Annotated in this window: 105 protein-coding genes, 1 other RNA gene, 1 pseudogene and 4 riboswitches (2 of these 111 cut by a window edge); of the genes and pseudogenes, 95 read left to right on the top strand and 12 right to left on the bottom strand. The window is 37.0% G+C overall.

All coding sequences use genetic code 11. The features are described from left to right. From essC to BCELL_RS17475, 34 genes are all read left to right on the top strand, one after another. Window positions 1-3,826: the 3' portion of a type VII secretion protein EssC gene (essC, locus tag BCELL_RS17640; RefSeq protein WP_013490132.1), read on the top strand. Its footprint begins 773 nt before the window's first position; the window shows 3,826 of its 4,599 coding nt (coding positions 774-4,599); the start codon falls outside the window, past its left edge; the stop codon is at window positions 3,824-3,826. Then, window positions 3,819-4,070 (top strand): hypothetical protein, encoded by a 252-nt coding sequence (locus tag BCELL_RS17635; RefSeq protein WP_013490131.1) that lies wholly within the window; start codon window positions 3,819-3,821, stop codon window positions 4,068-4,070. The genes essC and BCELL_RS17635 overlap by 8 nt, the downstream gene beginning before the upstream one ends. Window positions 4,071-4,109: 39 nt before the next feature. Beyond that, window positions 4,110-4,859: a hypothetical protein gene (locus tag BCELL_RS17630; RefSeq protein WP_013490130.1), complete on the top strand. Its 750-nt coding sequence runs from the start codon at window positions 4,110-4,112 to the stop codon at window positions 4,857-4,859. 7 nt (window positions 4,860-4,866) lie between these two features. After that, complete coding sequence (locus BCELL_RS17625; protein ID WP_013490129.1) at window positions 4,867-5,622, top strand: hypothetical protein; 756 nt, start codon at window positions 4,867-4,869, stop codon at window positions 5,620-5,622. Between the two features lie 330 nt (window positions 5,623-5,952). Then, a complete protein-coding gene (locus BCELL_RS17620) occupies window positions 5,953-6,636 on the top strand; it encodes a hypothetical protein (RefSeq protein ID WP_041808389.1) in 684 nt (227 codons plus the stop codon). Between the two features lie 7 nt (window positions 6,637-6,643). Then, a complete protein-coding gene (locus BCELL_RS17615; RefSeq protein ID WP_013490127.1) occupies window positions 6,644-8,131 on the top strand; it encodes an Mbeg1-like protein in 1,488 nt (495 codons plus the stop codon). A gap of 26 nt (window positions 8,132-8,157) precedes the next feature. After that, the gene (locus BCELL_RS17610) at window positions 8,158-8,352 is read left to right on the top strand and encodes a hypothetical protein (RefSeq protein ID WP_013490126.1); all 195 of its coding nucleotides are present in this window, start codon (window positions 8,158-8,160) and stop codon (window positions 8,350-8,352) included. Between the two features lie 46 nt (window positions 8,353-8,398). Further along, window positions 8,399-8,701 (top strand): WXG100 family type VII secretion target, encoded by a 303-nt coding sequence (locus BCELL_RS17605; RefSeq protein WP_013490125.1) that lies wholly within the window; start codon window positions 8,399-8,401, stop codon window positions 8,699-8,701. 31 nt (window positions 8,702-8,732) lie between these two features. After that, window positions 8,733-9,035 carry a pore-forming ESAT-6 family protein gene (locus tag BCELL_RS17600; RefSeq protein WP_013490124.1) on the top strand — a complete coding sequence of 101 codons (303 nt, stop codon included), beginning with the start codon at window positions 8,733-8,735 and terminating at the stop codon, window positions 9,033-9,035. Window positions 9,036-9,139: 104 nt separating this feature from the next. Then, window positions 9,140-10,393 (top strand): DUF6382 and FHA domain-containing protein, encoded by a 1,254-nt coding sequence (locus BCELL_RS17595; protein WP_013490123.1) that lies wholly within the window; start codon window positions 9,140-9,142, stop codon window positions 10,391-10,393. Window positions 10,394-10,586: 193 nt separating this feature from the next. After that, on the top strand, window positions 10,587-11,609 hold the full coding sequence (locus BCELL_RS17590) for a hypothetical protein (RefSeq protein WP_013490122.1): 1,023 nt from the start codon (window positions 10,587-10,589) through the stop codon (window positions 11,607-11,609). A gap of 36 nt (window positions 11,610-11,645) precedes the next feature. After that, a complete protein-coding gene (locus tag BCELL_RS17585; RefSeq protein ID WP_157184218.1) occupies window positions 11,646-12,593 on the top strand; it encodes a hypothetical protein in 948 nt (315 codons plus the stop codon). Between the two features lie 303 nt (window positions 12,594-12,896). Next, window positions 12,897-13,940 carry a hypothetical protein gene (locus BCELL_RS17580; protein WP_013490119.1) on the top strand — a complete coding sequence of 348 codons (1,044 nt, stop codon included), beginning with the start codon at window positions 12,897-12,899 and terminating at the stop codon, window positions 13,938-13,940. Window positions 13,941-13,942: 2 nt separating this feature from the next. Continuing rightward, window positions 13,943-14,599 (top strand): hypothetical protein, encoded by a 657-nt coding sequence (locus BCELL_RS17575; protein WP_013490118.1) that lies wholly within the window; start codon window positions 13,943-13,945, stop codon window positions 14,597-14,599. A 330-nt stretch (window positions 14,600-14,929) separates the two neighbouring features. After that, window positions 14,930-15,373: a hypothetical protein gene (locus tag BCELL_RS17570; protein ID WP_157184217.1), complete on the top strand. Its 444-nt coding sequence runs from the start codon at window positions 14,930-14,932 to the stop codon at window positions 15,371-15,373. Between the two features lie 160 nt (window positions 15,374-15,533). Beyond that, window positions 15,534-16,100: a DUF4352 domain-containing protein gene (locus BCELL_RS17565; RefSeq protein WP_013490116.1), complete on the top strand. Its 567-nt coding sequence runs from the start codon at window positions 15,534-15,536 to the stop codon at window positions 16,098-16,100. 88 nt (window positions 16,101-16,188) lie between these two features. Next, window positions 16,189-16,755 carry a DUF4352 domain-containing protein gene (locus BCELL_RS17560; protein WP_013490115.1) on the top strand — a complete coding sequence of 189 codons (567 nt, stop codon included), beginning with the start codon at window positions 16,189-16,191 and terminating at the stop codon, window positions 16,753-16,755. A 90-nt stretch (window positions 16,756-16,845) separates the two neighbouring features. Then, the gene (locus tag BCELL_RS17555; protein WP_013490114.1) at window positions 16,846-17,415 is read left to right on the top strand and encodes a DUF4352 domain-containing protein; all 570 of its coding nucleotides are present in this window, start codon (window positions 16,846-16,848) and stop codon (window positions 17,413-17,415) included. 60 nt (window positions 17,416-17,475) lie between these two features. Further along, window positions 17,476-18,201, top strand: a complete 726-nt coding sequence (locus BCELL_RS17550) for a hypothetical protein (protein WP_013490113.1) — start codon at window positions 17,476-17,478, stop codon at window positions 18,199-18,201. 316 nt (window positions 18,202-18,517) lie between these two features. After that, a complete protein-coding gene (locus BCELL_RS17545; protein ID WP_013490112.1) occupies window positions 18,518-19,708 on the top strand; it encodes an ATP phosphoribosyltransferase regulatory subunit in 1,191 nt (396 codons plus the stop codon). Continuing rightward, complete coding sequence (gene hisG / locus BCELL_RS17540) at window positions 19,705-20,361, top strand: ATP phosphoribosyltransferase (RefSeq protein WP_013490111.1); 657 nt, start codon at window positions 19,705-19,707, stop codon at window positions 20,359-20,361. The genes BCELL_RS17545 and hisG overlap by 4 nt, the downstream gene beginning before the upstream one ends. A 1-nt stretch (window position 20,362) precedes the next feature. Continuing rightward, the gene (gene hisD, locus BCELL_RS17535) at window positions 20,363-21,634 is read left to right on the top strand and encodes a histidinol dehydrogenase (protein WP_013490110.1); all 1,272 of its coding nucleotides are present in this window, start codon (window positions 20,363-20,365) and stop codon (window positions 21,632-21,634) included. Between the two features lie 360 nt (window positions 21,635-21,994). Beyond that, the gene (gene hisB, locus BCELL_RS17530; protein WP_013490109.1) at window positions 21,995-22,588 is read left to right on the top strand and encodes an imidazoleglycerol-phosphate dehydratase HisB; all 594 of its coding nucleotides are present in this window, start codon (window positions 21,995-21,997) and stop codon (window positions 22,586-22,588) included. Then, window positions 22,585-23,220, top strand: a complete 636-nt coding sequence (gene hisH, locus BCELL_RS17525; RefSeq protein ID WP_013490108.1) for an imidazole glycerol phosphate synthase subunit HisH — start codon at window positions 22,585-22,587, stop codon at window positions 23,218-23,220. The genes hisB and hisH overlap by 4 nt, the downstream gene beginning before the upstream one ends. After that, window positions 23,220-23,957: a 1-(5-phosphoribosyl)-5-[(5-phosphoribosylamino)methylideneamino]imidazole-4-carboxamide isomerase gene (gene hisA, locus BCELL_RS17520; protein ID WP_013490107.1), complete on the top strand. Its 738-nt coding sequence runs from the start codon at window positions 23,220-23,222 to the stop codon at window positions 23,955-23,957. Before hisH ends, hisA begins: the two co-directional genes overlap by 1 nt. Then, window positions 23,951-24,709: an imidazole glycerol phosphate synthase subunit HisF gene (gene hisF, locus BCELL_RS17515; protein ID WP_013490106.1), complete on the top strand. Its 759-nt coding sequence runs from the start codon at window positions 23,951-23,953 to the stop codon at window positions 24,707-24,709. Before hisA ends, hisF begins: the two co-directional genes overlap by 7 nt. Then, window positions 24,706-25,353, top strand: a complete 648-nt coding sequence (gene hisIE / locus BCELL_RS17510; RefSeq protein ID WP_013490105.1) for a bifunctional phosphoribosyl-AMP cyclohydrolase/phosphoribosyl-ATP diphosphatase HisIE — start codon at window positions 24,706-24,708, stop codon at window positions 25,351-25,353. Before hisF ends, hisIE begins: the two co-directional genes overlap by 4 nt. Window positions 25,354-25,691: 338 nt before the next feature. Continuing rightward, entirely contained in the window at window positions 25,692-26,774 is a 1,083-nt protein-coding gene (locus BCELL_RS17505) for a tetratricopeptide repeat protein (protein ID WP_013490104.1), read from the top strand. Window positions 26,775-26,953: 179 nt separating this feature from the next. Then, window positions 26,954-27,907, top strand: a complete 954-nt coding sequence (gene trxB / locus BCELL_RS17500; RefSeq protein ID WP_013490103.1) for a thioredoxin-disulfide reductase — start codon at window positions 26,954-26,956, stop codon at window positions 27,905-27,907. Window positions 27,908-28,476: 569 nt separating this feature from the next. Continuing rightward, the gene (locus tag BCELL_RS17495) at window positions 28,477-28,974 is read left to right on the top strand and encodes an 8-oxo-dGTP diphosphatase (protein WP_013490102.1); all 498 of its coding nucleotides are present in this window, start codon (window positions 28,477-28,479) and stop codon (window positions 28,972-28,974) included. A gap of 20 nt (window positions 28,975-28,994) precedes the next feature. Further along, complete coding sequence (rapZ, locus tag BCELL_RS17490; RefSeq protein ID WP_013490101.1) at window positions 28,995-29,891, top strand: RNase adapter RapZ; 897 nt, start codon at window positions 28,995-28,997, stop codon at window positions 29,889-29,891. Continuing rightward, window positions 29,888-30,832, top strand: coding sequence for a gluconeogenesis factor YvcK family protein (locus BCELL_RS17485; protein WP_013490100.1), 945 nt, complete (start codon window positions 29,888-29,890; stop codon window positions 30,830-30,832). The genes rapZ and BCELL_RS17485 overlap by 4 nt, the downstream gene beginning before the upstream one ends. Before the next feature lie 133 nt (window positions 30,833-30,965). Continuing rightward, window positions 30,966-31,910: a DNA-binding protein WhiA gene (whiA, locus tag BCELL_RS17480; RefSeq protein ID WP_013490099.1), complete on the top strand. Its 945-nt coding sequence runs from the start codon at window positions 30,966-30,968 to the stop codon at window positions 31,908-31,910. Between the two features lie 80 nt (window positions 31,911-31,990). Beyond that, entirely contained in the window at window positions 31,991-32,248 is a 258-nt protein-coding gene (locus BCELL_RS17475; RefSeq protein WP_013490098.1) for an HPr family phosphocarrier protein, read from the top strand. A gap of 574 nt (window positions 32,249-32,822) precedes the next feature. On the opposite strand, the gene clpP is transcribed toward BCELL_RS17475, so the two are convergent. After that, window positions 32,823-33,410 carry an ATP-dependent Clp endopeptidase proteolytic subunit ClpP gene (gene clpP / locus BCELL_RS17470; RefSeq protein ID WP_013490097.1) on the bottom strand — a complete coding sequence of 196 codons (588 nt, stop codon included), beginning with the start codon at window positions 33,408-33,410 and terminating at the stop codon, window positions 32,823-32,825. Window positions 33,411-33,721: 311 nt separating this feature from the next. Between clpP and rpoN the strand changes: the two genes are divergently transcribed. The 26 genes from rpoN (at window position 33,722) to BCELL_RS17350 (ending at window position 64,892) form a co-directional block, all read left to right on the top strand. Further along, window positions 33,722-35,023, top strand: a complete 1,302-nt coding sequence (gene rpoN / locus BCELL_RS17465) for an RNA polymerase factor sigma-54 (protein WP_013490095.1) — start codon at window positions 33,722-33,724, stop codon at window positions 35,021-35,023. Window positions 35,024-35,042: 19 nt separating this feature from the next. Continuing rightward, the gene (locus BCELL_RS17460; protein WP_013490094.1) at window positions 35,043-35,294 is read left to right on the top strand and encodes a glutaredoxin family protein; all 252 of its coding nucleotides are present in this window, start codon (window positions 35,043-35,045) and stop codon (window positions 35,292-35,294) included. A gap of 175 nt (window positions 35,295-35,469) precedes the next feature. Further along, complete coding sequence (locus BCELL_RS17455) at window positions 35,470-36,495, top strand: sugar-binding transcriptional regulator (protein WP_013490093.1); 1,026 nt, start codon at window positions 35,470-35,472, stop codon at window positions 36,493-36,495. A gap of 134 nt (window positions 36,496-36,629) precedes the next feature. Continuing rightward, a complete protein-coding gene (gene gap, locus BCELL_RS17450; protein ID WP_013490092.1) occupies window positions 36,630-37,637 on the top strand; it encodes a type I glyceraldehyde-3-phosphate dehydrogenase in 1,008 nt (335 codons plus the stop codon). A 177-nt stretch (window positions 37,638-37,814) separates the two neighbouring features. Then, on the top strand, window positions 37,815-38,999 hold the full coding sequence (locus tag BCELL_RS17445; RefSeq protein WP_013490091.1) for a phosphoglycerate kinase: 1,185 nt from the start codon (window positions 37,815-37,817) through the stop codon (window positions 38,997-38,999). 30 nt (window positions 39,000-39,029) lie between these two features. Next, on the top strand, window positions 39,030-39,788 hold the full coding sequence (gene tpiA / locus BCELL_RS17440; protein WP_013490090.1) for a triose-phosphate isomerase: 759 nt from the start codon (window positions 39,030-39,032) through the stop codon (window positions 39,786-39,788). Next, on the top strand, window positions 39,781-41,319 hold the full coding sequence (gene gpmI / locus BCELL_RS17435; RefSeq protein WP_013490089.1) for a 2,3-bisphosphoglycerate-independent phosphoglycerate mutase: 1,539 nt from the start codon (window positions 39,781-39,783) through the stop codon (window positions 41,317-41,319). Before tpiA ends, gpmI begins: the two co-directional genes overlap by 8 nt. Window positions 41,320-41,395: 76 nt before the next feature. Further along, a complete protein-coding gene (eno, locus tag BCELL_RS17430) occupies window positions 41,396-42,682 on the top strand; it encodes a phosphopyruvate hydratase (protein ID WP_013490088.1) in 1,287 nt (428 codons plus the stop codon). A gap of 1,760 nt (window positions 42,683-44,442) precedes the next feature. After that, the gene (gene secG, locus BCELL_RS17425) at window positions 44,443-44,673 is read left to right on the top strand and encodes a preprotein translocase subunit SecG (RefSeq protein ID WP_013490087.1); all 231 of its coding nucleotides are present in this window, start codon (window positions 44,443-44,445) and stop codon (window positions 44,671-44,673) included. 302 nt (window positions 44,674-44,975) lie between these two features. Next, window positions 44,976-45,125, top strand: a complete 150-nt coding sequence (locus BCELL_RS23075) for a hypothetical protein (protein ID WP_245546894.1) — start codon at window positions 44,976-44,978, stop codon at window positions 45,123-45,125. Window positions 45,126-45,165: 40 nt separating this feature from the next. Then, window positions 45,166-45,657, top strand: coding sequence for an alpha/beta hydrolase (locus BCELL_RS17420; RefSeq protein WP_245546893.1), 492 nt, complete (start codon window positions 45,166-45,168; stop codon window positions 45,655-45,657). Window positions 45,658-45,684: 27 nt separating this feature from the next. After that, window positions 45,685-46,437 carry an alpha/beta hydrolase gene (locus BCELL_RS17415; protein WP_157184327.1) on the top strand — a complete coding sequence of 251 codons (753 nt, stop codon included), beginning with the start codon at window positions 45,685-45,687 and terminating at the stop codon, window positions 46,435-46,437. Between the two features lie 24 nt (window positions 46,438-46,461). Then, window positions 46,462-48,840, top strand: a complete 2,379-nt coding sequence (rnr, locus tag BCELL_RS17410; protein WP_013490085.1) for a ribonuclease R — start codon at window positions 46,462-46,464, stop codon at window positions 48,838-48,840. Between the two features lie 262 nt (window positions 48,841-49,102). Further along, window positions 49,103-49,570 (top strand): SsrA-binding protein SmpB, encoded by a 468-nt coding sequence (gene smpB / locus BCELL_RS17405; RefSeq protein ID WP_013490084.1) that lies wholly within the window; start codon window positions 49,103-49,105, stop codon window positions 49,568-49,570. A 149-nt stretch (window positions 49,571-49,719) separates the two neighbouring features. Next, window positions 49,720-50,084, top strand: a transfer-messenger RNA (tmRNA) gene (gene ssrA, locus BCELL_RS22250). 264 nt (window positions 50,085-50,348) lie between these two features. After that, a complete protein-coding gene (locus BCELL_RS17400) occupies window positions 50,349-50,606 on the top strand; it encodes a hypothetical protein (protein WP_013490083.1) in 258 nt (85 codons plus the stop codon). A 422-nt stretch (window positions 50,607-51,028) separates the two neighbouring features. After that, window positions 51,029-52,330 carry an ABC transporter substrate-binding protein gene (locus BCELL_RS17395; protein WP_013490082.1) on the top strand — a complete coding sequence of 434 codons (1,302 nt, stop codon included), beginning with the start codon at window positions 51,029-51,031 and terminating at the stop codon, window positions 52,328-52,330. Between the two features lie 159 nt (window positions 52,331-52,489). Then, window positions 52,490-53,407: a carbohydrate ABC transporter permease gene (locus tag BCELL_RS17390; RefSeq protein ID WP_013490081.1), complete on the top strand. Its 918-nt coding sequence runs from the start codon at window positions 52,490-52,492 to the stop codon at window positions 53,405-53,407. A 13-nt stretch (window positions 53,408-53,420) separates the two neighbouring features. Further along, window positions 53,421-54,272, top strand: a complete 852-nt coding sequence (locus tag BCELL_RS17385; RefSeq protein WP_013490080.1) for a carbohydrate ABC transporter permease — start codon at window positions 53,421-53,423, stop codon at window positions 54,270-54,272. Window positions 54,273-54,385: 113 nt separating this feature from the next. Further along, window positions 54,386-55,351: a LacI family DNA-binding transcriptional regulator gene (locus BCELL_RS17380; protein WP_013490079.1), complete on the top strand. Its 966-nt coding sequence runs from the start codon at window positions 54,386-54,388 to the stop codon at window positions 55,349-55,351. Window positions 55,352-55,505: 154 nt separating this feature from the next. Then, entirely contained in the window at window positions 55,506-56,852 is a 1,347-nt protein-coding gene (locus tag BCELL_RS17375) for a glycoside hydrolase family 30 protein (RefSeq protein ID WP_013490078.1), read from the top strand. 190 nt (window positions 56,853-57,042) lie between these two features. Next, the gene (locus BCELL_RS21760; protein WP_013490077.1) at window positions 57,043-60,921 is read left to right on the top strand and encodes a carbohydrate-binding protein; all 3,879 of its coding nucleotides are present in this window, start codon (window positions 57,043-57,045) and stop codon (window positions 60,919-60,921) included. Between the two features lie 511 nt (window positions 60,922-61,432). Then, a complete protein-coding gene (locus tag BCELL_RS17365; protein ID WP_013490076.1) occupies window positions 61,433-62,128 on the top strand; it encodes a response regulator transcription factor in 696 nt (231 codons plus the stop codon). Beyond that, window positions 62,121-63,527 (top strand): sensor histidine kinase, encoded by a 1,407-nt coding sequence (locus BCELL_RS17360; protein WP_013490075.1) that lies wholly within the window; start codon window positions 62,121-62,123, stop codon window positions 63,525-63,527. The genes BCELL_RS17365 and BCELL_RS17360 overlap by 8 nt, the downstream gene beginning before the upstream one ends. A gap of 27 nt (window positions 63,528-63,554) precedes the next feature. Beyond that, window positions 63,555-64,481, top strand: a complete 927-nt coding sequence (locus BCELL_RS17355; protein WP_013490074.1) for an MBL fold metallo-hydrolase — start codon at window positions 63,555-63,557, stop codon at window positions 64,479-64,481. Between the two features lie 156 nt (window positions 64,482-64,637). Then, window positions 64,638-64,892, top strand: a complete 255-nt coding sequence (locus BCELL_RS17350; protein ID WP_157184216.1) for a hypothetical protein — start codon at window positions 64,638-64,640, stop codon at window positions 64,890-64,892. 811 nt (window positions 64,893-65,703) lie between these two features. Here BCELL_RS17350 and BCELL_RS17345 read toward each other — a convergent pair. Continuing rightward, on the bottom strand, window positions 65,704-66,414 hold the full coding sequence (locus tag BCELL_RS17345; RefSeq protein ID WP_013490072.1) for a phosphatase PAP2 family protein: 711 nt from the start codon (window positions 66,412-66,414) through the stop codon (window positions 65,704-65,706). A gap of 200 nt (window positions 66,415-66,614) precedes the next feature. Further along, window positions 66,615-66,779, top strand: a riboswitch (M-box (ykoK) riboswitch). Window positions 66,780-67,004: 225 nt separating this feature from the next. Between BCELL_RS17345 and BCELL_RS17340 the strand changes: the two genes are divergently transcribed. The 4 genes from BCELL_RS17340 (at window position 67,005) to mgtE (BCELL_RS17325) (ending at window position 71,685) form a co-directional block, all read left to right on the top strand. Then, window positions 67,005-67,625 carry a magnesium transporter gene (locus BCELL_RS17340; protein ID WP_013490071.1) on the top strand — a complete coding sequence of 207 codons (621 nt, stop codon included), beginning with the start codon at window positions 67,005-67,007 and terminating at the stop codon, window positions 67,623-67,625. Window positions 67,626-67,898: 273 nt separating this feature from the next. After that, entirely contained in the window at window positions 67,899-69,266 is a 1,368-nt protein-coding gene (gene mgtE / locus BCELL_RS17335; protein WP_013490070.1) for a magnesium transporter, read from the top strand. Then, window positions 69,267-69,428: riboswitch (M-box (ykoK) riboswitch) on the top strand. It begins immediately after the preceding gene. Between the two features lie 149 nt (window positions 69,429-69,577). Next, window positions 69,578-70,291, top strand: coding sequence for an MgtC/SapB family protein (locus tag BCELL_RS17330; RefSeq protein ID WP_013490069.1), 714 nt, complete (start codon window positions 69,578-69,580; stop codon window positions 70,289-70,291). Window positions 70,292-70,317: 26 nt separating this feature from the next. Next, window positions 70,318-71,685, top strand: a complete 1,368-nt coding sequence (gene mgtE, locus BCELL_RS17325; protein ID WP_013490068.1) for a magnesium transporter — start codon at window positions 70,318-70,320, stop codon at window positions 71,683-71,685. Between the two features lie 109 nt (window positions 71,686-71,794). On the opposite strand, the gene BCELL_RS17320 is transcribed toward mgtE (BCELL_RS17325), so the two are convergent. Further along, the gene (locus BCELL_RS17320; RefSeq protein ID WP_013490067.1) at window positions 71,795-72,109 is read right to left on the bottom strand and encodes a DUF2325 domain-containing protein; all 315 of its coding nucleotides are present in this window, start codon (window positions 72,107-72,109) and stop codon (window positions 71,795-71,797) included. A gap of 177 nt (window positions 72,110-72,286) precedes the next feature. Between BCELL_RS17320 and BCELL_RS17315 the strand changes: the two genes are divergently transcribed. Further along, window positions 72,287-73,459, top strand: a complete 1,173-nt coding sequence (locus tag BCELL_RS17315; protein ID WP_013490066.1) for an FAD-dependent oxidoreductase — start codon at window positions 72,287-72,289, stop codon at window positions 73,457-73,459. An 18-nt stretch (window positions 73,460-73,477) separates the two neighbouring features. Next, entirely contained in the window at window positions 73,478-74,656 is a 1,179-nt protein-coding gene (locus tag BCELL_RS17310) for a GTP-binding protein (RefSeq protein WP_013490065.1), read from the top strand. A gap of 786 nt (window positions 74,657-75,442) precedes the next feature. Here BCELL_RS17310 and BCELL_RS17305 read toward each other — a convergent pair. Both BCELL_RS17305 and BCELL_RS17300 read right to left on the bottom strand, forming a co-directional pair. Then, entirely contained in the window at window positions 75,443-76,774 is a 1,332-nt protein-coding gene (locus BCELL_RS17305; RefSeq protein ID WP_041808382.1) for a TrkH family potassium uptake protein, read from the bottom strand. 2 nt (window positions 76,775-76,776) lie between these two features. Next, window positions 76,777-77,439 (bottom strand): potassium channel family protein, encoded by a 663-nt coding sequence (locus tag BCELL_RS17300; protein ID WP_013490063.1) that lies wholly within the window; start codon window positions 77,437-77,439, stop codon window positions 76,777-76,779. A gap of 57 nt (window positions 77,440-77,496) precedes the next feature. Further along, a riboswitch (cyclic di-AMP (ydaO/yuaA leader) is annotated at window positions 77,497-77,638 on the bottom strand. 184 nt (window positions 77,639-77,822) lie between these two features. Here BCELL_RS17300 and BCELL_RS17295 point away from each other — a divergent pair. Genes BCELL_RS17295 through BCELL_RS17285 form a run of 3 tightly spaced genes read left to right on the top strand, consistent with a single transcriptional unit; the run spans window position 77,823 to window position 78,485 of the window. Further along, window positions 77,823-78,020 (top strand): DUF2933 domain-containing protein, encoded by a 198-nt coding sequence (locus BCELL_RS17295; RefSeq protein ID WP_013490062.1) that lies wholly within the window; start codon window positions 77,823-77,825, stop codon window positions 78,018-78,020. A 29-nt stretch (window positions 78,021-78,049) separates the two neighbouring features. Then, window positions 78,050-78,283, top strand: coding sequence for a hypothetical protein (locus BCELL_RS17290; RefSeq protein WP_013490061.1), 234 nt, complete (start codon window positions 78,050-78,052; stop codon window positions 78,281-78,283). Beyond that, on the top strand, window positions 78,276-78,485 hold the full coding sequence (locus tag BCELL_RS17285) for a hypothetical protein (RefSeq protein ID WP_013490060.1): 210 nt from the start codon (window positions 78,276-78,278) through the stop codon (window positions 78,483-78,485). The genes BCELL_RS17290 and BCELL_RS17285 overlap by 8 nt, the downstream gene beginning before the upstream one ends. Window positions 78,486-78,607: 122 nt before the next feature. Here the strand turns inward: BCELL_RS17285 and BCELL_RS17280 are convergent, their stop codons facing one another. Then, window positions 78,608-80,848, bottom strand: coding sequence for a heavy metal translocating P-type ATPase (locus tag BCELL_RS17280; protein WP_013490059.1), 2,241 nt, complete (start codon window positions 80,846-80,848; stop codon window positions 78,608-78,610). Window positions 80,849-81,143: 295 nt separating this feature from the next. Here BCELL_RS17280 and BCELL_RS17275 point away from each other — a divergent pair, with 295 nt between their 5' ends. The 14 genes from BCELL_RS17275 (at window position 81,144) to BCELL_RS17210 (ending at window position 96,587) form a co-directional block, all read left to right on the top strand. After that, on the top strand, window positions 81,144-81,734 hold the full coding sequence (locus tag BCELL_RS17275; RefSeq protein WP_013490058.1) for a class D sortase: 591 nt from the start codon (window positions 81,144-81,146) through the stop codon (window positions 81,732-81,734). A 51-nt stretch (window positions 81,735-81,785) separates the two neighbouring features. Further along, on the top strand, window positions 81,786-82,478 hold the full coding sequence (locus tag BCELL_RS17270; RefSeq protein WP_013490057.1) for a response regulator transcription factor: 693 nt from the start codon (window positions 81,786-81,788) through the stop codon (window positions 82,476-82,478). A 40-nt stretch (window positions 82,479-82,518) separates the two neighbouring features. Continuing rightward, a complete protein-coding gene (locus BCELL_RS17265; protein WP_013490056.1) occupies window positions 82,519-83,946 on the top strand; it encodes a sensor histidine kinase in 1,428 nt (475 codons plus the stop codon). A 434-nt stretch (window positions 83,947-84,380) separates the two neighbouring features. Next, complete coding sequence (locus tag BCELL_RS17260) at window positions 84,381-85,829, top strand: YncE family protein (protein WP_013490055.1); 1,449 nt, start codon at window positions 84,381-84,383, stop codon at window positions 85,827-85,829. 194 nt (window positions 85,830-86,023) lie between these two features. Beyond that, window positions 86,024-87,265 (top strand): cell wall-binding repeat-containing protein, encoded by a 1,242-nt coding sequence (locus BCELL_RS17255; RefSeq protein ID WP_013490054.1) that lies wholly within the window; start codon window positions 86,024-86,026, stop codon window positions 87,263-87,265. Window positions 87,266-87,584: 319 nt separating this feature from the next. Continuing rightward, a complete protein-coding gene (locus BCELL_RS17250) occupies window positions 87,585-88,847 on the top strand; it encodes a murein hydrolase activator EnvC family protein (protein ID WP_013490053.1) in 1,263 nt (420 codons plus the stop codon). A gap of 24 nt (window positions 88,848-88,871) precedes the next feature. Next, complete coding sequence (locus tag BCELL_RS17245; protein WP_013490052.1) at window positions 88,872-89,987, top strand: YibE/F family protein; 1,116 nt, start codon at window positions 88,872-88,874, stop codon at window positions 89,985-89,987. 194 nt (window positions 89,988-90,181) lie between these two features. Next, a complete protein-coding gene (locus BCELL_RS17240; protein WP_013490051.1) occupies window positions 90,182-90,385 on the top strand; it encodes a hypothetical protein in 204 nt (67 codons plus the stop codon). A 173-nt stretch (window positions 90,386-90,558) separates the two neighbouring features. Next, window positions 90,559-92,142: a glycerol-3-phosphate dehydrogenase/oxidase gene (locus tag BCELL_RS17235; protein ID WP_041808378.1), complete on the top strand. Its 1,584-nt coding sequence runs from the start codon at window positions 90,559-90,561 to the stop codon at window positions 92,140-92,142. Between the two features lie 477 nt (window positions 92,143-92,619). Then, on the top strand, window positions 92,620-93,888 hold the full coding sequence (locus BCELL_RS17230; RefSeq protein WP_013490049.1) for a C40 family peptidase: 1,269 nt from the start codon (window positions 92,620-92,622) through the stop codon (window positions 93,886-93,888). A 198-nt stretch (window positions 93,889-94,086) separates the two neighbouring features. Beyond that, the gene (locus BCELL_RS17225; protein ID WP_013490048.1) at window positions 94,087-94,506 is read left to right on the top strand and encodes a hypothetical protein; all 420 of its coding nucleotides are present in this window, start codon (window positions 94,087-94,089) and stop codon (window positions 94,504-94,506) included. A gap of 276 nt (window positions 94,507-94,782) precedes the next feature. Beyond that, the gene (locus BCELL_RS17220; protein WP_013490047.1) at window positions 94,783-95,271 is read left to right on the top strand and encodes an RNA polymerase sigma factor; all 489 of its coding nucleotides are present in this window, start codon (window positions 94,783-94,785) and stop codon (window positions 95,269-95,271) included. Then, window positions 95,264-95,860 carry a hypothetical protein gene (locus tag BCELL_RS17215; RefSeq protein ID WP_013490046.1) on the top strand — a complete coding sequence of 199 codons (597 nt, stop codon included), beginning with the start codon at window positions 95,264-95,266 and terminating at the stop codon, window positions 95,858-95,860. Before BCELL_RS17220 ends, BCELL_RS17215 begins: the two co-directional genes overlap by 8 nt. Further along, window positions 95,847-96,587, top strand: a complete 741-nt coding sequence (locus BCELL_RS17210) for a YfjL-like protein (protein WP_013490045.1) — start codon at window positions 95,847-95,849, stop codon at window positions 96,585-96,587. Before BCELL_RS17215 ends, BCELL_RS17210 begins: the two co-directional genes overlap by 14 nt. A gap of 290 nt (window positions 96,588-96,877) precedes the next feature. Here the strand turns inward: BCELL_RS17210 and trhA are convergent, their stop codons facing one another. After that, the gene (trhA, locus tag BCELL_RS17205) at window positions 96,878-97,525 is read right to left on the bottom strand and encodes a PAQR family membrane homeostasis protein TrhA (protein ID WP_013490044.1); all 648 of its coding nucleotides are present in this window, start codon (window positions 97,523-97,525) and stop codon (window positions 96,878-96,880) included. A gap of 135 nt (window positions 97,526-97,660) precedes the next feature. Between trhA and BCELL_RS17200 the strand changes: the two genes are divergently transcribed. Beyond that, window positions 97,661-98,248: a DUF1836 domain-containing protein gene (locus BCELL_RS17200; protein WP_013490043.1), complete on the top strand. Its 588-nt coding sequence runs from the start codon at window positions 97,661-97,663 to the stop codon at window positions 98,246-98,248. Window positions 98,249-98,404: 156 nt separating this feature from the next. Here BCELL_RS17200 and BCELL_RS17195 read toward each other — a convergent pair whose 3' ends face one another. Continuing rightward, window positions 98,405-99,808: a Na+/H+ antiporter NhaC family protein gene (locus BCELL_RS17195; RefSeq protein ID WP_013490042.1), complete on the bottom strand. Its 1,404-nt coding sequence runs from the start codon at window positions 99,806-99,808 to the stop codon at window positions 98,405-98,407. A 149-nt stretch (window positions 99,809-99,957) separates the two neighbouring features. Between BCELL_RS17195 and BCELL_RS17190 the strand changes: the two genes are divergently transcribed. From BCELL_RS17190 to BCELL_RS23240, 4 genes are all read left to right on the top strand, one after another. Then, the gene (locus BCELL_RS17190) at window positions 99,958-100,737 is read left to right on the top strand and encodes a bactofilin family protein (protein ID WP_013490041.1); all 780 of its coding nucleotides are present in this window, start codon (window positions 99,958-99,960) and stop codon (window positions 100,735-100,737) included. A 1,009-nt stretch (window positions 100,738-101,746) separates the two neighbouring features. Beyond that, entirely contained in the window at window positions 101,747-102,811 is a 1,065-nt protein-coding gene (locus tag BCELL_RS17185; RefSeq protein ID WP_013490040.1) for an extracellular solute-binding protein, read from the top strand. A 26-nt stretch (window positions 102,812-102,837) separates the two neighbouring features. Further along, the gene (locus BCELL_RS17180) at window positions 102,838-104,529 is read left to right on the top strand and encodes an ABC transporter permease (RefSeq protein ID WP_013490039.1); all 1,692 of its coding nucleotides are present in this window, start codon (window positions 102,838-102,840) and stop codon (window positions 104,527-104,529) included. 112 nt (window positions 104,530-104,641) lie between these two features. After that, the gene (locus BCELL_RS23240) at window positions 104,642-104,770 is read left to right on the top strand and encodes a hypothetical protein (RefSeq protein WP_013490038.1); all 129 of its coding nucleotides are present in this window, start codon (window positions 104,642-104,644) and stop codon (window positions 104,768-104,770) included. A 159-nt stretch (window positions 104,771-104,929) separates the two neighbouring features. Here the strand turns inward: BCELL_RS23240 and BCELL_RS17175 are convergent, their stop codons facing one another. Further along, window positions 104,930-106,759, bottom strand: a complete 1,830-nt coding sequence (locus BCELL_RS17175) for an LTA synthase family protein (RefSeq protein WP_013490037.1) — start codon at window positions 106,757-106,759, stop codon at window positions 104,930-104,932. A 212-nt stretch (window positions 106,760-106,971) separates the two neighbouring features. On the opposite strand from BCELL_RS17175, the gene BCELL_RS17170 reads away from it, so the two are divergent. From BCELL_RS17170 to BCELL_RS17160, 3 genes are all read left to right on the top strand, one after another. Next, complete coding sequence (locus BCELL_RS17170) at window positions 106,972-107,844, top strand: SMP-30/gluconolactonase/LRE family protein (RefSeq protein WP_013490036.1); 873 nt, start codon at window positions 106,972-106,974, stop codon at window positions 107,842-107,844. 217 nt (window positions 107,845-108,061) lie between these two features. Next, a complete protein-coding gene (locus BCELL_RS17165) occupies window positions 108,062-108,298 on the top strand; it encodes a YozQ family protein (protein ID WP_013490035.1) in 237 nt (78 codons plus the stop codon). A gap of 11 nt (window positions 108,299-108,309) precedes the next feature. Continuing rightward, window positions 108,310-108,564, top strand: a complete 255-nt coding sequence (locus BCELL_RS17160; RefSeq protein ID WP_013490034.1) for an alpha/beta-type small acid-soluble spore protein — start codon at window positions 108,310-108,312, stop codon at window positions 108,562-108,564. Between the two features lie 189 nt (window positions 108,565-108,753). Here BCELL_RS17160 and BCELL_RS23235 read toward each other — a convergent pair whose 3' ends face one another. From BCELL_RS23235 to BCELL_RS17150, 3 genes are all read right to left on the bottom strand, one after another. Further along, window positions 108,754-108,885 carry a hypothetical protein gene (locus tag BCELL_RS23235; protein WP_013490033.1) on the bottom strand — a complete coding sequence of 44 codons (132 nt, stop codon included), beginning with the start codon at window positions 108,883-108,885 and terminating at the stop codon, window positions 108,754-108,756. Between the two features lie 43 nt (window positions 108,886-108,928). Then, entirely contained in the window at window positions 108,929-109,228 is a 300-nt protein-coding gene (locus BCELL_RS17155; protein WP_013490032.1) for a hypothetical protein, read from the bottom strand. Between the two features lie 145 nt (window positions 109,229-109,373). Continuing rightward, window positions 109,374-109,556, bottom strand: a complete 183-nt coding sequence (locus BCELL_RS17150; protein WP_013490031.1) for an alpha/beta-type small acid-soluble spore protein — start codon at window positions 109,554-109,556, stop codon at window positions 109,374-109,376. A gap of 385 nt (window positions 109,557-109,941) precedes the next feature. Further along, a riboswitch (SAM riboswitch) is annotated at window positions 109,942-110,051 on the top strand. Window positions 110,052-110,221: 170 nt separating this feature from the next. On the opposite strand from BCELL_RS17150, the pseudogene BCELL_RS17145 reads away from it, so the two are divergent. The 4 genes and pseudogenes from BCELL_RS17145 to BCELL_RS17130 form a co-directional block, all read left to right on the top strand. Further along, window positions 110,222-111,511 (top strand): annotated as a pseudogene (locus tag BCELL_RS17145) (O-acetylhomoserine aminocarboxypropyltransferase/cysteine synthase family protein); the annotation flags it as partial. Between the two features lie 48 nt (window positions 111,512-111,559). Beyond that, a complete protein-coding gene (locus BCELL_RS17140) occupies window positions 111,560-112,852 on the top strand; it encodes a homoserine dehydrogenase (RefSeq protein ID WP_013490029.1) in 1,293 nt (430 codons plus the stop codon). 352 nt (window positions 112,853-113,204) lie between these two features. After that, window positions 113,205-114,506, top strand: a complete 1,302-nt coding sequence (gene secY / locus BCELL_RS17135) for a preprotein translocase subunit SecY (RefSeq protein WP_013490028.1) — start codon at window positions 113,205-113,207, stop codon at window positions 114,504-114,506. 689 nt (window positions 114,507-115,195) lie between these two features. Then, window positions 115,196-115,343, top strand: partial view of a S8 family serine peptidase gene (locus tag BCELL_RS17130; protein ID WP_013490027.1) — the 5' end (the start) only. The gene runs 2,258 nt beyond the window's last position; the window shows 148 of its 2,406 coding nt (coding positions 1-148); it begins with the start codon at window positions 115,196-115,198; its stop codon lies off the right edge, out of view.

The following is a 115,343-nucleotide window of genomic DNA, read 5'->3' as shown; positions in this document are numbered from 1 at the left end:
GTTAATGTTAGGGCCATCTATCACCATGGGTATGGCGTCGTTAACGATGGGGATTTTCGTTCTTCAACGAGCTTTAAGTTCTGACGGGAATATGATGTATGCCATTCCGACATTAATTATGTCCTTCAGTATGATCATTGGTATGGTGCTTTGGCCAATTTTAACGAAGAAATACGAGAAGAAAAAGAGAATCAAAAATGAGAAAAAGCGGCAAGAAAAATATAAGCAATATTTAGAAGAAATGAAGGAAGTCATTATTGAAGAAGGGCGTCATCAAAGTGAAATCTTGCATGAAAACCACGTTCCTTTACCGATTCTATTGGACAGAGTGAAGAAAAGAAAAAGAAATTTATGGGAAAGGGTCATAGGTCAAAATGACTTCTTAAAGGTACGATTAGGAATTGGTGACTTACCGTTAGAGGCTGATATAAAGTATCCAGAGAAAAAGTTTACGCTAGACGATGATAATTTGCAGGAAGAATTATATGAAATTGTAGAAGCACCGCAAATATTAAAGAAGGTTCCCGTAACATTAGGACTGATGGAAGAGCAAGTAAGTGGAATTATTGGGCCACGAAATGAAGTGAAGGATTTTGTAAAAGGACTTATTCTTCAATTAGCAACACTACATAGCTATGATGAATTGAAGCTCGTACTTATTTATGATGAAAAGGAGCAAGAGGATTGGGCGTTTGCAAAATGGTTACCTCATGTGTGGGACGAAGGAAAAGTCATTCGCTTTATTGCCGCAAATGCGAACGAACTAAAGGAGCTTTCTGCATATTTTGAAAAAGAGATTAAATATCAATCTGAACTATCAGAGCAGGATTTAGCAGATGTGAATCAACATTATGTTGTATTTTCGATGAGTAAATCACTTGCATCGAAAGCGGAAATGTTCAATTTGCTTTTAAAAGAGAAAAAAAGTATCGGATTTAGCTTAGTTACGCTATATGACGATTTGGCGCTATTACCAAAAGAATGTTCAAAAGTAGTAGAGCTAGGTAAAAATTATTCGAAAATCTATGATAAAGATGATATTACAGGGCAATATACGGCCTTTAATGCGGACATTTTTTATCGAGATAATCCAGAGAATCTTTCTGTAAAGTTAGCCAATATCCAACTGGCAACATCCTTAGAGGAATATAGCCTACCTGATATGCTCACGTTTTTAGAAATGTTCGGTGTTAGTAAAATTGAACACCTTAACTCATTAACAAGATGGAAAGAAAATAACCCAACATTAACGATTGAAACGCCGATCGGTGTTAATAGAATGGGAGAATCATTTAATATCGACCTCCATGAAAAATATCATGGTCCTCACGGATTAATAGCCGGAATGACAGGCTCGGGGAAAAGTGAGTTTATTATGACATTCATTCTTTCATTAGCTGTAAATTACCATCCCGACGAGGTTGCCTTTATATTAATAGACTATAAGGGCGGAGGTATGGCGAATGCATTTTTAAACTTACCTCACTTAGCAGGGACAATTACGAACTTAGATGGTGCTGCCGTTAAGCGCTCACTCATTTCCATTCAAAGTGAGCTGAAGCGGCGACAATCACTATTTAGTAAGGCTAGTAGAGAGATGAATGAAAGTAATATTGATATTTATAAATATCAAAAGCTTTATCGTGAAGGGTTAGTAAAAGAACCATTACAGCACTTGTTTATGATATCCGACGAGTTTGCTGAATTAAAAACCCAGCAACCAGAATTTATGGATCAGTTAGTCAGTGCAGCTAGAATTGGGCGTAGCCTCGGTGTACACCTTATTTTGGCAACCCAAAAACCATCTGGGGTCGTAGATGACCAAATTTGGAGTAATAGTAAATTTAGAATTAGCTTAAAGGTTCAAGAGAAAGCGGATAGTATGGAAGTGATTAAGCGGCCAGATGCCGCTGAGCTTTCAACAACGGGACGTTTTTATTTGCAAGTTGGGTATAACGAGTTATTCGAGTTAGGGCAATCTGCATGGGCAGGTGCGCCGTATTATCCTGCTGAGAAAGTGGAGAAAAGTGAAGATAACAGCATTAGCATTATTGACAACCTAGGCCGTGTTATTACGAGTGCGAAAATTGATAAGCAAAAAAGTAGTGTGAAAAATCCTCCTAAGCAAATTGATGAGGTAACTAAGTATTTAGAGACGCTTGCAAAGCAGGAAAATATTAAAGTGAAGCCTCTATGGTTAGAGCCAATACCAGCACTGATTTATTTAGATAGTATTAGAGAAAAATATCGTAAAGTTCCTGAGAAATTCAGATTAAATCCTATAATCGGTGAATATGATGATCCGGCTAATCAAAATCAGCTGCTCATGAGGATGCCAATTTCTGATGAGGGAAATGCCGTTATTTACGGTGTTGCAGGTAGTGGAAAAACTACCTTTATCGCGTCAATTATTTATTCTTTAATGGAGGAGCATACACCTGAGGAGGTACAGTTTTACTTACTAGATTTCAGTTCAGAGTCGTTGACATGGTATAGAAATGCGCCACATGTAGGTGATGTCGTGCTTTCTCATGAGGCAGAGAAAATTAGTAATTTATTCAAAATGTTAAATTCAGAGATTGATAACAGGAGAAAGGTGTTTGCAAATTTTGGAGGAGACTTTGTGACGTACAACCAAGTCTCTGAAAAGACAATACCTTCCATAATCGCTGTGATTCACAACTATGCTGCATTTTCTGAGATGTACGAGGAGCATGAAGAAACAATCTCCTTTTTAACACGAGAAGGGTTAAGATACGGTATTTACTTTATTTTGACAGCTGCAAATACAAGTGCAGTTAGATTCCGTTTATTACAAAACTTTAAACAGATGTATGTGCTTCAGTTAAATGATACATCCGATTATTCTGGTGTTTTAGGTAATGTAGACGGTGTATATCCATCAAAGCATAAAGGAAGAGGAATATTTAAGTCTGATGCTACGTATGAATTTCAAGTTGCTCATATTACTGAAGGTATTGAAGATATGTATACCTATATTATTGACTATTGTGAGAGAAAACAAGAAGTCTGGGGGAAATCTTCTGCAAAGCGAATACCTGTTTTACCAGAAAAGGTGGATACACAGTACTTACAAGAGGAAATCAAATATAGTAACGTGGCAAAGCTCCCTATTGGCGTAGAAAAAGTATCAATGGGCGTTGCCTATTACGATTTTACTTCGTCGTTTGTTAACATAGTACTTTCTGCAAGCAATGAGGATTATGCAAGCTTTATGGAAGGTATTACAGAAATACTGTCAGAGGCAGAAGAAAGCGAAGTCATTGTTATCGATCCGAACGAGAATATCCAAGTAAATAAGGATCAATGTAAATATGTTTCTGAGCGAGAAGAAGTTGAAGAGATGATTATCTCGTTATTTGAAACACTAGTTTATAGAAATAACACGAAGAAGGATGCCCTAGAACAAGGGAAGGAATCCCCTCATTTCGAACAAATGACTTGTGTAATAGATACTTTCACTGATTTAAGTACAGTACTTTCAGAGGATGCGAATGATAAGCTTAAAGTCTTTTTAGATAAAGGAGATTCATTGAATGTTAACATTATTATTTCCGATAGTGCTGATAAATTGAATAGTATTGCGTTTGAGTCTTGGTTCCAAAAACAAGTTTCTCTAGGCGACGCGATATGGATAGGGAACGGTATTGCAGAACAGTTCTTATTGAAAATAAGTAAAGTATCCAATGACATGTATAAGGAGATCCCGCAAGACTTTGGTTATGTCGTTACAAAAGGGAAAGTGAAGCTAGTCAAACTATTAACTTCATCTAATAGGCAAAAGGAGGCAATGTCTTATGGATAAGGTTTTAGTGGAGGTATATATTCCCGCCTCGAATAGCACATACGACGTTTTTATTCCGGTAAAAAGCAAAATGCACGAAGTTGTCCATTTACTAGTCAATACAATTTCCGAACTGACGGAAGGTTATTTCATTGCTTCTTCCGATAGTCCCATTTGTGATAGGAAAACGGGTGAGATTTTAGATATCAATAAAACCGTCGAGGAAATAGCACTTATAAATGGATCTAAGCTCATGTTGATATAAGAAACGAGGATGTAAAAGTACAAAGGGAAGTGGTGTTATATGAGATTAATGAAAGGAATAATAATCATTTTTCTTTTTCCCTTTGCACTATTAGGCAATATAGGATGCATGGGACAAAGTACGGAAGAAAAGATGTTGCAGTATTTAGAAGAAACGTATAATGAAGAGTTTGAGATTGAATTTGTCGGAAGTCAAGGTGGCATGTTTTCTTCAACACCAAAAAGGGATACTGCTGTAGCGCATCTAAAACAAGATCCTACAATCGTATTCAGTGTTGTAGAAGGAAAAGTACAAGAAACATATAACGATGGCTTTTTATTAGCAAATATGGGGAAAAAGTTAGAAATTCAATTAGCAGAAGAAATAGAGCAAAACATTCCTGAAGGAGCCCAATATAGAGTTTACGTTCGAACTTATGACGGTTCTTTTGAAGAGCGAATGAAGGATCCTAAAGAATTTATAGAAATAGTTAATGGAAATTTGTCAATTGAGTTAATTGTAAGTATCAAGGTAGAAAACGATCCAGATCTAAATTTATATAGTGAGGGAATTTACAATTTATATGAACTCGTTAAAGGTTTGGGGGCACAAAGATATATTACTTCAATTGGATTTGTTGATGAAAATGAAGATATAACTGAGTTTATTAGGACTTCATATACAAACAATATAGGATGGCAAAATTTAAACAATAAAGTATACGGAGTCATTATTTTGGACCATAGGTTCTCAGAGGAAACGTCAGATATCAATACAATAATTGAAAGATATAGACCAATAGAGGAGTGAACAGTTTTTGATAAAAAATAGAATAAGGTTATTGTTATTGATATTAATAACAATTATAGGGGGGGCAGGATGCACAGGTAAAAGCACAGAGGAAAAAATGTTGCAGTATTTAGAAGAAACGTATAATGAAGAGTTTGAGATTGAATTCGTTAATAAAGGAGGCGGAGGCCTATTTTCTTCAACATCTAGCAGTGAAAATGCGGTAGCACATCTTAAAGATGATCCTAATGTTGTTTTTACAGTTAGAGAAAATAAGGATAAGACTAGTTATAATGACTCCTATTTACTAGCTCGATGGGGAAGAGAATTAGAGAAAAAATTTAGTCAAAAAATAGAAAATGAACTTCCGGGAAATGCAGATTATCGAATTTTTATTCATTCCGGAGTGGGGACTTTTGATAAAACAATGGTTGATTACGATCCTGAAGAATTTATAGAAGTTGTCAATGGAGATTTGTCTATTGAATTAAAAGTAAGTATTAAAGTACCGCACGAACCGGATTTAAACTTATATAGTGAAGGGATTTATAACTTGTTCCAAATGATTCAGAGTTTAGGATCTAGAAGATATCTCTTTTCTATAGGCTTTGTAGATGAAAATGAAGATACCACTGAATTTATTAGGACATCATTCACTAATAATATAGGGTGGAGAAGTTTAAATCGAAAAGTGTATGGAACTATTAATTTAGATCACAGGTTTTCTGAAGAAATAAGAAACTCGAATGATGTTGTAGAAAGGTATAAAACAAAAGAAAAATAAATTTAATGAGCGCCAAAAATTCTATCAGGTGAAGGGAAATATTTGCTGCTTAAAACATCTTATTTGATTAGGAAATTAAATAACATAGATTTAATTACTATTTATAAATTCTTAGAATTTGCTAAATAGCACAATAAAAATTATGGAGGGGAGAGTTATGTGAATCGAAGTTAACAGTAGTTTTGAACCGTTGAGTAAGAAGTTTTCGAGAGTTCAAAAGTATTGTTAACTAGCAGGATAAAACTTGAAGAGAGAGGAGTAGCTTTTTTGATAAAGAGAATAGGGTTCTTGTTATTGATACTAACGACAACAATAGGAGGGACAGGATGCATGGGGAAGAGTACGGAAGAAAAAATGTTGGAGTATTTAGAAGAAACGTATAATGAAGAGTTTGAGATTGAGTTCGTTAATAAAGGAGGCGGAGGCCTATTTTCTTCATCATCTAGCAGTGAAAATGCGGTAGCACATTTAAAATCAAATCCAGATATTGTTTTTACGATAAGAGAAAATAAGAATAAAACAAGTTTCAACGATTCTTACTTATTGGCACGTTGGGGGAAAGAATTAGAAGATAAATTACAATTGAAAGCTAGCGAGCATCTTCCTGACAACTCAGAGTATAGAATAACACTTCGAGCAACTCCAGATAAGTATGATAGTTCTATGGTGAATAAATCTGTTGATGATTTTATTTTACATTCTGATGGAGATGTCACAGTAACATTAGTAGTTGCTATCAAAACTAATGAAAAACCCTCTGTGAGTGAATATAGTGAAGAAATTTATCATTTATATGAACTTATAAAAGATGTCTCTTCAAAAAGGTATGCTGTATCAGTAGGGTTTGTTGATGAAAAAGATGATATTTCAAACTATATGACAAATGTGTTTGTGAACAATATAGGTTGGGATAACTTGAATGCAAAAGTGTATGGTGTATTGAATTTAAATAATACACAAAATGTATCAAATTATGAATCAGTTATTGATTATTTTAGACAAATAGAGGAGTGATAATTTCATGTCTCTAAAAGAGCTGAGTGAACAGGAAAAGTATTTGCTTTTGGAATTATCGTACTGGGATATTCCACCATTAGACTTTGATATTAATAATGATAACTTTAGTATCACTATTACAGAGTTTTTTGAGCGAGCCAAAGAATATGAACGAAATGAACACAGGTTTCATGAGATTGAGTTAATAGAAAGTATATTAGTGGATAGCCCTAGTTTGCAAAGAATAGAGTTAACTGCGTATCAAAACAACAATCCGAATGATGGGAATAATAGTAGTGGGAAGTCTGAATCAGGTTTTGTAGGATATGCATTTGCTGATGATCAAGGTAACATTGCGACAGCATTTCGTGGGAGTGAAGATATTTCAGATTGGGATCATCTTAGAACAGATTGGTACTCTAATGTTGAAGCGGGACTAGGAAGAGAAATCCAACAGCAATTGGAGGCAAATGCATTTTTTGAAAAGTATACGGACAACATTGGTGGTGAAAAAATACTGCTCGGACACTCAAAAGGTGGGAATCTAGCAAGCTATGTTTTTGCCAATCATTATGAAGACAATAATCTCCATGCATATATAGTAAATGGTCAGCCTATCCATTGGCGAAGCCTCACTCCTGCTCAACAAGAAAAGTTTAAAGGAGATAATTACGAGTATATCGTTCATACAGGAGATATTGTGTCAGCTTTAGGGTACGCACCTTACGTAACGAAAACAGTGACGACGAATAAACCTTTTTTAGAGTACGCGAGTGAAGATATAGCCTATGCGCATAGCCTGTGGAGCGTTGACTTTAATGAAAACGGAGAATTTAAAGAGTGGCATGAAGGGGCATCTTTACAACGGAATATTGGGAATCCAATAGTAGCAACTTTAATGACAAGGGCTGAGAGAATTGAACCGTTGCTTACTGCAGCGGAAATATCGGTCGCATTTGCAAATAGAGTAGTAGATGAGATTACAACATATTTCTACATATTTAAAACTGCATCGTTAATTATTATTGAAAATGCGGTTAAAGGACTTGTTGATAAAGCAAAACGAGCGGCAAATACAGTCGTCGATGGATTAACGAAACTAGGTAATTTTTCACGGAAGCTAATTAATGAAACTAAAAGTGCATTTGATAATTTGATTACGAGTGCAAAAAATCTCTTTTCATCTACAGTCAATAAAATAAAAGGATCTGGAGTAGCAATTGAGCCATACATTAAAGTTCAACTTGCTAGAACTTCCTATTATAAATCGAGATTACAAAGTGTCAAGAGGCGGACTAATGACCTTCAAAACATGGTCAGAATTCTGAATAATCAAATTAGCCTGATGGATAATTCCTTTCAAATAAGAACTGTAAGCTGGCAAGCAACGAATCTCTTATCAAATTCAGAGAGAAGAATTAATTCAAATATTACTTATTTAAATGACATGGCTAGGTTATTAGAGCAAAACGAGGCTCAACTATTGAGTGAAGCAAAATCGTTATCTTTTTAAAGATTAATAGATAGAGGAGGATGCTGATGGATCCGCAAGTGAGGCAAAGGATTAATAGTATTATTTGGGAAGCAAATGCCATTGCAAAGGAAATAGATGAAATATCTCACGGAATTAATCAAGAATTTAAAGGTGTATCAGCAGGGCAGTCTAGGTTAAGTCTCCAAGAAGTTGCGGATGCCTACAGAAAGCTAAGTAATGAGTTTAGAAGACTAACGTAAAGTTAGTTATCTATAAATGAATATGATGTAAAGGAGGTGAGAAAGCATGGCACGTTCAATTACAGTTGATCCAGCGAAGCTAGAAACTGCTTCTACAAGAATTGATCAGCAAGCTGCAGACTACGAAAGACTATACCGTCAACTATTCACCGAAGTAGATGGTATGGGAGCTGCGTGGCAAGGGGTTGATAATGTAGCATTTGTTAATCAAATCAAAGGCTTTACTGATGACTTTGAAAGAATGACAAAGCTCATGAGAGATTACTCTGAATACTTAAAAATGAGTGCAAAAACGTATCGTGAAACACAAACTGAGATTGCAAATCAAGCTAAACGTTTAACAAACTAATTAGCATTTCATTCGTAAAGGGGGGAATAACATGGCTGTAGAAGGAATTAAAATTACTTTAGGTGAGGTTACTAAAACAGCAAATCAGATTAGAACTTTAAATCAATCCTTATCTAGTAATCTTGAGGAAATTAAAAAAGAAATGAATACTTTATCGCAAACTTGGCAAAGTGACGCTTCTAATACAATTAGAACGAACTTTAATGCATTAAGTCCTCGCTTTGAAGAATATCGTCAAGTTGTAGATAGTTATGCAAAGTTTTTAGATAATACCGTTACAAATTACAACTCTGCTGAAACGGCTATCAATAATAACGCAAATGCCTTTAAATAATTTGCGCTTCTAGTCTGTAAGGCAAGGTTTATCCCTTGCCTTACCCTTAACATCCAGTTTTAAACATATATTACATAAATTATAAATTTAGGGAGTCGAAAAAGATGACGAATAGTCAAGGTTTTAAAATAGAGGAATACGACTTATCTAAATGCTTACATTATAAACTACAAGACGGAGAAGAATTGATAGAAAAAGAAGTTGCAGATTTGAACAAAAAACACATTCATCTATTATCTTGTGAGTTATTTGAGGGGAACGGTGAAGTTTCACTAAAATACAACACCCCAACGAATACAACGTTGAAAGATTACTTTTCAGAAGCTCCCCTTACAAAGGAAAAAATAAGTAAAAGCTTTCTTCAGTTAATAGACATTCTTCATTATATAGAAGGAATGAATTTTGCAATCAAAAATGTCGTTCTAGACGAAAACAACATTTTTATTAAACAGAATGATGAATTGCAATTGATTTACTTACCAATAAAAAATCGAGTTTACTCTTCTAAAACATTAATTGAGTTTTGTGAAGAATTATTAGCTATGCATATTTGGGATGAAAATGATGCGTCATTTTTTGTTAAATTACACAATTTCCTCTTCACGATAGATAAAGAAAATCCAAAGTTAGCGTTCATGAAGCAATGGTTGGCGGATATTGTAAATGTTCCATTAAAGAAGACGATACAAATGGACCGAAAAGAAAATTTGGAGGTTAACAGCAATCAATTTTATCGACCAGGCAGTATAGATCTTGCAATTGAAAACGATGAAAAATCTGTAACTGAACTGTTCGCTAGTAAAAATGAAAAGAAAAAAAATCATAAGCTTGAGATTGAAGAAGAGCTTCAATATAAGAGGATTACTCGTACTGAGGTTGATCGCGATCTTAATATACTAGATTCGCCTAATAATATTGGTAGTACTTCTATTAATATCTCATCACCAGTGAGAGATAGATTGAATGAGAGAGAGAGAGATGAGGAAGATGGCACGACTGTACTTGGGACTCATCAAGAAAGTGAAGAATTCGGGACAACGACATTAGATGGTAATACTTCCGTTTTAAGGCCGTTTTTATGCAATTCCAATACTAGTGAGAGATTTACTATTAGTAAGAACACTTATGGTATAGGAAGAGATCCAAATAATGCTGACTTAACTTTAAACAATAAAGCAATAGGGCGTATACATGCGAAAATATTCACATATGATAGTGAGTATTTTCTAAAAGATAATGGCTCAAAAAACGGGACATACGTAAATGGAGAAAGATTACAACCGTTAGAAAAAGTGAAAATAAAACACGAAGATAAGATCAAGTTTGCAAACGAATCATTTGTCTTTCGACTTTTTTAATAAGGGATCATGTTCATAAATGATGGGATATCCGTTGCAAGCTATCACTTGTTGAAAACTTTGATCGACGGATGTGTATGGTAAGTTTTTTAAAGAAATATTATTCAAGTGTAAATATTGATAATGACTATTAGAAGATAGAAAACAATCGGAGTAACGAAATAGTAAAAATAACATAACAGAAGGTGAAAATATGAAAAAAGCAATGCTATTCATTTTATCAGTATTATTATTAGGTGTTCTTGGAGCATGTTCCTCCTTGACCTCTAGTTCAGGAATAGGGAAGGAAGTTTTAACAATTGATGAAGAAAGAGAGCAAGGGATGAAATTTGAGGTTAATGCTGACGGTAATAAAATTTACATGGGTTTAACGGACAGAGGGGTAACTGCAAATGATGAGTATTTCGTAGTTATTGAGGATGGAAAAGAAAAAGAGCTAGAAGGAGATTTCTTAAGTCATTTTGGGTACTTTAATCATGCTGGTGATGCGATTATTAATCGTAGACTAGGAGTATTGTATGTACATGATTTATCTTCAGATAGTATCGAGGAATATGAATTAGGTGATGGTGCGATGTCATACGGAAAAAACTTCTTATCATCTGATAATACGCACCTGTTAGTTGTTAATGATGACGATGAATATGAAATATTGAACTTGAAGACAAAAGAAAGAACACACGTCGGGGTACCCACAATTAACGGGGAGGAATATTTCCATAGTACACGAGAATATTATACTGCCTCTTTAAACGAAGATGGATCTGTCATTTATTTTTCCTTAAATGCAGAAGGGTTATATAAATACGATGTTGCTACTGAACAACTAGAGCAATTATATGTTCCAAATAATGTAGATAGATTTTATGCGCAATTAACCGATAATCCGAACTACATCCATATACAACAGGATGGAAATTCGGTCATTTACGATTTATCTGATGGTAGCGATTATCCTGTCGATTACACAATACTAGGGGTCTTAGAAACTGGTAAAGCATGGTATCGAGATCATGATGAACATAAAGTATACGTCGTAGATATTAAATCAGGTGATACAAAAGAAATACTAGATCACTCTGATGGAGAAGGTGGACGTGATTTTAGGCTAGAAGCGATTGACTTATCTTATGATGGTAGCACGCTATACTATATCAAACGTGAAGAAGATGATTACTTGTTAATGGAAAAGGATGTTAGTAGTCTTACAAAGTAATAAGACTGTACGAATGGGAGGAAGGTGAAAAAGGAGTTGAAAATAATATATGCATTGATTTTGCTGTGTTTCACACTGTTTTTAGTAGCGTGTGGTGATGAAGATAGTATTGGAGATATAGAAGATTATTTAATAGATCAAGACAGCGACCAAGCTATTCATGTCGTTGACTATATTGAGGAATTATTTGCCGGATCAGATGAATTAATGTTTCCTAATATACTAGTTGGAGATGAAGAAGTTAGGAACTTTAATTTAAGTAAAAGGTGGTCTAACGTCAGGGAAAACATGGTAGAACTTGACTACAATTTCTTATTAACTTCAGTTGGCGCTGTTTCAATTAAATCCTACGATATAGAAGATGTAGAGGATGAATTGGAGGAATATGAGAATTTAGTAGCGCTTAACACAGCTGATGGTGATTTCTTTTATGAGGAAAATGAGCGCCAACAAATCATCATCGGCGATAACGGCGTACTAGGAGTGGAAATATCCTCAACAGATGAAAATGTATCTAAAGATGTATTAGTTTCGATTTTAGAGTCATTAGAGTCAATAGAAGATGGTGGAGTTAATCTATATCCAATTCCTAAGGAACTTGATTTTACTCAAATAACATTCCCATCACTTAACAGTGAAACAATTAATTTAAGGACGATGGATTTTAAATCATCTGAGGAAGGGGAAGAACTTCAACTTTACTATTCTTTTTCTGGGGTTAGTGGAGCATTTAATTATATTGTAAGTAAAGGCGCAGTAGATAAGGAAGAGAAGGAAGAGCTGACACTAGAAGATGGTGAAACAATTTATTTTCATGACACGTCCTATTTTAACCACTACGAATGGGAAAAAGGTGACTATCATTACACTATTTACGTAAGTAAACGTCATAATATTAAGCATGACGATATAGGGGCGATCATCCAATCTTCTTTAAATAACTCTCCAGTAAGCAGTTTGCCAGACCGGTTAACTAGAGATTGAACTTGTAAATAAACAAAGAAGTGAAGTAGCCAATCAAGTTGAGGATAGTATTACCAAAAAACGAAACCGTATCAGATGTTCTACTATATGATGTGAGAGGTTCAAGTTTTATCGTTTATCGATATTAAATGGAGAATGGATAATGTTAGCTGACGAGGTGTTAATTAGAAAAAAAGATTTATTTTCTGGCTATTATTCAACTGAAACATTCTACTTGTCGATTTTAATTCTACTAGGAAACCAAGTTTCTTAATGCATGGAAATTGAATGATATAAATCAAAAATAATGAGGTGGAAATGAAAATGAAAAAAATACTATGGATTTTATTTACAAGTACTTTATTAGTATTAACTGCATGTAACTCAGGAGGAGATGAAGATGCAGCAGTAGATGCGTCTGAAGAAACAGCTAATGAAGATGTGGAAGAAGAAGGTACAAGTGAAGAGGAACAGGATAATGATGTGACAGAGGAGACAGAAGAAACTGAAGCAGAAGAAGCAACAGAGGAAGAAGAGGAATTGCTAGGCTTAGACTTAAGAGAACTAGATATAGATGAGATCACGTTAGATTTAGAAACATGGACAAATTATGATCCTGAAACGCATAAAATAATTGAGTTTGATCAACGTCTGTATTTTAATACTCAATTGTTATCAGATTTATTAGAAGCTGACATTCGTTATGATGCAACTAACTTCTTTGCGGAGGCATTTGTAGGGGAAACTGAATACACTCATACAACAGTATTTGAAGACCGTTCATCTGAACTATTAGAAGTGAACGAATATTGGAGACATGATACGAACGATTATTGGTCAAATGACACTGAAAGGACAGAAGACTATCATTTTATTGAATCTGATGGAGAACTCTTTGTACCGGAGAGAGTAGTAGAGATGATTTATTATACAGCAGTAAACCAGGTAAGACAGGAAAATAAAATGGAGTTTGGTGTGGGGACTGTTGAAACAAATATTACTGATGTTGAATTCGTAGATGGTGCACATTCAACAGTTCAAGAGCGTACTAGTTTTACTTACCAAGGGGAGAATCTAGGGGAAGGATTAGAAGTAGAGTACAGTTCTTTTTCAAGAAACCTCGAAATACAGTATATGACAAATGGGGATTTTGCAGAAGTCGAATTGGAGTTATGGGGAATTGAGGGAACTTCTGAACTAGTGTTCATTGTAAATGGTGCTATTGCAGGTGAAAAGGTTGTTGAAACATTTACTTTAGAGGAAGAGAGTCATGAAACGATAACGATACCAATTGGTGGTTACAATGGATTTAGAATTGAAACAGAGAATTCAAACGGAAAGTTTTTTGCAAAAGGAGTTTTTAGATAAATATGCAAAGATTGAGTATGTGTTTAATGGTCTTGTTTTTAATTTTAGTTGGTTGTGGTAGTGACGATGTAGTGGAGGATAACTCAGGACCTGATAATGAAGAAACTGAATCTACTATTGATGAAGAAGGTCAAGAAACAACTGAAGAAGTAGCAGCTAGTGAATCCGAAGAAGATACTAAAGATGAGACTGAGACTCTTGAAGAAGAAACTCTTGAAGAAGGTGACTTAGATACATCAATACCATACGACGAGGATGATGATGTTTCTATGCAAATCGCAAAATTGTCAGATGAGCTTGCCAATACTTATACTAACCGGAAAATAGAAAGAAGAATTTTTCTCATGCACTCTGCCCTTATCGAGAAATTAGGCGGTGAAGAAGAAGTTGCTAAAGCTTTAGAGATAGAATTCGAAGAGGATTACTTAAGAGCACACCCTATGGGGTTTAAGTTAATAGATGACCCTGATCAAGATGTAATAAGAGTATCTCAACATATGGAGTACGTACCTTTAGGCTACTTTGATTACGAAGGAGAAAGAATAAAGAGTAACGCATTCGCGCATGAATATATTAATACTTATGCTAAAGAAGACGGAATGTGGAAGTTGTACGATACAGAGCTTATTGAATATGAGTTACTTCAAGAGAACAGATAAATAATGTAAATTAACTAACCAAAAAGGTTTATAAATATCTTTTGAAGATATGTAACTGTAATAGCACGATAAAAACTTCTACCCATGTATATTTATATGTTTGTTAACTGAAGTATGGAATGGTCTATAGAGATCGATAAAAAATCTGGGATTATAATCTACTTTAAAGATTAATAGTTTAGAAAATATTTCTGCCATGCACTGACTTTTGGCAATTTCTATGTGCATGGCTTTTATCCATGTAACCTAAAAGGTAATGCAATAAAAAATTACATTTCCACTAGGGACCATCATACAGCTTCCTTAAATGAGGATGGTACTGTAATATATTTGTCATTAAATGGTAAGGGGTTATACAAGTATGATATTACCACTGAAGAACATGAACTATTATTATCTGCTTCGAATGAGGAAGATAGATTCTATGCTACGTTGTCTCAAAACCCTCATTACGTATACATTCAAGAAGGAGGAAATTCAATAATCTATGATTTAACCGAACGGAAGGATTATCCGGTTGAATTTGTTGTTCTAGGAATACTAGAAAACGGAAAAGCCTGGTACAGAGATAATGATGATTATAAAGTATATGTAGTTGATTTTAAATCAGGTGACAAGGAAGTTCTTTTAGATCACTCTGACGAAGAAGGCGGTCGTGATTATAGGCTGGAGACTATTGATGTATCATACGATGGCAGTACCCTTTACTATACCCGAGAAAAAGACGATGACATTGTATTAATGAAGAAAGATATTAGTAATCTAACAAAATAATTATTCTAATAGGCCATTAAAGGTTGAAAGCTGAATTACCATTAAATCCATTGATGATTAATGTATAAATGTTTACGGTTGAATATGTAAAATTTTTATATTTTTGTAACGAAAAGGATATTAACTTTTCCGTAATATTCAATAATAAGGGGGTTAGAGAATGAGAAAATTATGTTTACTAATAATAACTAGTTTAATAGTTTTTACAGTAGCATGCGGTGATTCTAATGTAAACGATGTTGAACTTAACGATGAAAGTACTGTAGATGAAGAAACAGAAAATATAGAACAAGATGATTCCTATGAAAGCAAAGACGAAGTACTTAGCATTGGTGATACAGGGAGAATGATAGATACTTTAGGAGAATATGAAGTAACCATTCATTCTGTAGAAATTACTGAAGAGATACAAGGTAATACACCTATGGAAGATGTATATGTGATTGTTGATCTAAGTATTAAAAATATTGGAGATGAAATACTTGAGGTACAAGATATAATCGGAACGCATCTATTTTCTGATGATGATTTACCAAGCGGCAATATGTTCTATGTTGACTTCATAGATGAGATAGATGGAGAAATTAGTTACGGCGAAACTGTTTCAGGTCAAATTTTGTTTGATCAGATTTATTCAGAGTACTACAACCTTGTTTTTGGATGGGGATTATCTACTGTGTCTAATGAGCTCACTTGGCATTTTACCCGTGATGAAGTAAATGAATAAGGTATAGAGAATCCAATGTTTCTTTAATTGTTTACTAATTATGTGTTTATTCCTAGAAAAAATATTTGCAGTAAAAGGGGAATGAAGAATGAGAAAACTATGTTTACTAATAATAACTGGTTTAATAGTTTTTACAGTAGCGTGCGGTGATTCTAATGTAAACTATGTTGAACTTAACGATGAAAGTACTCTAGATGAAGAAACAGAAAATATAGAACAAGATGATTCCTATGAAAGCAAAGACGAAGTACTTAGCATTGGTGATACAGGGAGAATGATAGATACTTTAGGAGAATATGAGATAACAGTACACTCAGCTAAGGCTTTTAAAGAAATTGAAGGCAATACACCAACTATGGATGTTTATGTGGTCGTAGATGTAAGTTTTAAAAATATAGGTGATGAAGAACTATTTGCAAACGATGTTAAAAGAACTCATTTGTTTTCAGATAATGAACTACCGCAAGAAAATTTGTTCTTTATTGAATTTATTGATGATATTGATGGTGAGATTAATCCAGGTGAAACGGTTACTGGTCAACTTATATTTGAACAAAACGATTCCGATTTCTACGAGTTGATTTTTGGGTGGGGATTATCTACTGTGTCTAATGAGCTCACTTGGCATTTTACCCGTGAAGAAGTAAATGAATAAGGTATAGGGAAGCCAATGTTTCTTTAATTGTTTACTTACTAATGATGTTTATTCATAGAAAAAATAATTGCCGTAACAGGGGAATGCAGAATGAGAAAACTATGTTTACTAATAATAACTGGTTTAATAGTTTTTACTGTAGCTTGCAGTGATTCTAATGAAAACGACGCTGATCATAACGATGAAAGTACTGTAGATGAAGAAACAGAAAATATAGAACAAGATAATATCGATTCTTATGAAAGCAAAGACGAAGTACTTAGCATTGGTGATACAGGGAGAATGATAGATACTTTAGGAGAATATGAAATAACAATTAAGGAAGTAGAGATTACTGATGATATAGCCGAAAATACTCCAAATATGGATAGATTCATCGAAATTGATCTAGAAATTGAAAATGTAGGAGACACTTTACTTGATGGAATTGACCTAATTAATACTAATCTGTTTGATGAAGAAGATAGAATGCAAGAAAATAGATTTTACAGAGAATATATTAATAATGTCGAAGGAGAAATCCAACCCGGTGAAATATTAACTGGTCAAATACTGTTTGAACATCATGATTCCTCATTTTACAGATTAGTTTTCGGCTGGGGATTATCTTCAGTATCTAACGAGCTCACTTGGCATTTTACAGCTGACGAGGCCAATTAATAAATTGGGGTAGGAGAAATCCTTACCCCAACAAGTGTTTAAATTCGAGAAGATAGAGGTTTGCCTATTTTAATAGATTATGGCATGTTAATGGTCATTTTAGGTGGAGTTGTTTTTTTACTCTTTTCTATTGCTAGGTCGATTAAAAGGGTAAAACAAGGGCACTTCAGACATGGTGGGAAAGGTCTTTACAATTTTAAACAATCAAAAGGCTACGTCAGCTTGCCTATTATTTTCACCGCATCAATGATAGGAGGTCTCGTTGGAAGAGCTAGTTTTGAAACGAGCTTCGGTGAATTGACTGAACTACTATTTTTTATCGTAGTAACCGTTGTGATTCAATATGGCATTGCAATGGCTTGGCCAGAGTTTCTACTTATTGCTTACTGCAAATGTCGTTTCCCTTCTTTCATTGTACCTGAAGAGAAAGTCGATAATAGGAAGCCGCTAAAATCGAATCCAAACAGAACAAAACAATTGCAAGTCAATCAGTATCCTTTATCGTATTGGTTTTTTAGGCCTTTAACAGTGTTCAGGAGTAGGGCAAATTTAGTGAGCGGAGAAAAAGCCCCATTTTTAGCTGTCGTTATCGTCTGGCTGCAACTAGCGCTACTCATTTTCATTGTGTTTTGTGGACTTTATATACGCAATGCAATGAGAGGAGTATTTGAAGTTGAAAATGTCATAGAGAGCTTGAGCGTATATTTTTTCCTGGCTAGTATTCTTTCATTATTATTGCTCTTCATTTTAAGGTTATGTTTATTGCTACAAGCAAAGTTATCATAGAGTGGGGACTACCTACTCTTTTTTTTATTCAATTTAAAATAATTAAAACGCTTTCTCTTCCTCCTATTCACAAAGACATCTATAATGTACATATATCAATAAGTAGTTCTAGCCTAAATGTCGCAAAACTGTTGACGGTTCCTTGATTCCCCTGTAGACTACAATGTATAACTTTATTTCGTTATCACATTAGCACACTAAAGTGAAAGGCGGTAACGGAGGAAAAAGCGGATGAAAAACAATTTACAAGATACATGTGATGATCACGAAGGAAATGTGAAATTCCGAGTGTGGATATAGAGAGAGGTGGAGTTGGATGTCGAAGTTATTTATGTTTGAAAAGCCGGTAGGGATGCGAGATACGTTACCGGAGCTATACGAATTAAAAAGGCAAGTAAGGGACGGAATTGCAAAAGAGGTTGCGAGATGGGGCTATGCACCAATAGAAACACCAACGTTAGAATTTTATGAAACAATCGGATCTGCTTCAGCTATTTTAGACCAGCAGCTATTTAAGCTTTTAGATCAAGATGGGAACACGTTAGTACTTCGTCCAGATATGACAGCCCCGATTGCGAGAATTGCAGCTTCCACGTTAAAGGAAGCGGAGCGTCCACTTCGTTTAACGTATGATGCTCCAGTTTTCCGTTCCCAGCAACGCGAAGGTGGAAAGTCAGCGGAGTTTGAACAAATTGGTGTCGAGCTCATTGGAGATGTTTCTAATAGTGCCGATGGAGAAGTGATCTCGCTTATGATGGCTTCATTAAAACAAGCAGGATTAGAAAACTTCCAAGTAGCCATTGGACATCACGGCTTCCTTAATTCCTTCTTATATGAAGTATTAGGAAATGATGCGCGTGTAGACACGTTCCGACGCTATCTTTATGAGAAAAATTATGTAGGATTCAGGAATGAAGTCGATCAGCTTACCTTATCTTCCATTGATAAGCGACGATTAAAAGAGTATTTAGGACTAAAAGGTGGCCCAGAAGTACTCGAAAAAGCTGAAGCTTTAGTAGAAAGCTCAGAGGCGAAAACGGCATTAAAACAGTTATACGAACTGATTGAAGTGTTAGAGGCTTATAATCTATCAGACAAAATTATTATCGACTTAAATCTAGTCATGCATATGAGCTACTATACAGGCACCGTGTTTGAAGCGTATAGTGAAGGGCTTGGCTACCCACTAGGAAGCGGTGGTCGTTACGATGAGCTATTAAGTAAATTCCATGACCCTGAGCCTGCAACTGGTTTTGGCTTAATATTAGATCGTTTAACAGAAGCGCTAGGTAAGTCTAAAGAGTCGATCATGAATGATGTGTGCATTATTTACAGTAATGAACGAAGAAAAGAAGCGATGGAGCAGTCGATGAAGCTACGCCAAGAAGATCGCACTGTCGTCATGCAAGATATAAAGGGTATTAAAGACGTAGATGCGTATTCCGCGCAATTTACTGAGGTTATTTATCTTGTTGGTACAAACGGGAATGGAGGTGGAGCGCGATGACAGAAGAGAAAATATCAGAGCAGCTTTTAACGGTAGCGATGCCAAAGGGGCGAATTTTTGATGAAGCGGTAGCGCTTTTAAGGAAAGCGAACTATCCACTTCCACCAGAGTTTGATGAATCGAGAAAGCTAATCATTGAATCACCTGAAGCAGGAATGCGTTTTATTTTAGCAAAACCGATGGACGTTCCAACGTATGTCGAGCATGGTGTTGCAGATGTTGGTGTTGCTGGTAAAGACGTACTAATAGAAGAAAAGCGTGACGTGTATGAAGTGCTCGATTTAAAAATTAGCGAATGCTACATGGCAGTAGCAGCGTTACCGAGCTACAATCCGAATGCGGACATTGCACCTAAAATTGCTTCTAAATATCCAAATCTAGCTTCAAGCTATTTTCGTGAACAAGGGGAGCAAGTGGAAATTATTAAACTAAACGGGTCAATTGAGCTCGCACCAATTATCGGCCTAGCAGACCGTATTGTCGATATTGTCTCTACAGGACGGACTTTAAAAGAGAATGGGCTTGTTGAAATTGAAACGATGATGCCAATTACTTCTCGCTTTATCGTTAACCCAGTTAGCTACCGAACGAAATCGGTACAAATAGATGATATGGTTGCGCGCATTACGAAAGTGGTTGAAGGAGGAGAATAGGATGAAAATCATCCCTTTAACAGAAGATGTATCATTAAAACGCTCCATTGACCAAGGAACAGAGGAGCAGCGCAAAGCTGTCAGTGAAATCGTCACAACAGTAAGACAGGAAGGTGACAAAGCGCTCCAACAATTTACGGAAAAATTCGATGGGGTGCGTGTGTCAGATTTACTCGTTACGAATGAAGAGATTACAAAAGCTTATGAAACAGTAAGCGAGGAAACGATCGAAATTATCCGCGAGGCGCGTGATAACATCCGAGATTTTCACGCAAGACAGGTGCAGCAATCTTGGATGACAACAGCAGCAAACGGCACAATACTAGGGCAGAAGGTGACACCGCTTGATGCTGTTGGCGTTTATGTACCTGGAGGACGTGCGGCGTATCCATCGACAATCTTAATGAATGTTGTTCCAGCGCAAGTAGCTGGTGTTGAGCGGGTTGTCATGACATCGCCTCCGCAAAAGGATGGCACGTTAAACGATGTTGTCCTCGTTACTGCAAATGAGCTAGGTGTAAAGGAAATTTATAAAGTAGGTGGTGCTCAAGCGATAGCGGCGCTTGCTTACGGAACTGAAACAATCACAGCTGTCGATAAAATTGTCGGTCCAGGAAACATCTTTGTTGCGCTTGCGAAACAACAGGTGTTCGGAACGGTGGCGATCGATATGATTGCTGGTCCAAGTGAGATAGTTGTACTTGCAGATGCAAGTGCAAATCCAGAATACGTCGCAGCAGATTTATTATCACAAGCAGAGCACGATCCGATGGCATCAGCGGTATTAGTCACAACAGACGCGCATGTAGCAGAAGCAGTAGCAGAAGAAGTGAAAAAGCAGCTTGAAACACTTCCAAAGCGAGAAATTGCACAAGCATCGATGGATGACTACGGAGCAATTTATATCGCCACTTCACTTTCAGAGGCAGTCGATGCAGTTAATGAATTAGCACCTGAGCATCTAGAGGTTGTTGTAGAGGATCCTTGGGCTGTATTACCACTCATTAGACACGCAGGAGCGATCTTCTTAGGGGAGTATAGCTCGGAGCCAGTTGGTGATTATTTTGCTGGGCCAAATCACGTTTTACCTACAAATGGTACAGCGAGGTTTTCAAGCCCGCTAACTGTTGAAGACTTCACGAAAAAGTCGAGTATTATTTCTTATAGTAAAGCAGCAGTAAAGCAACACGGTGAAAAGATTTCTGCTTTCGCTAGATTAGAAGGATTAGAAGCGCATGCAAGAGCAATTGACTACCGACTAAAAGAAAAATAAATTAATTTAATAATAACAAATTGAATGCTACCAAGTTAACGGTGTATTTTTAGAGTGGGCTCTCATGCAGGTCTTTACTGCACCATGCAGTATGAAATAACCATGATCTATTTTTGCGTTATATGTATATTTTTTTTGGATAGCGGAGGTCTGCGACACTCCCGCGGAAGAACGAGCAATGAGACCCCACAGGCATGAATCATCTTCCTGATTTTCATCAAGCCGAGGAGGCTCATGGATCGTCCGCAGGAAAGGGAGCAGACTGAAGCGAGTGTAAGACAGATCAAACGATTATTGATTTATGTTAGATTCAGGTGAATAAATAGTAAATAAAACAGTCATTCCGGATGGAGGAAGAAAATGGGTAAACGAGAAGCAACAATCGAACGAAAAACGAATGAAACAAACATAAAAGTAACCTTCAACATCGATGGCGCAGGAAATGCTAACTTAGACACAGACGTACCATTTATGACACATATGCTTGACCTGTTTACACGTCATGGACTGTTTGATGCAACAATCGTCGCAAAAGGTGACGTAGAAATTGATGACCACCATACGACAGAGGATGTTGGTATCGTATTAGGAGAAGCATTTAAGCAAGCGTTAGGAGATAAAAAGGGGATTAAGCGCTATGGAAATGCATTTGTACCAATGGATGATGCTTTAGCGCAAGTCGTTGTAGACTTGAGTAACCGTCCACATCTTGAGCTTCGTGGTGAGTGGCCAGCACAAAAGGTTGGTACTTTTGATACGGAGCTAGTGCATGAATTTCTTTGGAAGTTTGCGTTAGAAGCGCGTATAAATTTACACGTCATCGTACATTACGGTCATAATACACATCATATTATCGAAGCGATCTTTAAAGCATTAGCGAGAGCGCTTGATGATGCAACACAAATTGACCCACGCGTTACTGGTGTTCCTTCAACGAAAGGAAAATTATCATGATTGGTATCGTAGATTACGGGATGGGCAACCTTCATAGCGTAACGAAAGGGCTTGAAAGAATTGGCCACACCCCATTTTTATCGGAAAAGATAGAAGAATTAGAGAAAGCGGATAAGCTAATTCTCCCTGGAGTAGGATCGTTTCGCGATGGGATGCGTGAGCTACAGGAAAGAGGACTAGATACTTTTTTACAGGAATGGGCTCAAAGCGGGCGTCAGCTTTTAGGAATTTGTTTAGGTATGCAGCTTCTTTTTGAAGAGAGTGAAGAAAATGGTCAAACGACAGGGCTTTCGTTATTGCGAGGTGGGGTTAAGCGTTTTTCTGGAAAAGGGGTAGATGGCGTTCCTTATAAAGTACCACATATGGGATGGAATCGTCTCACATTTCAACAAGAAGGCCATCCAATTTTGAAAGACGTACCAAATGGCCATGTATATTTCGTGCATTCTTATGTCGTTCAAGTAGCAGACGAGGCCGAGCTTATCGCATCTTCTGAATATGGCAATGAGCTTGTGCCCGCAGTTGTGGGGCAAGGTAATGTATGGGGTACACAATTCCATCCAGAAAAAAGTAGTGTGCTAGGAATGCAAATGTTGAAAAACTTTGCAGAGTATAAGGAGGGAGCGCGTTAATGTTTACAATTTATCCTGCAATTGATATTCGTGGTGGGAAATGTGTTCGTTTGCTTCAAGGCGATTATGAAAAGGAAACCGTGTATGGCGACTCTCCTTTTACGATGGCAAAGAGCTTTGAAGATAAAGGTGCAACGTGGATTCACACGGTTGATCTTGATGGTGCGAAAAAGGGAGAACCCGTAAATCACGAGGTTGTGTTGAAGACAGCACAGGAGCTTTCAGCCAACGTGCAAATCGGTGGTGGTATTCGAACATCAGCCTCTGTTTCACAGTATTTAGACAACGGTGTGGCGCGTGTTATTTTAGGTAGTTCAGCAATTTCAGATCCTGCATTTGTAAAGGAAATGCTTCGTACGTATGGTGGTAAAAGGGTAGCGATCGGTATTGACGCACGTGATGGCTATGTTGCGACACACGGCTGGCTAAAAACATCTGAGGTGAAGGCAGAGGAGCTAGCGCAAGAGCTCGTCGAGTTTGGCGCTGAAACGTTTATCATGACGGACATTTCTCGAGATGGTATGCTATCTGGTCCAAATGTCGAGGCGATTGCAGCCCTCGGGAAAACGACAGGAAAAGAAGTTATTGCTTCAGGCGGAATGTCGGAAATGAAAGATATTGCAGACTTGGTAGCACGCATTGATGATGGCGTTTCAGGAGCGATCATTGGGAAGGCACTATATACTGGTCGAATTTCACTTGAAGAAGCGCTGAAGGAGGTGTCTCGTTCATGTTAACGAAACGAATCATTCCGTGCTTAGATGTAAAAGAAGGGCGCGTTGTAAAAGGTGTACAGTTTGTCGATTTACGTGATGCGGGAGACCCTGTTGAGCTAGCGGCGTTTTACGATGAACAAGGGGCCGATGAGCTAGTTTTTTTAGATATATCCGCGTCACATGAAGGACGAGAAACGATGGTAGAGGTCGTAGAGCAAGTAGCCGGAGAACTGGCGATTCCTTTCACTGTTGGCGGAGGGATTAACACAGTAGAGGATATGAAACGAATATTGCGGGCAGGAGCAGACAAAGTTTCTGTCAATACTGCCGCAGTTTTACGTCCAGAGTTAATTCGAGAGGGCGCAGACTTCTTTGGTTCTCAATGTATCGTTTTAGCTGTCGATGCAAAATGGGATGATGAGCTTCGTTCATGGCGAGTATACACTCACGGTGGCAGGAAGCCGACAGAACGGGATGTAGTTGAATGGGTGAAGGAAGCTGTCGAGCTAGGCGCTGGTGAGATTTTACTAACGTCAATGGATAAAGACGGAGAAAAATCCGGTTTTCACGTAGCGTTAACTCGAGCAGTTAGTGAAGCAGTATCTGTACCTGTTATTGCATCAGGTGGCGCAGGTGCGAGTGAGCACTTTTATGATGTATTTGTTGATGGGTTAGCTGATGCTGCTTTAGCTGCATCGATCTTTCATTATAAAGAGACATCAGTTGCGGAAGTGAAGGCGTTTTTAAAAGAGAGGGGGCTTGAAATCCGATGACGATAGAAGTTCGGTTTGATGAAAAGGGATTAGTTCCAGCTATTGTGCAGGATGCTCAAAGTAAAGAGGTGCTGACACTAGCGTACATGAATAAAGAGTCGTTAGAGAAAACATTAGAGACGAAGGAAACGTGGTTTTATAGTCGCTCTCGTCAGGAGCTTTGGCATAAAGGAGCAACTTCTGGAAATACACAGCGCGTCGTTGATATTCGAGTTGATTGTGACGAAGATGCTCTCGTAGTATTAGTAGAGCCGAACGGTCCAGCTTGTCACGAAGGAAGTTTTACTTGTTTTACAGACCGATTAAATAATGGCGGAAGTGAAACGAGTACTACGACCATATCTGACGGAGAGGATCGATTTGCGATCATTCGTCAGTTAGAGCAAGTAATTGCGGAACGTGCTACAGAGCGACCTGAAGGTTCTTACACAACTTATTTGTTCGATGAAGGCGTCGATAAAATATTGAAAAAAGTAGGGGAAGAGGCGTCAGAAGTCATTATTGCGGCAAAAAACCGCTCCAAGGAAGAGTTGACGTGGGAAAGTGCAGATCTACTTTACCATTGGCTCGTTTTACTTCGTGAGCAACAATTACCGTTAGATGCCGTTTTACAAAGATTGGCAGAGCGTCACGGGGAAAAGTAAAGGACTGACTAGGAGAATATGAAAGTCTGTTAGCTAATAGGATGTATATAGGAGTGAATGGCTTTAAACAGCGATTCACTCTTTTTTTAACTAAGCTCGTTTTAAGTTTTTCTTAAAGCTTCCAAATGCTATTAGTGTTGACTCTAATAGTAAAAATTCAGCCTTTTGATTCAATCACAATCGTTCAAGTGAAATATGAACGTTCTGCCATTGTTACTCGTTTAATCCCGTGTTATACTGCTATTATTGCATGAATGCTAGTGAATACTATCACATGTACGATTGTAGTTCAATCGTACATATAAACATGCAGGAAGAATGAGAAGGAGGGCTTATCTGTGAGTGAACAATCAAAGAAAAAAGGTCAAATTATTCCTTTTATGCAAGATGGTGCTTATTTTTACAAAAAAGGGATAGAAGCTTATCAAAATAGGCAAATTGACCAATCGATAAATTACATTGAAAGAGCAATTAGGATTGAACCACAGGAGCCTGTATTTTTGTGTCAATTGGCAATTGTTTTATCTGAAAAAGAGGATTATCACGGAGCAAATGCATTGCTGAATAGAGTGCTGACTGAAGTGGATCCAAACATGGCGGAATGCCACTTTTTTATTGCTAATAATGCTGCTCATATAGGAGAATTTGATGAGGCACAAAAGCATTTAGAGAGATATCTTGAAATGGAGCCTGACGGAGAATTTAAAGAAGACGCAGAATCTTTATTATATATGATAGAAGAAGAAGGCATTGACTTTTTACAGGAACTAGAAAATTTCCCATTAGAAAACCCAGTAATTGACCGCATCGTTGATTATTTAAATAAAGGCGATTATGAATGGGCAGAAAAAGAAGCTCGCGGTTTTTTAATGGAAGAGCCTAAGGAATGGGACGTTTATGCTTATTTAGCAGAGTCTCTTATGTATCAAGGGGACTTAACACAAGCAAAGTCGATTCTTCAAGATTTGTTAATGAAGGAAGAACCGAACTTCATAGCACAATGCTTAATGACCGAATTGTTATATAAAAAAGATGAGCAGGGAAAGGATGTCTGGGTGAAAAACTTAATTCACTTACGTCCAATAAAAGATTGGCATTGTTATTACTTAGCAAAAACGCTTTTTGCTGTAAAAAAATATGATCAATCGTATAAATGGTTTAAGAAGTTGTATATTAATAGTGAATTTGATAAGCATCCAGCATACTTTCATCAAATGGCTATCGTTGCATGGAAGAATGGTTTTCATGAAAGAGCGCGTCTTTTATGGGAAAAGACGAGAAAATTGGATAAAGAAAACGAACATATTTCAAAGGTATTTCTTGAACAACTTTCAGAATCAGATGAACATTTTTCACCAGAAGATGGTTGGTTTATTTATGCACTACCGACATCTGAACTAGAAGGCACAACTGTAGAATGACTTCTTTGTCAGTTGTAGATAATGTTAAATAAGTATAGGGTGACTTAATAGGTGTGAATTTACCTTTTGGGTCAACCTGTTACATAAAAGAATTGTGAGCAGTATTTTGGACTTCACAGTAATTTTTTCATACGATAGTGGTAGAAGAATGATGATGTAAAACTTAGGGAGTGGAATCAATGAGTGAAGAAAAAATATATGATGTAGCAATAATTGGTGCTGGTCCTGCAGGGATGACAGCCGCAGTGTATACTTCTCGAGCAAATTTATCCACAGTAATGATTGAGCGAGGGGTTCCAGGGGGACAAATGGCAAATACAGAGGATGTGGAAAACTATCCAGGCTATGAAAGCATTCTCGGCCCTGAGCTTTCAACAAAGATGTTTGATCACGCCCGAAAATTCGGAGCTGAATATCAATACGGTGATGTGAAAGAAATTATTGACGGAAAAGAATATAAGACGATTGTCGCTGGGAATGGTGAATACAAAGCGAGAGCAATCATTATTACAACTGGCGCAAAATATAAGAACTTAGGCGTACCTGGTGAAAAAGAGCTAAGTGGCCGCGGTGTTTCTTATTGTGCTGTGTGTGACGGGGCATTCTTTAAAACGAAAGAGTTGGTTGTTGTAGGTGGCGGAGACTCTGCAGTAGAGGAAGCAGCTTATCTTACAAGATTTGCAAGTAAAGTAACGATCGTGCACCGTCGCGATGAATTCCGTGCACAAAAGATCTTACAAGATAGAGCATTCGCTAATGAAAAAATCGATGTTATTTGGAATCATACTGTCAAAGAAATTAACGGTGAAGATAATAAAGTATCAAGTGTCACTATTGTAAACAAAGAAGACGGTAGTGAGCGAGAATTTAAAACGGACGGCGTATTTATTTATATTGGGATGCTCCCTATCAATGAACCATTCTTAAACCTTGGGATTACGAACGCCGATGGTTATGTAGAAACAAATGATGAAATGGAAACGAAAATTCCTGGTATTTTTGCCGCTGGTGATATTCGTGAGAAAACACTTCGTCAAATCGTAACAGCTACTGGTGATGGTAGTATCGCTGCCCAATCAGCACAGCATTACGTTGAAAACTTAGTAGAAAGCCTTCAAGCAAATAAATCGTAACAATAAGAAGTCTTGATGATGGGTACTTAAAAGGTGAACTTTTACCTTTTAAGTACCTTTTAATTGCTCTTGGGATTAATTTTCCCTTATTAAAAGTAAAAGACCTACTTCGATAACAGCCTCTACTCCTACTTTTTCTTCGTTTCGTGACATTAAATTCTAAAACTGTACTACTAATTACCTAGTCCCTGTTACATTTTATACAGAGAAGAATATTTTTCCAAATAACGTTGGAGAAATCAATAAATACAGTATATTTACAAAAAGTAATTTCCACTTAATTCTTCTGTAACAATGCTGAAATATAAAACGGTTATTATATAAGTAGTAATTGACCCCCTTTTTTTATATATTAACTTTTGCACGGGCAACGTCGGCCCGTGCCCTTTTTTTGTAACAACATAAATACTGTACGTATGCTGTTACAGTATTTTTAAATGTAGTATAATAATATTAGCTTTGAGTGAGTTTTTACAAAAAAAGAAACAATTATGATACGGAAACTTCATCATATATTTTACTATCGTTCATCCTTTTGATGAGCTTGTTAAGGTTGAGGTGACAATATTTTGCAACGAGTAACGAATTGTATATTAAAAAAAGGTCAGCACGTCCTAACGTTAAAAAAGCCTCGCCGTGGCTGGTGGGTTGCTCCTGGTGGAAAAATGGAACTAGGAGAATCAATTAGAGAAAGCACAATGAGAGAGTTCTATGAGGAAACAGGTATTCAAGTAAAGGAACCAGAACTAAGAGGAATATTTACCATTATTATTGAAAAAGACGATAGAGTAGTGAGAGAGTGGATGATGTTTACGTTTGAAGCAACAAGCTATGAAGGTACACTACTTAAAGAGTCACCTGAAGGTCAGCTTGCATGGCATGATGCAAATGATGTTCAACAGCTTCCAATGGCACCAGGAGACTATCATATTTGGGAACATGTGTTGGAAAATAAAGGATTAATGTACGGATCCTTTACTTACACAGAGGATTTTGAACTTCTTTCTTATCGATTAGATGCGGACGGTCATCCAATTAAAGAATACGACATTACAAAAAATAGATAATGTAAAAGGGGGAGCTATCAATGGAAAATACACAAGAAGCATTAGAACAGCTTCAATTAGTCATTATTACCGGTATGTCTGGAGCAGGGAAAACAGTAGCGGTTCAAAGCTTTGAAGATATGGGATATTTCTGTGTTGATAATCTCCCACCAGCGTTAATTCCTAAATTTATCGACCTAGTAGAAGGCTCGGGTGGAAAAATGCAGAAGGTGGCGCTTGTAATAGATTTACGAGGAAGAGAGTTTTTTGATCAGCTATTTGCTGCAATTGATACGATCGGCAAAGAATCAAAGGTTGTTCCACAAATATTATTTTTAGATTCCCGAGATAATGTTCTCGTTAGAAGATATAAAGAAACAAGACGTACTCATCCGTTAGCAGGTGGTGGACCACCTTTAGTAGGGATAGAGGCTGAACGTAATTTGCTCAATGATTTAAAAGGGCAAGCACAAATGATTCTAGATACGAGTGATTTAAAACCGCTTCAACTACGCGAAAGAATATTACAACGTTTTTCTTCAGATAAACAAGTTTTTACCGTTCAGTTTTTGACGTTTGGCTATAAACACGGTATCCCGATTGATGCTGATTTAGTATTCGATGTCAGGTTTTTACCAAACCCACATTATATTGACCATCTAAGACCAAAAACTGGACTTGATAAGGAAGTATCTGACTATGTTTTAAAGTGGTCTGAAACGCAGCAGTTCATTGATAAGCTAACAGATCTTTTAAGCTATATGCTCCCGCACTACAAGAGAGAGGGTAAATCTCAACTCGTAGTAGCTATCGGCTGTACTGGTGGAAAACATCGTTCTGTAACGTTAGGCGAGTATTATAAAGCAAAGCTTGCAGAGGATGGATTTTATACGTATGTCAGTCACCGTGATGTAGAGAAAGGAAAGTTAGAAGGTTGAAGAAGGCTAACATAGTTGTTATTGGCGGAGGAACAGGACTATCGGTTTTGCTTAGAGGCCTTAAAACATTTCCAGTAGATATTACTGCTATCGTAACAGTTGCAGATGATGGAGGAAGTTCAGGCCGTTTAAGAAGAGAATTAAAAATACCACCTCCTGGGGATGTAAGAAATGTGTTGGTTGCCCTTTCAGAGGTCGAGCCATTAGTAGAGGAGTTGTTTCAGCATCGTTTTGAGCCTGGGAATAGTCTGTCAGGTCACTCGCTAGGTAATCTGTTATTGGCTGGTATGACTTCAATTACAGGTGACTTCTCAAGAGGTGTGCAAGAGTTAAGTAGAGTGTTAAACGTCAAAGGGAAAGTATTACCCGCAACAAATCAAGAGGTTGTTTTACATGCTGAGCTTGAGGATGGGTCGCTCGTTGAAGGAGAGTCACAAATACCACTCTCTGGGAAAAAAATTAAAAAGGTGTTTATTGAGCCTGAAAAACCAGCACCTTTAGATGAAACACTTTTAGCAATTGAGAAAGCAGATTTAATCGTACTAGGGCCAGGTAGCCTATTTACGAGTGTACTACCTAATTTACTCGTCCCTGAAATAAGCAGGAAGGTTAAGGAATCAAAAGCATGGAAAGTATATATATGCAATGTGATGACACAGCCAGGGGAAACAGATAATTTTACTGCAGCAGACCACATTAAAGCCATATATGATCATATAGACATGCCATTTTTACACGCAATATTAGTTAATAATCAAAAAATACCATTTTCCTATTCTCAACGCTATTTAGAGGAAGGTGCCAAAGAAGTCATCGTAGATGAGCACCGATTAAAAGAAATGGGACTTGAAGTAGTAGCTGATAATTTACTTTACTTTGATAATGAATATTTACGACATGATGCCTTAAAGTTATCGCAACGACTCATATCTATGCTATAATTAATATTTAAAGATATTAATATTTATAAGCTGTCGATGATGCTATTTTATAATATCAAACGTTTTAAACGTGAATGGTGCAGTGTCAGTTAAGCGAACATCTGTCAATTATATGATGCAGGAGGTGAGGCAGATGTCTTTTGCTTCCATGACTAAAAAAGAACTAACACAACTGGAAGTAGACGAATGCTGTTCGAAGGCAGAGCTTGCCGCCTTGATTCGAATGAATGGTTCTATCTCCATTAGAAATATGCAAATTGCCTTGGACATTCAAACTGAGAATGCTGCGATTGCGAGAAGAATCTACACATTAATAAAGCAGCTTTTTCAAGTACATGTTGAGCTACTTGTAAGAAAAAAGATGCGACTAAAGAAAAACAATGTGTATGTTGTCCGAATAACGAAGGAAGCAAGATCGTTATTAGAGCAGTTAAAAATAATGGATGCAACCTTGTCTTTTACGAGGGAAATTTCTGAGGAGATTATTGAGAACGAATGCTGCAAACGTGCTTACTTAAGAGGAGCATTTTTAGCTGGCGGCTCCGTTAATCACCCAGATACATCATCCTATCATCTGGAAATTTTCTCTTTTTACGAAGAACACAACAGCTCGCTATGTGAATTAATGAATTATTTTGACTTAAACGCGAAAATGTTAGAAAGAAAAAAAGGTTTTATCTTGTACTTAAAAGAAGGCGAGAAAATTAGTGAGTTCCTCAACATTATCGGTGCTCATAGTGCCCTTTTGAAATTCGAAGATGTTAGAATAATGAAGGACATGCGGAATTCAGTGAATAGGCTTGTTAACTGTGAAACAGCAAATCTAAATAAAACTGTCGGTGCAGCAATCAGACAAGTAGAAAGTATCCGCTTAATTAAACAAGAGGTAGGCCTTGAAGTCCTTCCAGAAAAATTAAGAGAGATCGCTGAACTTCGTATAAAACACCAAGACGTCACATTGAAAGAGCTAGGTGAAATGGTGGAAAGTGGTAAGGTGAGTAAATCTGGGGTTAATCACCGTCTAAGAAAAATTGAGGAATTTGCGAATAAATTACGCGCAGGTGAACCAATTAATTAAAAAGCAGCACTAGCATAAGGACAAATGATATACAATATAATCTAATAAATATAATATACGGCTATAGGGAGGAAGTAAAGATGTTAGAAAAAAAGGTTGTAGTAAAACGTAAGACAGGGTTACAAGCAAGACCAGCTGCATTATTTGTACAAGAGGCTAATCGCTTTCAATCAGATATCTTTATTGAAAAAGATGGGAAAAAGGTAAACGCTAAAAGTATTATGGGTATTATGAGCCTGGCAATTAATGCAAACAAAGAAATTAGCTTGTCGATTTCTGGTTCGGATGAAGAAGCTGCAATGGATGCTCTAGTAGAATTTGTCGAACAAGAAGTATAAAGCTTGATTTAGCACATGTTTGTGATGAAATTAACAAAAAAGGGCCTCTCTTCTAATTAGATTGTAATTGTAATCTAACTAGAAGAGAGGCTCTTTTTGTTTGAGTGAGTTTGTTGGCGTCAGAAAGGAAAGCAAAGTGGCTTAGTATTCCTTTCCAGGAATCTGCGTGCCTCAGAAAGGAAAGCAAAGTGGCTTAGTATTCCTTTCCAGGAATCTGAGTGCCTTAGAAAGGAAAGCAAAGTGGCTTAGTATTCCTTTCCAGGAAGCTGAATGCCTTAGAAAGGAAAGCAAAGTGGCTTAGTATTCCTTTCCAGGAAGCTGAATGGCTTAGAAAGGAAAGCAAAGTGGCTTAGTATTCCTTTCCAGGATGCAGAGTGCCTTAGAAAGGAAAGCAAAGTGGCTTAGTATTCCTTTCCAGGAAGCTGTATGCAGTAGAAAGGAAAGCAAGATAAGCTAGTATTCCGTTAAAAGACACTATAATCTGTAGAAAGCCCACCACCCTCACGCCTCAATCCCGCCACCTAAAATAAAAAAAGCCTAGCAAGATTACTTCTCACTAGACTTTAAAATCATTTTATTCAGGCTTCTTCTCCATAACTTCATCAATTAAGCCATATTTTTTCGCTTCAAAAGATGTCATGAAATTGTCGCGGTCTGTATCGCGTGCAATGACTTCAATTGGTTGGCCAGTACGCTCAGCTAAAATTTCATTAAGCTTTTCACGCATTTGGACAATTCTTTTAGCATGGATTTCAATGTCTGCTGCTTGACCTTGTGCACCACCTAATGGTTGGTGAATCATTACTTCACTATTTGGTAGGGCAAAACGTTTGCCAGGTTCACCAGCAGCTAGAAGGAATGCCCCCATTGATGCTGCCATACCGATACATATTGTTTGCACTTTCGGCTGTATAAATTGCATCGTATCGAAAATAGCCATACCGGCTGTAATCGATCCACCAGGACTATTAATGTAAAGTGAAATATCTTTTTCAGGGTCATCCGCAGCTAAGAATAGTAATTGAGAAACGATAGAGTTAGCTACGTTATCATCAATAGCAGATCCTAGCATAATAATGCGGTCCTTTAATAACCGAGAATAAATGTCATATGCGCGTTCACCGCGATTTGTTTGTTCAATTACCGTTGGGACTAAATTCATTTAGTACTCCTCCTTCGCCTTATATAAAAAATATGTGAGACTAGATCACAAGAGTGCTACTTCATGTGATTATCATAAACTAATGGTCAATAAAGGTCAAATGATATGTTTGATCTTTATAAATATATGTACCAACATACTCATCATAGCCGATTTTATTTCTTTTCAAACACTATATTTTATGTAGAAACAAGAAAACAATACATAAAATCAAACTTTTTCATGAAAAAAGTTAGACAAATATATGTGAATGAACATGGTATAATTACAAGTGTAAAAAAATCAATGATTCTATTTCTAGGGGGGCTTATATGAAAAATGAAGTGCAATTACTTCAGCAGCAATCCTTGAGGCTCGTCATGACAAATGAACTTCGTCAAGGAATAGCGATGCTTCAGTGTTCAGCGATGGAATTACAAGATTACATTCATGAATTACTACTCGAAAACCCTCTAATCGAAATAGAAAGCTTTGAAAATAATAATTGGACAGCTATTACGCATGCCGATGAAAGTACATCGGCAATTGAACATATAAGTAAAGATTTCGTTGATTTAAAGCAATTTTTACAAAACCAAATTACATTTTTAGATCTTGATAAGTCAATAAAAAATATCGCTTTATATGCGGCGCAATGTGTGGATGAAAACGGATATTTACTGCACCCTCCATCAGAAATTGCTATAGAATTAAATGTCAGCCTAACTGAAGTTACAAAGGCGATAGATATTATCCAGACGTTAGAACCGGCAGGAGTCGGCGCTTCGTCATTACAACAATGCCTTCTTATCCAAATGAGACAGCAAAAAGAAAGAGACGAGCAAGCGGAATTCATTTTAGAAAATTATTTTGAAGAGCTTGCTAATAAGCAGTTAAAAACAATTGCGAACAAAGAAAATATTAGTGTATTAAAATTACAAAAAATTACTGATAAAATTCAACAACTCAATCCAAAACCAGGCGCAATTTTTTCAAATGAGCCATGCACATATGTTGTGCCAGATGTTAGTGTAAAGTCAACAATTGAAGGCTTTAAATTGTATATTCATGATGAGCTGTTGCCAAAGCTCACATTGAATAAAAACTATCAAGAACTCATGAAAAATAGTGATACTACTATTAATAAATATATTCAAAAAAAATATGAGCAGTATGTATGGATAAAAAAATGTATAGAGCAGCGTCAAAAAACTTTATTTGATGTTGCGAGCACGATTATAGAAAAGCAACTCGATTTTCTAAAAGGTGGTGCAGTGAACTTAAGACCACTAACATTAAAAACTGTTGCTGATCATTTAGGTATACATGAGTCTACCGTTTCTAGAGCTACGATGAACAAATATATAGAAACGCCGATGGGGTTGTACCCATTTAAATACTTTTTTACGGCTTCAGTAGGGTCGAATAAAGGTCAGACAAACTCTTCTGAAAGTGTAAAAACGCATTTAAAGCAAATGATAGATAATGAAGATAAAACAAAGCCTTTTTCTGATGATAAGCTAGCGACCATGATACATGAAAACTATGCAATTGCCGTCTCAAGAAGAACGGTAGCAAAATATAGAGATGAAATGAACATACCTGGCTCAAGAAAACGAAGACGGTTTTCTTAAAGGAAGGAGTATTTTTGCAATGTCGAAACTTTACTTTTACACAAAAACAGGCTGTCCCCTCTGCGATAAAGGACTAGAAATCTTACAAAAAATTAATGAACGTTCTACTTTTGAAATTGTGGAACGGGACATATATTCAAACGATGAATGGCTTGAAAAATATCAAATTCGCATTCCTGTCATTGAAGATGAAACAGGCGATGTGCTTGATGAGGGGATAATATCATCTTTAACATTGAAACAAAAAATCAACAAAAAGTTCACATGTTAATACTTGCTAGTGAGACATTTCATTGGTACAATAAATTTTGTGGAACGAGATCGATTTTTCCAAATTATTGTACATAAAGAAATGCTCTTTTTTTTAGCAACAGGTGGGACACAATATGTCTATGAGGGACGATAAAAGTCCCTAGGGGGAAGCGATAAAGGAGTTTTAAACAGATATGAAGATGCTTTTAGACCTACAAAAGAAGTTGTTGCCCGATCTTGTGGAAGTACTTGGGTTACGCTATCGCGTTCTTCGTTACATAAGATTAATGCAACCAATCGGCAGAAGAACGTTAGCTAATAATTTGGAAATGTCTGAACGAATTCTTCGAAGTGAAGTCACGTTCCTTAAAGAGCAAGGGTTATTAGATATAACGGCCTCAGGAATGACATTAACTGAAGACGGCTTAACACTACTCACTCAATTAGAAGAAGTAATGAAAGAAGTTTTTGACATCCGTACGATGGAAAAACAATTAAAGGAGCTTCTTCAATTAAAAGAGGTTTATATTGTACCCGGGAATAGTGATATGTATCCATGGGTAAAAAAAGAAATGGGAAGAACTTGCGTCTCTATTATGAAAAAGCGATTGTACACAAAAGGAAATACAATTGCGGTTACTGGTGGTACGACCATCGCTGCAGTAGCAGAAATGGTGGTTCCTGATATGGATTTAAAGGAAGCACTTTTTGTTCCAGCAAGAGGTGGATTAGGAGAACAAGTAGAAAATCAAGCAAACACGATCTGTGCAACGATGGCTAGAAAGGCCATGGGGACATATAAGCTACTACACGTTCCCGATCAATTAAGTAAGGAAGCATATCAATCGCTTGTGGAGGAACCTTCTATTAAACACATCTTGGAGTTAATCCATTCAGCAAACATGGTGATCCATAGTATAGGGGAAGCCCATACGATGGCGAATAGAAGAAATTCATCAAATGAGCTTATTGAGAAATTAAAGAATGAGCATGCTGTAGCAGAAGCCTTCGGTTATTATTTTAATGAGACTGGGGATATTATCCATAAAGTGTTAACGATTGGATTACAATTAGAAGATTTAAAGGATATCTCGCATATTATTGCGGTCTCCGGCGGAACTTCAAAAGCAAGGGCTATTAAAGCGTATATGAAACATAGTTGTAATCAAATACTAGTAACCGATGAAGCAGCTGCTAAAGAAATATTAAATACTACATAGTTTATTTTGTAGAAATAAGGAAACATATTAAATAGGACAACGATCCCTATGAAGAAACTTTTATTCAAGGGGTAAAACTATTATCCCTTTGATATATATATTTTGCTTTTATAATTAAAGGAGGAATTTTAAAAATGGCTACAAAAGTTGGTATTAATGGTTTTGGACGTATTGGACGCGTGGTTTTCCGTGCGGCACTAAATAACCCAGAGGTAGAGGTAGTTGCAGTAAACGACTTAACTGATGCAAATACACTTGCACACTTACTTAAATATGACTCTGTGCATGGTAAATTAGATGCTACTGTTGAAGTATCTGGTGACAACCTTATTGTAGGTGGGAAAGAAATTAAAGTTACTGCAGAAAGAGATCCTGCGAAACTAACTTGGGGAGATCAAGGAGTAGAAGTTGTTGTAGAATCTACTGGTTTCTTCACGAAGCGTGCTGACGCTGCAAAACACTTAGAAGCTGGTGCGAAGAAAGTAATCATCTCTGCTCCTGCATCTGAAGAAGACATCACAGTTGTTATGGGTGTTAACGAAGATAAGTACGATGCAGCTAACCACCATGTAATTTCTAACGCATCTTGTACTACTAACTGTTTAGCTCCATTTGCAAAAGTATTAAACGACAACTTTGGTATTCGTCGCGGTATGATGACAACAGTTCACTCTTACACTAACGACCAACAAATCCTTGATTTACCACATAAGGATCTTCGTCGTGCACGTGCTGCTGCTGAAAACATCATTCCGACAACTACTGGTGCTGCAAAAGCAGTTGCATTAGTTCTTCCTGAATTAAAAGGTAAATTAAATGGTGGAGCAATGCGTGTACCTACACCTAACGTTTCTTTAGTAGACTTAGTTGCTGAATTAGATAAAGATGTAACAGCTGAAGAAGTAAATGCTGCACTTAAAGCTGCTGCTGAAGGTCCACTTAAAGGTGTATTAGATTTCAGCGAAGAGCCATTAGTATCTGGTGACTACAATGGTAACCCATCTTCTTCTACTGTCGACGGACTTTCTACGATGGTAATGGAAGGTAACATGGTTAAAGTTATTTCTTGGTATGACAACGAGTCTGGTTACTCTAACCGTGTTGTAGACCTTGTTGCTTACATCGCGAAGCAAGGACTATAAGAGTAACGTCCTTAAGTCTATTAGACGATTGGACACTCTTTCATAGATCCCTTTTGTGTATGACTAAATAGTTAAAAGGGAGGAGACAGCGACGTGTCCTGTTCTCCTCTTTTATATGCGAAATTTGTTCCAAACTAAACAAGCGTGTTTAGCACATTTGAAGAGGGGGCATTTACGATGAATAAAAAATCAGTGAGAGACATTGATGTTAAAGGAAAACGCGTATTCTGTCGTGTTGATTTCAACGTACCTATGAGTGACGGTGCAGTGACAGATGATACGAGAATCCGTGCAGCATTACCTACTATCCAGCATTTAGCTGAACAAGGTGCGAAAGTGATTTTAGCTAGTCACTTAGGTAGACCAAAAGGTGAAGTTGTTGAAGAACTCCGTTTAGATGCTGTAGCAAAGCGTTTAAGTGATTTATTAGGAAAAACTGTAGTGAAAACAGACACTGTTTATGGTGATGAGCCTAAGGAAGCTATCAGCAATCTTGCTGAAGGAGATGTTCTTTTACTTGAAAACGTACGTTTTGAAGCTGGGGAAGAGAAGAACGATCCTGAGCTAGCAAAAGAGCTTGCAGCATTAGCGGATGTTTATGTAAATGATGCATTTGGTGCTGCTCACCGTGCACATGCTTCTACGGAAGGGATTGCACAACACCTACCAGCTGTAGGCGGATTCTTAATGGAGAAGGAGCTTGAAGTTTTAGGTAAAGCACTTTCTAACCCAGAGCGCCCATTTACAGCCATTATTGGTGGAGCGAAAGTAAAAGATAAGATTGGTGTTATTGATAATCTATTAGACAACGTTGATAACCTTATTATCGGCGGTGGATTAGCTTACACATTTGTAAAAGCGCTTGGACATGAAGTTGGTAAATCATTATTAGAGGAAGATAAAATTGATTTAGCGAAACAGTTCATGGATAAAGCAAAAGAAAAAGGCGTGAAATTTTATATGCCTTTAGATGCGATTGTTGCCGATGATTTCGGTGCAGATGCAACAACACAAGTGGTAGATATTGATAGCATCCCATCTGATTGGGAAGCGCTAGATATCGGACCAAAAACAATCGATGCATACCGTGATGTTATTTTAAACTCGAAACTAGTGATCTGGAATGGTCCAATGGGTGTATTTGAGCTAGAGCCTTTCGCTAACGGAACAATTTCTGTTGCTAAAGCACTTGCAGATGCAAATGATGCTTACACTGTCATTGGTGGAGGCGACTCTGCTGCTGCTGTTGAAAAGTTTGGCTTTGCAGAAAATATGGACCACATTTCTACTGGTGGAGGCGCATCGTTAGAGTTTATGGAAGGGAAAGTACTTCCAGGCGTTGCTGCATTAAACGATAGATAAGTAACTGGAAACATAAAGGAGGCACTTAACATGCGTAAACCAATCATTGCAGGAAACTGGAAAATGAACAAAACGAAAGGGGAAGCACTAAGCTTCATCGAAGAAGTAAAGTCCGCTGTCCCATCAAAAGATGTTGTAGAATCCGTTATTTGTGCACCAGACTTATTCCTAGATGCTTTAGTAAGTGCAACAGAAGGCTCTGACGTAGAAGTCGGTGCTCAAAACATGCACTTCGAGGAAAGTGGAGCATTTACTGGAGAAACAAGTCCAGTAGCACTTAAAGATTTAGGTGTAAGCTATGTCGTTATTGGACATTCTGAGCGACGTGAAATGTTTGGTGAAACGGATGAGAGTGTGAACCAAAAAGTACATGCTGCATTTAACCACGGGTTAACACCGATCGTTTGTGTTGGTGAAACGTTAGAAGAGCGTGAAGGAAATAAAACATCTGAAGTTGTTACTACACAAGTAACAGCAGCACTTAAAGGTCTATCAGAAGAACAAGTAAAGGCAACTGTAATTGCTTACGAGCCAATTTGGGCAATCGGAACTGGTAAAACAGCTTCTTCTGAAGATGCAAATGAAACTTGTGGCGTTATCCGCCAAGTTGTAAAAAGCATCGTTTCTGACTCTGCTGCGGAAGCAGTACGAATTCAGTATGGTGGAAGTGTAAAGCCTGCTAACATTGGTGAACTACTTGCACAATCTGATATTGACGGTGCGCTAGTTGGTGGCGCAAGCTTAGAGGCAAAATCTTATCTTCAGTTAGTGGAGGCAGGAAATGAGTAAGAAACCGAATGCACTCATTATTCTTGACGGTTTCGCACTACGTGAAGAAACGAAAGGTAATGCAGTAGCACAAGCAAACAAGCCAAACTATGATCGATATTGGAACAGCTATCCACATGCAACGTTAACGGCTTGTGGAGAAGCAGTAGGTCTTCCTGAAGGACAAATGGGTAACTCCGAAGTTGGTCATTTAAATATCGGGGCAGGCCGAATTGTTTATCAAAGCTTAACAAGAGTGAATATGGCTATCCGTGAAGGGGAATTCTTTAAGAATGAAACTTTCTTAAATGCGATGAAGCACGTAAAGGAAAAAGGAACTGCTCTTCACCTATACGGTCTTTTATCGGATGGAGGAATTCATAGTCACATCAAGCACCTGTTTGCATTAGTACAACTTGCAAAATCAGAAGGTGTTGAAAAAGTTTATATTCATGGTTTTCTTGATGGACGAGACGTTGGCCCAACATCTGCTGAAACGTACATTCGTCAAACAGAAGAAAAGCTGAAGGAGCTAGGTCTTGGTGAAATTGCAACAATTCAAGGACGTTATTATGCGATGGATCGTGATAAGCGTTGGGACCGTGTAGAAAAATCATATCGCTCTATGGTATATGGAGACGGATTAAAATACACAAGCCCTGTAGAAGCGCTTCAAGATTCATATAAAAATAAGGTTCATGATGAGTTCGTATTGCCAACTGTCATTACGAAAGAAGATGGTGAAACGCCAGTTGGAACGATCCAAGATGAAGATGGAATTATCTTCTTCAACTTCCGTCCTGACCGAGCAATTCAAATGTCTCAAGTTTTCACGAATGAAGCTTTTGTCGGCTTTGATCGTGGAGACCGTTTCCCGAAAAACCTTCATTACGTATGCTTAACAAAGTTCAGTGAAACAGTTAACGGTTTCGTCGCTTTTGAACCAACAAACCTAGATAACACAATGGGAGAAGTTATTTCAAAGGCAGGTTTAAATCAATTACGTATTGCAGAAACTGAGAAATATCCTCACGTCACCTTTTTCTTTAGTGGTGGTCGTGAAGAAGAATTCCCAGGAGAAGAGCGCGTTCTAATTGATTCGCCAAAAGTTGCTACATACGACTTGAAGCCAGAAATGAGTGCGTACGAAGTAACAGAAGCGCTACTCGACGAAATCAACAAAGATAAGCACGATGTTATCGTTCTTAACTTTGCAAATCCTGACATGGTCGGTCACTCCGGAATGCTGGAGCCAACTGTAAAGGCTATTGAAGCTGTGGACGAATGTCTAGGAAAAATCGTTGATTTAATTATTGAAAAAGGTGGGAAAGCGGTCATCACTGCTGACCACGGAAATGCAGATGTATTAGAGACAGAGGAAGGTACACCGATGACAGCTCATACAACCAATCCTGTACCGGTTATTGTAACAGATAAAAATGTTGAGCTTCGTGAAGATGGTATTTTAGGTGATCTTGCTCCAACCGTCCTTGAATTAACTGGAGTAGAACAGCCAGTAGAAATGACAGGAAAATCGTTGATTAAAAAATAAGTAAATGTGGAAAAGTGCTAGTATACTTACTTCACAAATGAAATTAGTTTTCTATAAAAAAGGAGTGTTTTAAATCATGACAATCATTTCAGATGTTTATGCTCGTCAAGTATTAGATTCACGTGGGAACCCAACTGTTGAAGTTGAAGTTTATCTTGAAGACGGCGGATTTGGCCGTGCTTTAGTACCAAGTGGTGCTTCTACTGGTGAATACGAGGCAGTTGAGCTTCGTGACGGTGGAGACGCTTGGATGGGTAAAGGTGTAACACAAGCAGTAGCTAACGTAAACGACGTTATTGCTCCTGAATTAGTTGGTTTCGATGCTTTAGACCAAGTAGGAATCGATGAGCTAATGATCGACCTTGATGGTACTGAAAACAAAGGTAAATTAGGTGCTAACGCAATTTTAGGCGTATCTATGGCTGTTGCTCACGCTGCTGCTGATTCTCTAGGTGTACCACTTTACGTTTACCTTGGTGGATTCAACGCGAAAACATTACCAACGCCAATGATGAACATCATCAACGGTGGAGAGCACGCTGATAACAACGTAGATATTCAAGAATTCATGGTTATGCCAGTTGGAGCGGAAACTTTCCAACAAGCGCTACAAATGGGTGCTGAAATCTTCCATAACTTAAAGAGCGTATTAAAAGGAAAAGGCTATAACACTGCTGTAGGTGACGAAGGTGGTTTCGCGCCAAACCTTGGCTCTAACGAAGAAGCTCTTTCAACTATCATTGAAGCAATCGAAAAAGCTGGTTACAAGCCTGGAGAAGAAGTTCTTCTTGCAATGGACGTTGCAGCTTCTGAGATTTATGAAGATGGTAAATACAACCTTAAAGGTGAAGGTGTTGTAAAAACTTCTGCTGAAATGGTTGATTTCTATGAGGACCTTTGCAGTAAGTACCCAATCGTGTCTATCGAAGACGGCTTAGACGAAAACGACTGGGAAGGCTTCAAGCTTTTAACTGAGCGCCTTGGAGGAAAAGTACAATTAGTTGGTGACGATCTTTTCGTAACAAACACAAACAAGCTTTCTCAAGGTATTGAGCAAGGAATTGGTAACTCAATTTTAATCAAAGTAAACCAAATCGGTACGCTTACTGAAACTTTCGATGCAATCGAAATGGCGAAGCGTGCAGGCTACACTGCAGTAATTTCTCACCGTTCTGGTGAAACAGAAGACGCAACAATTGCTGACATTGCAGTTGCTACAAATGCTGGTCAAATTAAAACTGGTGCGCCTTCTCGTACAGACCGTGTTGCGAAGTACAACCAATTATTACGCATCGAGGACGAGCTACAATTTATTGGCCGTTACGCTGGTAAGAGCGCGTTCTACAACCTTAAAAACCTTTAATTATTAATTGTTTATGGTGACTTCAAAGGGTGATATTAACCCTTTGGAGTCATTTTTTTACATATAATCTTTATAAACTTTGAATGTTGTAGCTACAGAGTTACTGGAATTCTGGAAGGTGAGGAGAAGTAACCCGGGTTAAAGTGAACCCGGGTTCAAAATTCTCACCTTCAAAAAGCGAGAAAACGAGAGAATGAGCGCGTTTGAAGGTGGGGTAAAGTAACCCGGGTTAGAGCGAACCCGGGTTCAAAATTCTCACCTTCAAAACGAGAGAAAACGAGAGAATGAACGCGTTTGAAGGTGAGGTAAAGTAACCCGGGTTAGAACGAACCCGGGTTCAAAATTCTCACCTTCAAAAAGCGAGAAAACGAGAGAATGAGCGCGTTTGAAGGTGGGGTAAAGAAACCCGGGTTAGAACGAACCCGGGATCAAAATTCTCACCTTCAAAAAGCGAGAAAACGAGAGAATGAGCGCGTTTGAAGGTGGGGAGAAGTAACCCGGGTTAGAACGAACCCGGGTTCAAAATTCTCACCTTCAAAACGAGAGAAAACGAGAGAATGAGCGCGTTTGAAGGTGAGGTAAAGAAACCCGGGTTAGAACGAACCCGGGTTCAAAATTCCCACCTTCAAAAAGCGAGAAAACGAGAGAATGAGCGCGTTTGAAGGTGGGGAGAAGTAACCCGGGTTAGAACGAACCCGGGTTCAAAATTCTCACCTTCAAAACGAGAGAAAACGAGAGAATGAGCGCGTTTGAAGGTGGGGAGAAGTAACCCGGGTTAGAACGAACCCGGGATCAAAATTCTCACCTTCAAAACGAGAGGAAACGAGAGAATGAGCGCGTTTGAAGGTGAGGTAAAGAAACCCGGGTTAGAGTGAACCCGGGTTCAAAATTCTCACCTTCAAAACGAGAGAAAACGAGAGAATGAGCGCGTTTGAAGGTGAGGTAAAGTAACCTGGGTTAGAGTGAACCCGGGATCAAAATTCTCACCTTCAAAAAGCGAGAAAACGAGAGAATGAGCGCGTTTGAAGGTGAGGTAAAGTAACCCGGGTTAGAACGAACCCGGGATCAAAATTCTCACCTTCAAAAAGCGAGAAAACGAGAGAATGAGCGCGTTTGAAGGTGGGTAAAGTAACCCGGGTTAGAGTGAACCCGGGTTCAAAATTCTCACCTTCAAAACGAGAGGAAACGAGAGAATGAGCGCGTTTGAAGGTGAGGTAAAGAAACCCGGGTTAGAACGAACCCGGGTTCAAAATTCTCACCTTCAAAAAGCGAGAAAACGAGAGAATGAGCGCGTTTGAAGGTGGGGTAAAGAAACCCGGGTTAAAGTGAACCCGGGTTCAAAATTCTCACCTTCAAAACGAGAGAAAACGAGAGAATGAGCGCGTTTGAAGGTGGGGAGAAGTAACCCGGGTTAGAGCGAACCCGGGTTCAAAATTCTCACCTTCAGAAAGCGAGAAAACGAGAGAATGAGCGCGTTTGAAGGTGAGGAGAAGTAACCCGGGTTAGAGCGAACCCGGGTTCAAAATTCTCACCTTCAAAAAGCGAGAAAACAAGAGAATGAGCGCGTTTGAAGGTGAGGTAAAGAAACCTGGGTTAGAACGAACCCGGGACCACCACCCTCCCCGAATCCCACTTTCATATCTATAAAAACAAATCTACTAAAACTATCACCTAAAGATACAATAATATACCATATTGCTTTGTCCACGTTTTCATGGTATATTTTAAGAAGATTTTACTGTCTCTTGGAGGTGTAGAGCTTGCAAATTTTTGCATCAACGTTACTTGTAATCGTATCTATTTTATTAATTACTGTTGTTGTTTTACAATCTGGTCGTAGCGCAGGTTTATCTGGAGCTATCTCTGGTGGAGCTGAACAGATTGTTGGGAAACAAAAAGCAAGAGGATTAGAAGCCGTTTTAAATAAAGCAACTGTTGTTTTAGGTGTGTTATTTTTCATTTTAACAGTAGTTGTTGCATTCTATATGTAAAGATAGCATTCTCAAGCAGTAGGCCTCATGCCTACTGCTTTTTACATTTGATTCATTCAGCATACTGTCACATTGACATTGACATTGACATTGACATTGAGTTGATTCATTCAGCATCTGACACATCAACATTGACATTTGATTCATTCAGCGCATCCCTACATCAACATTTACATTTATTTTACATATCGCGGGCGCTAAAAATGTTTGTTTACATATGAGCATAATAAGTGACAGAATAAAGGGCTTTTCAATAAGATGAGAATAGAATATAGAATTCCAAAAGTGAGAGTGGTCATAATATGATTGGATGCTTATGCTTACACGGCTTTGCAGGGACACCGAAGGAAATAGAAGCTATTACCTCTTATTTTGCAAAAAAGCATTGGCTAGTTTATTCACCTACTTTTCCCGGGCATGGGTCCAAGGAAGGGTTAAGAGGAGTAACATAAGCATTGGATTTATGCCGCGACAGTTGCTGTGGAAGAGCTATTGAAGCGGTGTGAAAAAGTATATGTTATTGGTTTTTCAATGGGAGGAATGATTGCCAGTTACATTGCGACAAAGTATCCAATTCATAAACTCGTACTTTTAAGTGCTGCAGCGTATTATATCAATCCAAGACAAATCGTAAAAGATATAACGGGCTGGTTTTTAGAGGGTCTCCGAGGAGAATTGTCGGACGACAAGCTTTATCAGTTTTACCGACAAAAGGTGAAGGAAACGCCTTTAATAGCTACTAAAGAGTTTTCTATTATGGTTCGTCAATTAAGACGGCATCTTAAAAATATTAAAACACCGACATTAATTATTCAAGGGGAGAACGATGGCTTAGTTCCTCCAAAAAAGAGTGCACAGTTTATTTATAACCAAATTCAATCAGAGGAAAAAAGACTTTATTATTTTCCGAACGCAAAGCATTATATTTGGTTTGGACAAGAAAAAGATAAATTACTAATACGGATCGACGCATTTTTAAGTTGAACGTAATAAAGGAGTATTTGATAGATGATGAAAATTACACAGCCAAAGCCGTTTACATTTGAAGCAGGGAAGAGAGCAGTACTATTGTTACATGGATTTACAGGGAATTCAGCAGATGTAAGAATGCTAGGAAGATTTTTGGAGAAAAAAGGATATACGTCTCATGCACCTCAATATAAAGGACACGCGGTGCCACCAGAAGAACTACTGCATTATTCTCCAGCAGACTGGTGGGAAGATGTTCAAAAAGGCTATCAGCATTTAAAAGACCTTGGCTACGAGGAGATTGCTGTTGGTGGACTTTCTCTCGGTGGTGTATTTTCTCTTAAAGTAGGGTACACACTACCAGTAAAGGGCATAATACCAATGTGTGCACCAATTTCGATCCAAAAGAGCCTTGATCGATTACATACAGGTGTGTTGGAATATGCAAAAAAGTATAAGGAGCATGAGAAGAAGGAAAAAGCACAAATCGAAGAGGAAATGGATAACTTCGACGGGCCAGAATTACAACAGCTACTACAATCTATGCGGAAAAATAATGAGGATGTCCGTAGCAATGTTGATATGATTTACGCACCGACCCTTGTTGTTCAAGCTCGAAATGATCACATGATTGATACAAATAGCGCAAATATCATCTATGAGGAAATTCAATCTGATGAAAAAGAGATAAAATGGTATGAAAACTCAGGGCATGTTATTACGTTAGATAAGGAGAAGGATCAGTTACACGAAGATGTGTACGCTTTTCTTGAAAGACTAGATTGGAGTGTATAAACGCCCTAGGAAAGGAGCGATAAAATGAGTGAAATGACGAAAGAACGACTACTGACTTTTATGAAAGAAGAGGCAGTAAAACCACTTGCGATTAAAGATATTGAAGAGGCGCTAGGGTTATCTGACTCAAGTCAGTTTAAAGAGTTTGTAAAGCTTTTAAACGAATTAGAAGAAGAAGGGGAGCTTGTACGAACGAGAAGTAATCGGTACGGCATACCCGATAAGATGAATCTACTGCGTGGAGAAGTAATTATGCATCCGAAAGGCTTTGCATTTGTTAAAACAGAAGTCGAGCACGATGATGTATACATTGCTAGTGCAGAAATGAACGGTGCAATGAACAAGGATAAAGTGCTCGTAAGATTACACACTGGCTCTACAGGGGAAAAACCTGAAGGGGCAATTATCCGTATTTTAGAAAGAGGAACAACAAGAACAGTTGGGACATACGTAGACGACAAGCATTATGGTTTTGTTGTCCCAGATGATAAGCGCATACCAAACGATATTTTTATCCCAAAAGGATCTGAAGGGGGCGCTGTCGACGGCCACAAAGTACTCGTTGAAATCGTCAAGTACCCTGAAGGACGAATGAGTGCTGAAGGGCATGTACTTGAAGTGCTAGGGCATAAAAATGATCCTGGTGTCGATATTTTGTCTGTTATTTACAAGCATGGACTTCCAGGCGAATTTGACCAAGAGACTTTAGATCACGCAAATTCAGTTCCGAATGAGATTGATCCATCAGAGCTAGAAAACCGTCGTGATTTACGTGATGAAACAATTGTGACCATAGATGGTGCTGATGCGAAAGACTTAGATGATGCCGTTCAAGTGAAAAAACTAGAAAACGGTAACTATCTGCTAGGCGTACATATTGCAGATGTATCGTATTACGTAAAGGAAAACTCACCTATTGATAAAGAGGCTGCTGAACGTGCAACGAGTTGTTATTTAGTGGATCGAGTGATTCCGATGATACCACATAGGCTATCAAATGGAATTTGTTCATTAAATCCACAGGTTGACCGTCTAACACTATCATGTAATATGGAGTTTTCTCCAAATGGAGAGCTTGTGAATCATGAGATTTTCCAGAGTGTCATTAACACGACTGAACGTATGACTTATACAGACGTTCGGAAAATATTACAAGAGGAAGACGAAGAGGTATCGAAGCGCTACGAGTCACTTATACCATTTTTCAAAGGGATGGAAGAGCTTGCGGAAATTCTTCGAAATAAAAGAATGGCTCGCGGAGCAATCGACTTTGATTTTAAGGAAGCAAAGGTACTCGTCGATGAAGATGGTACACCTACAGACGTAGTTATGCGAGAACGCTCTGTAGCCGAACGGTTAATTGAAGAGTTCATGCTTGCGGCAAACGAAACAATCGCTGAGCATTTCCATTGGATGAAGGTTCCATTCATGTACCGTATTCATGAAGACCCTGATGAAGAAAAGCTGAACAAGTTTTTAGAATTTATTACGAACTTTGGTTATGTCGTGAAAGGAGCTGCAAATACAGTTCATCCACGAGCACTCCAAGAGCTTTTAGATCAAGTAAAAGGTGAGCCAGAAGAGGCTGTCATCAGTACTGTAATGCTGCGCTCAATGAGGCAAGCAAAATATGACCCTGAAAATGTAGGTCACTTCGGTTTATCAGCCGATTTTTATACACACTTTACATCACCAATTCGCCGCTATCCAGATTTAATCGTACATCGATTGATTCGTACGTATTTAATTGAAGGAAAAACAGACGATAAAACGATAGAAAAATGGAATGAAAAGCTATATGAAATTGCTAAGCATTCTTCGGAAATGGAACGCCGTGCGGAGGATGCTAGTCGAGAAACAGACGAACTGAAAAAAGTTCAATATATGGCTGACAAGATAGGCGAAGAATATGATGGTATGATTAGCGGTGTAACAAACTTCGGTATTTTTGTGGAGCTACCAAATACGATCGAAGGTCTTGTACACGTGAGCTATTTGACAGACGACTACTACCATTATGATGAAAAACAATATGCTATGATTGGGGAAAGAACAGGGAATGTCTTTCGAATCGGCGATGAAATCGAAGTGCGATTGATTAACGTTAATGTAGATGAACGTATCATTGACTTTGAAGTTGTAGGCATGAAACCACGTAAGGAACGTCGCCAAGATCGTCCACGTGTCATTGAAGGTGGAATTCGCCCAACACGTAAGAAGAAAGGTCCAGGTAGTGAAAAAGATGGTGACGCTAAAAAGGGTCGTCGTAAAAAGGGACAAGGCCAAGCAACTGGTGGCAATGGTGGCGGATCTGGAAATGGCGGAAAAAAGAAAAAGAAGAAAAAGTTCTTTGAAAACGCCCCAGCGAGTAAAAGGAAGAAAGGGAAAAAGAAGCGGAAGTAATGTTGATTTCTTTTGAGAGCGAATACTTATTTCTCGCCATGGATACAAAGGAAACTTTTTATTGTAGAAGTAAAAGGGAGGGACTGATAAGGTAAATTTAGGAGGTCACTGAAAAAGTACAGAGTAACTTTTTCAGTGCCTTCAAAAATAATCCTTTTGAGTCCGCTCCATTATATAGAAAGCTAAACAAGCAAAAAATTGAAGCGCATCCCTTATTTTGGTATGATATAGGAACGAGCGAGATGGAGAGGATGTATTCAATATGGCAACAGAAGGAAAATTAATTGCCCAAAACAAAAAAGCAAGACATGATTACCATATTGAGGAAACATATGAAGCTGGAATGGTGTTAACCGGAACGGAGATCAAGTCGCTCCGTAACGGGAGAGGAAACCTGAAAGATTCCTTTGCAAGAGTAAGCAATGGCGAGGTATGGTTACACAATATGCACATAAGCCCTTATGAGCAGGGAAACCGCTATAATCATGACCCTGTTAGAACACGTAAGCTTCTCATGCATAAAAAGGAAATTGACAAGCTTATCGGCCTTACGAGAGAAAAAGGATATACACTTGTTCCTTTGAAAATCTATATTAAAAATGGTTTTGCAAAAACGCTATTAGGCCTTGGAAAAGGGAAAAAGAAATACGATAAGCGTGAAGATTTGAAGAAAAAGGATGCAAAAAGAGAAATTCAACGTGCATTTAAGGATAGCCAGTTAGGACGCTAATACTAAAATGGAGTTTCCATCCTTGGTGGACGTTACCATTTGAACTTAGCATCAAATATGTTATACTCATTATACCGTTAAGGAAACAACTGAATAGCATTTAAGAGTGATCTATTCTATCCGTAACGATTCTCCGATTTTTTTATCTTGGGGACGTTCTGGATTCGACAGGGGTAGGTCGTGCTTAAGTTGCGAGCCGAGCTGAGTGTCCTCGTATAAAACGCTCAACGCCTATAGTTGGCAAACAAGAAGACAATTTCGCATTTGCAGCGTAAGCTAGCATAATTGCGGTTCCTCCCTTCATCGCCCATGTGAAGGATCAGGGACTCACTCTAAGTGGGATACGCCTTGCGTCCACCGCCTGAGGACAAGAGGAAGAGATCAATCGGGCTAGCTACACGGAAGCCTGTTAGTTGGCTGAAGTGTTAGCGAAATGCTAATAAACTAACTACGCTCGTAGACGCTTAAGTTGCGTTACTCTTGGACGTGGGTTCGATTCCCACCGTCTCCACCATACATAGCTTATGGTGGTTTTTTTATTTTTATTAAATTATTTAGATTTATGACCTTTTTTGATAGGCTTCATCACAAATAATTAGTTGTTTTATGTTGCATAAATTTTAAAGACAAGTAAAAAAAAGATGTCATTAGAAAATTCCACATCAACTGTCTTTAATAGTTTATGTTTTATTTTTATTTCAAAATTTAAAAAATCTGTTAAATCAAGTAAAAAGTCCTACTGCATATGGTAATATGTGCTTTGTTAGGGGGGGATTTTTTGCTAAAGTATAAAATCGCAATAAATGTAATTTCAACTATCATTGTCTTTATCTTTGTATTTTTAGGTTACGGCATTTCCAATATGGCTGAATCAAATACTCCTGTGTATAACCCTTTTATCTTTGCACCGCTCTTTTTGCTTATTTTAGGTGCGATCTTCCAACAAATAAAAAAGACGGAACTCATTGGTTTAATCGTAGTAGTATTAGCGGTAAAATATTGTCTCCTCTTTTTAGTTCAATCAATTGTTCATTAATACGAATATTGTTGTTCCCTATACTGCCACCTTACAAGGTGGTTTTTCCCTTCAAGCCCCTTTAGTTATCTCATATTTTCTGTCATAGTTCATTTAGTAAGGTAATAGATATGTGAGAAGTAGACCATTCATAAGAGTAAAGTTTGAGAATTGTTTCACATTTATGTTAACGTTATCATTAAAATATAAAAAAAAGATAAACTTAAAAACATTGATAAATCAATACTTTTAGAGTATCTTTTATATTTAGAAAATGAATATTATAAAAACTATTGACATGTAAACGATTCCAAAATACAATAATGTTAACGTTAACATTATCAATTGAGTTTAGATGAGGAGGCGAGGCATACTTAAAAATTATCCAAGAAAAAAGCAGTCATTGTCATGAAATTATAATAATAATAATAGGGGGCAATACGATGAATAAATATTGGAAACTAGGAGCAACAACGATCATAGCGGCTAGCTTACTTGCTGCATGTGGTGGCAATAATGAAGGGGCAGACGCAGATGATGATACAGAGATCACGCATATCGGTAGCGACGATGCAGAAATTGAACTCGTATTTTGGGAATCAGGTAACACAGGATACGATGTATTAATAGAAGAATATGTTGAGATGAATCCACACATTTCAATTAACCTGCAAAATAGTAGTTTTGAAGATTCTCATGATAATTTATTCACTTCACTTTCAGCTAATAGTGGGGCACCAGATATTGCGATGATTGAAGAAGGTGCTATTGAGAGATTTAAAGTAGCTGAGAATGGCTTCTACAATTTATATGACCTTGGTGCATCAGAAGTCGAAGGGGAATTTTTAGATTGGGTTTGGATGTATGGACAAAGTGCAGATGGTTCCTTCCAATTCGGTTTACCAACGGATATCGGTCCATCAGTAATGTACTATCGTACAGACGTATTTGAAGAAGCTGGTTTTGACTCTTCTCCAGAAGCGGTTTCTGAATTGTTAGAAACATGGGATGATTTTGCTAGAGTAGCACAAGAAATCCATGACGCAACTGGTAAATTTATCGCAGATAATGGAGAGCTTATTTATAACGCAAAACGTGCACAAGCTACTCAGCAATATTTTAACAGCTCAGATGAACTGATTATTGATGATCATGATGAAATTAGAGCAGCATTTAACTACACAGCAGATTTATATCAACAAGGATTAGTAGGTGAAATTGATTTATGGTCTGCTGAATGGTATGGCGGGATGGATGACGGTTCATACGCAGTTATGATAGCGCCAGCTTGGATGCAAGGACAAATCAAAGATAACAGCCCTGAAGAAGGTGTATGGTCAATTACGACAATGCCTGAAGGGTCAGGTAACTGGGGTGGATCTTATTTAGCAATTCCTGCTGAAAGTGAGCATCCAGAAGAAGCTTATGAGTTTATCAAATGGCTAACTGCACCAGAGCAACAGTTGAAAGCGTATGAAGGCTATGGATTATTCCCATCAGCACCAGCTGTATATGACATGCCTGAATTCCAAGAGTATTCAGACCCATACTTCGGTGGTATTAACACTGCACAAGTATTCTCAGAAGCAGCAGAGGCAGTTCTTCCAGTATACAAAGGTAGAAACTATCAAAATGTAAATGAAGAAATGGTAGAAGCATTAGACAACGTAGCAGCTGGAAGCGACCCAGACGAAGAGTGGGAAGCAATGCTTGAGCGTGTTCATAGTTTACTTGAGAGACAATAATAAGTAATTATTTTGAAACCTTTATCGGAGGGTATGGAAGTATCGTTCCATACCCTTCTGTTTTTTCTACTATAAATTAATGGTTACCTCTTCAGCGTGTAGACAAAATATAGCAATAAGTGAATATCTACCTACTATTTTTTAGAGGAGGGAAATAGATTGGAGACAACCGTAAAAACTAGAAAGCTCTCTGAGAAAAAACGAACTGCTTTATCAGCTTACTTGTTTATTTCTCCATTTTTTATTTTGTTTGCGATTTTCGGCTTATTCCCAATGGTATTTAGCTTTTACTTATCATTTTTCCGCTGGGACGGCTTAACGCCAATGACATATGTCGGATTACGTAACTTTGAGATCATCTTTGGAGATTCTGTATTTTTCTCATCAATCTTAAACACATTCATCATTGGACTGATGGGGACACTTCCGCAAATTGTAGCAGCGCTATTATTGGCGTTTGCCCTCAATTCTGCATTGATTCGATTCCGTAATACGTTTAGAACGTTAGTGTTCTTACCGTACATTACGTCGGTTGTAGCCGTTGCGATTATTTTCGGTGTTGTGTTTAATAACCAGCCATTTGGTTTCGTAAACTATATTTTAAGCATGTTTGATATCGATCCGATTCGTTGGAATCAAGAGTATTGGCCAGTAAAGATCGCTATTTCGACAATGGTATTTTGGAGATGGGTCGGATATAATACGATCATTTTCTTAGCAGGAATGCAAAGTATTCCGAAAGACTTGTATGAAGCAGCGAAAATTGATGGGGCAACTGTCGCTCAACAAATTCGAATGATTACACTTCCAATGTTAAAGCCAATTTTAATGTTTGTTGTATTTACAGCGACAATCGGTGCGTTCCAACTATTCACAGAGCCTTTAATTTTCCTCGGAAGAGGACTTCGTGAAGAAGGTATTACAATGGTTGCTTACTTATGGAGAGATGCATTCGTGTATAACTCGTTTGGTACAGCCTCTGCAGCAGCAATTGCATTATTCTTCATCATCATTATTTTAACGGCGATTAACTTACTCATTACAAATAGAGTCGGCAAATCAAAGAAAGTAGTTTAGGAGGGAACTTACTATGGCTAAAAATAAAGAAGTTGGATCAGGGAAGTTTTCTCTTAAAAGGGCCTTCGTTTATTTGTTCTTAGTGTTTGGTTCAATGGCTTCCCTATTTCCGTTTTACTATATGTTCGTTATGGCAACGAGATTAAATAGAGAAATCAACACCGTACCACCACCGTTTACACCAGGTTCTGATTTGGTTGGAAACTTCCAAAAGGTGTTAGGGAATATCGACTTCTTCGGTGCAATGGGTAACTCGTTATTTGTATCTGCGTCAATCACTTTTGGTGTACTATTCCTATGTTCATTAGCAGGCTACACGTTCTCGAAGCTTGATTTTAAAGGGAAAAATGTTTTATTCGGGATTATTCTTGTGACGATGATGGTACCACCGCAATTAGGGTTAATTCCACAGTACTACATCATTACAACTTTAGGTTGGTTGAACGATTTCCGTGCGATTATTATTCCTGGTTTAATTAACGCATTCGGTATTTTCTGGATGAGACAGTACATTAAAGAAGGGGTACCGTACGAAATCATTGAAGCTGCGAAAATAGACGGATGCTCAAACTTCCGAATTTATTGGAACATCGTCGTACCAATGATTTTACCGGCATTCGCAACGTTAGGGATAATCGTGTTCATGCACGTATGGAATGACTTCTTATGGCCGATCGTTGTATTACGTGACCCATCAGTGCACACGTTACAAGTTGCACTACGTGCACTAAACGACGCACGACAAATGGACTATGGAATGATTATGTCAGGAACATTCTGGGCAACCGTTCCACTACTTATCGTATTCTTAATGTTTAACCGTTTATTTATTCAAAGTCTGTCAGAGGGTGCTGTCAAGAGCTAATGACTTGGGCACCTTTATAAAAGTGAGAATTTTACTATATAAGTTATTTATTACTGAAAATTTAAGATATAATATGAATTAAATATATCTTAAATGTCGATAGGGTGATTTTAATGGCTAATATGAAAGAAGTAGCCAAGTATGCTGGGGTGTCTGTTATTACAGTTTCAAGAGTAATAAATAACCCTGAAATTGTAAAAAAGGAAACGCGTGAAAAAGTAGAAAGTGTCATAGAAAAATTGAAGTATCAAGGTAATCAAGCTGCCAGAGCGCTCGTTTCTAATAAAACACGTGTTATTCATGTGTTTATTAAGCAAGAGATTAGAATGGTAGATCCATTTGGGATGCATTTTGTGGCAGGGATAAGTGACGCATTGAGTGAAAAATATTATTCATTTCTTGTTCGTCGTGATTGGGATTTTCCATACAAGTGCGATGGCATTATTGCAATGGGTATTAGTAAGGATGAAGAACCACTCATTAAAGAGAAATTCTCCGTTCCGACTGTATTATTTGGGCATTCAGACTTAGATATCGATTCAGTAGACGTAGATAACTTTTCTGGCGCATATGACATGACAAAACATCTTATTGAATCTGGCCACAAAGACATTGGTATTATTGTCATCAACGATATTAATCGTAGATATGTGTTTGATAGATTAAATGGATATAAGAAAGCCCTTACAGAACACGGAATACCTGTTCGATCTGACTTAATTAAATTCGGGGAAAATAACGAACAAGGTGGGTATTACAAGGCGATAGAGCTGTTAGGTGAAAGTAATGTTTCTGCAATATGTTGTACGAGTGACGCGCTCGCTTTAGGGGCAATCAGAGCATGTAGACAATTTAAGAAAAATGTTCCCCATGATGTATCTGTTACTGGATTTGATGGTTTAGGTTACGAAATGTTAACGGATCCAAAGATTACAACCGTACAACAACCAGTTTATGAAGCCGGTAAGGAGCTTGCAGAGCTGTTAATAGAAAAAATAGAAAAACCAGAAACACCGATGATTCAAAAAATGATAAAGCCCCAAATACTATTTAACAACTCTGTCTTTATGAAAGAGTAAAGGCAGACTATTTTTTCACAGCAAAATGTTAACGTTAACATTTTACTTGTAGAAGAAAAAAATTGTTCATAAACACTAAATTGAATATGAGATTGTAATATAACATTCTCAGCATTTTCATAAAAGTAAGTTTACAACTTGGAGGTTTTAGCAAATGTCAAAGAAAGTAAAAGTAATCCAAACAAGTCAACAATCGAATAAGAAGTGGGAAGAACAGCCAACGGTACAATTAACGAAAAATACTCATCAAGAAAAATTAGAAAATACCATTGAAATAGATGCATCAAAGGAATACCAAGAATGGATGGGATTTGGTGGTGCTTTTACGGAAGCAGCAGCATATAGTTTAGCGCAAATTTCACCAGAAAAAAGAGAGAGTGTCCTTAGTGCCTATTTTGATAAAACAAATGGTCTAGGCTATAACCTAGGGAGGACACATATTCATAGCTGTGACTTTGCATTAGAAAACTATACTTACGTTGAAGACGGAGATGAATCACTAGCATCTTTTTCTATTGAAAGAGAACAAAAATATGTCATCCCTCTTATCAAGGATGCAACGAATAAAGCAGGTGAACAGCTTACACTATTATCTTCACCGTGGAGTCCACCAGCGTGGATGAAAACAAATGATGAAATGAACCATGGTGGTAAGCTAAAGGACGAATACCGTCAAGTGTGGGCAAACTATTATGTTAAATATATTCAAGAGATGGAAGCCGCAGGTATTCCAATCTGGGGAGTATCAGTACAAAATGAGCCTGAAGCAGTACAAACGTGGGATTCCTGCATTTATACAGCTGAAGAGGAGCGAGATTTTGTTAAAAACTATTTAGGACCAACATTAGAAAAAAATGGCTTACAAGATAAAAATATTATCATCTGGGATCATAATCGTGATGTTATCGTTGAACGCGCATCAACAGTTTTATCAGATCCTGAGGCGGCTAAGTACGTTTGGGGTACAGGAAACCATTGGTACGTATCTGAAGAATTTGAAAATCTATCAAAAGTTCATGACGCTTTTCCTGACAAGCACTTATTATTTACAGAAGGATGCATAGAAGGCGGAGTACAGCTAGGTGCATGGCATACGGGAGAAAGGTACGCAAGAAACATTATAGGTGATATGAACAATTGGCTAGAAGGTTTCATAGATTGGAATATTGTCTTAAATGAACAAGGTGGACCGAATCATGTAGGCAACTATTGTGATGCCCCGATTATTGTTGATACGAAAAAGGACGAAGTTCATTATAATAGTTCATATTATTACATTGGACATTTCAGTAAATTTATAAAGCCAGGTGCTAGAAGAATTGGTGTTACAAGTGGTTTAGAGGGTGTATCTATTACAGCCTTTAAAAATAGCAATGGTGAAATGGTTGTCATTGTCTTAAATGAAAATGAAGCAAGCTTAAACACAAACGTAATCGTGGAAGATAGTAACGCTGAGATTCATGTGCCAGCAAGATCGATAAGCACATTTATTATTAACTAACTTAGATTTTTCAAGTGCTCCGGAAGGTAAGTTGCACTTTCGGAGCATCTACATAATATTGATAACGTTATCATTCTTGCTGAAAGATAACGATATTATAGTAATCAATTTGAAAGGAGGGTAGCTTCATAGTGTTAAAAAATATTGATTGAATATTTAAAAAATTTAGTGAAAAGAAAGGGAGATGAAATTGAAAAATAAAGTAAAGCATTTATCGATCATTTTAGCGACTGTATTATTAGTTGTTTCTCCATTTTCTACTTCTTTTATGAATACAACATTTGCAAATGACACAGATATAGAAGTTGAAGCATGGCTAACGCAAGCAGATGAATCTAAAAAACTAGAGAAAGTAGATAAAATATATTTTCAAGATGATAGTCTTACTCCAAGTAAATCTACGACAATCGATGTCAATGAACACACAACCTACCAAGAGATGGACGGATTTGGCGCAGCCTTATCTGGCTCGTCAGCCTACTTAATCAATCGACTACCAGCAGAAGAACGTACAGAATTGTTAAGTGAACTTTTTGGAAATGAAGAAGAGGATGCAAACTTTAGTTTTTTGAGAGTGACAATGGGTGCATCTGACTTTAACACGAAAAGATTTACGTATAACGATATGCCAGAAGGTGAAACAGATCCAGATTTAGAGCACTTCACGATAGAAGAGGATGCAGATGTTATCGCTGTTCTCCAAGAGATAGTGGATATTCAAGAAGATATTAAAATAATGGCTAGTCCATGGAGTGCACCAGCCTGGATGAAGGAGCCAGAAACATTAAATGGCGGCCGCTTGAAAGAAGAGCATTATGACACATACGCTAATTATTTTGTGAAATTTATAGAGGCTTATCAAGAAGAAGGTATTGATGTATACGCGGTTACTGTACAAAATGAACCACATCATGAGTCTGGTGACGGTGGCTCTGAATACGGTTATCCAACAATGAGAATGACTGCAAGTGCGCAAGCTGAGTTTGTTAAAAATCATTTAGGACCTGCGTTCGAAGAGAACAATATTGATACGAAAATAATCATTTGGGACCATAACTGGAATGAGCCTGAGTATCCTTTAGAAGTTCTCGAAGATGATGAGGTGAAAGAGTACGTTGCAGGTACGGCCTTTCACTGTTATGCAGGGGATTTTAGAAACCAATCATTAATCAACAATGAGCACCCGGATAAAGGAATCTGGTTTACAGAATGCTCAGGTGGAGATTGGGCAACAGATTTTGGAGAAAACCTAGCATGGAATATGGAAAACATTATGATTGGATCAATTCGTAACTGGAGCAAGAGCGTCTTGCTTTGGAACTTAGCATTGGATGAAAACGCTGGTCCAATTACACCACCAGAAAATGAAGATGACGACAGAATTACAGGTGGATGTTCCGATTGTCGAGGTGTTGTAACGATAGACTCTGAAACGAATGAGATTACGAGAAATGAAGAATACTATATTCTAGGGCATGCAAGCAAATTTGTTCAACCAGGTGCTGAAAGAATAGAATCATCTGATCTAGGAACAAATAGTATTCAAAATGTCGCATTTATGAATCCAGATGGATCGAAAGCATTAATAGCAATGAACAATACGAATGCCGCAAGAGAATTTAAAGTACGTTGGGGATCACAATCATTTATTTATGAATTAGATGCTGGTTCTGTCATCACATTTACTTGGGATGGGGAGCAAAGTGGATCAACGATTGTTTCCGGATTATCTAGAATGCAAGCAGAGAATTTTTCAGAAGCATCGACGGAATTGAATATCGAAAACACGGATGATATTGGTGGTGGATCGTTCGTTGGTGGTATCGATACAGACGATTACATTCGATTTGAAAACGTTGATTTAGATAGTGAAATTAATAGTGTACTAACTCGTGTTGCTACTGCGTGGGATTCAGGCATTGAATTTCGTGTTGGTTCACCGGATGGTCACTTAATTGGAACTGTTGATATTAGTAACACTGGTGGTTGGCTCGATTGGAAAACAATCTCTGCACCGGTTGATGTGACAGGAGTTGATGGAATAAACGATTTATATTTAGTATTCCAGGGGCCTGTAAATGTAAACTGGTTCCAGTTTTCAACAGACTTTTTCCAAGATACATTGAACTATGTGAATAACGGTAGTTTTGAGACAGGAGATATGAAGCATTGGTCTGGCTGGAACCCAGGTGGACAAGATGCCGCCCATAATGTAACGATTTCTGAGGCGCGTACTGGTTCATACAAGGTTGATCACTGGCTTGGTGACGATTATATGCAAAGTACTTACCAAACTATCAAAGTGCCAAACGGAACTTACACGTATTCTGTATGGGTACGTTCGAGTGGTGATCAAGAAGAGCTAAGATTAGAAGCGAAAAACTATGGTGGAGATGACATTCATAAAGAGATTGGTTCAAACGGCATTGGTTCTTGGACACAGTTTTCTATCGAAAACATTCATGTAACGAATGGGCAAGTAGAGATAGGTGTATTCTCAAATGCAAACGGTGGGAATTGGGCAAACTTTGATGATTTTAGCCTACATCGTGTTACAACGAAAGCACCAACTAGTGCCACTAGTGATATCGAAGCACCAGGAGGAATAGCTGGAGACGTGCTGAGCGCTTCTGATATTGAATTGAGTTGGAATAGCGTTGAAGGCGCAGTTGGATATAAAATTTATCGTTCTCTTACTGTCCAAGATCAAACATCCGAATATTTAGAACGTACAATTACTTCAGACACAAGTTTTGTTGACTATGGACTAACAGGAGATACAACTTACAATTACGTCGTAACTGCTTATAACAATGAGGGAGAATCGTTACCATCACAGTCTATTACGTTAACGACAGAAGAAGGGGTGGATTCAATCGCTCCAGCAGCACCTACTAATTTTTCTGGAGAGCCTAGAAGTGGTGCAGTAAAACTATACTGGGACAACAATATCGAGTTCGACTTTTTAAAGTATAATATTTATCAAGATGGCGAAAGAGTCGCATCAGTTAGCCCAGTAACAGAAACTTCAATCATCATTGATGCACTTCAAGGCGGACATGAATATTCGTTTACAATCAGTGCTGAAGACATATTTGGTAACGAGTCTGAACAATCTGATCCACTTGTTTTATCGCCGACTGTTAGTGGATTTGTTGTCGATCTACCGAATATGAGCTTTGAGGCTGGAGATTTAACAGATTGGGAAGGAGATGGATCAGTTGATGATGACTTCCCTCACAGCGGAGAATACAAATTAACACATAGTGTAGAAGATGGTGAGTTATACACTTATCGCGTTGAAGATGTACCGAATGGCGAATATGCTGTTTCTGTGTGGGTCAGATCTGGCGGACTTGAAACGCTTCAGCTTCAAGTACGCAATTATGGTGGAGATGTGTTAACACAAGATATGTTCTCAAATTCATGGGATGCTTGGACACCATTTACAATTGAAAACATAGAAGTGACAAATGGTCAGATAGAATTTGGCGTATTCTCACAAGCGGGAGAATCTCATGGTTGGGCAGGTATTGATGACTTTGAATTAATTTCTTATTCAGAGGTAGAAGTACCTGGTGATGAAGAACCTCCTAGTGAAGAAGAGCCATCAACACCACCTACAGACAATGAGTTGTTGGAGAGAATAGTTGAATTAGAGGCATTACTAGCAGACCTTACACAAAGATTAAACGAATTAAAATCTGAGAATGATGTAAGTGATGTACAGCAACGAATCGAAGTGTTAGAGTTAGAACTACTTGAGCTCTCGCAGCTTTATGAAGACTTAGGTTATGAATTGTCTGAATTAGAAGAACGACTCAGTGAATTGCAGGAAGAGTTAAATCAACTGAAAGAAGTATACGATGAGATAGACTCTCCTGACTCCGAAGAAGTGGAAAAAGAAGTAGATGCTGTCGATGAATCTTCCAAGGAGAAGGAAAAACAAGGAGAGGAATTACCTGATACGGCAACGAATATGTATTCTAGTTTGTTAATAGGATTTATATTACTCTCTATTGGTGGCGTTATCTTCTTCGTAACTAAAAAAAGATATCGCGCTGAATAGTAGGAAGGCACTGAAAAAAGTGGTGTTCTTTCACTTTTTCAGTGTCACTAAGCAATGTGCGTAGCCGTCGCAATCATTAAAAAGCCTGATAGGAGTGAGTTTTTCCTATCAGGCGTGCGACGAGCGTAGCCATTGCAATCACAAAAAACAGTCACTGAAAAATTGGTATTCACCGTTTAATGTAGAATAATTGTAGTGATAGAGGATGTCTCAAAAGGATAATTTTCCTTTATGAGGCATCCTCTTTTTGGAGTTTGCAAGGGAGGATTTTACAGTTAGAAGCGGCAACTAAGTTAACTTCATTTCACCTACCCTCAAAGTAGTGAGAGTAAAAGATTTAAAGTTTATTCGGGAGTGGTACCATTAACTGAACGTAGTAAATCTAGAATTGAGTTTCCAACCAACCAACCAAGTGCTTGTTCATGTCATGTTCATATTCACTTGCTATAATAAAGTGTCAATGTATGTAAAATAATGTTGAAGATCATTTGTTTAAGGGGGAAGGAATCTTGTGAATCAGCCGATAAACGTATTGGTAATAGAAGATGACCCTAATATTTGCGATTTATTAAAGCTATATTTAGAAAAGGAAGGCTATGCAGTGACAATTGCACATGACGGTGAAAAAGGTTTAATCGATTATTATGATCATCAGCCTGATTTCATTGTTTTAGATATTATGCTACCGAAAATAGATGGTTGGGAAGTATGTCGGGAAATAAGGAAGGATCGCAATGTTCCTGTCATTATGATTACTGGTAAAGGAGAAAGCTACGACAAAATTAAGGGGTTAGAGCTTGGGGCAGATGACTATGTCGTAAAACCATTTGACCCTAAAGAAGTGTTGGCGAGAATGAAAGCAGTCATGAGGCGGACAAATCCATATTTTGGTACTAATGAGGAAATCGCACTATTCGGATTAAAAATAAACATAAGAGAATACACACTACTTCGTGAGGAAAAAGAAATAGTTTTACCTCCTAAAGAGCTAGAATTATTATTTTTCTTAATCTCTCATAAAAATAATGTTTTTACACGACAGCAGCTGTTGGACGAAGTGTGGGGATATGATTATGAAGGTGATCCTCGTACAATTGACGTTCATATAAAGCGGATTCGTGAAAAAATTGGAGAAGGATCAGGGGAATGGTCACTAAAAACAATACGAGGAGTAGGTTATAAATTCGAGGTGAATGAGCTTGTTTAAAAAAATGAAAAAGCGAATATTCTTTAAGCTTTTTTTCACGTATATATTTATACTATTTAGTTCCTTCACCATTATCGGGCTCGTTCTTCACCTTTTAGTACAAAATGAAATGTATCACCGTTATCAAAATACTTATGATTACCAGCAAGAGCAAGTCACTCATTTTTTCGAGATGGCGGAAGAAGAGAATTGGGAAGATGAAATGTTTGCATCTTATTTAGAGCTTACGATGAATCAAAGAGATAGAACAATATCGATCGTAGACGATAACGGAAATATTGTTTATAACAAGTCAGTTTTAGAAAGACATGATATGAATGTTGATACTAGTCACCTTCCCTTAACAGGAGATACTCATGCAGAACGTTTTTTATATGAGGATCAGATCTTATATGTGATATCCTCACCGATTGAGTTACCAACGAATACAAGTGAAAACTATACTATGGTGATGGTCTTTCATGAATTTGATACAGAACTAAAAAAAGTAAGAAATATTATTCTTTTTACGATATTTGTAGCCTTATTTTTAGCAGGGATCATCATTTATTTTACATCTAGGAAAATAACTTCTCCGCTAATTGAAATGAATCATAGTGCTTATCAACTAGCGAAAGGCGACTTCTCTCATCGAGTAAAAATAGCGACAAAGGATGAGGTAGGGCAGCTAGGGGAAACGCTGAATTATATGGCAGAGGAATTAGGAAGTATTGATCAAATGAGAAAGGATTTTGTTGCGAACGTTTCTCACGATTTGCGTTCACCTTTAACGTCTATTCGAGGTTTTTTAGGTGCGTTAATAGATGGGACTATTCCAAAGGAGGAGCATTCAAAATATTTTTCTATTATGAAAAATGAAACAGAGCGTCTCATGAATCTTGTAGAAGATTTGCTTCATATGGCTCGCTTAGAAGCGAATCAAATAGATATAAAGCCGAACACATATAATTTAACGGAACAATTGAGGCTCATTATTGCGAAAATGGAACCATCACTTTCTAAACGGCGTGTCGAATTAGAGCTTCACTGTGAAGAAGATGTATTCGTATATGCAGATGAAAATAGAATGGATCAAGTTTTTATTAATTTGCTACAAAACGCACTCCAGTTTTCACATGAGGATAGTAAGATAGAAGTTAATATTGAGAAGGAAAGCGACGTGGCGAAGGTTAGTATTACCGATTATGGACCTGGAATTAACGAAGAGGACCTTAAATATATATGGGAGAGATTTTATAAAAAAGATAAGGCTCGTTCTAAAAAAACTGGAGCGGGAATCGGACTCTCCATTGTAAAGCACATCATCGATTTACACGGGACAACAATCGATGTAAAAAGTGATGTAAAAGAAGGAACAACATTTATATGTACTTTAAAGTTAGCAAAAAACGCTAAATAAGTGTGGGTTGTAATGGGGTGAGTATTGTTGAAAAGAACGAGATATAAAAATTTAGATGACATTTCAAATCAAAAATCATTTAAAGATATGCGACGGTGGGCAAAGGAAAGAAAGGCGAAAAAGAAGGATTTAACGACGCATATACGTCTAGCAAATACAAAGGACATCGATGAACTCCAAAATAACAGAAATAAGTTTTCAATTACTTGGATTGGACATGCAACGTTCCTTATTCAAATGGATGGGCTTAATGTTATAACGGACCCAGTCTGGGCGAAGAGAATGGGTTTTCAAAAAAGGATGACAGAACCTGGAATCGACATCAATGACTTACCTGAAATCGATATCGTAGTTATTTCACATGGTCATTACGATCATTTAGATTTTGGTTCGATAAAAAAACTGAAAGGTAATCCTGCTTATTATGTACCGATTGGACTCGGAAGTGCTTTTAGAAGGAGAGGCTATAAAAATGTCCAAGAAGCTAATTGGTGGGATGACTTCTTAATAAATGAAAATATCAAGCTCTCCTTTGTTCCTGCGCAGCATTGGACGAGAAGGTCACTTCGTGATATGAACACTTCTCATTGGGGCGGGTGGATTATAGAGGATAATAAATCTCAAAAGTCTGTTTATTTTGTAGGAGATACTGGGTATTTTACCGGATTCAAAGAAATTGCAAATCGATTTACGCTTGATATCGTTTTAATGCCTATTGGTGCCTATGAGCCTGAATGGTTTATGGCTCCATCTCACATCAATCCAGAGGATGCGATAAAAGCTTTCCTTGAGCTAGAAGGTAATCTATTTATTCCGATGCATTATGGTGCCTATCGATTAGCCGATGATACTGGGCCAGAGGCGTTGGCAAGATTTAATAAAGAATGGGAAAGATTAAATTTATCTAGTGAAAACAAAATGGTATTAAAACTAGGAGAAACTTATTGGGGATAATACATTTTCATTGAAGATAGATTCATTTTCTCACATATTTTCTTACTCTTAAGGTTATTTTAAATTTGTACGAAAATTTAAAATACCTTGGAGGAATAAAACATGTATCAAAATCCAATGAATTCAATGAACAACAAGACAACACAGGTGCAAAATATGCTTCAGCAAATGCATCGTATGGAGCAACAGCATGCCCAACAGCTAAATCAAATTACTCAACAACTTCAGCAGATTAGCCGTGATGAAAGTATGGCAAGTCAACAGGCACAACAGCTAGCAAACATGTGCACACAACTTATTCAAGAAAACGAAAGATTAACCCAAATGCAATCACAAATGCAACCTCAATCACAGATGCACCAACCAATGCAGCAAATGCACCAAAATCATAATCCTAACCAGTTTCAGTAAGTAAAAAGTATCTACATAATGAACATTTTTTGTAAATTATGAGGATGTAAAAATGTAATATGAGGGTTAGACTCAAAGGGGTAATTGATACCTTATGAGTCAAACCCTTTTTAGGTTGATAGTGTTAAGCGGTGGCGGTGGCATCTGCCCTTGAGCAAAGAAAAAGGAGTGTGAAGGTAAGATGGGAGTCTGCCATCTGCCCTTGAGCAAAGAAAAAAGAGTGTGAAGGTAAGATGGGAGTCTGCCATCTGCCCTTGAGCAAAGAAAAAAGAGTGTGAAGGTAAGATGGGAGGTCGCCATCTGCCCGTGAGCAAGCAAAAAGAAGAGTGAAGGTAAGAAGGGAGTCTGCCATCTGCCCGTGAGCAAAGAAAAAGGTGTGCGAAGGTAAGATGGGGCCATGTCATCTCCCCATAAACAAAGAAAAAACTATCTAAAGGTAGTTGACCCTCCTCTGCTACCCATAGAAACTACGTCACCTGCAGTATCGAGAAGAGGCTACTACTTTTGAAATCCACAAATCATCACAAACAAAAAAGACGATTAACTAGCTACCTAATCTAGTTAATCGTCTTTTTTAAAGGAAAGGAAAGTATAAATTTGGCGGTGGAAATGATACCACGCGTAGTAGCGAGAAGAGCGTTCACTACTACTTTGAAGACATGTGGCATCAGTTCTTCACCACTTCTAAGACAAGACTAAAGGAAAGTTTTACGAATCTCGTTTTTTGTTTTTCTTAAAAGATAAGAAAGTAAAAATAGGCAGTGTAATTTTATCGCCGTGCGTACTAGTGAGAAGAGCGCTCACTAGTACATTAAGAGCTACGGCGAAATTCCACTGCTTCTAAGAAAAACAAAAAACGAGCTTTACCATGCTCGTTTTTGTTTTTCTTAGAAAATATCGCTTTAAAACTGAAATAACATAAAATAAACCATGTGATAGATATAAAAATAGCGGCGATAATGTCAGAAGGGAAATGTGCTCCTAATACAACTCTGCTAGCCCCAACGCCTAAGGTAATAGTTATGGAAAGAAGATAAAGGGATACTTTTACGATTCTATTAAGAAAGTAGGAGTGAATGAAATAAATGAAAAAGGAAAACAACAATACTGTTCGCATCATGTGTCCGCTAGGAAAGCTATAGGAAGCTAGCTCGAATGAATATCCAAATACTTCGATGTAACTCATTTCTCCAGGGCGCTCTCTTTGAAAAGCCACTTTTAGAATAAAGTTAAATAAAATTCCGCTACCAGTAACACACATTAAAAACAATGCATGGTACAAGTCTTTTCGGAACAGGAAAATGGTAGATATAATGATTGATGAGATCATAATAAATTCACCAGAGCCAATATAGGTGAGGAAGCGTAGTACTTCTACAAAAAATGGGGAGGTAATATTATGACTCCAATTTATAATAGCATCATCCAATCTTGTACCATCATTGTATATTGTGTTCATAGTTATAAAGAGAAATATAATTGATGAAGATATCATCACTAAAATCAAACTTTTATTACGCATACAAATACCGCCTTAAAAGAAAACTAAGATTTCAGCATAACATACTAGCTAAAGTGTTGTAACCCCTCCAACAGCCCATTAAAATTTTTTTGAAAGCTTTATAGTGTGGGATAACAGTCTGTTTTCTTAAAATATCACCTAGAAAAATAAAATTTGTGTTGACAATAAATGACTCATCCTGTAAATTTAGCTTTGGAAATTGAATACCTCGTTAGGTGAGGCTCCTGTGCTGGAGATACGCTGCTGCCCAAAAATGTCCAAAGACGCCAATGGGTCAACAGGAACCATCGACATAAGGTGGTTCTTAACGTAGCTGGATTTATCCTATGCCGCACAGTGCTAAAGCTCTACGAATGGAGGATCGGTAGATTGTTTGTGCTGTCTATTTTTAAACGTACAAACAGGTATGCTTTGTTTTGCTGTGTAAAACACCTTCATTCATGAAGGTGTTTTTTTTCAGCCCAAAATAATGATATTCGAGGGGGTGGTGTGATTGGATAGTAGTCCTGAACCCAGTTTGTTGTTTAAACATCTTAGAACAGAAGAAAAAGGCATGAACTCCATTTCATGTCACAGAGGAGGATATCAAAATGGCAAGATTAGAATCAGATTTAAAAGTGAAAGAGCTTGAGAATTATCAAGATAAAGAAGTTTTAAAGAGTGATGTGTTAGTCAACGGATCTATTTTTCAAATATGGAAAGTAAGATTACCGTTTTTAATTATTACACTAATAGGTGGTATGCTTGCAGGTGCTGTCGTTGGTGCTTTTGAAGAGGCGCTAGAAGCTATTGTTATTTTAGCTATTTTCATACCAGTAATTATGGATATGGGTGGAAACGCGGGTACACAGTCTTCTTCTATTTTTACTAGAGCGTTTGTACTTGGACAAATTACGTTTGATACTTGGAAAAAGCATTTAGTAAAAGAAATAAAAGTTGGATTAAGCATGGGGGCTGCATTAGGTGTAGCTGCTTGTGCCATTGCAACCATGTGGCAAGGTATTTTTGAATTAGGAGTAGTCGTTGGGCTTTCCTTGTTCTTTACAGTTACTATTGCAACGACATTAGGTTTTTTGATTCCGTATATCCTATTAAAACTCGGTTTCGACCAAGCTGCGGGTTCTGACCCATTTATTACAACAATTAAAGATGTAACAGGACTTCTTATATACTTTGGCTTAGCTTCAGTATTATTAGCACACTTAATGTAAAGATTTATAGGCTTTTCCATTCACTCTTGCTGAATGGGAAAGCCGCAATATAAGTTGAGCATTCGACTATATTCCACTATAGATTTTCTAAAGGAACTGTCTTTTGAGTGCAATTGTATTCATACTTCACTCTTATTAATTTTATTGATACAAGATAGACAGTTTGCTTTCACTATAAACAGGGAAAACAAATTTAAAATAAACGGTGTATATTCCTATTAGTTTTAACACAACTTTTAAATAGCACCTCAATATGTACTAGGAGGTAAGGACATGACAAGATTAAATGATGAAGCACGTGAAAAGTATTTTAATAATATTTTTCATGCGCTAAAAGTGAAAAATAAAGAAAAGTTTTTAGAGTATTTCCTTGAGCTACATCCAACCGACCAGGTGGAGCTATTCCAAGACTTATACAAAGATAAGCGACCAATGTTCTATGAATATTTGTCAGCTACGGAATTTGCGGAAATATTCCAAGGTCTAGAGTTAGAGGAACAAAAGGAAGTCATTTTGGAGCTAGACAAAAACTATGCTGCTGAAATGTTCAACTACATGCAATCTGATGACATCGCGGACTTCCTAGGTGAAATTAATGAACCGCATGCAAAAGATATATTAGCAGCTATGGATAAAGAGGAAGCAGATGAAGTCATCGAGCTACTTTCTTATCCAGATGAATCTGCTGGTGCATTAATGACGAAGGAGTTTATTGCGATTAAGGCGACGGACACAGCTGCGAAAGTGATGGATTTCCTTCGAAGCCAAGGTCCAGAGGCAGAGACGATTTATTACTTATACGTCGTAGACATGAAAGATAAACTTGTCGGTGTTGTTTCTTTACGTGATCTAATTATCTCGCCTTTAACAGAAACTGTGGAAAATTTAATGAGTTCACAAGTCGTATCTGTTGAGGCACATACAGATCAAGAAGAAGTGGCAAAAATGATTAAAGACTATGACCTACTAGCAGCTCCAGTAGTAACGACTACGAATGAACTCATTGGTATCGTTACAGTCGACGATGTGATGGATGTCATCGAAGAAGAAGCTGAAGAAGATTTCGGTGAATTCACTGCAGCGAAGGGTGCGACCGACGTTAATATTAGTTCTTTTTCAGCAGCTAAAAAGCGTTCGCCTTGGATTATTATGTTGATGTTCTTCGGGCTTATTACTGCAGGTGTAATCGGAACATTTGAAGAAACGTTAGAGGAAATTGTCCTTCTTGCTGTATTTATTCCGTTAATTATGGACTCTGCAGGTAATACTGGAACACAGTCGTTAGCGGTAATGGTTCGTTCATTAGCGACAGGTTCCTTTGAGAGAAAAGGTTTGCTGCATACAGTTAAACGTGAATTTGGGACAGGGGTTATGCTAGGAATTATTTGTGCGGTAGTATTAATGATTGTCGTTCCTTTCTTATATGGCAGCTACTTGTTAGCATTTATCGTAGGTGTATCTTTATTTCTTACATTAAGCGTGGCAACTATTATTGGTGCTGTTGTACCAGTCATTATTACAAAATTAAAGCTTGATCCTGCTATTGCATCAGGACCTTTTATTACGACAGTAAACGATATTTTAGGTCTTCTCATTTACTTCACTATTGCAACGGCATTATTAGATTATTTACCAAAATAATAAACACTTCGTTAGGTGAGGCTCCTGTGTGGAGATATGCTGCTGCCCAGAAATGTCGAGAGACGCCAATGGGTCAACAATAACTATCGATGAAGGTAGTTTTTAATGTAGCTGGATTTATCCTATGCCACACAGTGCTAAAGCTCAACGGGGAAGATGTATAAAAGTAGTTTAAAGCACCTTCTTCGTTGAAGGTGTTTTTTTGTATTTAGGAGCCACGCTTGCGAAGAGAAATATATGATTCGTTATAACGTTTTTCATATGTAAAATGCTTTAAATAAGGTAACGCTAAATGTAAAGGAGGGAGAAGGATGCTTTTTGAAGTAGAAATCATATTGAAATTATCGATAGCACTAGTTTTTGGGATGTTCATTGGTATAGATAGACAACTAAAGCATAAGCCACTTGGTCTTAAGACTAGCATGGTAATTAGTGTAGCAAGCTGTCTTGTCACTATCGTATCTATCCAGTCTTTTCAGCAATTTGCTTCTCCAATATATAATGCGATGGACCCAATGCGGCTAGCCGCTCAAATCGTCAGTGGAGTCGGTTTTTTAGGAGCGGGTGTCATTCTTCGGAGAAATAATGATGTTATTTCTGGATTAACGAGTGCGGCGATGATTTGGGCTGCTTCCGGCCTAGGGATAGCAGTAGGTGCTGGTTTTTATTTTGAAGCATTAATAGCTGTCATTCTTCTCATGATTGCAGTGAATTTACTCCCTGCTTTTATTAAGGCAATTGGTCCAGCCACGTTAAGAGAAAGAGATGTTTCTGTAAAAATTGTGATGGAGCCAAACTATAAAATGACAGAGCTGTTAAAGGCAATTGAACGTAAAGGTCAAGGTTTAATTGAGCACGAAAAAAGTGACATTAAAATTAGGAATATAAAGTTGAAGGATTTAGAAAATGGGAACCAGCAAATAGATTTAATGATATCTGCACCCGAAAAACAGTATACAACTGAAATTTACTATCTTATAAAGAAAATTGATTACGTACTGACAGTAGATGTTGAACACTTGTAATAACGAGGGAGGAGGGGACGTGCGTTGTGAAAAAGAAGATTAATTTTAAAAATCGCGAGGAATTCACATACTATCTCTTTCTATATATGAAAAATGATGACAAAACAAGCTTTCGCACCGAATTTTTAGAGCTTCATCCTACGGACCAAATTGATATTTTTAAGCAATTGAGTATCGAAAAGAGAAAGCATGTGTATCGTTATTTAACGCCAGCTGAATTTGCAGAAATATTTCAAGGATTACAATTAACAGAGCAAAAAACAATTTTTGCAGAGTTAGAGGATGACTTTGGTTTACGAATGATTAACGAGCTTTCAGCAGATGATGTGACAGACTTCTTCGGAAATATTCCGGATAGTGTAGCAACGTATTTACTTAGTAAACTAGAGGAATCGGAAGCGAATAATATAAAGCTCCTATTGTCCTATAAAGAAGATACGGCAGGGGCTATTATGACAACCGAGTTTATCACCATATCTCCTAATGAAACAGTCACACAAGTAATGGCAAGACTTCGTAAAGAAGGTGCTGATGCCGAAACAATTTATTATTTGTATGTCGTTAATGATGATGACAAACTTACTGGTGTTGTATCCTTGAGAGAATTAATTGTAGCACAAACAGGCGCGACAATTGCTCAAGTGATGAAGGAGCAGGTTGTAACAGTTTCAGCCTTTGCAGATCAGGAAGAGGTTTCAATGATTATTAAAGACTATGACCTATTAGCAGTACCTGTCATTACGAGTGAAGAAAAACTGATTGGAATCGTAACAGTAGATGATATTTTAGATGTCATTGAAGAAGAAAATTCAGAGGATATAGGGCAATTTGCAGCTGTGAAAGGTGCACTCGATTTAGACTTAAACGCCTTTGTTGCAACAAAAAGAAGATTACCGTGGTTAATACTTTTGCTTTTTATTGGGATGCTGACGGCAGGTATTATCGGCGGATTTGAAGGAATATTAGCTGAGGTAGCTATGCTAGCCATCTTTATTCCACTTATTGCCGATATGGCAGGGAATACTGGAACACAATCATTAGCAATTGTCGTTAGAGGGTTAGCATTAGAAAAATTTGATCGTAATGCAGTCATTAAACTTTTGAAAAGAGAAGCGCTTTCTGGATTTATGATGGGAACTGTTTGTGGTATTTTAGTTTCTATTTTGGCGTTAGTCATTCCACAAGGGAATTTGATGCTTGGTTTTGTGATAGGAGTATCCTTATTTGCTACTGTTTTTATTTCAACCTTAACTGGAACAATCATTCCACTCATCATTCATAAGCTAAAGATTGATCCCGCAGTTGCATCAGGTCCATTTATTACGACGATCAATGATATAGTAGGGTTGTTTTTATATTTTACAATTGCGACGTCACTACTGCATTATTTGTAATAAAAGGTAGACTCAAAAAGTCAAATTTTACTTTTGAGTCTACCTTTTTCAGCCCCTCTTTTAAAAGTGATATGTAGCCATGCTGACATACTTCATGTATACACAGACATTATGTCTTTAAAAACGGACAGTTATCACATGCTTTTTCACAAGACATCAGTGATTGATAGATGGCACACCACGACCTACGCGAATAACAGATTGGTATGTCTTTCTTTTCAGCACGCGCTTTTATCTTCTTTGCAAGATTATGATTAATAAAATCCGTTAAAATGAGTATTAAATCAACGTTTTCTGGGATCTCCTTTTTTACTGTCCTCGTTTTTCTTCCATCAATATGTAGAATATGATGAAAGCCGATATTCTCTAGCTGTTTTGGAATAGACCCAAGTTGATCCCCTCCGTATATAAGTAAAGATGCCATGAGGATACCTCCTATCATTAATAATGATAATCATTTTCAATTAGAGTATACATGATGAAAGCTATTAATGACAATAAAAAAATAAATTTTCAGAAAAAAAGAAGTGTTGAAATGGGAAGCTAAATCATATATGATATAAAACGTAATAATTACGATTTGTGGTGAGGAGGTATGTTTTTGTACGAGTGGATAATTGTTGGCGGAGGTATTCATGGATGTACAATTACAAATTTCTTAATAAAAACGGGGCAATATGGTACAAGGGACATACGAATTATTGACCGATATAAGGAACCAATGACTAATTGGAAGAAGAATACAAGCCTAATAAGTATGCCATATCTTCGGTCCCCGTCTGTCCACCATATTGATGTAGACCCCTTTAGCTTAGAAAAATTTGCAAAGGAATCCCAATGTGGTGACGCGTTTTATGGCACTTACGATCGACCTTCTTTACATTTATTTAACGATCATTGCGATACGATTTTTGAGGAGATTAACATTCGAGAAATGTGGATACAGGGAGAGGTTACACAAATTAAAAAGAAACAGTTTCACTGGGAAATAGAAAATAGAAATGGAGAAATAGTTAAAAGTAAGAATATTGTGTTAGCCATCAGTATAAGTGATCAGCCTGTTATTCCTAAGTGGGGGCAGCTACTGTTTCAGGAATCTGACAATGTTTTTCACGTTTATGACAATCTAGAGGTTGATAAGTTAAAAAGTATGAAGTATCCAGTAACAATTATAGGGGCTGGTATTACGGCCGCCCATTTAGCAATAAAACTATCGAAAAATTTTCCTCGTAATGTAACGATGCTAAAAAGGCACCCATTTCGCATCCATTCCTTTGATAGTGATCCAGGTTGGTTAGGCCCGAAGTACTTAAACTTTTATGATAACATGACCGACTATGAAAAAAGGAGGAATTTAATAGTAGATGCTAGAAATAAAGGCTCAATTCCTCGTGAACTGTATCATCAACTTCGTTATTTAGAGAAGAATAAAATAATTAACATACAAAATGGTGAGGTAGAGAAAGCGGAAAAAAAGTATCAAAATATCCAAATGCATCTAACGAATGGGGAAAGGATAGCGACAGGCTCTATTATTTTTGCTACAGGATTTTCACCACACTTACCGAAACACAATTGGTTGAGTAAGTTAATTAATCATGAAAACTTACGATGTGCCAAATGTGGTTACCCGGTAGTAACTCGGTCATTACAATGGTGTGATCATTTATATGTATCAGGTCCTTTAGCAGAATTAGAGATCGGTCCAGTTGCTAGAAATATTGCAGGTGCGAGAAAAGCCGCTGAGAGAATAGTCGCAAGTATAAGCCAATAAAAAAGGTAGGGTGTTATGATGAATAAAAAAGTTCCAGTCACAGTGTTAAGCGGTTTTCTAGGATCAGGAAAAACGACACTATTAAACCATATTTTAAACAATAAAGAAGATCTAAAGGTAGCCGTGATTGTTAATGATATGAGTGAAGTAAACATCGATGCTTCGTTGATTAATCAAGGTGGGTTCTCACGAACAGAGGAAAAGCTAGTCGAGCTCCAAAATGGGTGCATTTGTTGCACACTTCGAGAAGATCTCATTATTGAAGTGGAAAAATTAGTTCGTGCAGGTGATATTGACTACATTGTTATTGAGTCAACAGGAATCTCAGAGCCGATTCCAGTCGCACAATCGTTTACATATATAGATGAGGAGCTATCTATCAATTTACCTGAGCTTTGCTCATTAGATACGATGGTAACTGTCGTAGATGCAAATCGTTTTTGGGAAGATTACGCTTCAGATGAAACGCTGTTGGATAGAAAACAAACAGATGACATAAGCGATCAACGAGAAGTAGTGGATTTGTTAATTGATCAAATTGAGTTTGCCAATGTTATTGTGTTAAATAAAATCGATCTAGTTGAAAAAGAAGATGTGAAAGAATTAAAGGCGATGCTTAGAAAACTAAATAGTGAAGCTGTAATCATTGAGAGTATTCATTCACAAGTTTCTTTACAGGCAGTATTGAATACGAGAATGTTTGATTTTGAAAAATCAAGTCAAGCTGCAGGATGGATAAAAGAGTTGAATGAGGAGCATATACCTGAAACAGATGAATATGGAATTACCTCATTTGTATACAGAAGAAATCGTCCATTCCATCCAGAAAGATGGCAACAATGGTTAGAAAGCTGGCCAGAGGATATCATTCGAGCGAAAGGTTTTTTTTGGTTAGCTTCAAGAAACTCGGTAGCAGGATTATTATCACAAGCAGGCTCATCGTTAACGATACAAGCAGCAGGGGAATGGATAGCAGCATACCCTGAGGAAGAAAGAGATATTGTATTACGCGAAGAACCAGAAATACTAGAAAAATGGGATCAAGCTTATGGAGATAGAATGACAGAGCTTGTCTTTATAGGACTTCACATGGACCAACGAAAAGTGGAGGAAACTTTAGAAACTTGCTTATTAACAGATGAAGAAATGGAAGGCGATTGGAGTAAACTAGAAGACCACCTGCCTGCATTCAGTTAATCTTGTTATCCTTTTGTGCGAGGAATGGACTGCAAAAGGAGAAGTGTCTATCGATGTAGAGTAGTAACTCACATTATGACTCAGCTACTACTTTTTCAGTGTCCCTAAGCTATGTGCGTAGCCCATTGCAACAAATAAAAGGCACTGAGAAAGTTGTACTTTTTAAACAGGCTACTACTTGAAAGACCATGTGGCATGATTTCTTCACCGCTTCTAAGAAAAAGAGGTTGGGACAAAAGTAAAATAGTTAATTGAAATACCGAACTATAATCTACTTTAGCGTAAGAAATATACGCAGACTCCTGCGGGAGGAAAGGCAGGGGTGAGACCCCACAGATGCAAAGCATCGAGGAGGCTCACCAGCCGCCCGCGGAAAGCGAAGTATATTTCTGAAGCGGATTATAACAGTAATCCAAACTGAAATTTTAGCTTATTCGGCTTTTCCTATAATACAAATACTTGTGTCCCAGCCTCTTTTCAAAATAAAGTAAAAATTTGGCGGTGGAAATGCTGCCACGCGTAGTAGTGAGAAGGACACTCACTACTACTTTAAAGACATGTGGTATCATTTCTACACCGCTTCTAAGAAAAACAAAAACCGAGCTTTAACAAGCTCGTTTTTAGTACTTCATAAAGATAAGAAAGTAAAAGTTTGGCGGTGGAAATGCTGCCACGCGTAGTAGTGAGAAGGACACTCACTACTACTTTAAAGGCATGTGGCATGATTTTTACACCGCTTCTAAGAAAAAAAAAAACCGAGCTTTAACAAGCTCGGTTTTTTTTTTCTTAACCAGTAAATACTTCGCCTTTTGGATAGGAAACTGTTCGTTTTGCTGATTTTGCTAGTGCAAATGCTAATGTAAGTGGACCAATTCTACCGATAAACATTAATACGATTATCATTTGTTTTCCATAAATGGAGAGTTGGTCGGTGAGCCCCATAGACAAGCCAACTGTACCAAAAGCAGAGAAGGCTTCAAAAACAATATGAATAAAGGGAGCGTTCTCGGTCACACTTAATCCTAAAATTACTAGAAAAATGATAGATAAACTAATGACAACAATAGCTAACGCACGAATGATAATATCATGATGGATCGTGCGGTGAAAAATAACAGTTTCCTGCTTTCCTCGTAAATAAGTAATGACTGCTAATATAATAATTAAAAATGTAGTAAGCTTTACTCCACTCCCAGTAGAAGCACTACCTGCCCCAATAAACATTAATAATAGCATAAATACGATTGTTCCTGGATTCATATCACCAATTTCTAGCGTATTAAAGCCGGCTGTCCGTGGAGTGACAGCCTGAAAATAAGAAGTCCACAGTTGGTCGCTCAGCGGAAGAGCCCCCAAAGTTAAAGGATTTCCATATTCCAATAGAAAAATGACAATCATGGCGATTATATTAACTACAACAGTTCCTGTAAGCATAATTTTTGTATGTAAAGAAAAGAGTCTAAAACGTTTTGTTGTCATGACGTCATATAATACTGTGAACCCGATGCCTCCAATAATAAACAGAACAGTAATAACTATGTTTATAGTTGGATCTCCTCTATATCCTGTTAAGCTATCAGACCATAAACTGAAACCAGCATTGTTAAATGCAGAAATAGAATGAAAGATACTCGTAAAAACGCCATCCTTCCATCCATACTCTGGAACCCATCGGAATGACAAAAGAAGGGCTGCAATGAATTCTATAGTAATAGAAAAAAGAAATAGAATTTTTACAAGCTTGACGACGCCACCGATCGAGTGTTGATTTAAAGCCTCTTGTATTAGCACCCTTTCTCGTAGTCCAATCCTTTTCCCCAATACAAGTACGGTAATAATGGCAAAGGTCATTAGTCCTAACCCACCAATTTGGATTAAAACCATAATGACAATTTGCCCAACAATGGTGAAGTCACTCCCCGTGTTTAAAACAACAAGGCCTGTAACGGTTGTGGCCGAAGTCGCGGTAAACAATGCATCTAACCATGTGATACCATGAACCGTACTAACTGGTAGCTTTAAAATGAGCATGCCAACGATAATCGTACATATAAAGCCTAACGCTAAAATTTGTGGTGGCGACATACGCCAATGTGGAAAAAGGTTTATTAATTTCATCACTACATCACTTCGTCTTCAAATCGTTTAATATCTCTGTTATTACCAATAACAATCAATAGGTCTCCTTCAGAAATTTCATACGAAGGCTCAGGTGAAATATTAATATCATTGCCTTTTTTAACTGCAAGAATCGTAATCCCATAACGTGCGCGAATATTTAAATCTACTAAAGATTTCTTATTTAATTTCGGGGTTGCTAGTAGTTCCACAATGCTATATTCATCGGATAATTCTATAAAGTCGATAATTTTATCATCGGACATTTGTTGAGCAATTCTTCTTCCCATATCTTTCTCAGGGTGAACGATTGTATCTGCACCGATTTTTTCTAGTACCCGGTGGTGGTAATCATTTTTTGCTTTAACCCAAACGTTTTTTATGCCTAGCTCTTTTAAAAGTAATGTTGTTAAAATGCTTTCTTGTATGTTGTCACCGATGGCAACAATAACGAAGTCAAAGTTACGCACGCCTAGAGATCTTAGCGTATTTTCGTCTGTAGAATTTGCTACTACAGCATGTGTCACAATATTAGAGAAGTCACTTACCTTTTGTTCATCTTTGTCTATTACTAATACTTCATGACCAATCTTAATGAGCTCCCTACAAATACTTCCGCCAAATCTTCCTAATCCAATTACTACAAATTGCTTTTTCTTTGCCACAATGTCATCTCCTTAAACATAAAAAAGACCTCTTCAAAGAAGGGTCAATAAAACAGACCTTTCTCTCTACACGCTTACGAAGTTAGCTGTCGGGTTAGGGGATGAGAGTTCCCCTTCATAACAATGATTCACCCCAAGACGAAAAATATACGTCAATAATGGTTCCTCCGCTCATGAATTGATTAAGCGATAAAGGCTTTCATATTTTAAATTTTTATAAATGTAATTTACTCCTCTAAATAACGAATGTCAATGTATTTTACAAAAAGTTCATATTTAAGGAAGAAAACAAGACTATATAACTTCATAAAAACTCTATAATTTGTTGTTAAGTTAAATGAGTAAACAAAGCGATATTATTAACTAGAGAGGAGTATGAGAAAATGGAGAATCTATCTTATTTAGCATTACTCGCATGCCCACTTATGATGATTGCGATGTTGTTTTTTATTAAAAAAATGAGTGATGGTGGAGCGAAAGCAAAACAATCACAAGAACTTGAAAAGAATTTGAGTAAATTAGTGAAACAAAATGAGGAGCTAACGAAAGAAATTGAATCGATGAAAAGATCAAGATTGTGAGAGGAAAACAAAAAAAGGGGGAAGGAAAGATGGAATCCTCGCTGTTAACGGTTATTCTTTTGGGGATTTTAATATGGATGATTTTTAAGTGTGGTAAAGGAGTGACGAAGTTTAGAGGTAGCTGTTGTGGAAAAGAAACGACAACGAATGACGAGACTTCAATAACGTATGAAGAAATAGAAAGAAAGTTAGTAGAATTAGAGAAAGTGAATAAAGAATTGAAGCAGGAACTTGTAGAAAGAAGAGGGAGGAGAAATGGATAATTACTTACTGTTAGCAATAATTGCTTTAAAAGGTGTGTGTCTCTTTTTCTGTTGGAAAGCAGTGACGATGACGAATAATAAGAAACATGACGACAAAGCAAATCAATTAACTATAGAAGAGATGGAACTACTTCAGAAAAAAGTAGACGGAATGACGGAACAAAATAAACAGTTGAAAAAGGAAATAGAAGAGTTGAAATAATCATTGAGGGAGACCGAATAGGCTGATTACCTATTGAGTCTCCCTTGAAGTGTATACTCTAACGATATAACGGCTTCTTTTAGTTGGCGTACACCGTGTGTAACTATGACATACCCTATTCGTTAATTGGCTACAGCTTTAAATTTTTTCAACCTCAACGTGTTTAGTACAACTGAAACTGAGCTAAAGGCCATTGCGGCACCTGCTAATGCTGGGTTGAGGAATATGCCGATAAATGGATATAATACACCAGCTGCAACTGGTATGAGAACGACGTTATAACCAAAAGCCCAACCTAAGTTTTGCCAAATCATATTCATCGTAGATTTTGCAAGCTTTAATGAAGTGACAACACTCATCATGTTTCCACGCATCAGCGTAATACTTGCTGTTTCCATTGCAACATCTGTACCTGTACCAATTGCAATACCAACATCTGCTTGTGCAAGTGCGGGGGCATCATTAATACCGTCTCCAACCATTGCAACTACTTCTCCTTTTTCTTGAAGCTTTTTTATCTCTTCCGCTTTATGTTCAGGAAGGACCTCAGCAATAAAATGTTCAATGCCAGCTTCTTTTGCAATGGCTTTAGCTGTTCGATAATGGTCTCCAGTAAGCATAATGACATGAACACCCATACTTTTTAGTGTCTTAATGGCAGTTTTCGTGTCAGACTTTAACGTATCTGCAACAGCAATAATACCAGCATAGCTTCCATCAATGGCAATATACATAGGTGTTTTACCTTCATCTGCTAATCTTTCTGCTGTTTGGATCATTTCCTGATTCGTAATGTTTTGATCGTGCATTAACTTGAGGTTTCCAACAACTATCGTGTGATTATCTACTGTACCAATGAGGCCATGTCCAGTAATGGATTCAAAATTGTCAGGTTCTCGCAGTGGCAATTTCTCCTCAATTGCTTCTTGAACGATCGCCTCCCCGAGTGGGTGTTCTGACTTGCGCTCTAAAGAAGCAACAAGTGAAAGTAACTCTATACGGGTATAAGAACTGCTTGAAATGATGTCGGTAACTTTCGGTTTTCCTTCAGTAATCGTTCCTGTTTTGTCTAGGACAACTGTTTTTACTTTATTAGCTCTTTCAATGCTTGCAGCATCCTTAATAAGAACACCATTTTCAGCACCCTTTTCCGTTCCAACCATAATGGCCGTTGGTGTTGCGAGCCCTAACGCACAAGGACATGCTATAATTAAGACGGCGATGAAAGAGGTTAACCCAACGATGAATGCTGGATCTGGCCCGATTGCCCACCATATGATAAAACTCAATATAGCTAAAACCACCACGGCAGGGACGAAGTATGCTGATATTTTATCGACAATACGCTGGATCGGTGCCTTTGAGCCTTGTGCTTCATTCACCATACGAATGATTTGTGATAGTGCAGTATCTTTTCCAACTTTAGTAGCTTTTAAGGTGAAGCTTCCTGTTTTATTTATCGTTGCCCCGATAACTTCATCACCGACTTCTTTTTCGATCGGAATAGACTCTCCAGTGAGCATGGATTCGTCGACAGAAGATTTTCCTTTTACAATTTCTCCATCAACAGGAATTCTTTCACCTGGACGAACAATGATGTGATCATGAATGACAACTTCTTCAACGGGAATTTCAATTTCTTGATTATCACGTATCACTTTCGCTGTTTTTGCTTGAAGATTCATCAACTTTTTTATAGCGGAAGAGGTTTCTCCCTTTGCTTTCGACTCCAAATAGCGCCCTAGAATGATGAGCGTAGTAATAACAGTTGTTACATCGTAATAAAGTTGAACCGGAAAACCCATATTGGAAAGTGTCGTAGGAAATAAAGTCATAGCACCGCTATAAAGCCAAGCTGCAGTAGTCCCCATTGCAACTAACACATTCATATCTGCTGATCCATTTTTTAACACCTTATAGCTATTACTGTAAAAACGCCAACCAGGTCCTAATTGAACAAAAGACGTTAATAGTAGCAGCCAATATGCATTTGTCATAAATCCTGGAATCCATGTACCCCAGCCTTCCATCATATGAGGGATACTACCGATTAAAACGATTGATGTTAAAATAGCACCAAAGATAAAATCCTTTTTTAACTTCTTTGTTTCCTTCTCCTGTTCTTCACTGACATCTTTTTCATCTGTCTCATCTATTACACTACTGCTATAGCCAATATTTTCGATGGCTTGAATAATATCGTTTGCTGTCGAAAGATTGCTGTCGTACTCCACTTGTGCCTGGTTTGCAGCTAAATTAACATTTACCTTTTCTACTCCATCGACTTTTGATATTTTCTTTTCAACACGCGCTACACAGGAAGAACACGTCATTCCTCTCACAGAAAAAAGTGTCTTTTCCAATTTCTTCACCTCATCTTCAAATGTTTTATAAGTACACTATACCACCGTAGGGTATATAAGTAAACGTAAAATTATTCTCAGTTTTATTTGGTTGCTTCGTTTAGCTGTAGGTCTATATTTTTTACAAATAAAAGTTTTACTATTCTTTTTAAAGGAAAGGGTTATATATGTTTTATAGAATATGATAAATATGATTTATCTTCATAAAATCTATATATTTTGTTGCTAAAGTAAATGAAAGAGTAATGTTATATACGCTATTATTTTCGTGTTAGTATACAAGGAGATGGTGTTGATGAAAAAATGGATAGGTATTATTTTTATTATGACAAGCCTCATTTTTTTTGGGATTGGGGGGTATCAATTTTATGAAATGAATACAAAACAAAACGATGCACTAAAAAAGGCACAAAGTATTGTGTATGCTGGAAATGACGAGAGAAATCAAATAAACGTAGAGGACGCTTTGCGGACATTTCAGCCTGAACGAGGTGAAACAATCGGAATGATGACCATTCCTTTATTAGATTTAGAATATCCAATCGTAGAGGGCACAGAGGATGAAGAACTGAAAAGTGGTGTAGGTCATTTCATAGGAACAGGATTTCCTGGACAAGATAGACAAATATTAATGTCAGGACATCGAGATACTGTTTTTAGGGATCTTGGTGAACTTGTACATGGCGATGTAATAGAAGTAAACATGAGCTATGGAGCATTTCAATACGAGATTGTTGACATTTTTATCGTTGATAAAGATGATCGAACGGTTATAGATTATTCTATAGACTATGAGGTGTTAACGCTATCAACATGTTATCCTTTCCGGTTTGTTGGAGATGCACCTGAAAGATATATTATTCAGGCGAAGCCAGTGACTGAGTAATGAACGATCTAACTTAGAACTTACTTCTATAAGAAAACGAGGGGAAAGAAAATGGAAGCTAAAATATTGTTAGTAGATGACGAGCAAGAAATGAGGAAATTGTTGAAAGTTTGCTTTTCGGCTAGCCCATTTCAACTTGACGAGGCTTCAAATGGAGATGAGGCTTTTTTGAAAGTGCAAGAAAACAATTATGATTTAATTATATTAGATATCATGATGCCTGAAATCGATGGCTTTGAATTATTAAACATGTTAAGGGTCGAGCTTGATACGGAAATACCAGTTATTTTGTTAACGGCGTTAGGCGATACGGAGCGGGTTGTCGAAGGGTTAAAGAGAGGCGCAGATGATTATGTCGTGAAACCATTTGAGCCTAAAGAACTCGTTGCGAGAGTTGAGTCTGTCCTTCGGAGGTCGAAAAGTATCTCTACAAAAAACGAATCGTTTACGATCAAAGGGTTAGATTTTCACCCTAACAGCTACCAAGTCATTTATAATAATATGCCTATACCGCTAACGAAAAAGGAATTTCAGATTTTCTTGCGATTAGCTAAAAACCCGGGTAGGGTATATGATCGTGAGCATTTATTAGAGCTTGAATGGGGATTAGATTATGAAGGAGAAAATAGAACAGTTGATACGCACGTGAAAAATATCCGTGAAAAGCTAAAGGCTATAAAGTATGATGAACCAATAATAGAAACGGTGTGGGGAATAGGTTATAAAGTGATCGAAGACGTGTAATTACTATATCATTTCTATTAAGAAAGAAGGCTAGTAAAACATGTTGTTTAAAAAGTTAGCATCAAGAGTAACGGTATTAGTTATGATTATTTTACTCATTTCAATTATCACTCTGGTCGGTGGTGCGGATTGGATTACTAAAAATTTTTACCATGATCATTTGACACACGAAGTTGAAGGTAGGATAGTATCTCATGCACACTTACTGGAAAAAGAGGTAGACGATCTTATCATAGAATATATAGAAGAAATAGAATCAGGGAAAAACAGTTATTTTATGATATTAGATGCTGATTTATCTGTAACATTTATGTCAGAAACAATAGAGGATACTAAACTACACCATTTTTTAAGTTGGATTAATGAACATCGCGAAACTGCTGGTGGAAATAATGAGCCGTTTATTGAACGTGTTGAATCCAATATACAATTTCATATTCCACACGTTTGGGCGTTAATGCCTATATATGAAAACGGAGAAAATGAAATTGCAGGGTACGTATTTTTAGACCAAGATACTGGTGACTTGAACCATGCAAGAGTCCAGCTTCTCATGCTTTTATTAATTATGGGGGGCATCACCTTTCTAGTAGGTTACATCTTTACGAGATATTTGACGAAAAAAATATCCAAGCCATTAAATAAGATAAGTAAAATGACAAAAAATATTGCTGATGGCGATTTTGATGTAGAGTTAAATATACAAGGAAATGATGAAATTAGTCATCTTGGTGAAAGTATTCAATCGATGACGAAACAATTAAAGGAATATAGAGATTCAAGAAGACATTTCATTTCTCATATATCTCATGATCTACGCACACCTATTACGTATATTAAAGGCTATTCGGCTGTTATGAAGGATGCTAAGACAGTAGAAAAGGAAGATTTAAAAAGAAATTTAAACGTAATCTATAATGAAGCAACAAGAATGGAGCAACTAGTAAGCGACTTATTTTTATTAACAAAGCTTGAAGAAGGAAAAATAAAACTTGAAATGGAACTCGTTCCGATTGGAGTATGGCTTGAAAATTTATATGAAAGTAGAGCACTCATGTTTGATCAAAAACGGATTAAGCATCGGATAGAAATAGATAAACATTGTCAGGAACTGATGATCATGATGGACTCCTACCGAATGGAGCAAGCACTTATCAATTTAATAGAAAATGCAATTAGACATACTCCGAAAGATGGAGAGATTGAATTAATTTTAAGAAAAGATGATAACGAAGTGACCGTCTGTGTTAAGGATACAGGCTGTGGTATTTCTAAACATGACCTTCCTCATATATGGGAGCGATTTTATAAAGCAGACGCATCACGAAATCGTAACGATAGTGGTACTGGTTTGGGGTTAGCGATCGTAAAGGAAGTTGTAGAAGCACATCAAGGAAAAGTGGATGTGTATAGTAAACTAGGTAAAGGAACGACATTTTCAATTCATTTACCGTTGTTAGAAAACTAGCGAGAAGTTTATCGCTAGTTTTCTTTAAATGGTAATAAAGCATAAATTGTGTGGAGGTGGAAATGATGCCACGCGTAGTAGCAAGAAGAGCACTCACTAGTACTTTAAAGACATGTGGCATCGTTTTCTTTGGGGAAGGTGTATAGCTCCAGGAGGTATCATCTCATGTCAAAATGAAAGACTTAAAACTAGCTTTATGAGGCTTAGTTTAAGTCTTTTTTTTAGATAAAGTATAAAACTAGGTTGATGTTTCGTCACATGTAAAATTGTGGTGAAAAGGACAATTTCTGCTTCTTTTTTTTATATCTTCAAAGTTCCTCCACAAATTTCATGTATCTTAATAAACATTCAGGGTTCTTGACTATAATCATGAGGTTCGTCAATATAGTCAGTCATTGAGAACGTAACAAAGAAAGTTTGAGGGGGAATTAAGAATGACCAAATGGAAGTGGATTTTATCATTATTACTTGTGTTTTTAACTGTAAGTGCAATACCGCTTATTTTTTTTACAAAAACGAAGGAGGCTCTTAGCGCACCAATTTTTTATGTAGCAAATGCTGGAGATGGTACTATTTCGGAAATAAATTTTTCAGAACGAGAGCCAGTACGTGAAATTCAACTTGGACATGAACAAATTTCGCACGGTATTGCAATGTCACCTAATAAACAAGTTGTGTACTTTGGTACAGGCTTTCAAGGAAAAACTGTCCATGCATTTGATTTAGACACTGAACAATCAATAAAAGAGCTCAAATTTGATGAAGGTGTTCATGGCATTGATATTCACCCTTCAGGAAATTATGTATACGTGGCATTAAATGCTGGACTTGGAGAAGAGGGAGGAAATCTTGCTGTCGTTGATGCAGAAACTTTTGAGGTTCTTGCCAAAATCAAAACGGAAGATGGTCCTGCTCACGTGAGTGTTACAAACGATGGTTCGCAAATTTGGGTAGCAAATGTAAACAGTAATTCTGTAAGTGTTATTGATGCCTATACGTATCAAGTAATGTCGACAATCCCTGTCGGTCAAATGCCAAATGAGGTTGCTGTAAGTCCTAACGGTGATTTTGCTTTTAGTGCAAATGTGAGGTCGAATAGTATCTCTGTCATTGATATGAATAGTTTTGAGGTCTTGCAAGAAGTTGAAGCTGGAGAAGGCGTTCATGGTGTTACGGTCTCTCCAGATGGGAAACAAGTTTGGACTGCAAATAATCATTCAAATAACGTATCTGTTATTGATACTGAGACAATGTCGCTCATAACGACAATTGCGACAGACTCTTATGCAAACCATATCTCATTTTCTCCAGATGGTGAATTTGTTTTTGTTACTCACAGAGAAGCAAATAATATGGTTGTCATTGATCGAAATGATTATTCTATCATTGAGAAAATCAGTATAGGAAAAGAACCACATGAAATGACATTAAAGGGAATGGAGAAAGAAGAAAGTGAAGGTGAAAATAGCTTCGATGTACCAAGTTCTTCTGTAAAACTAAAGGGAGAAGCCTTCGTTGATAGCGTTGAGCTAGTTATCACTCAACAAACTCCTTACTCTACTAATGATGTGGAGTATATCGAGAACGTTACTGCATTGGATCCACATGCATATTTCTTTTTCAAAATCGATATGACGACACATTCGGGAGATTTATCTCAAATAGCGTTTGGGGAAAGCGTGAGATTAAAGAATAGTGAGGGATTAGAAGTCAGACCGGTAGAATGGATAGCTGTTAATAATGACTCACATCACCCTCAATATGTAGCGATTTTTGAGAAAACGTTAGATTTGTCCCCTTTACTTTCAAATGAAAGTACTGTGTTAAAACTTATATTTGAACCATTTTTCAATAGTGAATTAATCATTGATCTGAATCCATGAGTTCGTAATAATTATTACTTTGTATATGCTTAAAACCTATCGTTTTATCTGGGGAATACTCGAATGGTTACTGGTGGAAGAAAGGGTTGTATTTAACTGGTAATTATTTCAAAACAATTCAAATAAAAACTTCACACTTTCTACAAAAACGACTTTTATAATAAAAAAATCTGTTAAGTGGGAGGAAGAAGTATATGAAAATAAAAAATAAGTTGTTAATTACATTATTCATTTTGATGATTGTTTTGATTGTTGCTTGTTCGAATGAAGACGGTAGCCATGGTCATGAAGACGAGCAAAATAAAGTGTCAGCTGATGAGTTGAGTAGTGGATCAAAGGAAGTAAGTAATTACGATGTAATAACACATCACATGAACACTAAAAATGTAACTCGTTTAAATAGCGATGATCCATTCGTGACATCGGTTTTAGTTTCAAGAACAATTTGGCCTGCTACACACTCTGAAAATCAACCTGGTACGATTATTCTTGCACCACTAGATAATTGGCAGGTAGCATTAGCAAGCTTAACGGTTGTTCACCATCCAAATGATGGCCCGTTGCTGTTTACAGAAAATGGCGTTATTCCTGATCTTGTTTTAAATGAGATTAATCGTTTACAGCCGAAAGGTAATTCAGAGGGGACTCAAATTATGGTTATGGGACGATTAAATGAAGAAGAATTAACGAAGTTAAATGACTATGACGTTATACAAATAGAAGAGGAAAATGCAGCAGTATTTGCTTATGAGATAGATCAATTATACACAGATTTAGTGCACTCTCTTCCTAATAATGTCATCATTGCTACTATGGATGATGATAATAAAGGATATGCCATTCCGGCAGGGAGTTGGATTTCTCATATGGATGAACCAATTTTATACGTTTCAGAAAATGATATTCCTGAAGAAACAGTAGCTGCATTACAAAAAAGAGATGGCTCTGCATCGATATATATTTTAGGGTCTGAAAATATCATTTCAGAAAAGGTAGAGAATGAGTTATCAAGCTTTGGACAAGTGATGAGAATAGAAGGAGAATCTGAAGCCGAAGTGTCTATACAATTTGCTAAGTTTAGAGACACAGAAACAAACTTTGGTTGGGGAATTAATAAACCAGGTCATGGTCTCGTATTAGTGTCAGATGTTATTCCTGAATTAGCAATAACTGCTGCTCCTTTTGCTCATCTAGGTAAACATGCACCAATGGTTTGGCTAGAATCAGGTGAGTTTACAAAAGAAATGCACTTATATTTAGAAGAATTAAAGCCAACCTTTGAGCATGAGCCAACGGAAGGCCCATATAATCACGCGTATTTAATTGGTAGTGAGCAATTAGTATCTTTTGCAACACAAGGTTTTATAGATGAAATGTTAGAGATCGTATCTGCAGACGGTGGTGGACATGGTGATCATGGAAGTCACGGACATTAAAAGGTAGTGAACTAAATATTTAATGAATGAAAGGAACTTTTAACTGGCTTCATAGCTAGTTAAAAGTTTTTTTTTTAAAAGAAAGTATAAATTTGGCAGTAGTATTTTATCATCGTGCGTACTAACGAGAAGAGCACTCACTAACTACTTTGAGAGGTACGGCGAAATTCCACCGCTTCTAAGAAAAGACTCCCGCTATATTACAACAATATTACTACGATGTTATCAACTTGTATTCATCTCTCCACACTTTTTTCATAGTTTCCACTTAAAGTAAGGATAGAAACTATTAGGACAGCTATGGAAGAGGGGATTAATCGTGTTCAAAAAAATAATGCTCACATTCATCTTGATATTTGGATTATTATCTACAACCGTAATAGCGAGTGAAGATAGTGATTTGCTTGAGAAAATAAATAGTTATCAAAATCAAAGAGATAGCCTAGACAGAGAGGCTGAATTACTTGAACAAGAATTAGGAGTAGTAGAGTTAGAAATTGAAGAAATGAATCAAGAGATTAGTAGGCTTGATGAATACACGATGGCTACAAGTGAAGCCATATCGGAGAAAAATAAGGAAATTTATGAAACAGAACAAACGATTATTGAGCTAGAAGAAGAGATTACTATAATAGAGAAAAGAATCGAGCAAAGGGACGAACTGTTAAAAGAACGTTTACGATCTATTTATCAAAATGGAAGTGTTGTTCGTTTTTTAGAGGTTATATTAGGAGCACAAAGTTTTGGCGATTTTATTGAAAGAGTGATAGCGATCAATACAATTTCTCAACAAGATCGAAATATTATCGATATGCATATGGAAGATATAGAAAAGCTTGCGTTTAACCAACAAAATTTAGAGGAAGAATTGATGAGCTTAGAAACGCAATTAAATAGCTTAGAGAAATTAGAAGTAGAATTAGAAGAACAAAAGATAGAAAAAGGTCAACTATTAGAGGCGCTAGTACAAAAAGAAGGAACGCTTCAAGATCAAGTAGTGACGGTAGATGAAGAGAGAGCGAACCTCGAGGCACAGGAAAGTGCTGCGCAACAGGAGTTAGCTGATCGTGAGGCGATTCGTGAGCAGGAACGGGAGCTTCAACAACAAGCCGAAGTGCAAAACAATACATCAAACGATCATGTAAGCAACAATTATGATAACGACTTTTCGCAGACAAGTGGTATTTTACAGCGACCTGCAACAGGTAGAATTACAACTGGATTTGAAATGCGGTGGGGACAAATGCACTACGGGATTGATATTGGGAAGAACGGGAGAACCGGTGACGTACCAGTTATTGCCGCAGAATCAGGGACAGTAATTCGTTCTTACTATTCTACCTCCTATGGAAATACAGTAATGATTCGTCATAACATTAACGGACAAACGATTACAACGCTATATGCACACTTAGAAAATAGAGCTGTTAATACCGGTGATACTGTGTCTAGAGGACAATTTCTAGGTAACATGGGGAATACAGGAAGGTCTTTCGGTCCACATCTCCACTTTGAAGTTCACGAAGGGGATTGGAACGCAAGTAAGTCGAACGCAGTGGACCCGATGAAATATATTAATTAACATATGAGAAAAGGAACAGTGTATATGAAACCAATGTTCATTTTTGCATTATTACTTATGTTTTCCGTAATTCCAAGTGGGTTAGCGAAAGCGATGGATGACACCGACACTCAGGCTAATACAGAACGACTAAAAGCAGAGGTAGTATCTATCATTGAAGAAGAACAGTACGTTGACGAATTTTCAGGCAATAAGATTGGCTACCAATCTGTAGAGGTAAAGTTACTAACAGGCGAATGGAAAAATGAAGTAGTGATTGCGGAACGTTTTAATTATCCAGAGGATATTCCAATATGGGTAGAAGAAAATGATAAAATCATGGTTCAATTAGAAATGAATCATGGTGAGATAGTGAGAGCAGATGTTATGGATTATGCAAGAGATTATTCAACTCTTGTTTTAATTAGTATTTTCGTAGCATTACTCATAGCGCTAGGTAGAAAACAAGGGTTGAAAGCAGTCTTGACGCTTGGATTTACACTCGTCATCGTATTTAAGTTTATGATTCCAAATCTTTTAGCGGGATATAATCCTGTATTGTTAGCTATCGTGACAGGTGGTATCGTAACAGCTTTAACTTTTACTATTGTAAGTGGCTTTACTAGAAAAACGTTAGCTGCAGTTGTTGGTACGATCGGTGGGTTAGCTTCTGCTGCTATCATCTCCATTATCTTTTCAAGCGTGATGAATTTAACAGGCTTACATGGTGATGATGAACGCATGCTTCTCATCACGAGCTCGCAGGAGATGAATCTAGATTTTAAAGGATTATTACTGGCAGGAATCATTATTGGAGCACTAGGTGCCGTGATGGATGTAGCCATCTCCATTGCTTCTTCTATGGAGGAGGTACGTAAAACAGATCGAATGATTCCCATGAAAAAACTGTTTACCTCAGGTATGAATGTAGGAAAGGATATTATGGGGACGATGTCCAATACATTAATTTTAGCTTATGTTGGAGCAGCATTGCCTCTATTACTGATTATTTATTCTTTAGATAATCCACTTACAGAGTTAATTCATAGGGAGTTTTTAGCAGTGGAAATATTGAGAACTGCAGCGGGGAGCATTGGATTAATATTATCTATACCAATTACAGCATTTGTAGCTTCTATTTTTATAAAAAAAAGTAAGTAATAGCATGTATTTTATAAAAAACGACAGAGGGAATATTCTATAGTTAGGTACATACAAAAGGGGGGACCTTTTGTATGTGCTATTTTTTGTATAATTTTGATAAATAATTATTGTTTTCGTATATTTAAGCTTTTTTTCGGCAATTACTAGAGTTTGTCTCTATTTTTCGGTATAGTAATAATGGAGGTTATAATATGGAGATAACATTTACACGCATGTTAACCTTGGATGAAAAGGAAAAAGTAAGGTTGTTTGTTGGCTACTATCGTGGAATACCGACATTTAAAGAAGATCATGTTCTTGAAATACAGCCAAAGCAAAATTTTTCAGAAGATCAATTTATAGAAACAATTAAATCATTAGACATCCCTATTGAAAACGTAGATGTAACGGTATAACATCTACGTTTTTTTGTTGCCCAAAACTCCCCTTGTTTTTTCATGTATCCACTAATATTCACGTTTTAAAGGTATAAGGAAAGGCTATCCAAAATACATGTAGGAATGAGTGTTATTTCTAAATCTGAACGTTTAGTTTTAACCTAAAGAAAAAGGATGTGGTGTTTGTCATTATGGTCAGAACGTTTTCACAGCAAAATAGACAACACTTTTTAAATGAAATGTCATCGGGAGAATTAGATTTACTCATAATTGGTGGAGGTATAACAGGATGTGGCATCGCCTTAGATGCTGCAAATAGAGGATTAAAGGTTGGGCTGTTGGAAATGCAGGATTTCGCTGCTGGAACGAGTAGCCGTTCTACAAAGCTTATTCATGGTGGTTTAAGGTATTTGAAGCAATTAGAAATAAAGCTAGTGAAAGAAGTTGGAAGGGAAAGAGCGATACTGCATGAAAATGCACCTCACATCGTTAAACCAGAACCAATGCTACTCCCACTTATAAAGAACGGCTCTTTCGGAAAGATATCCACTTCTTTTGGATTATATGTATATGATCGTTTGGCACAAGTAAAAAAACAAGAACGAAGAAAGATGCTATCGAAAGAAGAGGCATTAAAAAAGGAGCCTTTATTAAGAGACGAAGGCTTGAAGGGGGCCGGTTTATATTATGAATATCAGACAGACGATGCGAGGCTTACACTTGAAGTAGTTAAGACAGCCTTTTCTTTAGGGGCGAATGCTGTTAATTACTGTGGAGTGGAAGAGCTTATTTATAACGAAAGTGGGAAGGTAAACGGTGGAGTAGCTTTTGACTCAATAAGTGGGAAAACACATCACATTTATGCAAAAAAAATTGTGAATGCAACTGGTCCTTGGGTAGATTCAATCAGAAAGCAAGATCGCTCATTAACAGGAAAACATTTACACGTTACGAAAGGTGTCCACATCGTTGTAGATCAAAAGCGTTTTCCTTTAAGGCAGGCGATGTACTTTGATGTTGAAGATGGGAGAATGATTTTTGCTATTCCTCGTGCAGACAAAACTTATATAGGAACAACTGACACGACATACAGAGGTGATTTAGCCGATCCTACAGTGTCGATAGAGGATAAAAACTATTTAATAAAAGCAACAAACAACATGTTTCCTTCTATTAATATATCTGTTGATGATATTGAGTCTTCTTGGGCAGGGCTACGACCACTTATTCATGAGGAAGGAAAATCACCGTCTGATCTTTCACGGAAAGACGAAATATTCCTTTCAAACTCCGGTCTTATTACGATTGCTGGAGGTAAGCTAACAGGTTTTAGAAAAATGGCAGAAAAAACAGTAAATCTCGTTGTTAAACAGCTAGCAGAAGAGTATCGAGGCTCATACCCTCGTTGTGAAACGCAACACATCACATTATCTGGTGGAGATGTAGGTGGTGCAAATAGATGGGAGAACTTTGTGAAAGAAAAATTGGAGTTAGCAAGTAAGATAGGTTTTGAGAAAAAGAAGGCATGGACGCTCATTCATCGCTATGGGACAAATGTAGATAAAGTTTTCGAGAGGTTTGTAGAATTGAATAAATACAGGTTCAATACAGAATGCGAGCTGAAGGCTGAATTGTATTATTGTGTGGAAGAAGAAATGGTTGTAAAGGCTGAAGATTATTTGATAAGACGTACTGGCGATTATTACTTTAATTGGAGAAAATCTATGAATCGTAGTGATCTCGTTAATAGATTATTGTATATGATACAAAAGTAATGGAACAATCATATGTAGTAGTGATAAGCCCTCAAAATATTGAGGGCTTTTTTTAATAGGCTATGTTAAAGGATAATGTTGATTTTCTCGAAAGGTACGAAACGCCTGCGACGAGCGTTACATCACGATTAAGCTTCGAGTTGTCTCGACGGATGCATCTTCAAAGCGAAACAGGAAGAGGAAGAGACAAGCGAGCTTTCTGAAGTGAAAATCAACAACAAAGTTTAACATAGCATATAAGAAAAAAGTTGACATAGTTATACAATTTTGGAGATAGGGTCGACTTTAAATCATTCCCACTTTCTAAAAAAAATAAACTAAATAATAGAGAATTGTTGGTATTTTGAAATATAACTGTAACATTTGTATTACACGATTGTTATTTTTTGGTGCTATACTACTAACTAGTTGAAATAGATTTCATACATAATAGATTTGTATTTTAATAGTAACTAATAAGGGAAGTAGGGGAAGATAGTGCAAAAAAAGAGAAGAAAATTACTACACGCGATGATGATTGTCGGGCTATGTAGTACATTAGCTGTACCTCCTGCATTTGCCGAAACTAACCAGGAACTAAATGACATAAGAGAAGAACGAGAGCAAATTCAATCTACACTATCAGAAGCTGAACAAGAAATAGCAGAAGTGTTAGAAGAATTAGATCAATTAAATAGACAAATTGAGCTTGCAGAAGAAGCAATTCAAGACAATGAGCAAACGATTAAAGATACTGAAGAAAGTATCGAAGAAACTAATGAAGAGATTGAAGTAATGGAGTCAGATATTGCTAAATTAGAGGATGATATTGACCGTAGGTTTGAAATGTTATCTCAAAGAGCTGTAGCTTATCAGCAAAGCGGAGGAAACATACGCTACTTAGAGGTCATTTTAGGTGCTCAAAGCTTTACTGATTTCGTTGACCGTGTATTCTCCATTACACAAATAGCGAAAGCCGATACTGATATGCTTAATCAATATGAAGCAAATTTAGTAGAATTAGAGGAAACGCAGACTGCATTAGAGGACAAGCTATCAGGACTTAAAGAAATGATGATTGAGCTTGAAGGAATGCAACATCATTTAATGCAGCAGCAAGAACAAAATGAAGAAATGAAAAAAGAGCTTACTAAAAAAGAAGAAGAAACAGAACAGTTAATTGCTAACTTAGCTGAACAAGACAGCCAACTTGCTTCTCAAGAATCGTCTATTAGACAAAGAATTGAGGAAGAATTAGCTAGAGCGCGTCAAGAGGAAGAAGCGAGAGCACAAGCTACTGCGAATAATGACACGAATGAAATATCTAATAATGTACATACGAGTAATACGCAAACTTCTTCCAACACAGTTTCATCAGGTGACATCAACCAAGTAATTAATGGTGGAAGAAAATATATCGGTAACTCATATTATGTATTTGGTGGTGGACGTACAGCATATGATATTCAACACGGTAGGTTTGATTGTTCAGGGTTTACACGTTGGGCTTTTGCACAAGTTGGTGTTTATCTTGGATACAGTACAGATGAACAAAAACATGCTGGACGCCAAGTGTCGAGAAGTGAAATGAAACCAGGAGACCTTGTTTTCTTTGATACTTATAAAAGAGATGGACATGTAGGTATATACATCGGTAATGGACAATTCATCGGTTCCCAAAGCTCAACAGGTGTTGCGATTGCGAACATGAATAGTGGCTACTGGCAACGTACATTTAACGGACGAGTAGTACGTGTAATAGAATAGTAATTTGAGAGGGTGTTCCATGGTCATAATATAGTGGCTTGTGGGCACCCTCTTTTTAAAGGCAGATAAATGCTTGGGGAGATGTAGAATTTTATCCTCTTCATTCAGTTTATTACTTTAAATATATTCATTTAAATAGGAAAATATGAAACGAAAATAGAATAGGTAATAAAGCATTGTTAGAGGAGGTAAAATGAAATGGAGAACGAGAAGAACACAGAGGAGAAAACGAAAAAGCAAGCGACTCCTTTTGAAGTACCATTTAAGCCGATTGTTGATAAGTTTTCAAAGCACAAAGATAGTACGTTAGTCTATGGTGAAACAATAGACTTAGAGACAAAAAAGGTGCTCCCCGTTGCAAGAATTAGATATATTGGTGGAGGAGGAGGAGGCTTTACTCAGGGGAATAAAGATGCGCTCGGAGAAGGTGGCGGTGGTGGTGGCTATATATCAGTTAAGCCAGTAGGCGTATATGAAATAACAGAAAACAAAACAACCTTTAAGCCACCTGTTAGCAAAACAAGCACATTAAGCTTACTTGTTATTCTTACATTTGGAATTGCTTTATTATTTACGAGAAAATCAAAGTTAAAAATGAAAAATTTTAATATTAATTAAGAAAAATAGACTAGTATATGTCATAAACAAGAGAATACAACTGGCAATGGCTACACTTGACGCGAGCCCACTATAAGCTTCCTTATAGTGGGCTCTTTCAATTGATCGAAAAGGCCACTCATTGCACGACTATAAATGAAACGAAAATCAAACCAGAAAGTAAACTTCAATAATGAAATGAAAAAAATAAAAAAATTATGTAACAAACTGGTCGTTCATGTTACTAATTAATTGAGGAACAAATGATAAACGGATTGCTATAGAGGAAGTGTCCACATGAAGCTAGAGGATGTATATCGAAAGTTGCAACCGAATATTTACGCTTATTTTTATGTGAAAACATTACATCGTGAGGCTGCGGAAGATTTAACTCATGAAGTTTTTTATCTCGCATTTAAAAATTTTTCAAGCTTTAAAGGGAAATCAACGATAAAAACGTGGGTTTTCTCGATAGCAAAAAATGTCCTGAAAAATTATTATCGTTCGCAAAAATATCATCAGAGGTTAACGGAAAAGATGGAAAAGGAAAAGACGATCACTGAAACTTTAGAAAATGAAGTAGTAAAAAAGGAGAACAATGCGGAGGTATTACATTTAATCCATTCTTTAAACTATCCTGAAAAAGATATTGTTGTGTTCCGTATTTTTGGCGAACTATCCTTCAGAGAAATTGGAGATCTTTTAGGAAAGTCAGAAAATTATGCTCGAATTACCTTTCATCGGGCAAAGCTCAAACTACAGAAGGAGCTGAAAAAAGATGAATGAATGCAAGATTAAATACGTCATAGAAGACTTACTCCCATTGTATGAAGAAAACTTACTAAGTGATGTAACGAAAGAATGGTTTGAAGAACAAGTGAAAGGTAATGAAGAATTAGAGCAGCTAGTGAAAATGACAAGATCGAATTTAATTGAAGAAAACGATTTTTCATCAAATATTGATACAGAAAAAATGTTTAAACAAGTAAATCAAAAGTTAGCATTATATCAAATCATTTTTGTTGCAATTTCCTTTATGTTTGCTATTAGGACCTCATTGTTAAGTAATAGCTTTGGATTTATTATTTCCTATACACTACTAGGACTAGTAACATACTTGTTTTATAAAAATATAAAAATCGTCTTTTATATTTCCTTTATACCGACATTTTTGTGGGCGACAGGCATGCACATCATTGATTTTATGGAGGGAATGCATGTAGAGCACTTTGTACTGACTGAGTATATCATTCAATCGTTTCTTGGTGTGTTGATGCTAACGTTGATCCACTTTGTGTTTTCTTTAATTGGATGTCTACTAGGCTGGCTTTTCCTACAGCTAAAAAAGGGAGGGCATGATAATGCTCAAAAATAAAAAATTTTGGATAAGTATAGCTATCGTTATGATTGTCATTTTCATTTTTTCGTTGTATAACGCATTTAATGGTAATCCGATTAGTAAGTTTCTCGCAAAAAAAGCGTTGGATAGCTATGTAGAGGAAACATACCCAGAAAAAGAATTTAACATTTCTGAAGGGTTTTATAACTTTAAATTCGGTGAATATACGTTTAATCTATTAGAAATAGGTAATTGGAATGAAGATACTGAAAGTATACAGGAATATGAGTTTACAGTAAGAGGCACATTCTTTCCCGAGGTTTATTGGGATGGACTATATTATGATAACCTAGACGAACGTTTGATGGAACGTTTAAGTAAGGAAGCTTCTGAAGAGATTTTTGATGAACTGATTCAACAAAACAAAGACATCATTCATGTAGGAGTCAGCCTTGAAGTATTAAAAGGTAGATATAATGATGATGTAAACTGGAAAAAAGAGCTTGAGCTTGATCGTCCGATTTCTTTATATATCGTAATCGATGCAGAAAATAAAGGGAAAGATGATATTTACATGGATGGGATAGGCATTCAGAAGCAATTAAAGGAGAAGGGCTATCATTATGATAATGTAAATATTAATGCCAACATCATGACAGAAGAAGGAAAAAAATTACATGATTACGGGTATGTCAAATATGCCCTAGCTTTTGAACAAAATTCTAGCATAAAAAAGAGTGATGTAAACAAAGTGAGCAATTAAATGTTTGTTAATGAAGAAGTTGAGGTGACTGAGTCCGTGCTAAAGTAGACCTGTCTTTCACATGAGGAGATGTGTCTTGTCGGAAAAATTTTACAACTCAATGAAGAGAAGGAGGTTGACTTAATCGGTGCTTGGGCCTTTTGGGTCAACCTATTAATAGAAGCCTTATCTTAAGCGGTAAAGTTTCACGACAAGTAGTAGTGAGTAAAGCACTCACTACTACTTATGAAAACAGTGATAGTCTTTCTTCACTGTTTCTAAAAAAGACTTTAAGTAAACTGTTTGAACTTTTATAAAACGTATAAATATACGCTTAGGAAATGGGCAAGACTTCCTAATAAAATGAATATATGAAAGATTTCATGGTATCCCATATGTTTAAAAGATAAAAACTTCGGTTTAATTCCATAAATGACGCCACCGATCGTATATAGAACGCCACCAACAATTAATAGCATTAATCCATTAGAGTTTAAGACGTTTGATAAAGGTGAAAAGAAGAATATAACAATCCACCCCATGAAAATGTAAATAGATGTTGAGAGCCAACGAGGGCAATGAAACCAGACAAGCTTAAAGATGACGCCAAACAATGCAAGGCTTGTAATAATGGCAAATAGAACCCATCCGGTTATTCCATTTAAACTGATAAGACAGAATGGTGTATATGTCCCAGCAATCAAGACATAAATCATCGAATGATCAATTTTTCTTAAAAAAGCGATTACTTTATCTCGCGCAATGACCATATGGTATGTCGCGGAAGCAGCGTAAAGAAGAACCATGCTTATTCCGAATATAATAACCGACGCTATCGCGAGCGCTGATCCTGTTGTATATGTTGCTTTTATCACTAAAGCAAGTAAGCCAATGAATGCAAAGATGGCGCCAGCTAAATGAGTGAGACCATTAATTGGTTCTCGTATAAATGTGTTCATATCTAATCATCTCCATAACAATATATAGTTTTAATAACTACTTATGATGATACAATCATTATGTGATGTAGTCAATATTTACTTTGTGAAAAATATCAACTATAATAAGAGAAATGACAAAATTGAGGTTATATTATGAAAAAACTAAACGAATTTGTTGAAAAGGCAGGACTAGAGAAAAATATTTTATTGGAAGACCTCCCGAATATTGACTTATATATGGATCAAGTTATTCAGTTGTTTGAAAATACTTTTCGAGATGCGAAGCGCAATGAAGAAGAAAAAGTACTGACAAAAACAATGATCAACAATTACGCGAAGGGAAAACTATTTTTCCCCATCTCAAATAAAAAGTATTCTAAAGAGCACCTTATTTTAATTAGTCTTATATACCAATTAAAAGGTGTGTTATCCATTAGTGATGTGAAAAAGACATTAGCGGAAGTGAATGAAAAATCGGTTGATGGGAAAGCAGATCTTGAAAAACTATATGCTAGCTATTTGACTTTGGCTGACAATAACTTAGAGAAGTTTCAAGAAAGTATTGTTACTCATGAAGAGGATGTTCAAGAAGTTGTCCATCAATTTGAAGAGCAAGATGCAGATTATATAAAACAGCTTTTAACAATATCTTCTCTCGTTCAAATGAGTAATATGTATCGTAGAGTTGCAGAAAAATTAGTCGATGAAATTAATGATCCTGATACAGGAAAAAATAAATGATGTTACTGACGAGTGAGCTACTTGATGCAAGTGATTCACTCGTTTTTTTGTTGACTCAAAAGGTCGAATTTTAACCTTCTGAGCCAACTAGCTTTTCGGACAGCCTCTTTTCGGTTAAAAATAAAAGTTCGCTATCGCATAAAATCAATCATCATCTTATAATATAAATCCGACTGCCGTATATAGCACCGTTGTTACTCCCGCAGCAATAAGTGCAGGCTTGAGTTTAAAACGTGCATAATCCATCACTTTAAGGTCTAATATTTTCGCAATTGTATTTGTATCGTCGCTAAGAGGAGAAGCGAATGCCCCAAAGGATCCACTAGCAAAAACAGCACCGATAATTAAAGGTAAGGATATGTCAGCGGTTAAAGACAAGGAAATTCCAAGCGGCATCAACATTCCCCACGTTCCCCAAGCAGAACCGATAAAATAAGAAATGACGGCCCCAAAAACAAATAATAGAGGGGTAATAAACATATCTGGAATCCAACCTGTGTGTGCAGTGACAAACCCAGAAAACCCTAAATCATCCGTTACTGAAGAAAGTCCCCATACTACAGAAAGTAAAACGATAACAGACATTAGATCATTACCGCCTTGTATAAAGCTTTCAATCAGTTCCCCTAATCTGAACTTTTGAACTAAAAACATAACAATGGAAATAAATACAGTAAATAGTAATGCAATCACCATTGCATCTAATACGTTTGCTCGAATAAAGGACTCTACTAAAGTATAGCCTTCATCGCTCCCATCCCACCAAGTTAAAAAGAGTGTTAACGAAATAACAAGCACTATAGGGACGAGTAAATTCCAAGGTTTATTAGGCAAATCACGTGATACAGCAGGATGGCAATCACGCCAATCCTTATCTTCTATATCTTCCTCAATTTGCATCGGTGCATCTGTATGTGATGGGTGGAAAAAGCTCAAGTATATTCCTAATAAAATGATAACGAAAGCAAAAAAGTTAAAGGGAATACTTTGAATAAATAATGAATAGGGGTCTAAATTACTCCCGACATTTTGTACAGAAATTTGAATAACAGAAACCATGTAACCTACAAAGGCGGTTGCAACGGGTATTAAAACAATTACAGGGGTTGCAGTCGTTTCTATTACAAATCCTAGTTCCTTCGTTGACATTTTTACTTTTTTTAGTAAAGCCTTCATGATTGGTGCAATAGTGACGAAACGAAAAGTAGGTGCACTAAACGTACCGATTGTGGACACGTAAGTTAAAATGAGGGCTTGTTTTTTTGAAACAATTTTTTTCGCTGCTGTTTCAACGAACCCTTTTATACCGCCACTCGTTTTAATCATGCCGACAAGTCCTGAAAATGCATACAAAAAAACAATAATTTTTATATTGTTTTCATCAATTAAGGCTTGTACAACGTACATCAACGTCGTTTGCATACCACCGATTGGAGTAGGAGAAAGAATGTATGCACCAACTAACAAGCCTGCAATTAAACCAGGTAATACTTGCTTTGTAATAATGGCAATAGGTATGACAACTAAAAAAGGTAGTATAGACAACCAACTAGCTTCCATGACAATCACCTGTCTTTTCTTTTTACATTTTTATTATTGAAGAATAGCTTGTGATTTTAATGATTCTTTTATGTAAATTTGTCAATTCATATTGGGAGAAATATGTTACATTTAATGTAAATACGTCTTCACTTTAAGGAGGAAAAAACTTGACTGAAAAGCAAGGAGACTTAATTTTTAGTGGATCAGGTAAAACAACTGGTGGTTCATTTCATCATGTTTCCATGAACGGAAATGGTGTTATAGATGGTGATGTAGAGTGTAATAATTTTCACTGGAATGGTAATGGAAAAGTAAGTGGCGATGTTCAAGCTCAATTATCTGAAATCAATGGTAATGCAAAAATTGATGGGAGCTTAAGCGGCGAAGAAGTAATGGTTAGAGGTAATGTAAGTATTACTGGAAACCTCAATGCAAAAGTTATCCATATACTCGGCAATTGTAAAGTGCACGGAAATTTATCCTGTGATCACTTAACTATTAGAGGTAATTTGAAAGGACAAAAAAGCCTTTTTGGAGATACTTTTAAGTTAGAAGGAAGAATAAAAATAAGGGACAATTGCAAATTCAATAAAGTAAATCTAAATGGGACTTTTAATATTGATGGTCACTTACATACTGATGAGTTAGCTATACACTTAAAGGGAAAATGCTCAGCAAGTGAAATTAAGAGTAAAAAAATGAAAGTAGTAAAAAAGGCAAGTTTTCTTTGGTTAGATAAACTAATTCCGTTTTTAAAAAGAGAGCTTCGTGCAGATGTCATTGAAGGTGATCATATTCACATAAAGAACACGAAAGCAAAGCTAGTCAAGGGAAAAGTCGTCTATATCGGAAAAGCCTGTGACATAGAGACTGTAACTTATCATGATAGCTTAGTGAAAGTTAGAAGTGCAGTAGTTCATAGTAGTGAAAAAACTGTAAATGATTAATGTTTGGAGAAGAGGATACGCATTGGGCAATTGAGTATTTCCCGTTTGCCAAAAAAAAGATTAACAACTAGCTAGTGAAGCTAGTTGTTAATCTTTTTTTAATGTACTCCTATAAGCTGGTTTCTTATTGAGAGTGCGGTGAGTGGTGGTAGTGCCAAACATACTTAGAATGGAAACAAGTTAGTATTCCTTTCGAGCGAGAAAAGTGGTGTAGAAAGGAAAGTCAAAGGAGTTGGGATTCCGTTCAAAGAAGAGAGGATCCATTGAACGGAAAAGAAAATGACAAAGAATTCCGTTCAAAGAAGAGAGGATCCACTGAACGGAAAAGAAAATGAAAAAGAATTCCGTTCAAGGAAGAGAGGATCCACTGAACGGAAAAGAAAATGAAAAAGAATTCCGTTCAAGGAAGAGAGGATCCACTGAACGGAAAAGAAAATGACAAAGAATTCCGTTCAAGGAAGAGAGGATCCACCGAACGGAAAAGAAAATGAAAAAGAATTCCGATCAAAGAAGAGAGGATCCACTGAACGGAAAAGAAAACGACAAAGAATTCCGTTCAAGGAAGAGAGGATCCACTGAACGGAAAAGAAAATGAAAAAGAATTCCGTTCAAGGAAGAGAGGATCCATTGAACGGAAAACAACAAGGCAAAGTATTCCGTTCAAGCAAGAGCGCAACCACTGAACGGAAAACAAATCAAACTAATAATTAAAATCCCCAGAAAAAATAGTAATTGAAGAATCTAAACTATTTATACGCCTGTGTTGCATGATTACCACATCGCAAGCAAGATAAAGCAAATCTCCTCTCATCCGTACATAGTAATTCTCCAACTGCAAATCACTAAACAATATAAAATTATTATATTAATAAGTTACAAAACATCTTAAACAAATATTTTTCCAAATCTTATTGACAATGATTCTCAATCCCAGTATACTCATAAATGTGAATGAATTTGAGAATCATTATCAATTAAAATATTTAATTATTAAATGGGGGTAAAGAAATTGAAAAAAGTATTAAAGTTTGTCACACTTGCATTAGTATCGACTGGATTATTGGCAACAACAGGTTGTGGAAATGATGGTTCTGCAGTAGATGGGGAAGGGGAACTTGTAGTATACTCATCACGTAACGAAAATTTTGTTCAACCTTTATTAGATAAATTTACAGAGGAAACTGGTATTGAGGTTTCTGCATTACACGGTGCAGATCCATTACAGCTTCAAGAAGAAGCAGGAAATGTGCAAGCGGATATTTTCATCTCAAACGATCTTGGGGCGTTAGGCTACCTACATAATGAGGGACTCTTAGAAGGCTCTAACCCTGAAGGGATTGATACAATTCCAGCTGATTTCAAAGCCGATGATAATGCTTACTTTGCTATATCTGCTAGATCAAGAGGTTTCATTTATAATAAAGATTTAATTACAGAGGAAGAAATGCCAACAAGCATTGAAGATTTATTTGATGCTGAGTGGGCTAACGTAGAAAATGGCTATGCAATTACTCGTGGTGGTAACGGAGGTATGTTAGGTAACGTTTCAGCTCTTCGTTATGAGTGGGGCGATGAAAGAACATCTGAATGGGTAGCTTCCATTAGAGAAAATGCAGCAGGTATTTATGAAGGTCATGGAGATATTAGACGAGCTGTTGGAGAAGGGCTTCACTCTTTCGGTTTAGTGAATAACTATTACTTCCATCAACAATTACTAGAGCCAAACAATAATAACGTAGGATTTATTTACTTAGATCAAGGTGAAGGCGAAATGGGTGTTATCGCCAATGCAGCTGGTGTTGGACTTGTAAATGACGGTCCGAATTCAGATAATGCGCTAGTTTTCCTTGAGTGGGTGCTACAGCCTGAAAACCAAGTTGCTTTCGTCGGAGAATCTTTAGAGCTCTTAATTAATTCTGAATATGGTGCATCTTATCCTGAAGAAGTAGAGCCGCATATTGTAGAATTTACAGATTTAAAAGTACAAGATATGCCTCTAAAAGAGCTAGGGAATTACTTCCAAGGAACGAGAGAATTAATTGAGAATTCTGGTTTAGACCTTGATTTAAGATAATAGTCGAACGGCATTCGGGAGAGGGCATGATGATGAATAACAACAATGATGAAAAGACAAGAAAAAATAATAATCAGAATGCTGAGGTTGGGGATAATTCATCCCCAGCCATTCTCCATTTTTTCCGTAGAAGGTGGTTAGCCATTTGGAAGGGCAACCCACCTGGACCTGTTTTACTTATACTAGGGCTATTAGTAGCTGTTATTATGTCAATCCCGATTATATATGTCGTTTGGCGTTCCATGTTTGCGGGCACTGAAAGGTGGATGCGTCTCCTTGATGGAAGAATTCCTGAGCTTTTGTGGAACACTTTTTCTCTCACTGCGGCTGTCACATTTTGTGCGGTAGCAATAGGAGTTTCCCTAGCATGGTTCGTAGTTCGGACCGATATTCCAGGGAGAAAAATGTGGCAATGGCTGCTGGCGCTTCCGCTTGTAATTCCTCCTTATGTAGGGGCTGTTACATATATTATCGTTATTGGCCCAAGTGGATGGCTTCGTAATTTTTGGAATGATACTGCTTGGCTTGTAAATATATTTGGGGAATACTCATTAAATATTTACTCCTTTTGGGGGATATTTTTCGTATTAACGATGTTTACATATCCATACGTATTTTTAATCGCGAGCGCCTCTTTAAGAAAAATGAACAGAAACTTTGAAGAGGTGGCAAGGTCGCAAGGAATGTCAACGCTTCAAGTTTTTTGGAAAGTGAACTTACCATTTTTAAGGCCGGCTATTGGTGCTGGTGCTATATTAATCTCTTTATATGTTCTATCTGATTTTGGGGCAATTGCAATGCTTCGCTATGTCACATTTACAGCGGCAATATATTTTCAACGAGCTGGTTTTGATACGGCTTCTGCCTCGGTACTTAGCTTAGTCCTTATATTGTTAACAGTAATAATTTTGTGGATTGAATCAAGAACACGGAAGAAAAATAAATATTATCAAACGACAAACACATATAAAGCGCCAGATATATTATCTTTAGGAAAATGGAAGCCGCTTGTATTATTCTTTGTTGGAACAGTTTTTACTGTATCTGTCATCTTACCAATTGTAGTACTTGTTTATTGGTCGATCATTGGTATTGGGATGGGGGCGCTAGACGCGAGATTTTTTGGATTCGCATGGAATAGCTTACAAGTATCTGGATTTGCTGCAATACTATGTATGTTTTTAGCAATGCCTATTATTTATTTAAAATCAAGATATCCTTCTGTTATTTCAAGTACAATAGATAAACTTAGCTATGCAGGGTATGCATTACCTGGTGTGATCGTTGCACTAGGAATGGTGTTTATATTTAATAACCACATACCTGCGTTGTATAATACTTTTTATATGGTTGCACTAGCTTTTGTCGTTCGTTTTTTACCTCAAGCGATGCAGTCAGGAGAAGCGTCTTTAAGCTTAGTGTCACCGAGGATTGACGAAGCAGCACGCAGTTTAGGTTATCCACCTTGGAAGGTGATGTTTAAGGTAATACTTCCGAATATTATGCCAGGTGTATTAGCTGGTGGGGCGTTAGTTTTTGTAAGTTCCATTAAGGAATTACCTGCAACTTTAATGCTGCGTCCACCAGGATTTGATACGCTAGCGGTGAGAGTATATTTCGAAGCCTCTGAGGCACTATATCATTTAGCAGCACCAGCAGCTTTAATTATAATTCTCGTTTCTTGTATTCCTTTAAGATATTTATTAAAAAAATATTAATAAGTATAAAACTTGGCATTGAAATTTTCATAAGAAAGACAAAAAACCGAGCTTCATCAAGCTCGGTTTTAGTACTGCTTAAAAGATATGTAATATATATTAGGCGGTGGAAATGCAGCCACGCGTAGTAGTGAGAAGAGCACTCACTACTACTTTAAAAGAAATGTGGCAACATTTCTTCACCGCTTCTAAGAAAAGACAAAAACCGAGCTTTACTAAGCTCGGTTTTAGTTCTGCATAAGAGAAATGTAATGTATATTTAGGCGGTGGAAATGCAGCCACGCGTAGTAGTGAGAAGAGCACTCACTACTACTTTAAAGACATGTGGCAACATTTCTTCACCGCTTCTAAGAAAAGACTAAAACCGAGCTTTACTAAGCTCGGTTTTAGTCTTTTCTTTTCAATTAAAACGGAATAGGTCACCATAGATGATTTTGTCTGAATAGAAAAGCGCTTCTTCACCTTTTTCTCGTAATGAATCACACTTTTCTAAAGGGAATTCTTCACCGGTAGTGTAGCTTAAGCAAGAACCATTTACTGATATTAGTTCATTGGAAATGGCTGTTCCATCCCTTAGTACAGCAAACTCTTCGCGGTTTTCAGCAAATAAATCATTGCCAAACATGACGTGATCATCTTCCGGAATCCCCAGTAAATTTAAGAGTGATGGCATCACATCAACTTGCCCAGAAATGGTTGATATTGTTTTCCCATCTACACCTGGTATGTGAATAATGAGTGGTACTCGTTCCAGTTTCACAGCCTCATAAAGGTTAATCTCTTTCCCTAAAAATTTGCTAAGCTCATCATAATGACTATTTGCAATGCCATAATGATCTCCATACATAATTAATGCAGTGTTTTCATATAAACCTTCTTCTTTTAATTGATCAACTAAAATTCTCATTGCTTCGTCTGTGTATCTGACAGTTGGAAAGTATTGATTTACAATATTACTATTCGAATTAAATGGTTCAATGAAATGATCTTCCTCGTCTAAGTGGTACGGAAAATGATTTGTAAGTGTTAGTAGTGTACTATAAAAAGGTTCAGGTAGCTCAGTAATGTAATCCATTGATTGTTCAACAAAATCAATGTCTTTCATCCCCCATCCGACAGAATTACGCATGGAAATATCATAATCACTAAATGAATATATTCGGTTATAACCTAAGTTAGGGTACATAACGTCCCTATTGTAAAAGGATCGGTCATTTGCATGAAAATTCGCTGTTTCATATCCGTAATTAGTAAGGGTTTCGGGAAGTGCACGATATTCATTCTGATCGTGTGTCAGAAATACAGCACCTCTTCCTAGCGGATATAAGGAGTTGTTAATAAGAAACTCAGCGTCTGACGTTTTTCCTTGACCTGTTTGATAATAGAAATTATCGAAGTAAAAGCTATCTTCAATAAGCTCATTGAGAAATGGGGTTATTTCCTGTCCATTTAATTCCTCACCAATAACAAAGCTCTCGACAGATTCTAGTGACACGACGATAACATTCATGTCTTTAGCAATACCAAACATGTCATCGTTTGGTGCAACGCGATTTTCATCTAAATGCTTGTTAATATTAGTCCAATCATTTTCTTCTGCAAACACAGTCTGAACGCTCGTTTGTGTTTGGACAAATGCATCATATATATAGAAGTTATATAATCCTAACGATTGAACGAGAAACGTTCTATTAAATGCTTGCGCTCTGTCTAACGTACTTACTTGCGCGATTGAAATAGTGATAATCACGAGTATGACGACAACAGCCGCTTTAGATTGCTGAAATGTTATTTTTTCAAATCGAACCCATTTTGGTTTTTTCCATATGAAATAGCCGATAATAAATAGGTCTAAAAAGAAAAATACATCGTACCAATGAATAAGTTCAATAATACTAGTCGATAAATCCCCCATATTGCCACTCATTAACAGCATAGGTAGTGTAATAATATCACTGAACTCACGGTAGTAAACGGCGTTAGAATATAACACAATTGTTAGTAACACACTAATAAAAAGAAAGTAATAGCCTTGCCACTTTGGTTTGAAATAAAGGCCGAGTCCAAAAACAACGACTAAAAAAACGAGCGGACTTAGTATGAACGTAACAGCTTCTAAAAAATAATTTATCGTTAATTGGAATGTAGTCATGGAAATAATGAGTGTTTTTATCCATAAAAAGGTGAGACTAAACAGCATGAAGCTATGTCTCTTTGTAATGGATTTCATAGTATCAACCTTCCTTATTTAAAAACACAAAATTTGTTATACAATGTTTCATTATAAAATCTTCATGAAAACAAAACAACAAATTAAGGTTATTTACATAAAATTACATACCCGTTTTTAAAAATAACAAACTGAGTTTTTTTTCAAGGGAAATCGTCTTTTGTATCGAAGAGTAAGAAGAGGATTCAAATGAGAAAAAAGGGTGTGAAAAGATGGAAGCTCAGTTAATAATCCCTGCTGGAGCCACTTTAGGTGAGGGTCCTTGTTGGGATGAAAAAAAACAAGTACTGTATTGGATAGATATTTTAGAGAAAAAAATACATCGTTTTAAACCAGTGACAAATGAAACGCAAACAATCAAGCTTAGCCAATATATTGGTTGTTTAGGCCTAGTGGAACGTGGTGGCTATTTAGTTGGCCTTCAAGATGGCATTTATTACTTAGACGAAATAAGCGAAGAGATTGTTTCAATTAATCACCCTGAGTCAGAAAAAAAAGAAAATCGTTTTAATGATGGAAAAGTTGATCCTGGTGGTAGGTTTTGGGCTGGAACAATGCATCTAGATGGTCTTGAAGGTGAAGGCGCACTATATCGTCTAGATATCGATAAAAATATATCACGTATGATTGAAGATGTATCAATCTCAAATGGTCTTGCTTGGGATACGAACAAACAACTCATGTATTATATTGATACACCGACAAAAAAGGTCGCGGCTTTTGACTATGATGCTGCTACAGGTGAAATAAACAATAAAAGGTATGTCATTACAATTCCTGAAGGAGAAGGTTTTCCTGATGGGATGACTATTGATGCTGAAGGTATGCTTTGGATTGCGCATTGGGGTGGTTCCCGAGTTTCAAGATGGAATCCGGACAATGGAGAAAAACTAAGTGAAATTTTCTTCCCCGTCAGTCAAGTAACATGTTGCTGCTTTGGAGGGGAAAAACTAGATAAATTATACGTTACAACAGCGAGTGTCGGTCTTTCAGAGGCAGAGCAGAAGGAGCAACCAAATGCAGGTGGCGTTTTTGTCGTAGAACCTGGGGTAAAAGGCACATATAGCTACCGTTTTAAAGGTTAACGATTTGAGGGTGACTTAAAAAGTCGAATTTTTACCTTTGAGTCATCCTCTATGCAATGTGCCACCGCAATCTCTTAAAGCCCATTATAAGTCGATTTCTTGTAGTTAGCGCACGCCGAGTGGATTCATTGCCAGAAATTATAATAGCTTTTGGGACAGCCTGCTTCATATTTTTTTACTTTCATGTAAAACATAATAATGATTGGAGGCGAAGCAAATGCACAAAAATAAAGTGACACATGAGCAAATTGACAAAGTAGCTGAAAAAACATATGAAGTAAATCAATATAATAGTAAAGATGAGACTGAGAATGGATTAGCGGTAACGCATGAGCAAGTGTCAGATGCATATACAGAAGGAACGATTGACGCTAAAATTGATGAAGTTAATGAGAATGGGCAAAAGACTTCGGGCAAAGCAGGAAGAGAAATACCAAGAAAAGGCTTTGAATAAGGTGAACTGGGATGAGCCGTAAACATAAAATTCTTGTTCCGGAAGCGAGAGAAGGATTAGATCGTTTAAAGGCAGAAGTAATGAACGTTAAAGACCGGGAAAACGTGAAGTATGAAGTTGCTGATGAAAAAGGAATCTCCTTGCAGAAGGGCTATAATGGCAATATAAAGGCAAAAGATGCAGGGGAAATAGGTGGAAGTATCGGTGGAAACATGGTTCGTGAATTAGTAAAAATGGCACAAAAACAAATGACAAAACAGCGATAAAAAAGGGGAGACAATGGATAAAAACGAATCCATTGCCTCTCCTTTTTTTTATAAGATAAGCGTATAAAATTGGCAGTGGAATTTTATCGCCGTGCGTACTAGCGAGAAGAGAACTCACTAGTACTATAAGAGGTACGGCGAAATTCCACTGCTTCTAATAGCTTTTGGGACATCCTCTTTTGCTTAATTTTATTGAAATGCTTTTATGTCGAAAACAAAGTGTAGTATTAAAAAGACAACGATCATCATCAATAATCCCCATGTTAAACCTCTAAATGCTTCTTTAATGTATAGATCATCATTTTTGCGCACAGGCTTCATTTATTTCCCTCCACTTTATTTTAATATAGTAGGAAGGTGGTAATTATAAATAATCACCGTTTTGATTAATATAAGTGGCCTGCTTTTTTTGCCAACACTTCTGGAATGTATCAGAACGTGCTATGACCAAATCGCTCAATATTTTCTGATGAAAAAAAGATGGAGAATACAATAACCTATTTGTACCTTTATCTTCCGGTTCATTCCCTTCAGCTGCTAACTCATATGTTGTTGCTGTAATGTAGTTCTCATAGTTGTCAGAAAAATGAGAAGGTGCATGAATCGATAGGACTAATAATAGAAGAGAGAACGAAAGGATAATATTTAAAGATCGAACAATCATGAATAATATCCCCTCTCATCTAATGTACTTGTCACATTTGTTAATTACATATTATATGTTACACATTAAATTGGGAAGAGTTTTATGTACCCCATTCATATTAAAAACACGCAGGCGCTATGCCTGCGTGTAAGTGCCACTCATATTAAAATTTTTGTTGTTCAGCTTGTTGAACTAGGCGTTTTGTAATTTCGCCACCTACAGATCCATTTGAACGTGAAGTAGCATCTGCACCTAGGTTTACACCGAATTCTTGCGCAATTTCATACTTCATTTGATCTAATGCTTGTTCTACACCAGGTACGAGAAGTTTGTTGTTTCGTGCCATCGTGTATCACCTCGCTTTATTGTAGGATACTTTTATTATGTTAGTATTTTAAAATTCTATTCAAACAGTAAACTGGTAAATATTATCTGCTAAGTTTTTTCAACTTGGGGAAGGAAGTCTATCTCCAGACATCATCATCCCTCAGGAGAGCACTCCTAGTACTTTAAGGGATACGTCGAAATTCTTAAAAAGTGTGTAAAATAAATTGACACGCTTATAAATAGGTGTTATTATTTTCAACAACTTCATAATATTTAAAAAATTTGCGATAATAGTGTGAAGGACAGTTTTTCATATAAAAACCGTTGACGAAAATTATATACAATGATACGATCCTTTAGAGGACTACTGTGTTAAAATATTGATGAAAAATACATATATTAAGCTCTTATCCAGAGAGGTGGAGGGACCGGCCCGATGAAACCCGGCAACCAGCGAGATGTTTATCTAGCAAGGTGCCAATTCCTACAAAGCTTTTGCTTTGAAAGATGAGAGAGGTCGTTCTAACCATGTTACTAACGTCTCTTTGTCTTTTCGGCAGAGGGGCGTTTTTTAGTAGGAATGGTAAAATACTGTATTCGTTATGTAAGTAAATCCTAGAAGAGGAAATAAACTTTAAAGTTTAACATATTTAAAATTACAAATTTATGTAGGAGGGATTTAACATGGCAGAAGAGCAAAACAAAGCGTATAACGTAGAAACAGTACTATTACACGGAGGTCAAACCCCTGATCCAACGACGGGGGCAAGAGCGGTACCTATTTATCAAACGACATCTTATGTCTTTGAAGATACGGCTCATGCAGAAGGTCTTTTTTCTTTAAGTGAGCAAGGGAATATTTATAGTCGAATTATGAATCCGACTGTAGATGTTTTCGAAAAGCGTATTGCTCAATTAGAGGATGGGGTAGCAGCTGTCGCAACATCTTCAGGTATGGCAGCTATTTCACTAGCAATCATGAATATAGCTGGAAGTGGTGATGAAATTGTAGCTGCAACAAATTTGTATGGAGGTACATACAACCTTTTCTCTACTACATTACCTAAATACGGAATAAAGGTACATTTTGTTGATGCTTCTGATCCACAAAACTTTAAGGAAGCCATTAATGATAAAACAAAGGCAGTCTTTGCTGAAACAATCGGAAATCCTAGTTTACAAGTATTAGATATCGCCGGTGTGGCAGAGGTAGCACACGAAGCTGGGATTCCTTTAATAGTAGATAGTACATTTACGACACCATACGTATGTAAGCCGATTAATCATGGTGCGGATATCGTTGTTCATTCAGCAACAAAATGGATTGGAGGTCATGGAACTTCGATCGGTGGCGTTATCGTAGATGGTGGTAAGTTTAATTGGGATTCTGAAAAATTCCCAGGCTTCACAGAGCCAGACGCTAGCTACAATGGATTACGATATGCAAAAGATATTGGTGAACTAGCATTTGCCATTAAATTACGGGTACAGCTACTACGCGATTTCGGTGCTTGCTTAAGCCCGTTTAATGCATTCCAGCTTTTACAAGGGTTAGAAACATTACATTTGAGAGTAGAAAGACATAACGAAAATGCACTTAAGCTAGCGCAATATTTAGAAGAGCACGAAGCGGTGGAGTGGGTTAACTACCCTGGACTAAAATCTCACGCATCATATGAACATGCTTCTGAGCTATTACAAAATGGCTATGGTTCCGTTCTTATCTTTGGTATAAAAGGTGGCCGTGAAGCAGGAAGAAAGCTAATCGATAATATTGAATTGTGGTCTCACTTAGCAAACGTTGGAGATGCAAAGAGCTTAATTATCCATCCAGCATCTACGACTCATCAGCAACTAGCTGGGGAAGAGTTAGCAGCAACTGGTGTAACGGAAGATCTCGTTCGATTATCTGTTGGTCTTGAAAACGTGGAAGATTTGTTTAAAGAGTTAGATCGTGCATTGAAAATAGCTACTAGCTAATAAGCATAAGAATAAATTGATTTATCAAGGAGGACTCTCGTCATGAGTCAGTCATTTAAACTAGCGATTATCGGATTTGGAACTGTAGGTGAAGGAGTATATAGAACGATTGAAAAGAAAGCGAAAAAGCTCGAAGCCCTTTTAGGGGCACGAATAGAGATCCCATTTGTAGTTGTTAAAAATGTAGATAATCGCCAAGTGAATGGAGAAACAACGGTGACAAATAATCTCGACGATGTATTAAATGCACAAATACATGCTGTTGTTGAGGCAACACCTGACTCAGAAACTGGCTATCCATATGTTACTGCATTGTTGCGTCAAGGAATCTCTGTCGTATCAGCGAACAAGGAGCTTCTTGCTAAGCACGGTGATGAACTTCACACGTTGGCAGAACAAAACAGTTGCCAGCTTTTATTTGAGGCTGCCGTTGCAGGAGGAATTCCTCTACTAAATACACTTCGCCACACGTTAAAAACGAATACAATTAATCGTTTAGAAGGTATTGTCAACGGCACGTCTAACTTTATCCTTACAAAGATGAGAGAAGAATCATCTTCCTTTGCATCCTCTTTAAAAGAGGCACAAGAAAAGGGGTTTGCAGAAGCAATTCCTGATAAGGATATCGATGGATGGGATCCTTATTTTAAAACGAATATATTAAGTCGGTGGATTTATGGCGTAGCACCAGAATGGGAGTCAAATAGTCCGTTAGGGATCCGCTCGGTCAACATCGAAGATATAAAGCTTGTAGAAAAAATTACAGGTCGTATTAAATTGGTTGCTTCCCTCATTAAAGGTAATAATAAAGTAAGTGCGTCGGTACAGCCTTCGATTGTTTTACGAGAGCATCCGCTTTTTAATGTGGAAGGCGTTAACAATGGTATTCATATTGAAGGAAGTATCGTAGGTTCTGTATTATTGCAAGGACCAGGAGCGGGAAGGTACCCAACTTCAAGTGCAGTCATTGAAGACGTTGTGAATCTTCTAATGAATGAAAATGAGTTAAATAAACTATCCGCCTATGAATTTACAGAGCATCTATTTGACTCTGACGAGGAATTAAATCATGATGAAGCGAATAAGCTATGGTTTTTAACTGGTGATGATCGTTTGCCTTTCTATATTTCTAAAAGTCGGCTTGACGTACTGCTTTCAATAAATCCAATTAACCATAGACACGGGTTTGCAATTAAAGCGTCAAGAGAGGAAATCGATGCGCTAATAGCGATTGATAGATTAACAGGAATAAATGTGTATCCATTATTAACGGATGAAAAGGAACTGCTATTAAATGATTCACCTGTAAAAAAAGAAAGAACACTAACTTTCTAAACGGGAATCACAAAGGCTGTGTCGGAAGGTATGAAACACCTTTTGACATAGCCTCGCTTTTTCCACTCCTATTTTTCTAGTGAAAACTAGTAAGAGATAAATTGTCAAAATTTAATAAGGTAATATTAGATAAATTATGATAGAATAAACTGTAGCTTTCACAAGTGAAAGCGTTATCAGTAGTTTGTTCATTCTATGGTCAGTAAGAACCCTAATTTTGTCAAAAAAGGATGTAAATTTTTATCTTTTTTTAAAAAATTACAAACTGTGTCTTTATTTTATGATATTCTATTAGCAACGGCCATAAACAAACTAGAGTAGGTCCATATATTAAAAGGTAGAGGTGCTGCACATGTTTCGTACTATCCGTAACATTTTCCGCGTGGGTGAACTGCGCAACAAGATTATTTTTACATTATTAATGCTGTTAGTGTTCCGTATAGGTGCACATATTCCAGCCCCCGGGGTAAATCCTGATGCTCTTAATTTTGACGGTTTAGCAGCTTTTGGATTACTTGATACATTTGGTGGAGGAGCTTTAGAAAGATTCTCCATATTTGCAACAGGTATCATGCCATATATTACAGCTTCCATTATCGTTCAGTTATTAAGAATGGATGTTGTTCCTAAATTTGCTGAATGGGCGAAAGAAGGAGAAGCAGGTCGTAAGAAACTTGCTCAAGTAACACGTTATGGAACTATTGGTATTGCATTTTTACAGGCGTTAGCATTATCCATTGGATTTAACAATATTATGCCAGGTGTTGTTCCAGACCCTTCTGTAACCACATACTTACTAATTGCTGTTGTTTTAACAGCAGGTACGGCATTCCTTATGTGGGTAGGGGAGCAAATTACAGCACAAGGTGTCGGAAATGGTATTTCCATTATTATCTTTGGAGGGATTGTAGCTGCAATTCCAAATGGTGTTAGACAAATTTATACTACTTATATTGTTGATGCAGGAGACCAGTTATTCTTAAATATCGTAACGATTTTACTTATTGCACTTGCCATTTTAGCGGTTATTGTTGCGATTATATTCGTACAACAAGCTGTTCGTAAAGTGACAGTACAATATGCTAAGAAAATGGCTGCAGGTGGAAAGAAAACAGGTGGACAATCGACGCACATTCCATTAAAGGTAAATGCTGCAGGGGTTATTCCAGTTATCTTTGCTTCAGCATTGTTCTTTATGCCACAAACAGTTGCCGGTATTTTCGGGAGCACAGACGGATTTGGTGGTTGGATTATACAATATGTAAATCTACAAGAACCAGTTGGTATGGTAGTATATGCTGCGTTAATCATTGCCTTTGCTTACTTCTATACGTTCATTCAAATGAACCCAGAGCAGATGGCAGAGAACTTAAAGAAGCAAAATGGTTTTATTCCTGGTATTCGTCCTGGTAAAGCAACACAAACGTATATTGTTCGTACGCTTTACAGATTAACGTTTGTTGGATCTCTGTTCTTAGCAACTGTAGCTGTCATGCCGTTGATTTTCACACGTGCTGCAAGCTTACCACCAGCTGTACAAATTGGTGGGACAGGGCTACTTATCGTGACAGCGGTAGCGTTAGATACGATGAAGCAAGTGGAAAGCCAGTTAATTGAGCGAAGATATTCAGGATTCTTAAAGAAGTCTTCATAAAGAAACGATAATAAAAAGAGAGGCCCCTAGGGAGCCTCTCTTTTTCTCAGAAGATAAGAAAGTATAAATTTGGTAGTGGAATTTTATCGCCGTGCGTACTAGTGAGAAGAGCACTCACCAGCACTTTAAAAGCTACGGCGAAATTCCACTGCTACTAAGAAAAGACTAAAAATGAGCTTTGCCAAGCCTGTTTTTAGTTTTTTTCTTATGGTAAAAAATGTATCCAATGGAGATATTGTAAATCTACTATAAGCCTATGTAGAAAATCAATAGAACAAATGACACAAATTTAATAGATATATGATTAGGTCAATAGATATAAAAGAAACAAATTACTATATTACTATTTCATCATTTTGATAGACAGAAACTATATTAATAGAAGGAAGGCGATGAATATAGTCCGATTAACAGCGGCTATATTCTATTTTATAATAATAAAAATGTGAAATTAAATTCCGGAAAAGCACTTGTAATAGTGAGAATGTGTTAATAAATACTATGATTCATCTTATACTTATATAATTCTAAATTTATGAGTCATATTCACATAGCAGTTATCTGAATATATTGACAGTTAGTAGAATGAATGGTTAGATTTTATATAAGTGACAAAGTTTTCTATGAATAGAGGGTGATGATAAAGTAATCTTCATGCTAGTAAAAAAAATAATAGGAGATGGTGTTAAATGAAAAAAAGTATTAAACTATTATTTGTGTATTCATTAATATTTATTTTAGCGTTCTCTAATTTATCTGGTTTTCAAGGTGTAAAAGCAGATCATTCAAGTCCACAGTTAACTACCTTTCATCTAGAAGTAGATGAAACCTCCTCTG

Source organism: Evansella cellulosilytica DSM 2522, assembly GCF_000177235.2.
Taxonomy (GTDB): Bacteria; Bacillota; Bacilli; order Bacillales; family Salisediminibacteriaceae; genus Evansella; species Evansella cellulosilytica.
The sequence above is the reverse complement of the archived record's forward strand: the minus strand, read 5'-3'. Positions and strand labels throughout refer to the sequence as shown.

What these genes read in the sequence shown, in the direction of transcription:
- BCELL_RS17235 (WP_041808378.1), top strand. Translation starts at nt 90,559, where the DNA reads ATGGTCAGAACGTTTTCACAGCAAAATAGACAACACTTTTTAAATGAA.
- BCELL_RS17140 (WP_013490029.1), top strand. Translation starts at nt 111,560, where the DNA reads ATGAGTCAGTCATTTAAACTAGCGATTATCGGATTTGGAACTGTAGGT.
- BCELL_RS17460 (WP_013490094.1), top strand. Translation starts at nt 35,043, where the DNA reads ATGTCGAAACTTTACTTTTACACAAAAACAGGCTGTCCCCTCTGCGAT.
- BCELL_RS17575 (WP_013490118.1), top strand. Translation starts at nt 13,943, where the DNA reads ATGCAAAGATTGAGTATGTGTTTAATGGTCTTGTTTTTAATTTTAGTT.
- BCELL_RS17595 (WP_013490123.1), top strand. Translation starts at nt 9,140, where the DNA reads ATGACGAATAGTCAAGGTTTTAAAATAGAGGAATACGACTTATCTAAA.
- BCELL_RS17210 (WP_013490045.1), top strand. Translation starts at nt 95,847, where the DNA reads ATGCTCAAAAATAAAAAATTTTGGATAAGTATAGCTATCGTTATGATT.
- gpmI (WP_013490089.1), top strand. Translation starts at nt 39,781, where the DNA reads ATGAGTAAGAAACCGAATGCACTCATTATTCTTGACGGTTTCGCACTA.
- BCELL_RS17455 (WP_013490093.1), top strand. Translation starts at nt 35,470, where the DNA reads ATGAAGATGCTTTTAGACCTACAAAAGAAGTTGTTGCCCGATCTTGTG.
- rpoN (WP_013490095.1), top strand. Translation starts at nt 33,722, where the DNA reads ATGAAAAATGAAGTGCAATTACTTCAGCAGCAATCCTTGAGGCTCGTC.
- BCELL_RS17380 (WP_013490079.1), top strand. Translation starts at nt 54,386, where the DNA reads ATGGCTAATATGAAAGAAGTAGCCAAGTATGCTGGGGTGTCTGTTATT.
- BCELL_RS17225 (WP_013490048.1), top strand. Translation starts at nt 94,087, where the DNA reads ATGGAGAACGAGAAGAACACAGAGGAGAAAACGAAAAAGCAAGCGACT.
- hisH (WP_013490108.1), top strand. Translation starts at nt 22,585, where the DNA reads ATGATTGGTATCGTAGATTACGGGATGGGCAACCTTCATAGCGTAACG.
- BCELL_RS17195 (WP_013490042.1), bottom strand. Translation starts at nt 99,808, where the DNA reads ATGGAAGCTAGTTGGTTGTCTATACTACCTTTTTTAGTTGTCATACCT.
- BCELL_RS17545 (WP_013490112.1), top strand. Translation starts at nt 18,518, where the DNA reads ATGTCGAAGTTATTTATGTTTGAAAAGCCGGTAGGGATGCGAGATACG.
- BCELL_RS17415 (WP_157184327.1), top strand. Translation starts at nt 45,685, where the DNA reads ATGAAAATTACACAGCCAAAGCCGTTTACATTTGAAGCAGGGAAGAGA.
- BCELL_RS17630 (WP_013490130.1), top strand. Translation starts at nt 4,110, where the DNA reads ATGAGATTAATGAAAGGAATAATAATCATTTTTCTTTTTCCCTTTGCA.
- BCELL_RS17590 (WP_013490122.1), top strand. Translation starts at nt 10,587, where the DNA reads ATGAAAAAAGCAATGCTATTCATTTTATCAGTATTATTATTAGGTGTT.
- rnr (WP_013490085.1), top strand. Translation starts at nt 46,462, where the DNA reads ATGAGTGAAATGACGAAAGAACGACTACTGACTTTTATGAAAGAAGAG.
- BCELL_RS17555 (WP_013490114.1), top strand. Translation starts at nt 16,846, where the DNA reads ATGAGAAAACTATGTTTACTAATAATAACTGGTTTAATAGTTTTTACT.
- BCELL_RS23240 (WP_013490038.1), top strand. Translation starts at nt 104,642, where the DNA reads ATGCAGCCACGCGTAGTAGTGAGAAGAGCACTCACTACTACTTTAAAA.
- whiA (WP_013490099.1), top strand. Translation starts at nt 30,966, where the DNA reads ATGTCTTTTGCTTCCATGACTAAAAAAGAACTAACACAACTGGAAGTA.
- tpiA (WP_013490090.1), top strand. Translation starts at nt 39,030, where the DNA reads ATGCGTAAACCAATCATTGCAGGAAACTGGAAAATGAACAAAACGAAA.
- BCELL_RS17385 (WP_013490080.1), top strand. Translation starts at nt 53,421, where the DNA reads ATGGCTAAAAATAAAGAAGTTGGATCAGGGAAGTTTTCTCTTAAAAGG.
- BCELL_RS17200 (WP_013490043.1), top strand. Translation starts at nt 97,661, where the DNA reads ATGAAAAAACTAAACGAATTTGTTGAAAAGGCAGGACTAGAGAAAAAT.
- BCELL_RS17155 (WP_013490032.1), bottom strand. Translation starts at nt 109,228, where the DNA reads ATGATTGTTCGATCTTTAAATATTATCCTTTCGTTCTCTCTTCTATTA.
- eno (WP_013490088.1), top strand. Translation starts at nt 41,396, where the DNA reads ATGACAATCATTTCAGATGTTTATGCTCGTCAAGTATTAGATTCACGT.
- gap (WP_013490092.1), top strand. Translation starts at nt 36,630, where the DNA reads ATGGCTACAAAAGTTGGTATTAATGGTTTTGGACGTATTGGACGCGTG.
- BCELL_RS23235 (WP_013490033.1), bottom strand. Translation starts at nt 108,885, where the DNA reads ATGAAGCCTGTGCGCAAAAATGATGATCTATACATTAAAGAAGCATTT.
- BCELL_RS17615 (WP_013490127.1), top strand. Translation starts at nt 6,644, where the DNA reads ATGTCTCTAAAAGAGCTGAGTGAACAGGAAAAGTATTTGCTTTTGGAA.
- BCELL_RS17320 (WP_013490067.1), bottom strand. Translation starts at nt 72,109, where the DNA reads ATGGCATCTTTACTTATATACGGAGGGGATCAACTTGGGTCTATTCCA.
- BCELL_RS17240 (WP_013490051.1), top strand. Translation starts at nt 90,182, where the DNA reads ATGGAGATAACATTTACACGCATGTTAACCTTGGATGAAAAGGAAAAA.
- hisIE (WP_013490105.1), top strand. Translation starts at nt 24,706, where the DNA reads ATGACGATAGAAGTTCGGTTTGATGAAAAGGGATTAGTTCCAGCTATT.
- trhA (WP_013490044.1), bottom strand. Translation starts at nt 97,525, where the DNA reads ATGAACACATTTATACGAGAACCAATTAATGGTCTCACTCATTTAGCT.
- BCELL_RS17290 (WP_013490061.1), top strand. Translation starts at nt 78,050, where the DNA reads ATGGAATCCTCGCTGTTAACGGTTATTCTTTTGGGGATTTTAATATGG.
- hisG (WP_013490111.1), top strand. Translation starts at nt 19,705, where the DNA reads ATGACAGAAGAGAAAATATCAGAGCAGCTTTTAACGGTAGCGATGCCA.
- BCELL_RS17310 (WP_013490065.1), top strand. Translation starts at nt 73,478, where the DNA reads ATGAATAAAAAAGTTCCAGTCACAGTGTTAAGCGGTTTTCTAGGATCA.
- BCELL_RS17215 (WP_013490046.1), top strand. Translation starts at nt 95,264, where the DNA reads ATGAATGAATGCAAGATTAAATACGTCATAGAAGACTTACTCCCATTG.
- BCELL_RS17350 (WP_157184216.1), top strand. Translation starts at nt 64,638, where the DNA reads ATGCTTCAGCAAATGCATCGTATGGAGCAACAGCATGCCCAACAGCTA.
- hisF (WP_013490106.1), top strand. Translation starts at nt 23,951, where the DNA reads ATGTTAACGAAACGAATCATTCCGTGCTTAGATGTAAAAGAAGGGCGC.
- BCELL_RS17560 (WP_013490115.1), top strand. Translation starts at nt 16,189, where the DNA reads ATGAGAAAACTATGTTTACTAATAATAACTGGTTTAATAGTTTTTACA.
- BCELL_RS17330 (WP_013490069.1), top strand. Translation starts at nt 69,578, where the DNA reads ATGCTTTTTGAAGTAGAAATCATATTGAAATTATCGATAGCACTAGTT.
- mgtE (WP_013490070.1), top strand. Translation starts at nt 67,899, where the DNA reads ATGACAAGATTAAATGATGAAGCACGTGAAAAGTATTTTAATAATATT.
- BCELL_RS17275 (WP_013490058.1), top strand. Translation starts at nt 81,144, where the DNA reads ATGAAAAAATGGATAGGTATTATTTTTATTATGACAAGCCTCATTTTT.
- BCELL_RS17580 (WP_013490119.1), top strand. Translation starts at nt 12,897, where the DNA reads ATGAAAAAAATACTATGGATTTTATTTACAAGTACTTTATTAGTATTA.
- BCELL_RS17295 (WP_013490062.1), top strand. Translation starts at nt 77,823, where the DNA reads ATGGAGAATCTATCTTATTTAGCATTACTCGCATGCCCACTTATGATG.
- BCELL_RS17150 (WP_013490031.1), bottom strand. Translation starts at nt 109,556, where the DNA reads ATGGCACGAAACAACAAACTTCTCGTACCTGGTGTAGAACAAGCATTA.
- BCELL_RS17340 (WP_013490071.1), top strand. Translation starts at nt 67,005, where the DNA reads ATGGCAAGATTAGAATCAGATTTAAAAGTGAAAGAGCTTGAGAATTAT.
- BCELL_RS17265 (WP_013490056.1), top strand. Translation starts at nt 82,519, where the DNA reads ATGTTGTTTAAAAAGTTAGCATCAAGAGTAACGGTATTAGTTATGATT.
- BCELL_RS17605 (WP_013490125.1), top strand. Translation starts at nt 8,399, where the DNA reads ATGGCACGTTCAATTACAGTTGATCCAGCGAAGCTAGAAACTGCTTCT.
- BCELL_RS17285 (WP_013490060.1), top strand. Translation starts at nt 78,276, where the DNA reads ATGGATAATTACTTACTGTTAGCAATAATTGCTTTAAAAGGTGTGTGT.
- BCELL_RS17620 (WP_041808389.1), top strand. Translation starts at nt 5,953, where the DNA reads ATGGGGAAGAGTACGGAAGAAAAAATGTTGGAGTATTTAGAAGAAACG.
- BCELL_RS17255 (WP_013490054.1), top strand. Translation starts at nt 86,024, where the DNA reads ATGAAAATAAAAAATAAGTTGTTAATTACATTATTCATTTTGATGATT.
- BCELL_RS17170 (WP_013490036.1), top strand. Translation starts at nt 106,972, where the DNA reads ATGGAAGCTCAGTTAATAATCCCTGCTGGAGCCACTTTAGGTGAGGGT.
- BCELL_RS17375 (WP_013490078.1), top strand. Translation starts at nt 55,506, where the DNA reads ATGTCAAAGAAAGTAAAAGTAATCCAAACAAGTCAACAATCGAATAAG.
- BCELL_RS17600 (WP_013490124.1), top strand. Translation starts at nt 8,733, where the DNA reads ATGGCTGTAGAAGGAATTAAAATTACTTTAGGTGAGGTTACTAAAACA.
- BCELL_RS23075 (WP_245546894.1), top strand. Translation starts at nt 44,976, where the DNA reads ATGATTGGATGCTTATGCTTACACGGCTTTGCAGGGACACCGAAGGAA.
- BCELL_RS17345 (WP_013490072.1), bottom strand. Translation starts at nt 66,414, where the DNA reads ATGCGTAATAAAAGTTTGATTTTAGTGATGATATCTTCATCAATTATA.
- hisA (WP_013490107.1), top strand. Translation starts at nt 23,220, where the DNA reads ATGTTTACAATTTATCCTGCAATTGATATTCGTGGTGGGAAATGTGTT.
- rapZ (WP_013490101.1), top strand. Translation starts at nt 28,995, where the DNA reads ATGGAAAATACACAAGAAGCATTAGAACAGCTTCAATTAGTCATTATT.
- BCELL_RS17175 (WP_013490037.1), bottom strand. Translation starts at nt 106,759, where the DNA reads ATGAAATCCATTACAAAGAGACATAGCTTCATGCTGTTTAGTCTCACC.
- BCELL_RS17445 (WP_013490091.1), top strand. Translation starts at nt 37,815, where the DNA reads ATGAATAAAAAATCAGTGAGAGACATTGATGTTAAAGGAAAACGCGTA.
- clpP (WP_013490097.1), bottom strand. Translation starts at nt 33,410, where the DNA reads ATGAATTTAGTCCCAACGGTAATTGAACAAACAAATCGCGGTGAACGC.
- hisB (WP_013490109.1), top strand. Translation starts at nt 21,995, where the DNA reads ATGGGTAAACGAGAAGCAACAATCGAACGAAAAACGAATGAAACAAAC.
- smpB (WP_013490084.1), top strand. Translation starts at nt 49,103, where the DNA reads ATGGCAACAGAAGGAAAATTAATTGCCCAAAACAAAAAAGCAAGACAT.
- BCELL_RS17270 (WP_013490057.1), top strand. Translation starts at nt 81,786, where the DNA reads ATGGAAGCTAAAATATTGTTAGTAGATGACGAGCAAGAAATGAGGAAA.
- BCELL_RS17610 (WP_013490126.1), top strand. Translation starts at nt 8,158, where the DNA reads ATGGATCCGCAAGTGAGGCAAAGGATTAATAGTATTATTTGGGAAGCA.
- BCELL_RS17565 (WP_013490116.1), top strand. Translation starts at nt 15,534, where the DNA reads ATGAGAAAATTATGTTTACTAATAATAACTAGTTTAATAGTTTTTACA.
- secY (WP_013490028.1), top strand. Translation starts at nt 113,205, where the DNA reads ATGTTTCGTACTATCCGTAACATTTTCCGCGTGGGTGAACTGCGCAAC.
- BCELL_RS17245 (WP_013490052.1), top strand. Translation starts at nt 88,872, where the DNA reads ATGAAACCAATGTTCATTTTTGCATTATTACTTATGTTTTCCGTAATT.
- BCELL_RS17260 (WP_013490055.1), top strand. Translation starts at nt 84,381, where the DNA reads ATGACCAAATGGAAGTGGATTTTATCATTATTACTTGTGTTTTTAACT.
- trxB (WP_013490103.1), top strand. Translation starts at nt 26,954, where the DNA reads ATGAGTGAAGAAAAAATATATGATGTAGCAATAATTGGTGCTGGTCCT.
- BCELL_RS17220 (WP_013490047.1), top strand. Translation starts at nt 94,783, where the DNA reads ATGAAGCTAGAGGATGTATATCGAAAGTTGCAACCGAATATTTACGCT.
- BCELL_RS17475 (WP_013490098.1), top strand. Translation starts at nt 31,991, where the DNA reads ATGTTAGAAAAAAAGGTTGTAGTAAAACGTAAGACAGGGTTACAAGCA.
- hisD (WP_013490110.1), top strand. Translation starts at nt 20,363, where the DNA reads ATGAAAATCATCCCTTTAACAGAAGATGTATCATTAAAACGCTCCATT.
- BCELL_RS17395 (WP_013490082.1), top strand. Translation starts at nt 51,029, where the DNA reads ATGAATAAATATTGGAAACTAGGAGCAACAACGATCATAGCGGCTAGC.
- BCELL_RS17305 (WP_041808382.1), bottom strand. Translation starts at nt 76,774, where the DNA reads ATGAAATTAATAAACCTTTTTCCACATTGGCGTATGTCGCCACCACAA.
- BCELL_RS17635 (WP_013490131.1), top strand. Translation starts at nt 3,819, where the DNA reads ATGGATAAGGTTTTAGTGGAGGTATATATTCCCGCCTCGAATAGCACA.
- BCELL_RS17165 (WP_013490035.1), top strand. Translation starts at nt 108,062, where the DNA reads ATGCACAAAAATAAAGTGACACATGAGCAAATTGACAAAGTAGCTGAA.
- BCELL_RS17160 (WP_013490034.1), top strand. Translation starts at nt 108,310, where the DNA reads ATGAGCCGTAAACATAAAATTCTTGTTCCGGAAGCGAGAGAAGGATTA.
- BCELL_RS17180 (WP_013490039.1), top strand. Translation starts at nt 102,838, where the DNA reads ATGATGATGAATAACAACAATGATGAAAAGACAAGAAAAAATAATAAT.